Source organism: Mycobacterium zoologicum (assembly GCF_020181635.2).
GTDB lineage: Bacteria > Actinomycetota > Actinomycetes > Mycobacteriales > Mycobacteriaceae > Mycobacterium > Mycobacterium zoologicum.
The window spans coordinates 1-112,022 of record NZ_JAYJJS010000008.1; the positions used below are offsets into that span (position 1 = coordinate 1).

The 112,022-nt window shown below is 67.4% G+C and carries 113 protein-coding genes and 3 pseudogenes (1 of these 116 running past the window's edge); 82 read left to right on the plus strand and 34 right to left on the minus strand.

Annotation, left to right across the window (positions count from 1 at the left end; translation table 11 throughout):
- From K6T84_RS08750 to K6T84_RS08770, 5 genes and pseudogenes are all read left to right on the plus strand, one after another.
- A partial coding sequence (locus tag K6T84_RS08750; RefSeq protein WP_329786667.1) for a cytochrome C oxidase subunit IV family protein occupies positions 1-366 on the plus strand: 366 nt, incomplete at its 5' end.
- Between the two features lie 43 nt (positions 367-409).
- Positions 410-1,165: a hypothetical protein gene (locus K6T84_RS08755; protein ID WP_225400605.1), complete on the plus strand. Its 756-nt coding sequence runs from the start codon at positions 410-412 to the stop codon at positions 1,163-1,165.
- A gap of 462 nt (positions 1,166-1,627) precedes the next feature.
- The gene (locus tag K6T84_RS08760; RefSeq protein ID WP_329786668.1) at positions 1,628-2,635 is read left to right on the plus strand and encodes an ABC transporter ATP-binding protein; all 1,008 of its coding nucleotides are present in this window, start codon (positions 1,628-1,630) and stop codon (positions 2,633-2,635) included.
- Positions 2,623-3,672, plus strand: a pseudogene (locus K6T84_RS08765) (lytic transglycosylase domain-containing protein); the annotation flags it as partial. The gene K6T84_RS08760 and the pseudogene K6T84_RS08765, both read left to right, overlap by 13 nt.
- 70 nt (positions 3,673-3,742) lie before the next feature.
- Complete coding sequence (locus K6T84_RS08770; protein ID WP_408066079.1) at positions 3,743-7,057, plus strand: prolipoprotein diacylglyceryl transferase family protein; 3,315 nt, start codon at positions 3,743-3,745, stop codon at positions 7,055-7,057.
- Between the two features lie 186 nt (positions 7,058-7,243).
- Here K6T84_RS08770 and K6T84_RS08775 read toward each other — a convergent pair whose 3' ends face one another.
- From K6T84_RS08775 to K6T84_RS08790, 4 genes are read right to left on the minus strand one after another with little or no spacing between them, the layout of a single operon-like run.
- Positions 7,244-8,269, minus strand: a complete 1,026-nt coding sequence (locus tag K6T84_RS08775; protein ID WP_225402052.1) for a phosphotransferase — start codon at positions 8,267-8,269, stop codon at positions 7,244-7,246.
- A gap of 47 nt (positions 8,270-8,316) precedes the next feature.
- Positions 8,317-9,156: a mycofactocin-coupled SDR family oxidoreductase gene (locus K6T84_RS08780; RefSeq protein ID WP_224862588.1), complete on the minus strand. Its 840-nt coding sequence runs from the start codon at positions 9,154-9,156 to the stop codon at positions 8,317-8,319.
- A gap of 34 nt (positions 9,157-9,190) precedes the next feature.
- On the minus strand, positions 9,191-10,396 hold the full coding sequence (locus K6T84_RS08785) for a cytochrome P450 (RefSeq protein WP_224862586.1): 1,206 nt from the start codon (positions 10,394-10,396) through the stop codon (positions 9,191-9,193).
- 29 nt (positions 10,397-10,425) lie between these two features.
- Entirely contained in the window at positions 10,426-11,724 is a 1,299-nt protein-coding gene (locus K6T84_RS08790; protein WP_224862584.1) for a cytochrome P450, read from the minus strand.
- A gap of 139 nt (positions 11,725-11,863) precedes the next feature.
- Here K6T84_RS08790 and K6T84_RS08795 point away from each other — a divergent pair, with 139 nt between their 5' ends.
- Complete coding sequence (locus K6T84_RS08795; RefSeq protein WP_329786669.1) at positions 11,864-12,502, plus strand: TetR/AcrR family transcriptional regulator; 639 nt, start codon at positions 11,864-11,866, stop codon at positions 12,500-12,502.
- Here K6T84_RS08795 and K6T84_RS08800 read toward each other — a convergent pair.
- Positions 12,499-13,236: an enoyl-CoA hydratase/isomerase family protein gene (locus K6T84_RS08800; protein WP_224862580.1), complete on the minus strand. Its 738-nt coding sequence runs from the start codon at positions 13,234-13,236 to the stop codon at positions 12,499-12,501. The genes K6T84_RS08795 and K6T84_RS08800 overlap by 4 nt on opposite strands.
- A 57-nt stretch (positions 13,237-13,293) precedes the next feature.
- Between K6T84_RS08800 and K6T84_RS08805 the strand changes: the two genes are divergently transcribed.
- The 11 genes from K6T84_RS08805 (at position 13,294) to K6T84_RS08855 (ending at position 24,273) form a co-directional block, all read left to right on the plus strand.
- Positions 13,294-14,856 carry an AMP-binding protein gene (locus K6T84_RS08805; RefSeq protein WP_225400601.1) on the plus strand — a complete coding sequence of 521 codons (1,563 nt, stop codon included), beginning with the start codon at positions 13,294-13,296 and terminating at the stop codon, positions 14,854-14,856.
- 27 nt (positions 14,857-14,883) lie between these two features.
- The gene (locus K6T84_RS08810) at positions 14,884-16,074 is read left to right on the plus strand and encodes an amidohydrolase family protein (RefSeq protein WP_224862576.1); all 1,191 of its coding nucleotides are present in this window, start codon (positions 14,884-14,886) and stop codon (positions 16,072-16,074) included.
- Between the two features lie 2 nt (positions 16,075-16,076).
- Complete coding sequence (locus K6T84_RS08815; protein ID WP_255613008.1) at positions 16,077-17,528, plus strand: FadD3 family acyl-CoA ligase; 1,452 nt, start codon at positions 16,077-16,079, stop codon at positions 17,526-17,528.
- Positions 17,529-17,600: 72 nt separating this feature from the next.
- Positions 17,601-18,206: a TetR family transcriptional regulator gene (locus K6T84_RS08820; protein WP_224862574.1), complete on the plus strand. Its 606-nt coding sequence runs from the start codon at positions 17,601-17,603 to the stop codon at positions 18,204-18,206.
- 55 nt (positions 18,207-18,261) lie between these two features.
- Positions 18,262-18,945 carry a hypothetical protein gene (locus K6T84_RS08825; RefSeq protein WP_225400600.1) on the plus strand — a complete coding sequence of 228 codons (684 nt, stop codon included), beginning with the start codon at positions 18,262-18,264 and terminating at the stop codon, positions 18,943-18,945.
- Between the two features lie 145 nt (positions 18,946-19,090).
- A complete protein-coding gene (locus K6T84_RS08830) occupies positions 19,091-20,599 on the plus strand; it encodes a nitric oxide reductase activation protein NorD (protein WP_224862570.1) in 1,509 nt (502 codons plus the stop codon).
- Between the two features lie 16 nt (positions 20,600-20,615).
- Positions 20,616-21,410, plus strand: coding sequence for a CbbQ/NirQ/NorQ/GpvN family protein (locus K6T84_RS08835; RefSeq protein WP_225400599.1), 795 nt, complete (start codon positions 20,616-20,618; stop codon positions 21,408-21,410).
- Positions 21,411-21,427: 17 nt separating this feature from the next.
- Positions 21,428-21,556 carry a hypothetical protein gene (locus tag K6T84_RS08840; RefSeq protein ID WP_255612399.1) on the plus strand — a complete coding sequence of 43 codons (129 nt, stop codon included), beginning with the start codon at positions 21,428-21,430 and terminating at the stop codon, positions 21,554-21,556.
- Positions 21,553-22,239: a hypothetical protein gene (locus K6T84_RS08845; protein WP_224862567.1), complete on the plus strand. Its 687-nt coding sequence runs from the start codon at positions 21,553-21,555 to the stop codon at positions 22,237-22,239. The genes K6T84_RS08840 and K6T84_RS08845 overlap by 4 nt, the downstream gene beginning before the upstream one ends.
- A gap of 15 nt (positions 22,240-22,254) precedes the next feature.
- Entirely contained in the window at positions 22,255-22,644 is a 390-nt protein-coding gene (locus tag K6T84_RS08850; RefSeq protein ID WP_225400597.1) for a hypothetical protein, read from the plus strand.
- 66 nt (positions 22,645-22,710) lie between these two features.
- On the plus strand, positions 22,711-24,273 hold the full coding sequence (locus K6T84_RS08855) for an HNH endonuclease signature motif containing protein (RefSeq protein WP_225400596.1): 1,563 nt from the start codon (positions 22,711-22,713) through the stop codon (positions 24,271-24,273).
- On the opposite strand, the gene K6T84_RS08860 is transcribed toward K6T84_RS08855, so the two are convergent.
- Genes K6T84_RS08860 through K6T84_RS08895 form a run of 8 tightly spaced genes read right to left on the minus strand, consistent with a single transcriptional unit; the run spans position 24,260 to position 33,304 of the window.
- Positions 24,260-25,081: a mycofactocin-coupled SDR family oxidoreductase gene (locus K6T84_RS08860; RefSeq protein ID WP_225400595.1), complete on the minus strand. Its 822-nt coding sequence runs from the start codon at positions 25,079-25,081 to the stop codon at positions 24,260-24,262. The genes K6T84_RS08855 and K6T84_RS08860 overlap by 14 nt on opposite strands.
- Before the next feature lie 21 nt (positions 25,082-25,102).
- Positions 25,103-26,392 (minus strand): PE-PPE domain-containing protein, encoded by a 1,290-nt coding sequence (locus K6T84_RS08865; protein WP_225400594.1) that lies wholly within the window; start codon positions 26,390-26,392, stop codon positions 25,103-25,105.
- On the minus strand, positions 26,389-27,939 hold the full coding sequence (locus K6T84_RS08870) for a class I adenylate-forming enzyme family protein (protein ID WP_225400593.1): 1,551 nt from the start codon (positions 27,937-27,939) through the stop codon (positions 26,389-26,391). Before K6T84_RS08870 ends, K6T84_RS08865 begins: the two co-directional genes overlap by 4 nt.
- The gene (locus K6T84_RS08875) at positions 27,932-29,437 is read right to left on the minus strand and encodes a class I adenylate-forming enzyme family protein (protein WP_224862557.1); all 1,506 of its coding nucleotides are present in this window, start codon (positions 29,435-29,437) and stop codon (positions 27,932-27,934) included. Before K6T84_RS08875 ends, K6T84_RS08870 begins: the two co-directional genes overlap by 8 nt.
- Positions 29,427-30,884, minus strand: coding sequence for a class I adenylate-forming enzyme family protein (locus tag K6T84_RS08880; RefSeq protein WP_224862555.1), 1,458 nt, complete (start codon positions 30,882-30,884; stop codon positions 29,427-29,429). The genes K6T84_RS08875 and K6T84_RS08880 overlap by 11 nt, the downstream gene beginning before the upstream one ends.
- Positions 30,884-31,666: an enoyl-CoA hydratase/isomerase family protein gene (locus K6T84_RS08885; RefSeq protein WP_225400592.1), complete on the minus strand. Its 783-nt coding sequence runs from the start codon at positions 31,664-31,666 to the stop codon at positions 30,884-30,886. The genes K6T84_RS08880 and K6T84_RS08885 overlap by 1 nt, the downstream gene beginning before the upstream one ends.
- The gene (locus K6T84_RS08890) at positions 31,663-32,469 is read right to left on the minus strand and encodes an enoyl-CoA hydratase/isomerase family protein (protein WP_225400591.1); all 807 of its coding nucleotides are present in this window, start codon (positions 32,467-32,469) and stop codon (positions 31,663-31,665) included. Before K6T84_RS08890 ends, K6T84_RS08885 begins: the two co-directional genes overlap by 4 nt.
- A 13-nt stretch (positions 32,470-32,482) precedes the next feature.
- Complete coding sequence (locus K6T84_RS08895) at positions 32,483-33,304, minus strand: enoyl-CoA hydratase-related protein (protein ID WP_408066081.1); 822 nt, start codon at positions 33,302-33,304, stop codon at positions 32,483-32,485.
- A gap of 52 nt (positions 33,305-33,356) precedes the next feature.
- Between K6T84_RS08895 and K6T84_RS08900 the strand changes: the two genes are divergently transcribed.
- The 3 genes from K6T84_RS08900 to K6T84_RS08910 are packed head-to-tail and all read left to right on the plus strand — an operon-like array spanning position 33,357 to position 36,112.
- Positions 33,357-34,028 carry a hotdog fold domain-containing protein gene (locus K6T84_RS08900; protein WP_224862547.1) on the plus strand — a complete coding sequence of 224 codons (672 nt, stop codon included), beginning with the start codon at positions 33,357-33,359 and terminating at the stop codon, positions 34,026-34,028.
- Entirely contained in the window at positions 34,025-34,900 is an 876-nt protein-coding gene (locus K6T84_RS08905; RefSeq protein ID WP_225400590.1) for an enoyl-CoA hydratase/isomerase family protein, read from the plus strand. The genes K6T84_RS08900 and K6T84_RS08905 overlap by 4 nt, the downstream gene beginning before the upstream one ends.
- Before the next feature lie 36 nt (positions 34,901-34,936).
- Positions 34,937-36,112 carry a thiolase family protein gene (locus tag K6T84_RS08910; RefSeq protein ID WP_225397167.1) on the plus strand — a complete coding sequence of 392 codons (1,176 nt, stop codon included), beginning with the start codon at positions 34,937-34,939 and terminating at the stop codon, positions 36,110-36,112.
- Here K6T84_RS08910 and K6T84_RS08915 read toward each other — a convergent pair.
- Positions 36,109-36,834 carry a TetR/AcrR family transcriptional regulator gene (locus K6T84_RS08915; RefSeq protein WP_225397166.1) on the minus strand — a complete coding sequence of 242 codons (726 nt, stop codon included), beginning with the start codon at positions 36,832-36,834 and terminating at the stop codon, positions 36,109-36,111. The two genes, K6T84_RS08910 and K6T84_RS08915, sit on opposite strands and share 4 nt — an antisense overlap.
- Positions 36,835-36,983: 149 nt before the next feature.
- Here K6T84_RS08915 and K6T84_RS08920 point away from each other — a divergent pair, with 149 nt between their 5' ends.
- The 9 genes from K6T84_RS08920 to K6T84_RS08960 all read left to right on the plus strand — a co-directional run bounded on the left by K6T84_RS08920 (position 36,984) and on the right by K6T84_RS08960 (position 46,238).
- Complete coding sequence (locus K6T84_RS08920) at positions 36,984-37,745, plus strand: crotonase/enoyl-CoA hydratase family protein (RefSeq protein ID WP_225400589.1); 762 nt, start codon at positions 36,984-36,986, stop codon at positions 37,743-37,745.
- A gap of 41 nt (positions 37,746-37,786) precedes the next feature.
- Entirely contained in the window at positions 37,787-38,557 is a 771-nt protein-coding gene (locus K6T84_RS08925) for an SDR family oxidoreductase (protein WP_224862537.1), read from the plus strand.
- Between the two features lie 4 nt (positions 38,558-38,561).
- Positions 38,562-39,359, plus strand: coding sequence for an SDR family NAD(P)-dependent oxidoreductase (locus K6T84_RS08930; RefSeq protein WP_224865964.1), 798 nt, complete (start codon positions 38,562-38,564; stop codon positions 39,357-39,359).
- Positions 39,360-39,482: 123 nt separating this feature from the next.
- Positions 39,483-40,298, plus strand: a complete 816-nt coding sequence (locus K6T84_RS08935; protein ID WP_225400588.1) for an enoyl-CoA hydratase — start codon at positions 39,483-39,485, stop codon at positions 40,296-40,298.
- Positions 40,295-41,545, plus strand: coding sequence for an amidohydrolase family protein (locus K6T84_RS08940; RefSeq protein WP_225400587.1), 1,251 nt, complete (start codon positions 40,295-40,297; stop codon positions 41,543-41,545). Before K6T84_RS08935 ends, K6T84_RS08940 begins: the two co-directional genes overlap by 4 nt.
- Positions 41,546-41,547: 2 nt before the next feature.
- Positions 41,548-43,161 (plus strand): acyl-CoA synthetase, encoded by a 1,614-nt coding sequence (locus tag K6T84_RS08945; protein ID WP_225400586.1) that lies wholly within the window; start codon positions 41,548-41,550, stop codon positions 43,159-43,161.
- A complete protein-coding gene (locus K6T84_RS08950; RefSeq protein WP_225400585.1) occupies positions 43,158-43,991 on the plus strand; it encodes an amidohydrolase family protein in 834 nt (277 codons plus the stop codon). The genes K6T84_RS08945 and K6T84_RS08950 overlap by 4 nt, the downstream gene beginning before the upstream one ends.
- A gap of 3 nt (positions 43,992-43,994) precedes the next feature.
- Entirely contained in the window at positions 43,995-45,047 is a 1,053-nt protein-coding gene (locus K6T84_RS08955; protein WP_224862526.1) for an acyl-CoA dehydrogenase family protein, read from the plus strand.
- A gap of 12 nt (positions 45,048-45,059) precedes the next feature.
- Positions 45,060-46,238 carry an acyl-CoA dehydrogenase family protein gene (locus K6T84_RS08960; protein ID WP_225400584.1) on the plus strand — a complete coding sequence of 393 codons (1,179 nt, stop codon included), beginning with the start codon at positions 45,060-45,062 and terminating at the stop codon, positions 46,236-46,238.
- A gap of 1 nt (position 46,239) precedes the next feature.
- Here K6T84_RS08960 and K6T84_RS08965 read toward each other — a convergent pair whose 3' ends face one another.
- Positions 46,240-47,055, minus strand: a complete 816-nt coding sequence (locus K6T84_RS08965; RefSeq protein WP_224862522.1) for an AraC family transcriptional regulator — start codon at positions 47,053-47,055, stop codon at positions 46,240-46,242.
- Positions 47,056-47,080: 25 nt separating this feature from the next.
- Here K6T84_RS08965 and K6T84_RS08970 point away from each other — a divergent pair, with 25 nt between their 5' ends.
- The 9 genes from K6T84_RS08970 (at position 47,081) to K6T84_RS09010 (ending at position 55,867) form a co-directional block, all read left to right on the plus strand.
- The gene (locus K6T84_RS08970) at positions 47,081-48,370 is read left to right on the plus strand and encodes an amidohydrolase family protein (protein ID WP_225400583.1); all 1,290 of its coding nucleotides are present in this window, start codon (positions 47,081-47,083) and stop codon (positions 48,368-48,370) included.
- 133 nt (positions 48,371-48,503) lie between these two features.
- The gene (locus K6T84_RS08975) at positions 48,504-49,319 is read left to right on the plus strand and encodes an SDR family NAD(P)-dependent oxidoreductase (RefSeq protein WP_225400582.1); all 816 of its coding nucleotides are present in this window, start codon (positions 48,504-48,506) and stop codon (positions 49,317-49,319) included.
- 13 nt (positions 49,320-49,332) lie between these two features.
- Positions 49,333-50,172 carry an SDR family oxidoreductase gene (locus tag K6T84_RS08980; protein WP_224862516.1) on the plus strand — a complete coding sequence of 280 codons (840 nt, stop codon included), beginning with the start codon at positions 49,333-49,335 and terminating at the stop codon, positions 50,170-50,172.
- Positions 50,173-50,233: 61 nt separating this feature from the next.
- Positions 50,234-51,070 (plus strand): helix-turn-helix domain-containing protein, encoded by an 837-nt coding sequence (locus K6T84_RS08985; RefSeq protein ID WP_255612398.1) that lies wholly within the window; start codon positions 50,234-50,236, stop codon positions 51,068-51,070.
- A complete protein-coding gene (locus K6T84_RS08990) occupies positions 51,067-51,507 on the plus strand; it encodes a nuclear transport factor 2 family protein (protein ID WP_225400581.1) in 441 nt (146 codons plus the stop codon). The genes K6T84_RS08985 and K6T84_RS08990 overlap by 4 nt, the downstream gene beginning before the upstream one ends.
- A 22-nt stretch (positions 51,508-51,529) precedes the next feature.
- Complete coding sequence (locus K6T84_RS08995; RefSeq protein ID WP_225400580.1) at positions 51,530-53,737, plus strand: acyl-CoA dehydrogenase family protein; 2,208 nt, start codon at positions 51,530-51,532, stop codon at positions 53,735-53,737.
- A gap of 15 nt (positions 53,738-53,752) precedes the next feature.
- Complete coding sequence (locus tag K6T84_RS09000; RefSeq protein WP_225400579.1) at positions 53,753-54,961, plus strand: thiolase family protein; 1,209 nt, start codon at positions 53,753-53,755, stop codon at positions 54,959-54,961.
- Positions 54,962-54,966: 5 nt separating this feature from the next.
- Positions 54,967-55,389 carry a Zn-ribbon domain-containing OB-fold protein gene (locus K6T84_RS09005; RefSeq protein ID WP_225400578.1) on the plus strand — a complete coding sequence of 141 codons (423 nt, stop codon included), beginning with the start codon at positions 54,967-54,969 and terminating at the stop codon, positions 55,387-55,389.
- The gene (locus tag K6T84_RS09010; RefSeq protein WP_225400577.1) at positions 55,382-55,867 is read left to right on the plus strand and encodes a nuclear transport factor 2 family protein; all 486 of its coding nucleotides are present in this window, start codon (positions 55,382-55,384) and stop codon (positions 55,865-55,867) included. The genes K6T84_RS09005 and K6T84_RS09010 overlap by 8 nt, the downstream gene beginning before the upstream one ends.
- A 172-nt stretch (positions 55,868-56,039) precedes the next feature.
- Here K6T84_RS09010 and K6T84_RS09015 read toward each other — a convergent pair whose 3' ends face one another.
- Genes K6T84_RS09015 through K6T84_RS09035 form a run of 5 tightly spaced genes read right to left on the minus strand, consistent with a single transcriptional unit; the run spans position 56,040 to position 60,092 of the window.
- Complete coding sequence (locus K6T84_RS09015; protein ID WP_224862503.1) at positions 56,040-56,729, minus strand: nucleotidyl transferase AbiEii/AbiGii toxin family protein; 690 nt, start codon at positions 56,727-56,729, stop codon at positions 56,040-56,042.
- Complete coding sequence (locus K6T84_RS09020) at positions 56,722-57,216, minus strand: helix-turn-helix domain-containing protein (RefSeq protein ID WP_224862501.1); 495 nt, start codon at positions 57,214-57,216, stop codon at positions 56,722-56,724. The genes K6T84_RS09015 and K6T84_RS09020 overlap by 8 nt, the downstream gene beginning before the upstream one ends.
- A gap of 58 nt (positions 57,217-57,274) precedes the next feature.
- Positions 57,275-58,504, minus strand: coding sequence for an amidohydrolase family protein (locus K6T84_RS09025; protein WP_225400576.1), 1,230 nt, complete (start codon positions 58,502-58,504; stop codon positions 57,275-57,277).
- A 16-nt stretch (positions 58,505-58,520) separates the two neighbouring features.
- Complete coding sequence (locus tag K6T84_RS09030) at positions 58,521-59,669, minus strand: thiolase family protein (RefSeq protein ID WP_225400575.1); 1,149 nt, start codon at positions 59,667-59,669, stop codon at positions 58,521-58,523.
- A 9-nt stretch (positions 59,670-59,678) separates the two neighbouring features.
- On the minus strand, positions 59,679-60,092 hold the full coding sequence (locus K6T84_RS09035) for a Zn-ribbon domain-containing OB-fold protein (RefSeq protein ID WP_225400574.1): 414 nt from the start codon (positions 60,090-60,092) through the stop codon (positions 59,679-59,681).
- Positions 60,093-60,177: 85 nt separating this feature from the next.
- On the opposite strand from K6T84_RS09035, the gene K6T84_RS09040 reads away from it, so the two are divergent.
- Both K6T84_RS09040 and K6T84_RS09045 read left to right on the plus strand, forming a co-directional pair.
- Positions 60,178-61,191, plus strand: coding sequence for an NAD-dependent epimerase/dehydratase family protein (locus K6T84_RS09040; RefSeq protein ID WP_225400573.1), 1,014 nt, complete (start codon positions 60,178-60,180; stop codon positions 61,189-61,191).
- On the plus strand, positions 61,188-61,997 hold the full coding sequence (locus tag K6T84_RS09045) for a thioesterase family protein (protein ID WP_225400572.1): 810 nt from the start codon (positions 61,188-61,190) through the stop codon (positions 61,995-61,997). The genes K6T84_RS09040 and K6T84_RS09045 overlap by 4 nt, the downstream gene beginning before the upstream one ends.
- Here K6T84_RS09045 and K6T84_RS09050 read toward each other — a convergent pair.
- Positions 61,994-63,208 carry a CaiB/BaiF CoA transferase family protein gene (locus K6T84_RS09050; RefSeq protein ID WP_225402051.1) on the minus strand — a complete coding sequence of 405 codons (1,215 nt, stop codon included), beginning with the start codon at positions 63,206-63,208 and terminating at the stop codon, positions 61,994-61,996. The genes K6T84_RS09045 and K6T84_RS09050 overlap by 4 nt on opposite strands.
- A gap of 112 nt (positions 63,209-63,320) precedes the next feature.
- Between K6T84_RS09050 and K6T84_RS09055 the strand changes: the two genes are divergently transcribed.
- Positions 63,321-64,859 carry an aldehyde dehydrogenase family protein gene (locus tag K6T84_RS09055; protein ID WP_224862490.1) on the plus strand — a complete coding sequence of 513 codons (1,539 nt, stop codon included), beginning with the start codon at positions 63,321-63,323 and terminating at the stop codon, positions 64,857-64,859.
- Between the two features lie 3 nt (positions 64,860-64,862).
- On the opposite strand, the gene K6T84_RS09060 is transcribed toward K6T84_RS09055, so the two are convergent.
- From K6T84_RS09060 to K6T84_RS09070, 3 genes are all read right to left on the minus strand, one after another.
- On the minus strand, positions 64,863-66,077 hold the full coding sequence (locus K6T84_RS09060; RefSeq protein ID WP_224862488.1) for a cytochrome P450: 1,215 nt from the start codon (positions 66,075-66,077) through the stop codon (positions 64,863-64,865).
- A 75-nt stretch (positions 66,078-66,152) separates the two neighbouring features.
- Entirely contained in the window at positions 66,153-67,433 is a 1,281-nt protein-coding gene (locus K6T84_RS09065) for a cytochrome P450 (protein WP_224862486.1), read from the minus strand.
- An 18-nt stretch (positions 67,434-67,451) separates the two neighbouring features.
- Positions 67,452-68,237, minus strand: a complete 786-nt coding sequence (locus K6T84_RS09070) for an SDR family oxidoreductase (protein ID WP_225400571.1) — start codon at positions 68,235-68,237, stop codon at positions 67,452-67,454.
- 125 nt (positions 68,238-68,362) lie between these two features.
- Here K6T84_RS09070 and K6T84_RS09075 point away from each other — a divergent pair, with 125 nt between their 5' ends.
- Both K6T84_RS09075 and K6T84_RS09080 read left to right on the plus strand, forming a co-directional pair.
- On the plus strand, positions 68,363-69,181 hold the full coding sequence (locus tag K6T84_RS09075; protein ID WP_225400570.1) for an NAD(P)-dependent oxidoreductase: 819 nt from the start codon (positions 68,363-68,365) through the stop codon (positions 69,179-69,181).
- Positions 69,182-69,195: 14 nt separating this feature from the next.
- A complete protein-coding gene (locus tag K6T84_RS09080) occupies positions 69,196-70,623 on the plus strand; it encodes an aldehyde dehydrogenase family protein (RefSeq protein ID WP_224865960.1) in 1,428 nt (475 codons plus the stop codon).
- Here K6T84_RS09080 and mig read toward each other — a convergent pair.
- From mig to K6T84_RS09095, 3 genes are read right to left on the minus strand one after another with little or no spacing between them, the layout of a single operon-like run.
- Positions 70,620-72,269: a medium-chain acyl-CoA ligase Mig gene (mig, locus tag K6T84_RS09085; RefSeq protein ID WP_224862480.1), complete on the minus strand. Its 1,650-nt coding sequence runs from the start codon at positions 72,267-72,269 to the stop codon at positions 70,620-70,622. The genes K6T84_RS09080 and mig overlap by 4 nt on opposite strands.
- Complete coding sequence (locus K6T84_RS09090; RefSeq protein ID WP_225400569.1) at positions 72,221-72,916, minus strand: cysteine hydrolase family protein; 696 nt, start codon at positions 72,914-72,916, stop codon at positions 72,221-72,223. Before K6T84_RS09090 ends, mig begins: the two co-directional genes overlap by 49 nt.
- Positions 72,865-73,875: an aromatic ring-hydroxylating oxygenase subunit alpha gene (locus K6T84_RS09095; protein WP_225402050.1), complete on the minus strand. Its 1,011-nt coding sequence runs from the start codon at positions 73,873-73,875 to the stop codon at positions 72,865-72,867. Before K6T84_RS09095 ends, K6T84_RS09090 begins: the two co-directional genes overlap by 52 nt.
- Before the next feature lie 83 nt (positions 73,876-73,958).
- Here K6T84_RS09095 and K6T84_RS09100 point away from each other — a divergent pair, with 83 nt between their 5' ends.
- Genes K6T84_RS09100 through K6T84_RS09110 form a run of 3 tightly spaced genes read left to right on the plus strand, consistent with a single transcriptional unit; the run spans position 73,959 to position 77,772 of the window.
- Positions 73,959-75,623 carry a flavin-containing monooxygenase gene (locus tag K6T84_RS09100; protein WP_225400568.1) on the plus strand — a complete coding sequence of 555 codons (1,665 nt, stop codon included), beginning with the start codon at positions 73,959-73,961 and terminating at the stop codon, positions 75,621-75,623.
- A 5-nt stretch (positions 75,624-75,628) separates the two neighbouring features.
- A complete protein-coding gene (locus K6T84_RS09105; RefSeq protein WP_225402049.1) occupies positions 75,629-76,729 on the plus strand; it encodes an alpha/beta hydrolase in 1,101 nt (366 codons plus the stop codon).
- Positions 76,726-77,772: a TIGR03857 family LLM class F420-dependent oxidoreductase gene (locus K6T84_RS09110; protein WP_224862473.1), complete on the plus strand. Its 1,047-nt coding sequence runs from the start codon at positions 76,726-76,728 to the stop codon at positions 77,770-77,772. Before K6T84_RS09105 ends, K6T84_RS09110 begins: the two co-directional genes overlap by 4 nt.
- Before the next feature lie 7 nt (positions 77,773-77,779).
- Here K6T84_RS09110 and mftR read toward each other — a convergent pair whose 3' ends face one another.
- Positions 77,780-78,367: a mycofactocin system transcriptional regulator MftR gene (gene mftR, locus K6T84_RS09115; protein ID WP_224862472.1), complete on the minus strand. Its 588-nt coding sequence runs from the start codon at positions 78,365-78,367 to the stop codon at positions 77,780-77,782.
- Between the two features lie 111 nt (positions 78,368-78,478).
- Here mftR and mftA point away from each other — a divergent pair, with 111 nt between their 5' ends.
- The 9 genes from mftA to K6T84_RS09160 all read left to right on the plus strand — a co-directional run bounded on the left by mftA (position 78,479) and on the right by K6T84_RS09160 (position 87,596).
- Complete coding sequence (mftA, locus tag K6T84_RS09120) at positions 78,479-78,574, plus strand: mycofactocin precursor MftA (RefSeq protein ID WP_224862471.1); 96 nt, start codon at positions 78,479-78,481, stop codon at positions 78,572-78,574.
- A complete protein-coding gene (gene mftB, locus K6T84_RS09125) occupies positions 78,559-78,879 on the plus strand; it encodes a mycofactocin biosynthesis chaperone MftB (RefSeq protein ID WP_408065863.1) in 321 nt (106 codons plus the stop codon). Before mftA ends, mftB begins: the two co-directional genes overlap by 16 nt.
- A complete protein-coding gene (gene mftC / locus K6T84_RS09130) occupies positions 78,876-80,081 on the plus strand; it encodes a mycofactocin radical SAM maturase (RefSeq protein WP_224862468.1) in 1,206 nt (401 codons plus the stop codon). The genes mftB and mftC overlap by 4 nt, the downstream gene beginning before the upstream one ends.
- 3 nt (positions 80,082-80,084) lie before the next feature.
- Positions 80,085-81,269, plus strand: coding sequence for a pre-mycofactocin synthase MftD (gene mftD, locus K6T84_RS09135; RefSeq protein ID WP_224862466.1), 1,185 nt, complete (start codon positions 80,085-80,087; stop codon positions 81,267-81,269).
- A 143-nt stretch (positions 81,270-81,412) separates the two neighbouring features.
- Positions 81,413-82,117, plus strand: coding sequence for a mycofactocin biosynthesis peptidyl-dipeptidase MftE (mftE, locus tag K6T84_RS09140; RefSeq protein WP_224862464.1), 705 nt, complete (start codon positions 81,413-81,415; stop codon positions 82,115-82,117).
- A complete protein-coding gene (gene mftF / locus K6T84_RS09145) occupies positions 82,114-83,529 on the plus strand; it encodes a mycofactocin biosynthesis glycosyltransferase MftF (RefSeq protein ID WP_225400567.1) in 1,416 nt (471 codons plus the stop codon). The genes mftE and mftF overlap by 4 nt, the downstream gene beginning before the upstream one ends.
- Before the next feature lie 6 nt (positions 83,530-83,535).
- Positions 83,536-84,963, plus strand: a complete 1,428-nt coding sequence (mftG, locus tag K6T84_RS09150) for a mycofactocin dehydrogenase MftG (protein ID WP_225400566.1) — start codon at positions 83,536-83,538, stop codon at positions 84,961-84,963.
- Between the two features lie 177 nt (positions 84,964-85,140).
- Positions 85,141-86,202: a PE-PPE domain-containing protein gene (locus K6T84_RS09155; RefSeq protein WP_224862458.1), complete on the plus strand. Its 1,062-nt coding sequence runs from the start codon at positions 85,141-85,143 to the stop codon at positions 86,200-86,202.
- A gap of 98 nt (positions 86,203-86,300) precedes the next feature.
- Positions 86,301-87,596: a PucR family transcriptional regulator gene (locus K6T84_RS09160; RefSeq protein WP_224862456.1), complete on the plus strand. Its 1,296-nt coding sequence runs from the start codon at positions 86,301-86,303 to the stop codon at positions 87,594-87,596.
- Here K6T84_RS09160 and K6T84_RS09165 read toward each other — a convergent pair.
- Positions 87,559-88,812, minus strand: coding sequence for a cytochrome P450 (locus K6T84_RS09165; RefSeq protein ID WP_225400565.1), 1,254 nt, complete (start codon positions 88,810-88,812; stop codon positions 87,559-87,561). The genes K6T84_RS09160 and K6T84_RS09165 overlap by 38 nt on opposite strands.
- A gap of 107 nt (positions 88,813-88,919) precedes the next feature.
- Between K6T84_RS09165 and K6T84_RS09170 the strand changes: the two genes are divergently transcribed.
- Positions 88,920-90,527 carry a carboxylesterase/lipase family protein gene (locus K6T84_RS09170; RefSeq protein WP_225400564.1) on the plus strand — a complete coding sequence of 536 codons (1,608 nt, stop codon included), beginning with the start codon at positions 88,920-88,922 and terminating at the stop codon, positions 90,525-90,527.
- A 1-nt stretch (position 90,528) separates the two neighbouring features.
- Here K6T84_RS09170 and K6T84_RS09175 read toward each other — a convergent pair whose 3' ends face one another.
- Complete coding sequence (locus tag K6T84_RS09175; RefSeq protein ID WP_225400563.1) at positions 90,529-90,999, minus strand: hotdog fold domain-containing protein; 471 nt, start codon at positions 90,997-90,999, stop codon at positions 90,529-90,531.
- Positions 91,000-91,368: 369 nt separating this feature from the next.
- On the opposite strand from K6T84_RS09175, the gene rpsJ reads away from it, so the two are divergent.
- From rpsJ to rpsQ, 11 genes and pseudogenes are all read left to right on the plus strand, one after another.
- Positions 91,369-91,674 (plus strand): 30S ribosomal protein S10, encoded by a 306-nt coding sequence (gene rpsJ / locus K6T84_RS09180; protein ID WP_003925843.1) that lies wholly within the window; start codon positions 91,369-91,371, stop codon positions 91,672-91,674.
- Positions 91,675-91,689: 15 nt separating this feature from the next.
- Positions 91,690-92,343 carry a 50S ribosomal protein L3 gene (gene rplC / locus K6T84_RS09185; protein WP_224862448.1) on the plus strand — a complete coding sequence of 218 codons (654 nt, stop codon included), beginning with the start codon at positions 91,690-91,692 and terminating at the stop codon, positions 92,341-92,343.
- Positions 92,343-92,993, plus strand: coding sequence for a 50S ribosomal protein L4 (rplD, locus tag K6T84_RS09190; protein WP_225400562.1), 651 nt, complete (start codon positions 92,343-92,345; stop codon positions 92,991-92,993). The genes rplC and rplD overlap by 1 nt, the downstream gene beginning before the upstream one ends.
- Positions 92,993-93,295, plus strand: coding sequence for a 50S ribosomal protein L23 (gene rplW / locus K6T84_RS09195; protein WP_225400561.1), 303 nt, complete (start codon positions 92,993-92,995; stop codon positions 93,293-93,295). Before rplD ends, rplW begins: the two co-directional genes overlap by 1 nt.
- A 27-nt stretch (positions 93,296-93,322) precedes the next feature.
- Positions 93,323-94,159, plus strand: coding sequence for a 50S ribosomal protein L2 (rplB, locus tag K6T84_RS09200; protein WP_224862443.1), 837 nt, complete (start codon positions 93,323-93,325; stop codon positions 94,157-94,159).
- A gap of 17 nt (positions 94,160-94,176) precedes the next feature.
- Positions 94,177-94,458, plus strand: coding sequence for a 30S ribosomal protein S19 (gene rpsS, locus K6T84_RS09205; protein WP_006245110.1), 282 nt, complete (start codon positions 94,177-94,179; stop codon positions 94,456-94,458).
- A complete protein-coding gene (gene rplV / locus K6T84_RS09210) occupies positions 94,455-95,006 on the plus strand; it encodes a 50S ribosomal protein L22 (protein ID WP_224862441.1) in 552 nt (183 codons plus the stop codon). Before rpsS ends, rplV begins: the two co-directional genes overlap by 4 nt.
- Positions 95,006-95,866 carry a 30S ribosomal protein S3 gene (rpsC, locus tag K6T84_RS09215; RefSeq protein ID WP_225400560.1) on the plus strand — a complete coding sequence of 287 codons (861 nt, stop codon included), beginning with the start codon at positions 95,006-95,008 and terminating at the stop codon, positions 95,864-95,866. Before rplV ends, rpsC begins: the two co-directional genes overlap by 1 nt.
- A gap of 3 nt (positions 95,867-95,869) precedes the next feature.
- On the plus strand, positions 95,870-96,286 hold the full coding sequence (gene rplP / locus K6T84_RS09220; RefSeq protein WP_024440409.1) for a 50S ribosomal protein L16: 417 nt from the start codon (positions 95,870-95,872) through the stop codon (positions 96,284-96,286).
- A complete protein-coding gene (gene rpmC / locus K6T84_RS09225) occupies positions 96,286-96,528 on the plus strand; it encodes a 50S ribosomal protein L29 (RefSeq protein ID WP_013830257.1) in 243 nt (80 codons plus the stop codon). The genes rplP and rpmC overlap by 1 nt, the downstream gene beginning before the upstream one ends.
- 2 nt (positions 96,529-96,530) lie before the next feature.
- A pseudogene (rpsQ, locus tag K6T84_RS09230) lies at positions 96,531-96,833 on the plus strand (30S ribosomal protein S17); the annotation flags it as partial.
- Positions 96,834-96,882: 49 nt separating this feature from the next.
- Here rpsQ and eccE read toward each other — a convergent pair.
- Positions 96,883-98,016, minus strand: coding sequence for a type VII secretion protein EccE (gene eccE, locus K6T84_RS09235; protein WP_225400559.1), 1,134 nt, complete (start codon positions 98,014-98,016; stop codon positions 96,883-96,885).
- A 123-nt stretch (positions 98,017-98,139) separates the two neighbouring features.
- Here eccE and K6T84_RS09240 point away from each other — a divergent pair, with 123 nt between their 5' ends.
- The 14 genes from K6T84_RS09240 (at position 98,140) to K6T84_RS09305 (ending at position 108,109) form a co-directional block, all read left to right on the plus strand.
- Positions 98,140-100,497 (plus strand): arylsulfatase, encoded by a 2,358-nt coding sequence (locus K6T84_RS09240; RefSeq protein ID WP_225400558.1) that lies wholly within the window; start codon positions 98,140-98,142, stop codon positions 100,495-100,497.
- Positions 100,498-100,500: 3 nt separating this feature from the next.
- The gene (locus K6T84_RS09245) at positions 100,501-101,355 is read left to right on the plus strand and encodes a formylglycine-generating enzyme family protein (protein ID WP_225400557.1); all 855 of its coding nucleotides are present in this window, start codon (positions 100,501-100,503) and stop codon (positions 101,353-101,355) included.
- 325 nt (positions 101,356-101,680) lie between these two features.
- Complete coding sequence (gene rplN, locus K6T84_RS09250; RefSeq protein WP_024440402.1) at positions 101,681-102,049, plus strand: 50S ribosomal protein L14; 369 nt, start codon at positions 101,681-101,683, stop codon at positions 102,047-102,049.
- Entirely contained in the window at positions 102,050-102,367 is a 318-nt protein-coding gene (gene rplX, locus K6T84_RS09255) for a 50S ribosomal protein L24 (RefSeq protein ID WP_224862431.1), read from the plus strand. It abuts the gene before it with no gap.
- A gap of 2 nt (positions 102,368-102,369) precedes the next feature.
- On the plus strand, positions 102,370-102,933 hold the full coding sequence (rplE, locus tag K6T84_RS09260; protein WP_224862429.1) for a 50S ribosomal protein L5: 564 nt from the start codon (positions 102,370-102,372) through the stop codon (positions 102,931-102,933).
- A gap of 4 nt (positions 102,934-102,937) precedes the next feature.
- Positions 102,938-103,123, plus strand: a complete 186-nt coding sequence (locus tag K6T84_RS09265; protein ID WP_019737213.1) for a type Z 30S ribosomal protein S14 — start codon at positions 102,938-102,940, stop codon at positions 103,121-103,123.
- Between the two features lie 19 nt (positions 103,124-103,142).
- Positions 103,143-103,541, plus strand: a complete 399-nt coding sequence (gene rpsH, locus K6T84_RS09270; RefSeq protein ID WP_013830245.1) for a 30S ribosomal protein S8 — start codon at positions 103,143-103,145, stop codon at positions 103,539-103,541.
- Positions 103,542-103,554: 13 nt separating this feature from the next.
- Entirely contained in the window at positions 103,555-104,094 is a 540-nt protein-coding gene (rplF, locus tag K6T84_RS09275; protein ID WP_224862427.1) for a 50S ribosomal protein L6, read from the plus strand.
- Positions 104,095-104,096: 2 nt separating this feature from the next.
- A complete protein-coding gene (gene rplR / locus K6T84_RS09280) occupies positions 104,097-104,498 on the plus strand; it encodes a 50S ribosomal protein L18 (RefSeq protein WP_224862425.1) in 402 nt (133 codons plus the stop codon).
- Positions 104,499-104,532: 34 nt separating this feature from the next.
- On the plus strand, positions 104,533-105,207 hold the full coding sequence (gene rpsE, locus K6T84_RS09285; RefSeq protein WP_224865958.1) for a 30S ribosomal protein S5: 675 nt from the start codon (positions 104,533-104,535) through the stop codon (positions 105,205-105,207).
- A gap of 2 nt (positions 105,208-105,209) precedes the next feature.
- Complete coding sequence (gene rpmD, locus K6T84_RS09290; protein ID WP_224862423.1) at positions 105,210-105,398, plus strand: 50S ribosomal protein L30; 189 nt, start codon at positions 105,210-105,212, stop codon at positions 105,396-105,398.
- Entirely contained in the window at positions 105,398-105,841 is a 444-nt protein-coding gene (gene rplO, locus K6T84_RS09295; RefSeq protein ID WP_224865956.1) for a 50S ribosomal protein L15, read from the plus strand. Before rpmD ends, rplO begins: the two co-directional genes overlap by 1 nt.
- Positions 105,842-105,937: 96 nt before the next feature.
- On the plus strand, positions 105,938-107,713 hold the full coding sequence (sppA, locus tag K6T84_RS09300) for a signal peptide peptidase SppA (RefSeq protein ID WP_224862422.1): 1,776 nt from the start codon (positions 105,938-105,940) through the stop codon (positions 107,711-107,713).
- Positions 107,714-107,803: 90 nt separating this feature from the next.
- Positions 107,804-108,109, plus strand: coding sequence for a DUF732 domain-containing protein (locus K6T84_RS09305; RefSeq protein WP_224862421.1), 306 nt, complete (start codon positions 107,804-107,806; stop codon positions 108,107-108,109).
- 3 nt (positions 108,110-108,112) lie between these two features.
- On the opposite strand, the pseudogene K6T84_RS09310 reads toward K6T84_RS09305, so the two are convergent.
- Positions 108,113-108,794 (minus strand): annotated as a pseudogene (locus K6T84_RS09310) (serine hydrolase).
- 133 nt (positions 108,795-108,927) lie between these two features.
- Between K6T84_RS09310 and K6T84_RS09315 the strand changes: the two are divergent.
- On the plus strand, positions 108,928-110,292 hold the full coding sequence (locus K6T84_RS09315; protein WP_225400556.1) for an alkaline phosphatase family protein: 1,365 nt from the start codon (positions 108,928-108,930) through the stop codon (positions 110,290-110,292).
- On the opposite strand, the gene K6T84_RS09320 is transcribed toward K6T84_RS09315, so the two are convergent.
- Together K6T84_RS09320 and K6T84_RS09325 are read right to left on the minus strand one after the other, a co-directional pair.
- Entirely contained in the window at positions 110,289-111,212 is a 924-nt protein-coding gene (locus tag K6T84_RS09320; RefSeq protein WP_225400555.1) for a class I SAM-dependent methyltransferase, read from the minus strand. The two genes, K6T84_RS09315 and K6T84_RS09320, sit on opposite strands and share 4 nt — an antisense overlap.
- Positions 111,212-112,022, minus strand: partial view of a class I SAM-dependent methyltransferase gene (locus tag K6T84_RS09325; protein ID WP_224862417.1) — the 3' portion only. The gene runs 125 nt beyond the window's last position; the window shows 811 of its 936 coding nt (coding positions 126-936); the start codon falls outside the window, past its right edge — the gene reads right to left on this strand; its stop codon occupies positions 111,212-111,214. Before K6T84_RS09325 ends, K6T84_RS09320 begins: the two co-directional genes overlap by 1 nt.

Here is a 112,022-nt window from a genome sequence, read left to right on the forward strand (position 1 = left end):
AACCGAAACGGAGGTCGCCTGAAACACCCCGATCCACAGGTATTGACAATTCCTCCTGTTCCCCCTCCTTTACCTCCAGAAGGCAATGTGATGTCGGTGCTACGCGAGCGGATCACAATAGTGTGGCTCGGCTTGATGGTGGCTACCTGCCTGACCACATGGGGGCTATCGCAGGATCTGGTCAGTCCCGCCGTGGCGGTGACCGGGATCTTCCTGATCGCGGCACTCAAGGTCAGATACGTGATGTTGGATTTCATGGAACTCAGACATGCCCCGACGGGTGCCCGTGCCTTCTTCCAGTCCTGGATCACGGTAGTCGTACTCGTGATCCTGGGCTTCTGGTTTGCGACTCCGTCCCTCACGTGACCAGCGGCAGACCCATCCAATCGGTTATCTAGGAGGAAAACCCATGCAGGATATCGAGAAGCGAAGCGTGCTCTCACAGAAGATCGGACTGTGGTGCAACTGGATTTTCGTGGCGCTCACGGTGATCGGCTGGCTGGGCATCGCTCACTTCTGGGCACCCGCGCGAGCCGACCTCGGACTCGAGGCCACCAAGGTGTGGTTCAGCGAAACGCACCGCTGGGGAACGGTTATCGGCTGCACAATCTTCTACATCGCCGCTGGATTGCTGACGCCTGGATCGATCATGTTGGGCATCATGCTGGCCAAGATCGAGGGGCGGTGGCCGTTGTGGTCAATCACGACGGCTGTATGCGGAGTTTTCATCTCACTCATCATCTTCTTCAACTGCTGTGCGTGGATCGTCGCCGCCTATCGGCCTGAGAGTGGTGCCGATGTCATTCAGTCGTGGTATGACTGGGCGTGGTTCGCTTTCCTGTTGGGCTGGATCTACCTGGCGATCGAGATGTTCGCCACCGCCGCAGTGGAACTCATGGATGACCGGGCTGAGCCGATGATTCCTCGCTGGTTCACCTGGCTGACCATTGCCGGTGGTGTGACGATCTTCTTCGCGGCCGGCCCGGCGTTCTTCAAGAGCGGCCCATTCGCTTACCACGGGTTGCTGGCGTTCTACCTGCCGGTCGTGATCTGGGGTGGCTATATCTCTGTGACGACGTGGTTCATGATGAAGGAACTCAACGGCCGATCCGAACGAGCAGGTAGAGCTCCGTCGATTTCGCTCCGATCCGAATCATCGATCTAGATCTGTTGTATCCGTGCGTACTGGTTTGCGGCTTTGACCCAAAAAGGGGAGTGCAATGTGCTCATCCGGGGGAAGACTGCTCGGATTATAGCGGCCATGATGATGGATATCTGAGAGCCATGAGATGCTACCGCGCTGAGCCGCAACGGCTTCCGCAGCCAGCGCGAGGGCATCTTACGACAGATAGGCATCGCTATGGAGCCCCACCCAACCGAGTGCGGCAGTCGTCCGGCTGCCGTTCGTGGTTTGGGCACGGCGAATTCGCTTAGGCGCCATAGTTGTCCAGTCAGCGATGGTGATCCCGCTGTTGAGATAGTGGAGAGCGGGCCTAGCTTTGCTGTCCGGCCGGTGGGCGCTGACCTCACGGCCGACGGTGAGGCCCGCTTTGGCGACTCTGGCGAACTAAACGCGGCGTCGGGCGTATCTGCAACCAAAGCAACCTAACCGGAAGGACCTCCACCAATGGGTGTCGCCATCGAGGTAAACGGGCTGACCAAGTCCTTCGGATCGGCCCGGATCTGGGAAGACGTCACGTTGACGATCCCCGAGGGCGAAGTCAGCGTCATGCTGGGCCCGTCGGGTACCGGTAAGTCGGTGTTCTTGAAGTCGCTGATCGGTCTGCTGCGCCCGGAGCGCGGTTCGATCGTGATCGACGGGACCGACATCCTGCAGTGTTCGGCCAAGGAGCTCTACGAGATCCGCACGCTGTTCGGTGTGCTGTTCCAGGACGGCGCGCTGTTCGGCTCGATGAACATCTACGACAACACCGCCTTCCCGCTGCGCGAGCACACCAAGAAGTCCGAGAGCGAAATCCGTGACATCGTCATGGAGAAGCTCGACCTGGTCGGTATGCCCAACGACGGTTACAAGTTCCCCGGTGAGATCTCCGGTGGTATGCGCAAGCGCGCCGGCCTGGCCCGGGCCCTGGTGCTGGACCCGAAGATCATCCTGGTCGATGAGCCGGACTCGGGTCTGGACCCGGTCCGCACCGCCTACCTGAGCCAGCTGCTGATCGACATCAACGCCCAGATCGACGCCACCATCCTGATCGTTACGCACAACATCAACGTCGTGCGTACCGTGCCGGACAACATCGGCATGCTCTACCGCAAGAAGCTGGTCATGTTCGGCCCGCGTGAGGTCCTGCTGACCAGCGAGGAGCCGGCCGTCAAGCAGTTCCTCAATGGCCGTCGCATCGGTCCCATCGGCATGTCCGAGGAGAAGGACCAGGCCACCGCGGCCGCCGAGCAGGCCGCCATCGACGCCGGCCACGCCGACGGCGGCGTCGACGAGGTGGAGGGTGTGCCGCCGCAGATCGTCGCCAGCCCCGGGATGCCGGAGCGCAAGGCCGTCGGGCGTCGCCAGGCCCGGGTGCGCGAGATCCTGCACACCCTGCCGGCCAACGCCCAGGCGGCGATTTTGGAATCGTTCGTAGAATCACCGCAGGGTGCACCCGAATGCGTTGGCTGAGGGGCCAACGCCGTGTGAGACGGCGGCAGTCGACAATCGGTGTGACGCGATCCCCAGCGGTCAGCGTCGCCATGCTCACGTCGGTGATGTTGGCTGGCCCTGTCGGCGCTGCGACGCCTCTATTTCATTTGCCTACATTGCCGTTGCGCGATACCGCGGTCACCCCGTTAAGCGCCGTTAGTACCGATGTGAGCGGCGATTCGGGCTTGAGTGTGATCGCGGCCCAACGCCCGCCGACCAGTTTACGAATCGGCGTCAGTCCCGTTGCGGCTGTGAGGTCTCCGGGGATGTTGGGGATCCCGGAGATCGCGCTGTCTGCCTACCTCAACGCCGAGCAACAGATGGCGGTGTCGGCACCGGACTGCGGCATCAGCTGGAGCCTGTTGGCCGGGATCGGGCGCATCGAATCGATGCACGCCAACCGGGGCGCCACCGGCTCTGGCGGCACTGCGGTCCCACCGATTTACGGTCCGGCCCTTGACGGCTCGCTACCGGGCAACGAGGTCATCGTGCAGAACAGTTCCGGCGGTCAGGTCACCTATGTGCGCGCGGTGGGACCGATGCAGTTTCTGCCCGGTACCTGGGCACGGTATGCCTCCGATGGCGATGGTGACGGTCAGGCGGATCCACAGAACCTGTTCGATGCCACGCTGGCGGCGGCCCGCTATCTGTGCAGCGGCGGGCTGGACCTGCGGGATCAGCCGCAGGTTGTGGCCGCGATCCTGCTTTACAACAATTCGATGGCCTATGTCCACAATGTGCTGGGTTGGGCGGCGGCCTACGCCACCGGTGTGGTGCCGATCAATCTGCCGTCGATCACGGGTCCACCGTCACCGATTGGCGATGCGCATCTGGAGAACCCGGAGGGTCTGGGCCCGGCGTTGCCGCTGGACTTCAACGGCCTGCCATCCACCGACCAGCTGGCGCGGATGCCGTTGATCGACCTCGGCCCATCCGAGGTCGGCGACCAGCCCCCCGAGGATCCAGCCCCCGAGGATTCAGCCCCCGACGATCCGGACTGCGCGGAGAGCTGCATCGACCGGCAGGATCGCGTCGAGCCGGCGACCGCAGACAGGTAGCCCGCTGGGCGAAAAGGGTGTCCAAGTTATGACGATGACCACGCTCGCTTCTTTCGCAAGTCCGCCACGCGGTGTGTGGGACTTCGGGCCCCTATCGGTGCGCGCTTATGCGTTGTTCAGCATCATCGGATTGGTGACTGCGCTCGTGATCGGGGATCGACGCTGGGAGGCTCGGGGCGGTGAGCGTGGCGTCATCTACGACGTTGCCCTGTGGGCGGTGCCGTTCGGGTTGGTCGGCGGTCGGCTTTATCACCTGGCCACCGATTGGCAGACGTACTTCGGCGAGGGCGGCATCGGAATCGTTGGGGCGTTGCATATTTGGCACAGCGGCTCAGGGATCTGGGGTGCGGTCGCGCTGGGCAGTGTGGGTGCATGGATTCGGTGCCATCGTCGCGGCATCGCGCTGCCGGCATTCGCCGACGCGATAGCGCCCGGTCTCGTGCTGGCGCTAGCGATTGGCCGAGTCGGAAACTATTTCAACCAGGAGCTTTTCGGGCGCGCGACCACGCTGCCGTGGGGTTTGGAGATCTTCTACCGCAGCGACCCGGCCGGATTCGTGGATGTGCAGTCGATCAACGGGGTCTCAACCGGACAGCTGGCCATGGTGGTGCAACCGACATTCCTCTACGAAATGCTCTGGAATATCCTGATATTCGGTGTCCTGATTTATCTGGACCAGCGTTTCGAGATCGGGCACGGTCGGCTGTTCGCGTTGTACGTCGCGGGCTATTGCGTGGGTAGATTTTGGATCGAGCTGTTGGGCGCGGACGTCGCCACCCGTGTTGCCGGAATCCGGATCAACTCCTTCACCTCTGCGCTTGTGTTCATTGGTGCGGTGGTCTATCTCATTTTGGCCCCCAAGGGCCGCGAGGATGCGGCTGTTAATGAGTTGGCCGGTGGCTCGGGAACCGAAGAAGTCTTCAAGGCGCGTTCTTTCCGCCGCGCTAGCACGGCTATAGACGTAGCTGCCGAACCTGCGGCTGACCTGGCTGCCGCCGAAATGGCCGAGGTCACAGAAACTGGGGCGGTCGCACAGGCGGCGCAGCGCGCGGTGGACGCCGGGTTGGTCGCGCAGTCAGCTCGACTCGCAGCTGAGCAGGCCCAGGAGGCCGTTGCCACCAGCACTGCTCAAGCCGAGGCGGAGCGGTGCGCGGTTGAGCAAGCTGAGGTGGAGGTTGCCACGCGCACCGCGCAAGCCGAGTTGGCCAACCGCGCGGCGCAGGAGGCGCAGGCTGCGGCCGCCGAGCGCGCGGCGGACGCTGAGGCGGTTGCGCTGGCGGCGAGGTGCGCCGCGCAGGATGCTGAGACTGAGGTGGCGGACTATCGGTCGGCCATCGAGGTCGTGCGGCGCATGGCCGTAGAAGCCGAGGACGAGGTCGCCAAACGCACTGCTGAAGCTGTGGCGTTGGGCGTGGTTATGAGGCATGCCGCCGACGCCGGGCCAGCTTCTGAGATCGCGTGGCAGGCGGCGCAGGAAGCCGAGGCTGCCGTCACCGTCCGCGTCGCGGAGGCACAGAATTTCGCTACAGCGACGGTACGCGTGGCGCAGGAAGCCGAGGCCGACATCGCGAGGCGCACCGCAGATGCGCAGGCGGCGGGGCGCGTGGCGCAGGAAGCCGAGACGGCGGCCCGCACTTGCACCGCTGACGCGCAGGCGGCGGAACGTACCGCACAAGAAACCCAGGATGCGTCTGCCGCGCTCATCGCCGAGCTGCAGGCGATCGCTGAGGCGGCGGGGCGTGCTGCCAAAAAGGCCGAGGCGGCGGCCCGCAAATGCGTCGCCGACGCCGAGGCGGCGGAGCACGCGGCGCAGGAAGCCGAGGCTGCGTCCTGCACTCGCACCGCTGAGGCACAGGCTATCGCTGAGGCCGTGGGGCGCGCAGCTGACGCGGGGGTGCGGGCTGACTCGGCTAAGCGCGCGGCTACCGAAGCCGAGGCGGAGGCTTCGAAGCACGCCGCTGATGCCGTCGCCGCGAGGCGCGTGGCTGACCGAGCCGCGGCTGCGGTCGCCAACTGTACTGCTGAGGCGCAGGTGGCCGCTGCGGCGGCCACCAGCGCGGCTGAGGCCCACAGTGCGGCCCGCAAGCGCGCGGCAGACGCCGAGTCGGCAAAACGTGACGCTGACGACGCGGCGGCGGCCGCCGCCGCGCGTGCCGCTGAGGCTCAGTTGGCATGGCGTATCGCTGACGACGTCGAGGCTGCGGTAGCCGGGCGCGTAGCCCAGATCGAGGTCGCCAAGCGCGCGGCGCAGGATGCTGCGGCGGCGGTCGCCCAGTGCAAGGCCGAAGTTGAGATCGCCAGCCGGGCCTCCGAGGATGCCGAGGCGGCGGTCGCAATGCACACGGCCGAAGCTCAGGAGGTCGCTGAGGCGGCGACTCGGGCGGCGCAGGACGCCGAGGCGGTGGCCGCCGACTGCGCGGCGCAGGCCGGAGCGGCTCAGCGTGCGGCCGAGGAAGCGCAGGCCGCGGTCGCCGAACGCGCGGCAGAAGCTACCGCGTTGGCTGTGGTTGTGCAGCGTGCGGCTGAGGCCGGGACGGTCGCCGTGGCCGCCAGGCTGGCAGCCGAGGAAGCGCGGGCTGCGGTCGCCGAGCGTGCGGCTGAAGCTACGGTGGTAGCCGAGGCGGCCAGACGCGCAGTCGACGACGCGCAGGCCGCGGCCGAAAATAGTGCGGCGCAGGCTGCGAGGGCCCAGCGCAGGGCTCACGACGCGGAGGCAGCCGTCACCGAGTGCGCAGCGCAGGTTGCGGGATTGGCCCAGGAGGCCAGGCAAGCAACTAGTGATGCGCAGGCCGCACTCGCCAGGTATGTGGCCCAGGCTAGGGCGGCCAGGCGCGGCGCCGAGGAAGCGCAGGCTGCGGTCGCCAGGTGTGAGACGGAGGCTGCCGCCGCCGACCGCGCGGTCGACGACGCGCTGGCTGCCGACGCCAGGTATGCGGCTGACGCTGGGACGGTTGCTGAGGTCACGCGGTGTGCGGTTGAGGCTGGGGCGGCCGCTGAGGCCGCGGCGCGGGCGGCAGACGAAGCCGAGGCTGTGGCCGCGACGCGCACCGTCGAAGCCCAGGAGGCCAGGCGGGCGGCCGATGACGCCGAGACGGAGGCCGCGAGGCGCGCGGCCGACCTTGTGCAGGCTGACGGCGCGACAGATGCGGCGGAGGCGGCCGCTGCTGCGGCGGAGCGGGGGGCCGAGGAAGCCGATGCCGTGGCCCGCAAATGCACTGCAAAAGCAGAGACGGCGAGGCGCACGGCCGACGAAGCCCAAGCCGAGGCCGCGACGCGCGCGGCGGAGGCTGAGGCGGTAGTTGAAGCAGCGGTTGACGGCCGAAGTCGAGAAGTCCGTGCCTGACCAAGCTTCTGGACGCACCCCAGCATCCGCCGGGAACCTCACTGGGATCGGAGGCCCCGCCTCTTCATCGCACCTCGTTGACTCTGCTCAGGGCGGGATCTTCTCGAACCTTCCCGCCCTGGACGCAGAGTCACCGCTCCGGGCTAGCCGTGGTGCCGCCGTACCCCTCGGACGGCAGCACCCCGGCTAGCCGGAAAGGCTCGAAATGTCATCCAATGCCGCACGGGTGTCCAGATCGGTGAAGGTCGCGGCATAGCGCTGCGCGAACGCCAGGCTGATGTCCGGGCGCTGCCAGCTGTCGCCCCCGCTGAGCGTCGCGATCCAGATCGCCAACCCGTGCGCGGCTGACGCCCGGTAGTGCAACCAGATCTCTTCGGCCGACGGCAACTCTGCGGCCGGAAGGCCCAGGGCCCCACCGTATTCCTCCAGCAGTGCGCGTTCGCTGGTGCGCCGGTCGGCAATGGTCAATGCGCCCTGCAGAAAGTAACCCAGGTCCAGTGAGAAGTTGCCGTGACGCACCATCTGCCAGTCCAGGAAGCCGACATCGCCGTCCGGCAACACGTAGGTGTTTCCGAGGTGCGGGTCACCATGCAGCAGGGTCTGTGGGCCCCGGGTCAGGCCGCGGATGTAACGAGCCCAGATGTCACCGAATAGCTCCGCGCCGGTCATGGTGGTGATCTCGGCGGGGACCGAGTCGCCCAGCCGCTGGTAGGCAACTTCGAGCGGAGCCATTTCCAAACCGGCGAACGGCACGAACGGCTCCACCCAGTCCAGCGCCGGGTTGTCGGCGATGCGTGCTCCCCAGAACGCACCGTGCATCCGTGCCAGACCGCGGACCCCCTGCGCCGCCTCGTCAACACTGAGCGGTCGCGTCGCGTCACGCGGTTCGGCCCCGCGAGCAACGACGTCCTCCATCACCAGCAGGAAATCTCGGCGCTGCTCATCGATAAGCGATCGGTAGACCTTCGGATGATCAAGCGGCAGAACGATGTCGGACAGGAACAGGCGCGGCTCGTGGTAGAGACCGCTGGTCAACTCGACCAGGTCGGCATGTTCGGGATCGACCGCTTTGACGAAGACCGTCCCCGGCCCGCTGCCCCGCGAGTAGCGCAATGCCAATCGTGCTCGCCGGTTTGTGCCGTCGTCGCGCAACGCGACCGCGACCGACTCCACGACCGCACCGGGGTGGTGACCGCTGAGCGTCGCGGTCATCCACTCCGGTGAGATTGCTTCCCAGCTGTCGGGAGTGGCCGGTGAGGTCACTTCAAGCAGCTACCCGCGTCCACCGGCAGGGTGACACCGGTGATGTAGCGCGCCTCGTCGGAGGCCAGGAACAGCACGGCGTTACTGATGTCCACCGCGTCCACCCACGGGATGGGCAGGGTGTGGAACATCTGGCAGATCGGCGCCATGTCGTCGGGGCCCGGGTTCTCCAGGTCGGGGCGGAACATCTTCCAGGTGCCCTCGTTCATGATCATCCCGGTGCTGACGTGGGTGGGGTGCACGGTGTTGACCCGGATGTTCTGGTGACCCAACTCGACGGCGAACGAGCGCATGACGCCCACGACGCCGTGCTTGGCGGCCACGTAGTTGCCGCAGTGCGGGTAGGCCTTCAACCCGCCCACCGAGCTGGTCAGGACGATCGAGCCGCCCCTACCGCCGGCGATCAGGTGCGGCACACCGGCTTTGACGGTCTTCCACACACCGGACAGGTTGATGTCGATCATCTCCTGCCAGTCGTGTTCGCTGCACTGGTCCAGGGTGTCGCCGCCGTTGCCGATGCCGGCGTTGGCGACGATGATGTCGAGGCGGCCCAGCTCTTCCACCCCGGCGTCCACCGCGGCCTTGAGCCCGTCGTAGTCACGGACGTCGACCTCGGCGGTGAAGATCCGGCGACCGCGCGCCTTGACCAGGTCGACGGTCTCGGCCAATTCCTCCGGCGTGGCCGGCGGGATGGGCGAGTTCTCGACGATCGGCTTACACACGTCGATCGCGATGATGTCGGCGCCCTCCTCGGCCAGTCGCACCGCGTGGCTGCGGCCCTGGCCGTGTGCCGCGCCGGTGATGAATGCGACCTTGCCTTCTACGCGTCCGGTCATGGAAACCTCAATTCTTCTTGGTACGGAATCTGATTCAGGGGATGATCGCCGGCATCGAGACCCAGCCTCGCACCGTCGACGTCGGGGAGATCGACGTCGCGGTGAGGTCGACGTCCCAGTCGGGGAAGCGCTTGAGGATCTCCTCCAGGGCGATCCGTGCCTCCAACCGTGCCAGCGCGTTGCCCACGCAGAAGTGGGTGCCCTGACCGAAGCCCAGGTGCGGGCGGCGTTCGCGGTGGATGTCGAACACGTCGCCGTCCGGCGGGAACCTGCGGTGGTCCCGGTTGGCGGCACCGATGAGCAGCAACATCGCCGAACCCTCGGGCACCGTCTGGCCGTAGTACTCGATGTCGCGGGTGACGTAGCGCGCTGCCTGCGGTGCCGGTGGCTCGAAGCGGACCAGCTCTTCGACCGCCCGCGGGATCAGCGCGAAGTTGTTCGCCATCTCGCGGCGCTGGTCGGGGTGTTCGGCCAGAACCTTTCCGGCCCAACCGATCAGCCGGGTGGTGGTCTCACTTCCGGCGGTGGCCAGGACTGTCAGGAACAGGTGCAGTTCCTCGCGGCCCATCTTGCGCCGGACGCCGTGCTCGTCTTCGAACTCGGCGTTCATCAGCTCGGTGATCAGGTCGTCGGAGGGGTGCTTGGCACGCCAGTCGATGTAGTCGGCGAACACGTCGCCGGTGGCGATCGGACCGTCGGGGTTGTCGGTCATCTTCTGACCGGGCTCGGTGCGGATGGTGGCATCGCCGTGGTCGGTGACGCGCTTCTGGTCGTCCTCGGGGATGCCCAGCAGCATCCCGATCACCCGCATCGGCATCTCCGCGCCGAGGTCGCCCACGAAGTCGAACTTCCCGGTGCCCACCAATGGGTCCAGGCAGCGCGCGCAGTACTCCCGGATCTGCGATTCCAGGGCGTTCATCCGGCGTGGGCTGAACATGCCGGCCATCAGGTTGCGGTGGATGTCGTGGATCGGCGGGTCCTCGAATATCAGGATCCCCGGCGGAATCTCCATGCCGGACTTGATGATCTCCAGAACCGCGCCCTTGGCCGAGCTGAACGTCTGGTAGTCGGTGAACGCGGCGTGGACGTCGTCGAACCGGCTCAAGGCGTAGAAGTCGTGCTCTTCGTTGTAGTACAGCGGCGCCTCTTCGCGCAGCCGGCGAAACATCGGGTACGGATCGTTGTTGAGTTCAACGTCGTATGGGTCATAGCGTGCTTCGTCGGTGGTGGTGGCCGTCATGGTTTTCCGTTCTTTCGACAGAGCTGAGGTCAAAGGCCGGCGGTGACCGGAGCCGCCACCGGGGTGAATTCCAGATGCAGTTCGGTCAGGCCACGCAGGATGAACGTCGGCTCGAAGGTGAACCTGCGGTCGCCTGCCGGGCCGTGCGCGGCCTCGTCGAGCCGGATGTCGGCCATCCGATCGAGGATGCGCTCCAACGAGATTCGGCTCTCGGCGCGGGCCAGCGGTGAGCCCGGGCAGGTGTGGGTGCCGCGGGCGAACGCCAGGTGCTCGCGCACGTTGGCCCGGTCGATGCGGAACTCGTGGGGCTCGTCGAACTTGCGGGGGTCGCGGTTGATCGCCCCGGGGAACATGACCACGACGGTGCCGGCCTTGAGCGTGACCCCACCCAGCGTGGTGGTCTTGCGGACCAGCCGGGGGTCGGTCTTGACCGGGCTCTCCATCCGGAGGGTCTCTTCGAGGAAGTTCGGGATCTTGCTGCGGTCCGAGCGCAACGCCTCCACCAGCGAGGGGTCCTCGGCCAGGAACCGCAACGCGGCACTGAGCAGTTTGGTGGTGGTCTCCTGCCCGGCGCCGAACAGGAAGGTGGCGCTCTTGACCACGTCGGCGATCTCGGGGATCGAACCGTCCTCGTAGGTGGCGGTGGCCAGATCGGTCAGCACGTCACCGCGCGGGCTCTCCCGCCGCTCGCTGAGGTAACGGCTGAACTTGTCGTCCAGCCAGCCCAGCGGGTCATGCGCCAGTTCCTCGTGGTCCAGCGAGCCGATGCGGGCGCCCGGCTGCGGTGCGCCGAGCACCTGCTGGAATGCCGGGCGGTCTTCCTCGGGAACCCCGAGCAGGTCGGCGATCACCAGTAGCGCGAACGGCCGGGCGTACTCGGAGAGGAATTCGCACTTCCCGCTGTCGGCGAAATAGTCCAGCTGCCGGTCGGCGAGCTGCCACATGAAGTCCTGGTTCTCCTTGAGCCGCTTGGGGGTGAGCAGCCTGCTCAGCAGCGACCGGGCCTTGGTGTGCATCGGCGGGTCCATGGTGACCATGTGTTCGGTCATCGGCATCAGGTGGCGGTGCGCCTCGATCTGCTCGCTGATGTCGTCGCCCTCAGGGGTGAACGGCAGCGGCGGGAAGGGGCCGCCGACGGCCACCAGGTTGGAGTAGGTGTCGGAGTCGCGGTAGATCTCGTTGGCCTCTTCGTGGCCGGTCACCGCGACCACGTCGTAGACGCCCAGCGGGGTCACCGGGCCTTTGGCCCGCAGGTGGTCGAAGTACGGGTGCGGGTCGGGCACCAGGGTCTGATCGGTGAAGAAGTCGATGGTGTCGAAGTCAGTCAAGGTGGACCTCTCTGATGAACAGCCTGACAAGTGCTGGGCACTTGCTTAGCATGGGCGGGGTTGGGGGGTCAAGGCTTGCCGGGCATTACGCTGGCCGGGCTAGGTGTAAAGGTGGATTGCATAGATGCGGAGCCACGAGGTGACCGATTCGGACAAGGCGCAGCGCAGGATTGGCGCCCCGGACGCCAAGAACCGGACGCTGCTGCTTGACGCCGCTGAACAACTGCTGGTGACCCTCGGTGCCACCGCGGTCAGTTCACGGCGGGTGGCCGAGCAGGCCGGGTTGAAACACCAGTTGGTGCACTACTACTTCCGCACCATGGACGACCTCTTCCTGGCGGTGTTTCGCCGCCGGGGTGATCAGGGGCTGGCCGATCAGGCCGCGGTGCTGGCGTCCCCGCAGCCGCTGTGGGCGCTGTGGCGGTTCAACACCGACCCGGCGGGGACCGCGCTGACCATGCAGTTCATGGCCTTGGCCAATCAGCGTGCGGCGCTGCGGGCCGAGATCGCGGACTACGCCGAACGGCTGCGCGCTGAACAGATCGAGGCGGTGGCCGGACTGCTGCAGCGCTACGGCATCGATACGCAGGAGTTCCCGCCGACGGTGCTGATGGTGCTGATGACCAGCGCATCGCGGATGCTGATCATCGAACAGGAGGCGCTGGGCATGACGCTCGGCCACGCCCAGACCGTCGAGTTCGTGGAACGCTGGCTGCACCGACTCGAGGGCGAACCGGCCGGCGAAGCCGCGGTGCTGACGGAGTCGGCGGCGCACTAGCTCTGCGCCCTGCGCTGCTGGTCCAGTCGATCCGCGGCCGCCCAATGGTCGTCGGCCACCCACAGCCGCGCGAACGCCGCCACCGCCTCGTCCGGTGACGCGCCGTCGATCACCCGTTTGATCTCGACGGCCGACGGATTGGCCAGCGAGCGTGCCAGCGCACGCCAGTCGGCGTCGAACGAGTCCCGGGGCACCACCCGGTTGATCAGCCCGATCCGTTCGGCGGCCGCGGCGTCGAGCATGGTGCCGGTGCCGGCGAGCAGCAGCGCCTGACTGCGTCCCACCAGGGCGGCCAGCCGCTCGGCGCCGCCCCACGCCGGCATGATCGCCAGCGACACCTGGTTGAACGCGATCTTGACGTCCGCTGCGGCGATCCGGATGTCGGCGGCGACCGCGACTTCGGCGCCCCCGCCCAGTGCGTGACCGTTCATCGCGGCGATCACCGGCGCCGGGAAGGCCGCGATCCGGTCGCAGAGTGTGCGCATCCGCCAGGCCATGGCCGCCGCATCCGGTTCGGTGCGGATGGCGGCGAGCTGCTTGAGGTCACCTCCGGAGACGAACGCCCGGTCGCCGCCGCCGGTGATGACCAGTGCCCGCGCCCCGGCCGCCTCGTCGAGCGCCCGGTCGAGTTGGTCCATGGTTTCCGGGGCGATCGCGTTGCGGGCCTGCGGCCGGTCGATGGTGATGACGGCCAGGCCGTCGTCGCATTGCACGTTCAACTCAGCCCCGGCCATGGCTCTCCACTCACGATATTGGCATTCTCAAAAAAGGAGAATAACATCGCTGGCGAGATGCGAAAGATTCCTGCTGATCTGGTGCGGCGCTACGAATTCGAGGGCTGGTGGACCCGCGAGACGCTGGGCGACGTGCTCGGTGCCGGGCTGGCCGCTACGCCCGACTGTCACTTCGAGGTGCACTCGCAGGTTCGTCCGTGGCTCGGCACCTTCGCCACGGTGGAGCACGTCGCCCGCCGGCTGGCGGCGGGGCTAGCGGAGCGCGGCGTGGGCCCCGGCGACGTGATCGCCTTCCAGCTGCCCAACTGGATGGAGGCCGCCGCCACGTTCTGGGCGGCGTCGTTCCTGGGCGCGGTGGTGGTGCCCGTCGTGCACTTCTACGGGCGTAAGGAGGTCGGCTACATCCTGACCGCGAGCCGGCCCAAGGTGTTCATCACCGCCGAGCGGTTCGGGCGGATGGCTTATGAGCCCGAGCTGAGCGCGGACGTCCCGATTGTCGGGGTGGTGGGCCGCGATTTCGACGACCTGCTCGCCGACGAACCGATGACCGGCGTCCTGGCCACCGATCCCGGCGCTCCGGCGCTGATCGCCTTCACCTCCGGCACCACCCGGCAGCCCAAGGGTGTCGTGCACAGTCATCAGACGCTGTGCTGCGAGACCCGTCAGCTGCTGGCCAATTACCCACCGGACCGCGGCCGTCAGCTCACCGCCACCCCGGTCGGGCATTTCATCGGGATGGTGGGCGCGTTCCTGATCCCGGTGCTGGAGGGAGCGCCGATCGACCTCGCCGACGTGTGGGATCCGGCGATGGTGCTGAAGCTGATGGCCACCCAGGGGGTGTCGATCGGCGGCGGGCCGCCCTATTTCGTCACCAGCCTGCTCGACCATCCGGACTTCACCGACGAGCATCTGGCGCACATCCGCCACGTCGGCCTCGGTGGTTCCACGGTGCCCGCCGCGGTCACCCGCCGGCTGGCCGACCTGGGCATCTTCGTGTTCCGTTCCTACGGCAGCACCGAGCATCCGTCGATCTCCGGATCGGGGGTGAGCGCCCCGGAGGGCAAGCGACTGTTCACCGACGGCGACGCGCGGCCGGGCGTGGAGATCCGGCTGGCCCCCGACGGCGAGATTCTCAGCCGCGGGCCCGACCTGTGCCTGGGCTACACCGATGACGCGCTGACCGCGGCGGCGTTCGACGCCGACGGCTGGTACCACACCGGCGACGTCGGCGTGCTCGACGACGACGGATATCTGACCATCACCGACCGCAAGGCCGACGTGATCATCCGCGGCGGCGAGAACATCAGCGCGGTGGAGGTCGAAGAGGTGCTGCTGGCGATGCCGGCCGTCGCCGAAGCGGTGGTGGTCGCGGTGCCCGACACCAGGCTGGGGGAGCGGGCCGCGGCGGTGGTCCGGCTCAGGCCCGAGTGCGCGCTGCCGGGTTTGGCGGAGCTGCGGGAGCACTTCGAGCGTCTCGGTGTGGCGCGGCAGAAGTGGCCGGAGGAGTTGCACGCGATCGAGGACTTCCCGCGCACCGCCAGCGGGAAAGTACAGAAGTACCTGGTGCGCAAGCACCTTGCCGAGAAGGTTGTTGCACCAGACACCGGTATGAGAATATGATTCTCGCAAGCTGAAAAGGAGTGTTTCATGGGTCAACTGTCACACCGCGTCGAGATCCCCTTCCCGTTGTTCGACGCGGACAACCACCTCTATGAGCCACCGGAGGCGATGACCAAGTACCTGCCCAAGGAGTACAAGGACATCGTCCAGTACGTCGAGATCAACGGCCGCACCAAGATCGCCATCCGCGGCCAGATCAGCGAGTACATCCCCAACCCGACGTTCTCGGTGGTGGCCAAGCCGGGTGCCTGGGAGGAGTACTTCAAGTTCGGCAACCCCGACGGCAAGAGCAAGCGGGAGCTGTTCGGTGAGCCGATGCGCTCGATCCCGGCGTTCTTCGAGCCCGGGCCGCGCCTGGAGTTGATGGACCAGCTCGGCGTCGACCGCTCGCTGATGTTCCCGACCCTGGCCAGCCTGATCGAGGAGCGGCTGCGCGACGACCCGGTCGCGATCCACGTCATCATCCACTCGCTCAACCAGTGGCTCGACGAGGTCTGGGGCTTCAACTACAAGAACCGGATCTTCACCACGCCGGTCATCACCCTGCCCATCGTCGAGAAGGCGATCGAGGAGCTGGACTGGGCGGTCAAGCGCGGTGCTCGCGCCATCCTGATCCGCCCGGCGCCGGTGCCCGGCTTCCGCGGGCCGCGGTCCTTCGCGCTTCCCGAGTTCGACCCGTTCTGGGCGAAGTGCGTCGAGTACGACGTGTTCGTCGGCATGCACTCCTCGGACAGCGGCTACTCCCGCTACACCTCGGAGTGGGACGGCGCCGCCCAAGAGATGCTGCCGTTCCAGACCAACGCCATGCAGATCCTCAACGAGTGGCGTCCGATCCAGGACGCCGTGGCGTCCTGGGTGATTCACGGCGCGCTGTTCCGCCACCCCAAGCTCAAGGTGGGCATTGTCGAGGCCGGGTCGAAGTGGATGACCCCGCTGTTGGACTCCATGGCCGAGGTGTACAAGAAGGCGCCCGAAGCCTTTATGGGCAACCCGATGGAAGAGATCAAGAACCGGATCTACGTCAGCCCCTTCTACGAAGACGGCATCGACGACCTGATCAGCCTGATCGGCGTGGACCAGGTGCTCTACGGCTCCGACTGGCCGCACCCGGAGGGCCTGGCCGAGCCGACGCACTACGTGACGGCGCTGTCGCACCTTCCTGTCGACGACCAGGCCAAGATCATGGGCGGCAACCTCGGTCGCCTCGTAACCGTCTAGGAGTGCCACGCTGGCAGACCATCCCCGAGATGGTCTTGAGCGCCGGCGATCGCTTCGGGGATGCCGGGGCGATCGTCGACGGCGATGTTCGGCTGAGCTTTGCCGAGCTGGCCGACCGGGTCCGTTGCGCGGCAGGGGCATTCGCCGCGGCCGGCATCGCTAAGGGCGATCGTGCCGCGATCTGGGCGCCCAACTGTGCGGAATGGATCATCGCGGCATTCGGTCTGCTCACCGCCGGCGGCGTACTGGTGCCGGTCAACACCAGGTTCAAGGCCGCCGAGGCCGCGGACATCATCGCCCGCAGTGGGGCGAAGCTGGTCCTGGTCGAAAAGGGTTTCCTCGGGATGGATTTCACCGCGCCGCCCGGGGTCCCGGTCATCGACCTGAGATCGGGCTTCCTGGACGGCTCGCCGCTGGTGTGTGCCGGCGACGGTGCTGATATCGCCGACATCATCTTCACCTCGGGTACGACCGGTCGCCCCAAGGGCGTGATGATGAGCCATCAGCAGAACCTGCGGCTCTATGCCGAATGGTGCGACCTGGCCGACCTGCGCGAGGGCGACCGCTACCTGATGGTCAACCCGTTCTTCCACACCTTCGGCTACAAGGCGGGCTGTATCGCCTCTTGTATTCGGGGCGCCACGATGTACCCGTTGCGGGTCTTCGACGTCGATGACGTGCTGGAAATCATTGAACGCGAACGCATCACGATGCTGCCCGGGCCGCCGACCCTGTACCACTCACTGCTGGGCGGCGCCGCCGGGCGTGACCTGTCGTCACTGCGCGCCGCGGTCACCGGTGCCGCGGACATTCCGGTGGACCTGATCCGGCGGATCCGCAGCGAGCTGCCGTTCGGATCGATCATGACCGGGTACGGGCTCACCGAGGCCGGGACCGTGACGGCCTCGCGGCGCGGGGACTCCTTCGAGGACATCGCGACCACCGCCGGCCGGGCCTGCGAGGACATCGAGGTTCGGATCGACGGCGACGGCGACGGCGAGGCCGGCGAGGTTCTGGTGCGCGGCTACAACGTGATGGCCGGCTATCTTGATGACCCGGAGGCCACTGCCGAGGCGATCGACGCGCAAGGCTGGCTGCACACCGGCGACATCGGAACCCTGGACGGGGCAGGGCGATTGCGGATCGTGGGCCGCAAGAAGGAGATGTTCATCGTCGGCGGCTTCAATGCCTACCCCGCCGAGATCGAGGGTTTCCTGCTGGAGCATCCCGGGATAGCGCAGGTCGCGGTGATCGGCGTTCCCGACGAGCGGCTCGGCCAAGTCGGCCGGGCGTATGTGGTGGCCGCTGCCGATGGTCCTGCGCTCACCGAATCCGAGCTGATCGCCTGGAGCCGCGACCGGATGGCCGGTTTCAAGGTCCCGCGGTCGGTGCGTTTCGTCGACCGGCTGCCGCTGAACGCCACCGGCAAAGTGGACAAGCAAAGCCTGACTTAAGTCAACGTGGTTGGCCCGGCGGCCCCGGGGCGATACTGTCGTTACCCGGTCGGTCGGCAGAGGGAACCAGGCATGGCGGTGGCAAACAAGTCAGAGAAGATGACGGCACGTGAGGCCAAGCGCCTGCAGACGCGTGAGCGTCTGTTGGGTGCCGCCACCGCCGAGTTCAAGCGGACCGGCATGGCCCAGGCCGACGTCGGCGCCATCGTGGCCGCTGCGGGCGTCGCGCACGGCACGTTCTTCTTCCACTTCCCCACCAAGGAGCATGTCCTGCTGGAGGTGGAGCTGCGCGAGGAGGAGCGGATCGCCAAGCAGTTCCGGAGTTACCTCAAAGCACCGCATGATATTTCGGAGGTGCTGGCCGAGGCGGCCCGGCTGATCATGGACCTGGAGCGCCGACTGGGCGATCCGCTCTTCACCGACTTCCTGGCACTGCATTTCTCCCCGACCCGACCGGTGGCGTCCGAAGGCGAGGACCACCCGTTGATCGTGCTGGTGGCCGAGCAGATCGAGCTCGCGCGCAGCCGCGGCGAGATCGACGCCGAGGTGGTCGCAATGAACAGTGCCATCTTCTTCCTGCTGGGGCTCTACGCGCTGCTGATCACCACGCACGCCTGGCCGACGCGGCAGGACCTGGTCGACGACTACCTGCGTCGCGCGCAAAAGTCATTGACTTAAGTCAGTGACTTGCCTACCGTCATAGGCGGCCGACACGGCGAGGGGGGAGGAAGCGTTGCCTACCGCACAGCAGAACTCGCTCGATGAGCACCTGGAGCTGTCGCGGGCCGCTCAGCGTCGCGCCGACAAGTGGCTCACCTCCGGCGGCATCCTGATCGGTACGGCGGCCGCCGGTGTGTTCGGCCTGCCGCTGTTCCTGCGGGGAATCTGGTTGCAGCACACAGCTCAGCGCGACGGACTGGCCGTGCGGCCGATGCTGGTGACCCTGTTGGGCTATCTGGTCATCATCGATGCCGCGATCAACGCGATGGGCTGGGCGCTGGATCTGGTGGCCCACCACACCCTGCTGGCCCGCGTGCTGCTCAACGGCTGGGGGGCGATGTTCGACGCCGGATATTTCTGGCACTACAACGAGTTGTGGGTCGGTGGCGCGGCCGGACCCGGTGAGAAGGCATGGGAAGCCGCACTGATCCTCACCGTCTTCACCATGCGGATCGCCGCCGCGATCGCGTTTCTGCAGATGAAGCGGTGGGGTCAGCAGTGGATGGTGATCACCTGCTGGATGGGTGTGGTGATCTGGGTCGGTTACGTGTTCAACATGACCATGTACGCCGATGTGCGTTATGCCGGTGTGGTTTTCCCGGTGATCGGCTGGTGGCTCTACGACATCTTCTACATCACGCCGTTTTTGGCGATCCCGTACCTGCACACCGTCAATCGCGAGATCTTCTCGGATTGAGAAGACGATAGGAGGTTCTGATGGCCTGGATCTGGGAGATCCTACGCTACGTCGCCGCATGGGGCGGCACCGCCGCGATCATCGCGTTCTGGTACTGGATGTTCGATTCCATCGGAACGTTCTGAGCCGCGAGGGAATCCACGTCGTGAACCCGTTGGAGCTGGAGGGCAGCTGCGCGCTGACCGCTGTCGCGCTGAGCGATCGGCGTCGCGACGGTGCGCGCCTGGTAACCGGAGCCAAACGCGGATTCGGCGTGAATACCACGCTGACCACCGTCGAGGTCCCACACCCCGTGGCGCAGGACTGGACCCGCCGGACGCTGACCTGCGGTGTGGCGCTGCAATGCTCACCGTCCAAAGAACGGATCGCGTCATACCGGCTGGCGGACTTGACGTCGCGCGAGCTGCGGGCCCTGACAGTTGTCGAAGCGCAGGTGGCGCTGGGCTGGGTGGGACGCCGTTGGCCCGGGCTGCTGCCCGAGCTGAACCGGATACTGGGCGACCTTGAGCCCGTCGACGCGGATCTGCCGGCCACCGCGATCTTCGATCGCGCCATCGAATTGGCAAGATCCAGACAGGATTTGGCCTGGCATCCCTTGGTGGGAACCCTGCCGGCGGCGTGGACGGCACCCGGCGGGCTGGGCGAGTCGGTGCGCCGGCTGGGCCGGATGCCCTGGTCCAGCACGCAGAAGCGCCGTCCCCGAGCCTATTCGGTTCCGGTCGGCGGTGAGGGCGGGGTGCGCAACACCAATCTGCCACCCCCGAGCAGGCCCGGTGAAGACGACACGTACACCTGCGCGGATCGCCGGCCGGGCATCCCGTACCCCGAATGGAACACCCACACCGGTAGCTTCCTGCCCGACCATGTCGCCGTCGTCGAACAGGCCTGGACCGCGCGCCGCACGGCACCCGACTCGGTCCGAACCGATCTGCGGAAGTGGTTCGAGCAGAGCACTGTTCGGGCGATGGCCGGCGGACTGCCGGACGGTAGCGACCTCGACGTCGACGCCTACGTCAGACACCACCTCGACACGCTGACCGGCCATGCCGATGAACCGCGGATCTTCCGTGAGCTCCTTCCCTCGGGCCGGGACGTGACGACCGCTCTGCTGCTGGATGCGAGCTCATCGCTGGGGGTACACGGCGGCCGGCTGTTCCGTCTGGAACTGGCCTGCGCGGACGCACTGTCGGGTGCGATGACCCGCGCGCACCAGCGCCACGGTGTCTTCGCCTTCACCGGCAACACCCGGCACCGCGTGGCGGTGCACTGCCTCAAGGACTTCGGGGATCGCAGGTTTGTGGCCCCCAGCGACCTGGGTCTGCTGGCCGGCGGCTACACCCGGCTGGGCGCGCCGCTGCGTCACCTGACCAGCCGGCTTGTCGGACAACCGGCGCAGCGGCGGCTGCTGATCGTGATCGGCGACGGCCTGATGTCCGACGAAGGCTATGAGGGCCGCTACGCCTGGGCCGACGTGGCCCACGCGGTCGGCGAGGCCAACGAGGCCGGGGTCTGCGTGTACTACGTCGGTGTGGGCCCGGTCCGTGTCGACCCACTGCCGGAGGTGTTCGGAGACCGCTGCAGCAGGCGCATACGGCGCATCGAGGAACTGCCACGCGTGCTGGCGCACGTGCACCGCGAATTGGTTGCCGCATAAGCGAATGGAGGAGACGATGACGAGCGAGACCTACCTGGCCAACGGCAATGAGGTGCAGCTGTTCGAAAGGGCTTACCGCCGGAGAATTCCGGTGATGCTGACCGGGCCGACGGGGTGCGGCAAGACGAGGCTGGTCGAGCACATGGGCGTGCTGCTGGGGCGTCCGGTGGTCACCATCAGCTGCCACGACGACCTGACCAGTTCTGACCTGGTGGGCCGGTTCACCGTGGCAGGCGGGGACGTGCAGTGGACCGACGGACCGCTGACCAGGGCGGTCAAGGCGGGCGCCATCTGTTACCTCGACGAAGTCGTGGAGGCAAGGCATGACTCATTGGCGATATTGCATTCCCTGACCGATCACCGGCGCAGCCTGTTTTTGGATCGGTCGGGCGAAGTAGTCACGGCCCCCGACACTTTCATGCTGGTCTGCTCCTACAATCCGGCCTACCGAAGCTCGCTCAAGGAGCTCAAGCCGTCATTCCGGCAGCGCTTCGCCACCCTGGGCATGGACTACCTGCCGCCGGCTCGCGAAGCGGCCGTGGTCGTTGCGGAGACCGGCGTAGAGCCAGCGGTCGCCGATCGGCTCGTCGCGTGCGCCGAGGCGCTTCGCAACGCGGATCAGGCATTCCACTATGAGCCCCCGTCGACCCGGGCGCTGGTCAGCGCGGCCCAGTTGGTGGCCGACGGGGCGACTGAGATCGAAGCCGCCGACGCCTGCATCCTCGCGCCGCTGTCCACCGACGGCGGGATTCACGACGGGCTGCGTGAAGTCGCGGCCGGTGTGTTCCTGAATCCGAAACAGGACCACTAGGAAGGGAAGTCGCAGACATGGACCAGCAGGAGCAGCGGCGCAAGAGAGCACTGATCGTCTTTCAGATTTTCATCTACGGCTATTTGGCCATCATGTTCGGCATTCAGCTGTACATGTCCTTCGCGCGCGGCTGGTGGTCACTGTGACGGCGCCGGCGGACTTCGTCGGTCTGCAGGATCATCAGGAGCAGTCCCGGGCCGCCCAGTGGCGGGCCGACCGCTGGATGATCGCCGGCGCGGCGCTGATGGGCATGTGGGTCCCGGGACTGCTGGGCTTCCCGATCTTCATGCGCGGCGTCTGGCTACAGCGCGAGGCCACCCGGGCCGGCCTGTCGGTGCGACCGATGATCGTCACGCTGATCGGGTACCTGGTGCTGATCGACGGCATGCTCAACAGCCTGGGTTGGTCGCTGGATCTGATCGCCAACCACACGCTGATCAACCGGGTGTTGATGGTCGGCTGGGGCTCGATGTTCGACGCCGGGTACTTCTGGCACTACAACGAGTTGTGGATCGGCGGCGCGGCGGCCCCCGGTGAGAAATCGATGGTCTTCGGCATGATCCTCACGGTGTTCGCCATGCGCTGTGCCGCGGCGATCGGGTTCCTGCAGATGAAGCGGTGGGGTCAGCAGTGGATGGTGATCACCTGCTGGATGGGTGTACTCATCTGGGTCCTCTACGTGTTCAACATGACTATGTACGCCGATGTGCGTTATGCCGGTGTGGTTTTCCCGGTGATCGGCTGGTGGCTCTACGACATCTTCTACATCACACCGTTTTTGGCGATCCCGTACCTGCACACCGTCAACCGCGAAATCTTCACCGACTGATCGAGGAGCACGACGATGGACGATGTTGTTGCCGACGAACTTCCGCCGGGCACCACGGCGTACTACGCACGGATGCACAAGTGGATCAAGCGCGCCACCCTGGTGTGCCTGGTCGCGCTGGTCATCGAAGGGGCCTTCACGCTGCCGTTCATGGCGGTCTACTACGGCTACCCGACGCTGAGCCTCACCCAGATCTGCAGCGAACTGCTCAAGAACCGGTTCTCCGACGACACCCTGGAGTGCAAGCACCCCTACCCGCCGCTCGGCCCACCGGAAGGGGCCGAGGGCAAGGACACCGCCCGTGACCAGTGGGGGATTCAGCCCGTCCCGCAGTATCACCGGCTGGGTTTCCGGGAGCTGGTGCGCCTGCACGACGAGCGACTGGCCCGGCAGAATTCCTCATAGAAGTCTTAGTTTTCGGGCCCGGATCCGGGCGGTTTTCTGTCGGACCGTCGCACTAGTGTTCGATTTATGGGTAGGGATGCGTTCGCTGATCGGGACACCGTCATGGGGTGCCTGGAGGCGATGGAGGCCGCCCATGCCCTGTTGGCGCGGTGTTCCTTCGATGCGTTGAGCCCGCAGGAGCTGGTGGAGGTGCTGGCCCGCCGCGAGGCGCTGGCCCGGCAGGCCCCGTCGGTCGACCACCAGATCGTGGCCCGCTTCCTGGCCGAGGGCCATAGCGAGGCGCTGGCGGGGTGCTCGCTGGCCAAGGCCCTGGGTGAGCGGTTGCGGATCAGCGCCACACAAGCCCGCCGGCGCATCGAGGAAGCCAAGGTATTGGGTCCGCGCACCGCCCTCAGCGGTGAACCTCTGGCCCCGGTGCTGCCCAGCCTGGCTGCCGCCCAAGCCGCCGGGCGCATCGGGCCCGAGCACGTGGCGATCGCGGTCAAAGCGATGAACAAGATCCCCGCCGGTGTGGCTGCCACGGATCGGGAGCGCGCCGAACGCGACCTGGCCGAAATGGCGGCACTGTTCGCCCCGGAGACCTTCCAGCGCCTGGCGGTGCACCTGATCGCGGTGTTGGATCAAGACGGCGACGAGCCCGACGACCGCGCACGGCAAGCCCAACGCAGCCTGCGACTGGGTCCACAACGCCCCGACGGATTGAGCACCGTCAGTGGCACGATCAACGCGGAGCTGCGGGCCACCCTGGAGCCGGTGCTGGCCAAACTGGCCGCCCCGGGGATGTGCAACGCCGCCGACGAACAACCCTGCGTGTCCGGCACCCCTAGCCAGGAGCAGATCGAGGCCGATCACCGCACCCGCGACCAACGCCAGCACGACGCGCTGCTGGCCGCCCTGCGGGCCACCCTGGCGTGTGGGGACCTCGGGCAACTCAACGGCCTACCGGTCACCGTGATCGTCTCCACCACCCTGGCGCAGTTGCAGGCCGCCACCGGCACGGCCCACACCGCCGGCGGATCCCTGCTGCCGATGAGCGACCTGCTGCGGATGGCTTCCCACGCGCATCATTACCTCACGATCTTCGACGACCACGGCCGAGCCCTATGGCTGGGCCGCAGCAAACGCCTCGCCTCCGCCGATCAGCGCATCGTGCTGCACGCCCGCGACGGCGGCTGCACCCGACCAGGCTGCACCGTCTCGGGGTATCTGACCCAGGCCCACCACATGCGCGAATGGGCCGACAACGGCCACACCGATATCGATGACCTGACCCTGGCCTGCGCCCCCGACAACCGGATGGCCACCGAACAGGGCTGGACCACCCAACTCGGTGACACCGGCCGCGTCGAATGGATCCCCCCACCGGCACTCGACCACGACCAACCCCGCATCAACCCCTTCCACCTCATCGAAGCCACCATCGACTACCACCGAGCCGCACCTGAGGCTGAACCGCCCGACCCCAAACCACCACCACCAGGCTGGCCGGACCTCGACGAACCCCTACCCGGCGAACCCGGCTACGACGAAGCCTACGAAGGGCTGCTGCGCAGCTACGACGCCATGGACTACGACGAGATCGCCGAGCGATACGGCCTTACCGACGACGACCTGCTCAGTACTGGGTAGAGCCCAGATCGACCGCGATCCCCGCTGCGGTGACCATGCGCGACTCGTCGCCGGCCAGCCAGCACACGGCGTCGGCGATGTCTTCGGGCTCGGCAATGTAATCGGGCAGGAATGGCGTCACCATGTTGATGAGGCCCGGGTTGGTTTCGTTGGCCGTGTGCAATGCCGCCATCATGTCCCCGGTGCCCATCGGGGTATTGACCGCGCCCGGATGCAGGCTGTTCACCCGAATCGAATGCTTGCCCAGTTCGGCGGCGAAGGCGCGGGCCATGCCCGTGACGGCGTGCTTGCTGGCCGTGTAGTGCACCATGAACGGCTGCATCTTGAGACCGGCGGCAGAACTGATCAAGATGATCGACCCGCCGCGCTTTCCATCGATGATGTGCTGCGCGCCGGCCATCACCGCATTCCAGGTGCCGGTGACGTTGATGTCCATCACGTCGCGAAAGTTCTCCGGGGTGATGGCATTCCAGACCTGCGGGGCCGCCACACCGGCGTTGGCGACGATGATGTCCAGTCGTCCCAACTTGCCCACACCGTCGGTGACGGCCTCGCGCAACCCGTCGTAGTCGCGGGTGTCGACCACCGAGGAGACGATGCGCCGGCCGGTCTCTTCGACCAGGCGCACCGTTTCGGCCAGATCCTCCGGGCTCGCCGGCAGATAGGGCACGCAGTCCGGCAGTTTTCCCGCCACGTCGATAGCGATGATGTCCGCGCCCTCGGCGGCCATCCGCACCGCGTGCGCCCGGCCCTGTCCGCGCGCCGCACCGGTGATGAATGCCACCTTGTCGGTCAGTCGACCTGTCATTTCGTTCCCTCCGTTGTTGGTTCAACTGGTGTACAGACCGCCGAACGGTCCGATGAATCCGAGGATCGGGTCGATCACGGCCTGTTGGATGCCGGTCACATCCAGGAGATCCTGGATCGCCTGCCCGATCGGTCCTTCGATGGCGAAGAACATCGTGAACGGATTGAAGTCGGCGTTGAGCTGGGCCACGGCGTCGTGGTAGGACACGCCCAAATTCTCTTCCGACCACGACTGTGCTTGCGCCAGCAGGTTTTCCATCGTGTCGTATCCGGGCAGTTGCATCCCGAACAGTGCGGCGGCATTGTCAGCACCTTGTACGACGGCCTTCGCGAACTCGATGCCGAAGGTCAGCGGATCCAGGGTGGGGAAGAGCTGTATCGGTGTCGGTTCGCCGAAGGGGACCGACCGGTCGTAGCCGGCTTCGATGATCACCTGCAGTGCCGGTTGCACGATGTCGAGAACAGGTTGGGGCACACCCAAACTCATCAGTGGGCCCAGCAGCGGCAGGGTGGTCGACGGGATCAGGTAGAACGTGGTGTCGCCCTCCACCTGCCGGACGATGTCGGTGGAGCCGAGCAGGTATTCGTCGGCGTACGGCCCGGCCAACGGGTCCGACGGAGGCCAGATTGCGGGAACCCCCGGAATGGCGCCGTCGCCGTAGGCGGCGTGGGCGTAGATGATTCCGAAGAACGAATTGAGCACGGCCACCAGGTTCAACGGGTATTGCGGGAAGTCCGAGAAGAAGTCGTACTGCTTGGAGATGTCGATGGTGTGGATGCCCAGGTCGGTTGGTCCGGCACCGGGAAAACTGCCGCCCAGTCCGGGGATGTTCAGGCCCTCGAAGCGCGCCACCTCGCCGCCGTTGGGCCGGCTCGACGAGCCGAGCAGAACGAACGTGACGTCCGGGGCGGGCTGGCCGGTCGCGGCGAGTTCGGCCAGGTGCGCTTTCTCCATCACCGCGATCATGGCGCTCTGCGAATATCCCTCGACGACGAACGGTCGGCCGGGCTGCGCTGCGAGCTGGGCGGCGATCGCGTCCTGCAGATTCGCCAGGCCGGTGGGAACCGAATGGCTGGCGAAGGATTCGGGAGTGGGAACCAGTACCGAGGTGTAGTCACCGCCGGTCGCAGGGTTGATGTAGTCGGTGATGATCGCATCGCGCCACGCCTGACTCGGCGTAGGCATACCCGTGCCGCCCATCATCAACGCGTTGAGGGGGCCGTCGGTGCTATCTGCCCAGGCGAGTGGCGCGCAGAACACCGCCGATACCAACACATTTCCGGCCAGCGCAACCATCTGACGACGTGTCATGAACGACCTCCCGGCTCGAGTGCCTCATAGCCGCCGACGGCAAGCATCGCCCGCAGGCGCCGTTTGTCGACCTTTCCGGTCGGCCCGCGTGGCACGGCGTCGGGACTGTCGACGAGCAGCCACACCGTCGGCACCTTGAAGGCGCTCAACAGCGTCCGCGCCTGTTCGTGCAACCACCCGACCGTCAGCCCGTCGCTGGAGATCGCCGCCCCCACCCGGAACCGGTCGCCGTCGGGTACGCATGTCACGAACGCGGCTTGCACACCGTCGATGGCCCGCAACGCCTTCTCCACCTCGCTGGGATACACCGTGGCCCCGCTGACCTTGAACATGTCGTCCGAACGGCCGTGGTAGAAGAGGAATCCGTTTTCGTCGAGACGGCCCAGGTCGCCGGTGGGGTAGTAGCCGTCGACGGTGAAGGTGTCCTCCCGGCTGCGGCCGCAGATGCCGCGCAGCGTGTGCGGTCCGCGCAGTTGGATCTCCCCGACCGTCCCGGCCGGGACCGGTAACCCGGTATCGGGACCGACGATCCGAACCTCCATGCCGTCAAACGGTTTCCCGCAGCTGCCCCACGCCCCCGCCGGCAGGTCGGTGTCGGCGGCGTAGCCGCAGTACGGGCCGAAGCTCTCGGTCATCCCGAACAGGTTGGCCCGCGCCCCGGGTTCGGAGCGCAATGCCGGTGGCAGCAGGGCCTCCAGGCTGCCGGGGCGCAGCGCCGACAGGTCGGCCGAGCCGGCGTGCCGGGCCAACTCCTGCGCCTGGTCGGGCCACCCGCGAAACAACGTGACCCGTTCGGATTCCAGCAGACTCAACGTGGTCTGCGGCTTCGGGATCTCCTCGGTGACCAGGGTCGCCCCGGCCAGCAGTGCCGAGAGCACGCCGCCGCCGAAGCCGCCGACCCAGAAGAACGGCATCGGCAGGTACAACCGGGTATCGGTGGTGATACAGCGCGCGGCCAGGCCGGATGCCACCGCCCCCAGGGCGCTGCCATGGGAGTGCATCACCCCCTTCGGTGGGCCACTGCTTCCGGAGGTGAACATGATCACCAGCGGATCGCTGGGTGTCACCGACTCGGTCATGGCGTCGAACACCCGGACCGGGTCGGGGCCGGCGATAAGTGATGACAGGTGTTCGGTAGTCCAGACCTGTTGCAGCGCAGGAAGGTCCACCGTGCGCCTGTCACGCAGGCCGTCGAGGTACCGGTGGCCACGGAACTCCTCGACGCCGATCAGGAACTGCACCGCGGCCACCCGCAGTTGTGCGCGCAGTTCCGAGGGCGTCAGCAGGGTGCTCAGCGGAACCAGCACCGCGCCGATGCGGGTCACGGCGATCGCCGTACGGACCCAGGCGACGCTGTTGGGCATGACCAGGCCCACCCGGCTGCCCTTGCCGACACCGGCCTGCACCAGAGCCGCGGCCAGTTCCCGCGATGAGGCGTCCAGGTCGGCGTAGCTGAGCCGGGCGCCGGGATCGATCACAGCCGGCTTGTGCGCGTAGCCGACGGCACCGGAGCGAACCAGTGCGTCGATCGTTGCGGTGTCAGGCATTCGACACCGCTGCGAACAACGCGGCCAGCCGGCGCCCATCGACTTTGCCGCTGGCCAGTAGCGGGACCGTTCCGGGCGCAACGCTGATGAACCGGCGGGGGATCTTGTACGCAGAGAGCTCCGTACGCAGCAGCTCGCGCAGTGCACCGGGGTCGGGGCCGGCGTCCACCAGCACGGCCGCCACCACCTGGCCGCGATCCGGGTCGGGGATACCGATCACGTGGGCGGTGACGCCGCCGGTGACCTTCGCGATCGCGCGCTCCACTTCGGCCGGGGAGACGTTGGCGCCGGCAGTCTTGATCATGGCGTCGCGGCGGCCCAGAAAGTAATAGAAGCCATCGGCATCGGTGCGGACCTGATCCCCGGTGTGGAACCAGCCGTCGGCGTCGAAGCATTCCTCGCGGCTGCGCCGGTGATAACGCTGCATCACATGACGTCCGCGGATCAGCAACTCGCCGTCGTCGACCCGGCATTCGATCCCCGGCGCGGGCTTGCCGAAGCTGCCGCGCCGGTGCTCGGGCTGGTCGGTGACGTCATCGCTGAGCAGCACCGGGCCGCCGGTCTCGGTCATCCCGAGCATGCCGTGCCGCAACCCGGGGTCCTCAGGGCGCACGTCGGGAGCCATGATCGGGTAGAGGTTGCCGCGGCGCACGCTGGACAGATCCCGGGTGCCCAGGCTCGGGTGGTGAATGAGGCCGGCGACGCCGCTGGCGAAACCATTTGCCAGGGTGGGTTTCTCGGCCTCCAGCAGATCCAGGGTCTCGCTCGGGTCGGTGGCGTTGGAGCACAGCAGGGTCGATCCGGCCAGCACGGTGCCCAGCAACGCAAAGGCGAAACCCCCGACCCAGAAGAACGGAGAGTTGCTGAAATGTATGTCAGTGGAAGTGATTCCGCATACCTGGTTGAGGTAGCGCTGATGGCCGATCAGTCCGGCATGGGTGTGCACCACACCTTTGGGGTTGCCGGACGACCCTGAGGTGTAGATGATGGCCAGCGGATCGTCGGGGTCGACATCGTCTTCCAGCGCCGGCAGGAGCTCATCCACCTCCGGTGCCGAGTATCCGAAGATCACATGGCGCAGCTGCGGTACCGCAACGCTGTAGATCGGGTCGTCACCGACCGCGGCGTCGGTGAGCACCTCGGCCAACCGTTGCCGGTAGTCGTGGGAGCGATAAGACTCCGCAGCGAGCAGGATTCGCACGTCACTGTGCACCAGCTGCCCGCGCAGTTCCGGTGCCGTCGCAATGGTGGGCAGCGGCACCACTACCGCGCCTATCCGCGCTGCGGCCAACATTGCCACCACAAACTCAGGACCATTGGGGTGCAGGACACCGACGTGGGTGCCCTTGCCGCAGCCCAGCGAGATCAGCTGTGTGGCCAGTGCTGCGGAGCGCGCGTCGGCCTCGGCGTAGCTGAGGCGTTCGGAGTCGCAGATAAGCAGGGGCCTCTGCGATCCGGCCTTGGTGCGCCAGATCTGCGGCAGCGTGTCAGCGATCATGCTCGCCTCGCGCGCCGATCAGCTCACGCACCGCGTTGAGATCGGCCTTGCCCGAGGGTGTTCGTGGGAGTGCGTCGACGATGGTGATGGCGGTGGGGATTTCGTAGCGCGCCAACCGGGTGCTCAGGAAGGCGGTCAGCACCCCGGCGTCGGCGTGGGCTCCCGAGCGCAGTTCGACCGCGGCCACCGGAGTCTGACCGAGGCGATCATCGGCCTTCCCCACCACCGCGGCACCCTTGACGGCCGGGTGCGTTTCCAGCGCGACGCGCACGTCGTCGGGCATCACTTTGAAACCCCCGCGGATGATGGCCTGATCCGCCCGGCCCAGGATCCACAGGAAGCCGTCGGCGTCGATGCGGGCCAGGTCGGTGGTGCGCATCCAGTCCGCGCCCGGACCGAGCTGACCAGGCTTGACCTCCAGTAGTCCGGGCTGATCGGGCCCGAGCGGCGCACCGTCGTCGCCGACCACTCGCAAGGCGGCGCCCAGGCTGGCCCGGCCGACGCTGCCACGCTTGGCCTTCCAGTGCTGCTGGTAGTCTTTCAGAGTCCACCCTGCTACGCCGCCGCCGAATTCCGTTGCGGCATAGGACGTGAGTACCGGAATTCCGAACTTCTCGGTGAACGCGTCGGCGTCGTCTGCAGACAGCGGTGCGGTGCCCGAGGTGACCGCCCGCACGCTTGCCAGATCCTCGCGGCTCAGCTCGGAGTGCAGCACCATGCGCAGCGCGGCCGGAACCAGCGAGACCGCCTTCGGCTGGTGGGTCCGGACCGCGGCCGCCCACCGTTCCAGATCGAATCGATCCAGCAGCACAAAGGATCTCGCCTCGGCCATACATTGCAGGATCCGGTATACGCCGCCGATGTGCACCAACGGTGAGTTGACGATCGCCACCCCTCGACGCGGCTGCCCCGGTGGCTGCGGGGAGCCGATTACGCTGTGCGCCAGCATGTCATAGCGCAGGTCGACGCGCTTGGGCGGTCCGGTGGTGCCGCTGGTCAGCATCCACACCGCCACACCGGGGCGTGTGGCATCCGGGCGGGGCGCGGCGGCCCGGGTGATCTGCGGTGGCCCGGCCAGGTCGGTGAGGGTCACCACCGTCGTGGACGTATCAGTGGTGACCAGGGCGGCCAGATCCTCGGGCGCGCCGATGATCACCGGCAACCCCAGCGCGGCGATGTCGGCGCGGGTGCGCTCATCGCCGCGCGACGGGTTGATCACCACCACGCAGCCTTCGCCCAGCAGCACCCCGAGGACAGCAGCGACGTGGGCGGGCCGGTTGCGCAACAGGATTCCGACCCGGCCACCGGGCTCGGTCACTGCGGCGACCGCCCGCGCCGTCTCGCCGAGCTGCGCCCAGGTGTACCAGGCGCCGTCGTATTCGACGGCCGGGTCCGAGGGTGCCAGGTCGAGCACCGCCGCGATCCGCTCCGTCAGCGGGTGCGCCATCAACGGATCCGCGGCCGGTCCGCGGGCCGCGGCCCCGAAGCGCCGAGTTCGGCCTTGCCCAGCGGATTGCCCAGCCTGGTATAGATCAGGTTCTGCTCCATGGCGACGCGGTAGGGCTTGTCCAGTGATTCCCAGATCGCCTTGACCGTGCCTTGAGTGGCCGTCGGCGGCTTGGCCGCGATGCAGGCCGCGATCTGGTGTGCCCGGGCCCAGAGTTGTTCGCGGGCTACGATTTCGGTCACCAGCTCGATCCGCAGCGCGGTTTCGGCGCTGACACGTTCGTCGTTGCCCATCAGTGCGATCCGCAGGGTATCGCCCAATCCGATCCGGCGCATCAGCCCGATCGGCTCGAGGGCACAGACCAGTCCGGCCGAGACGTGGGAGTCGAAGAAGGTGGCGTCGGTCGAGCAGATCACCACATCGGATTCGTTGACGAAGTAGAACGCGCCGGCGGTGCACAACCCCTGTACCGCGCAGATGACCGGCTTGAACATCTTCTGCCACTTGGGGCTGAGCGCCTCGCCGGGATCCTCGTGGTTCCAGACGTTGTCGGGCTGGCCATAGGGCTCCTTGACATCCAGACCGGCGCTGAAGGCCCGGTCACCGGCGGCGCGCAGGACCACGGCGTGCACGGTCTCGTCGAGTTTGACCATGCGCCAGGCCTCGATCATCTCCTCGCACATGGTGCGGTTGAACGCGTTGAGCCGCTCCGGCCGGTTCAAGGTGATGGTGGCGACGTGGTCGCTCGCGTCGACGTCGAGAAGAATGGTTTGAAAGCTCATCGGCACTGCCAATCCGGTGTGCGCTTCTCCACGAAGGCTTGTGGGCCCTCCAGGGAATCGGCGGTGTGCAGGTTGCGTTCCCGAAACGCCTCGGCGAGCATCTCCGCTTCATGCAACGGCAGGCCCAGGCCCTTGAGGATCGCCAAACGTGTTCCGCGAACCGCCAGTGGGGCATTGGAGTTCACGATGCCGGCGATCTCATGGGCCCGCTCCAGCAAGCGGTCGTGCTCCACCACTTCGCTGATCATCCCGAGTTCGTAGGCGCGCTGGGCGTCCATCCGCTCGTGTTTGCCCATGATCGCCATCCGCAGTGCAACCGAGCGGGGCAGCACCCGGGCCAGTCGCACCACCTCGCGTCCGGCGACCAGTCCGATCGACACGTGCGGGTCGAAGAACGTCGCCCGGTCCGAGGCGATCACGATGTCACCGGTGGTGACCCAGTCCAGGCCCGCGCCACAACATATTCCGTTGATGGCGGCCAACACCGGCTTTGCCATCGTCCGGAACGGCGGGGTGCCCTCCTGAGGGGCCTCCCACTGTTCGTAGGTGGACAGGTAGGGCCGCTCGTTGATGACCTTGCCGTCGCCGGGGATCTCCTTGACGTCGGCGCCGGTGCAGAACGCCCGGCCGTTGCCGGTCACGATCAGCAGCCACACCGCATCGTCGTTCTCGGCTTCGGCGTAGGCTGCCCGCAGTTCGGTGACCATGTGCGGGCTCAGGGCGTTGAGTGCCTCGGGGCGGTTGAGCGTGATCGTGGCGGTGTGCTCGATCACCGAGTAGTCGATGGTGTCGAAGGTCGGCATCGGCGGTCCTTTCTCAGCGGCCGGTGAATTCCGGCGGGCGCCGTTGTTCGAAAGCAGCCAGGCCCTCTTTGAAATCACTGGTGCGGCAGCTGAGTTCGAGATTGAACAGCTCCTGGTTCATGGCCTGCGGCAGGGTGGCGGCCTGGCCGAAGTTCAGTGCCTGCTTGGTCAGGCCGATCGCCACAGTGGGGCCATTGGTCAACCACGCCAACAGCTCCTCGGCGGCGGAATCAACCTCGGCCGGCGGCACCGCCCGGTGTATCAGCCCCCACGCCTCGGCGCGGGCACCGTCGACCTTCTCGCCGAGCAGCAGCATGCGTCGGGCCCGGGCCAGGCCGACCAGGCGCGGCAACAGCCAGGTGGAGCCCGAGTCGGGGCTGAATCCGCGCTCCAGGAACGGCTCCCAGAACACTGCGTCGGCGGCGGCAACAGTGAAGTCGGCGGCCAGGACCAGATTGCAGCCCAAACCAACCGCCCGGCCCTGCACGCTGCACACCACCGGCAGCTGAATGGTGTGCAGCAGTTCGATCACCCGGTGCGCGGCCTGCGGAACTCGCCGGACCAGATCGCCGGTGCGAGGCCGCCGGTCGCCGGCGTTGGTGGCCACCCAGTCCGCGCCGGCGCAGAAGTCGGCGCCGGAGCCGCGCAGGTGGATGGCGCGCAACGTGTCGTCGGAGGCGGCCGCGGTCAGTGCCTCGACCAGCGTGGCGGTCATCGGAGGGCTGAGCGCATTGCGGCGTTCGGGACGTTCCAGGGTGAGCCGGAGCAGCGCGCCATCACGCTGCACCGTCACCGAACCCTCGGTCACTGCCGCACCCGCCCTTCGCAACGTTATCGTTATAGCTACAGTATGCTAGACGATTGTTGCTGCTCGGTGGGAAGGGCGCATGGCGGAAGACGTAGGGGTTTCGGTCGACACCAGCCGTTTCGGCTCGCAGCCGTTGGCGCAGACCGTCGCGGCGGCCGGCGCCATGCGGCGGTTGACCGGGCTGCTGCTCTCACTGGAGCACCCGCACCCGGTGGTCGATGACATGGTGGCGCGATTCGCCGACTGGGAACGCGAACTGGTCGCCGTTGCCCCGGCTGACGCGACACCGCGGCTGGAGTCCGATGACGATGGCCGGGTCTACCTCAACCACGCGTTCGACGTCGGGGCATACAACCCGTGCTTTCCCGAATACCACTTCGACCACGTCGATGCTGAAACGGCTTCCGGGCGAGTCACATTCGGACTGGCCTACGAGGGGCCGCCCGGGCTGGTGCACGGCGGATTCCTCGGAGTGTTCTTCGACTGCGTCACCCAGCAGCAGAGCTGCGCGGTGGGCCTGGCCGGCCGGACCCGCTCGATGCTGGTCAGCTACCGTCGCCCGACACCGGTGCTCACCGAGTTGGACTTCGACATCGTGCGCACCGAGGTCGATCGCGGTCTGGCGTCCGTCGCGCGGCTGTCCCACCGCGGTGAACTGTTGTGCACCGGCGAGGTGACCACCGCGGCCACGCCACCGGAGAAGGTGAGTGCCAACCGATTCGGCCGCCGACGTGAGGAGCCCCAGCCATGAGCGACACCGGCGATGACCGCGTGCTCTTCGACGTCGATCCCGACGGGCGAATCGCCACCATCACGCTGAACAATCCCGGCCGGCGCAACTCCTACGACGCGGCGATGCGTGACACCGTCGCCCGCTGCCTGGACCGGGTCGCCGACGACGACGACGTCGTCGTGGTGCTGCTGCGCGGTGCCGACGGAGTGTTCAGCACCGGGGCGGACATGAACAACGCCTACGGCTGGTACGGCGAGGGGGGCGAGAAACCCGCGGCCAAAGCCCGACCGAGCCAGCGCCGCCGCCTAGCCGTCGACCGAAAATCGTTCGGCTTCTACCACAACCTGATGGGCTTCCCGAAGGTCACGGTGGGCGAGATCAGCGGTTACGCGCTCGGCGGCGGCTTCGAGATGGCGCTGATGACCGACATCTCGGTGATCGCCCGCGACACCCGGATCGGCATGCCGGCCACCCGGTTTCTGGGCCCGGCGCTGGGCAGCCTGCACATGTTCTTCCATCGGCTCGGCCCGGTGCTGGCGCGCCGGCTGTTGCTGACCGGCGACATCATCGAGGCCTCCGCGGTAGAACATCTCGGGGTGTTCACCGAGACCTGCGATGCCGCAGAGGTTTCCGCGCGGGCGCGGTATTGGGCGCTCAAGGCCGCGAAGATGCCCGCCGACGGGGTGGTCATCGCCAAGGAGGCGTTCCGGCTCGTCGAACAGAGTCAGGCGTACCAGGGCGAAGAGGTGGCCAGCTACCTGTTTCACGCCTACGGCACCAACCTGCAGTTCGGGCCGGGGGAGTTCAACTTCGTCAAGACCCGGGCGCAGCACGGAACCAAGGAGGCGTTCCGGCTGCGTGACGAGCACTTCCACGTCCCGGAACCGTGAGCTTTACAAAAACAACGATTAATGTAAGGTCGAAAAATGCCTACTCCAGTCATTGTCGGTGCCGTTCGGACGGCCATCGGACGCTCGTTCAAGGGAACGCTGGTCAACACTCCGCCGGAGACACTGATCACCACGGTGCTGCCCGAGGTGGTTCGCCGGGCGGGTATCGATCCGGCTGATATCGACGACATCATCTTCGCCGAATCCCACTACGGCGGTGGCGATCTCGCTCGCTACGCGGCGGCTGCGTGCGGCATGGAGTCGGTGCCCGGGCAGTCGGTCAACCGGCACTGCGCCGGCAGCCTGACCGCGATCGGCAACGCGTCGGCGCAGATCGGTTCCGGCATGGAACGGGTGCTGATCGCCGGCGGCGTGCAGTCCCTGTCGATGACACCGCTGACGAAATGGCGGGTTCCCGGGCCCGAGTTGAAGTTCGTCGAGCCCTGGATGCCGCCGACCCACCCGGAGACGCCGGACGCGCCCACCCGGGACATGTCGATCACGGTGGGGTGGAACACCGCCCAAGCCGCCGGCATCACCCGCGAGGAGATGGACGCCTGGGCGGCCCGCTCGCACCAGCGCGCGATCGCCGCGATCGACTCCGGAAAGTTCGTCGACGAGATCATCCCGCTGAAGGTCGAACTGCCCGACGGGTCGGTGACCGAGTTCAGCGTCGACGAGTTCCCGCGCCGCGGCACCACGGCCGAGACGCTGGCGGGCCTCAAAGTGCTGCACCCGGAGATCGAGGGGTTCTCGATCACCGCCGGCAACAGCAGCGGCACCAACGACGCGGCGGCCGCGGTCGCGCTCGTCGACGCGGATTACGCGCGGGACAAGGGCCTGAACGTGATGGGAACCGTCAAGGCATGGGCCTCGGTCGGGGTCGCACCGCGTGACACCGGGCTGGGCGGGGTCAAGGTGATCGGCAAGGTGCTGGAGCGAGCCGGGCTGTCCGTCGGCGACGTGGCGCTGTGGGAGATCAACGAGGCCTTCGCCTCGGTGCCGGTCGCGGCCTGCAAGGAATACGGCATCGACGAAGAGCTGGTGAACTTCTCCGGCAGCGGCTGCAGCCTCGGCCACCCGATCGCCGCTTCCGGCGCCCGGATGGTGACCACCCTGCTCTACGAACTCAAGCGGCGTGGCGGCGGCATCGGCGTCGCGGCCATGTGCGCCGGTGGCGGCCAGGGTGGCGCGGTGGTGATCGAGGTTTAGCGCCGTCGCGCGGGTTTGGCGTTCTGCTCGATCAGCCGTTCGGCGTGATCGAGGATGCAGTCCAGGCCGTACTCGAAGTTGGAGTCGTCGGCCGCGCCGATCCGGTGCCCCTGCCGATTGGTCTGGGCCAGCAGCGGGGTGGCCTCGGGGTCGATGACCAGTGTCTCCTCGAAGTCCGACGGACCCTCGGCGTCCGAGGCTCGGTTCTTCTCGTCGAGCCTGCGCAGCACCACCGATCCGCGGATGTGCACCGAGATCGTCGAATAGGTGTCGAACGCGTCCCGCGGTGACAACCCGGCCTCCACCAGGCCGGCGATCGCCCGCTCCACTTCCTGAGCGCCCAGTTGCGCGGCCCGGGGAGTCAGGGCGGCCCGGATCAGGATGAGGTCGCACAGGATCGGGTTGCCCAGGAACGTGGTCCGCATGGTGTGCGCGTGGTTGCGCAACGTCTGCCGCCAGTCCTTGGCCTGCACGTAGGGGGTGGCGAAGGTGTACTGCCGCAGCGCCCGGGTGGTCATCGCGTTGAGCAGCTCGTCCTTCTTGCGGAAGTACCAGTAGATGCTCGTCACGCCGACGCCGAGATGCTTGCCCAGCAACGGCATGCTCAGGTTGTCGACGCCGATCTGCTCGGCGAGTTCGAAGGCGCCGTCGATGATGTCGTCGGGGTTGATGGACCCGCGTTCACGCCGCTGACGCTTCTCCGCTACGGGCTGCTTGGCCACTGCGGGTACCTCCAGTTCTGGTCGCACGGATTCTTCGCCGTTAAACCTACCTGTACCGGGGCCGGCGCCGGGGATTGAGCTTTCTTTTACTGTAAAGCATATGGTAAGCATTGTGGTATACGTTGCCACAACAGCTGAGGGGTGGAGCTGTGCCTGAAGAGGTATTGCGCGAGCGCCGCGGTCGGATTCTTGTCATCACGATCAACCGGCCGGAATCCAGAAATGCGGCCAACAAGGCGGTCGCAGAAGGCCTGGCGGCCGCCTGCGACGAGCTCGACGACACCCCCGAACTCTCGGTGGGAGTGCTGACCGGCGCCGGCGGCAACTTCTGTGCGGGCATGGACCTCAAGGCGTTCGCGACCGGTGAGCTCGCCTACGTTCCGGGCCGGGGTCTGGGCTTCACCGAACGCCCGCCGCGCAAACCGCTGATAGCCGCGGTCGAGGGCTTCGCGGTGGCCGGGGGCACCGAACTGGTGCTCGCGACCGATCTGGTGGTGGCCGCCAAGGGTGCGAAGTTCGGCATCCCCGAGGTCAAGCGTGGACTGGTGGCCGGTGGTGGCGGTTTGTTGCGGCTGCCGCACCGCATTCCGTATCAGAAGGCGCTCGAATTGGCGCTTACCGGTACGACTTTCACCGCGGAGCAGGGCGAGGCGTGGGGTTTCGTCAACGTGCTGACCGAACCCGGTGAAGCGCTGGCCGGAGCCATCGCGCTGGCCGAACAGATCACCGCCAACGGACCGCTGGCGGTGGCGGTCACCAAGGACATCATGACCAAGGCGGCGGATTGGTCGCAGGAAGAGATGTGGCACAAGCAGAATGAGCTGATTGCGCCGGTGTTCGCTTCCCGCGACGCGATCGAGGGCGCCACCGCCTTCGCCGAGAAGCGGGCGCCCAACTGGACCGGGGCCTGACCCCTCAGCTCGAACATTCCGGATCAACGTGAGGAGAAGTCGTGTCTTTTGCAGGTGAAGTGGTTCTGGTGACCGGTGGCGCCGGCGGCCTCGGTGAGGCCACCGTCCGTCGGCTGCACGAAGCCGGTGCGGCGGTCGTCATCGCCGACCTCGCCGACGAGAAGGCCACCAAGCTGGCGAATGAGTTGGGGAACAAGGCCGTTTACGTGCGCACCGATGTGCTCAACGACGACGACGTGCAGGCCGCGCTGGCAAAGGCCGATGAACTGGGCACCCTGCGTTACGCGGTGATCGCCCACGGCGGTTTCGGCGTGGCGGACAAGATCGTCGCCCGCGACGGCAGCCCCGCGCCGATGGAAGGCTTCACCAAGACCATCGCGCTGTATCTGACGGGCACCTACAACGTGCTGCGGCTGGCGGCGGCCAAGATCGCCCGGAACGAGCCCGGGGCCAACGGCGAGCGGGGTGCGATCGTGATGACGTCGTCGATCGCCGGGATCGAGGGCCAGATGGGCCAGTCGTCGTACGCGGCGGCCAAGGGCGGGGTGCTCGGGCTGACGCTGTGCGGCGCCCGCGACCTCAGCTCGGTCGGTATCCGGCTCAACAGCATCGCCCCGGGCACCATCAAGACGCCGGCGATGGAACGGGCCACCGACGCGATGCTGGCGAAGTTCGCCGAGACCGTGCCCTTCCCCAAGCGGCTCGGCAGGCCCGACGAATACGCCAACCTGGCGCAGCACCTGCTGGAGAACACCTACATCAACGGTGAAGTGGTGCGCATCGACGGCGCGCAGCGCTTCCAGCCGCGGTAACCGGGTGGACCTGGGCCTGCGCGACGCATCGGCCGTCGTGGTCGGCGGCGGACGCGGGATGGGGCTGGCCACCGCACGCTGCCTGGCCGACGACGGCGCCCGCGTCGCCGTAATCTCCCGCACCGCAACTGATCTCGACAACGCGGTGGAGGACCTGACGCGGCGCGGCAGCCCCGATGCGCTCGGCTTGGTCGCCGACGCCTGCGACGAGGCCCGGGTGCAGGAGGTGTTCGCCGAGCTGTCCGAGCGCTGGGGAGGCCGGCTCAACATCCTGATCAACGCGACCGGGCCGGATGTGCAGGGCACGTTCGACGACCTCACCGACGAACAGTGGCGGCGCGCCATCGACCAGGGTGCGATGGGCATGGTGCACACGGTGCGGGCCGCATTGCCGTTGCTGCGCAAGGCGCAGTGGGCACGGATCGTCAACTTCTCGGCGCATTCCACCCAGCGCCAGAGCACCGTGCTGGCCGCCTATACCGCCGCCAAGGCGATGGTCAACAGTGTCTCGAAGAATCTGGCGCTGTTGCTGGCGCCCGACGAGATCCTGGTGAACGTCGTCTCACCCGGCAGCGTCGCCTCCGACGCGCTCCTGGGGTGGGCCCGCACCGTCGGGGTGGACGGGGAGGACCCCTACCGGTTGATGGATGCCATCACCGAGCACTTCGGCCATCCGGCGCAGATGCCGCGGGCCGGCCTGCCCGACGAGGTGGGGGCGGTCGCGGCGTTCCTGGCGTCGCGGCGCAACGGGTACATGACCGGGGCCAACGTGAACGTCGACGGCGGTTCGGACTTCATCTGACCTGCTCACGGGTCACGCCGCGGCGGACTTGGCAGGTTGCGCGCGGCGTTATCGAAAGGTATACAGTATGAGTAATCACAGTCGGTCTCGACGGGTTGCTCATGGGCGGGAGGTGCCACATCGATGACCGCCGCCGTGCTGTACGACGTTTCGGACGGCGTCGCGCTGATCACCCTCAACCGCCCGGAACGGCTCAACGCCTGGGGTCCCGACATCGCGGCCGGCTTCTACGCCGCGATAGACGGCGCCGAGGCGGACCCCGCGGTGCGGGCGATCGTGGTGACCGGCAGCGGTCGGGGATTCTGTGCCGGTGCGAATCTCGGTCCGGCCACCGGAACCGACGAATCGGCTCTCGACACGTCCGGAACCGATGTGGCCCAGTTGGTCGGGGACCGTCCCGCGCACTTCCTCACCGAACTGCGCAAGCCCGTCATCGCGGCGATCAACGGTGCCTGCGTCGGTATCGGACTGACCCACGCTCTGATGTGCGACATCCGATTCGCCGCCGCCGGCGCCAAGTTCGCCACCGCGTTCACCCGTCGCGGTCTGATCGCCGAATACGGGATCACCTGGATTCTCCCGCGCCTGGTCGGCTGGGGAGCGGCGATGGACCTGCTGCTGTCCGGGCGCACCTTCCTCGCCGAAGAGGCCCACCGACTCGGGTTGGTCAACCAGGTCGTCGCACCCGACGAGTTGCTGCCGCGGGCGATGGCCTACGCGCAGGACATCGCCGCGAACTGTTCTCCGGCGTCGCTGGCGGTGATCAAAGCGCAGGCCTACGGTGACGCGCTCGATGACATCGCTGCCGTCAGTGCTCGCTCGGAGAAGCTGATGTACGAATCGCTGGCCCGGCCCGACCTCATCGAGGGGATCACCAGCTTCCTGCAGAAGCGGCCGCCGAACTTTCCGCCCCTCACCGAAGAAAGGTTGAGCACATGACTGCCGCACTTGAACGGCTCCCATACCTGGCCGTCGATGTCGACAACCACTACTACGAGCCGCTGGACGCCTTCACTCGGCACCTGCCCAAAGAATTCCGCAGCCGCGGTGTCCAGATGGTGCAGGACGGCAATCGCACCCTGGCGGTGTTCGGCGGGGTCGTCAACCACTTCATCCCGAACCCGAGCTTCGATCCGATCATCGAACCCGGCTGCCTGGATCTGCTGTTCCGCGGCGAGATCCCCGAAGGTGTGGACCCGGCGTCGTTGATGAAGCTCGACCGCCTCTCCGAGCATCCCGAATATCAGAACCGCGACGCCCGCGTGCAGGTGCTCGACCGGCAGCGGCTGGAGACGGTGTTCATGCTGCCGACCTTCGCCTGTGGCGTGGAGGAGGGGCTCAAGCACGACATCCCCGCCACCGTTGCGTCGGTGCACGCGTTCAACCTTTGGCTCGACGAGGACTGGGGCTTCGACCGTCCCGACGGCCGCGTGGTCTCCGCACCGATCATCTCGCTGGCCGACCCCGAGAAGGCGGTCGACGAAGTCGAATTCGTGATCAGTCGCGGGGCCAAGCTGGTGTGTGTGCGCCCGGCTCCGGTGCCCGGCGAGGTTCGGTCCCGGTCCCTCGGTGACCCGGCGCACGATCCGGTGTGGGCGCGCCTTGCCGAGGCGGGCGTCGCAGTCGTCTTTCACCTATCCGACTCCGGCTACATGGCGATCCCGGCGTTGTGGGGCGGCAGCGGTGTGTTCAAGGGATTCGGCAAGCGTGACCCGCTGGACATGGTGATCATGGACGATCGCGCGATCCACGACACCCTCGCCTCGATGATCGTGCACCAGGTGTTCACCCGTCACCCCGAGCTCAAGGTGGTCAGCATCGAGAACGGCTCGTACTTCGTCTACCGGCTGATCAAGCGGCTGAAGAAGTCGGCCAACAATGCGCCGTACCACTACAAGGAAGATCCGATCGAGCAGCTGCGCAACAACGTCTGGATCGCCCCCTACTACGAGGACGACGTGAAGCTGCTGGCCGACACCATCGGCGTCGACAAGATCCTGTTCGGCTCCGACTGGCCGCACGGTGAGGGGCTGGCCGACCCGACGACCTTCACCGCAGATATCCCGCAGTTCCCTGAGTTCAGCGCGGAAGACACCCGAATGGTGATGCGAGACAACGCATTAACCCTGCTGGGTGATCCCAGACGTAGCGCACCGGGCGCCGCCCACCTGACAGCGTCGGTCTAACGGTGTGCGAGTGGACCATCGGCGCGGTCCTCGACGAGATCGCCGAAGCGGTTCCCGATCGGGTCATGACGATCTGCGGGGACCGGCGCAGCACCTTCGCCGAATCGGCGCGGCGCACCAGCCGGCTGGCCGGTTACCTCGCCGGACGCGGGTTCGGCGCACATCGGGAGCGCGGCGATCTGCGTAACTGGGAGTGCGGCCAGGACCGGATCGCGCTGCTCATGCACAACGACCTCTACCCCGACATGGTGATCGGCTGCCTCAAGGCCCGCACCGTCCCGGTCAACGCCAACCATCACTACACCCCCGCCGAGATGGCCGAGCTGCTCGACTATCTGCGGCCCCGCGGGGTCATCTACCACCGGTCACTGGGGGCGAAATTCGCCGCCACCCTCGCACAAGCCGGTGTGGAACTGCTGATCTCGATCGACGACGGCAGCGATGCGCCCGAGCTCGCCGGTGCGGTGACGCTCGACGACGTTGTGGCGGACGGGTCCGGCGCCCATGCGCCTGTGGGCTCACCGGATGACCTGCTGATGATCTGCACCGGCGGGACCACCGGGCGCCCGAAGGCCGTGCTGTGGCGCCAAAGTGACATCTACGTCTCATCGATGGTCGGCGCCGACCACGCCGACGCCGCCGAGATCCACCAGAAGGTACGCGACGCCGGGCCGCCCTGGTTCGCGTTGTCACCACTGATGCACGCCGCCGGAATGTGGACGGCGTTCTCGGCGATCCTGAGCGGCCAGACGGTGATCCTCTACGACACCGCAACCGGATTCGACGCCCGTGTGGCATGGCAGACGGTCGAACGCGAGCGGGTCGGGCTGATGACGATGGTCGGCGACGCCTACGCGGCACCGTTGGTGGAGGAGCTCGGCAGGGGGACCTACGACCTGACGTCGCTCTACGCCATCGGCACCGGGGGCGCCGCGACCAACCCGAAATATCAGGCGGCACTGCTGGAGTACCTTCCCCAGCTCACGCTGATCAACGGCTACGGCTCATCCGAGACCGGGAACCTCGGATTCGGCCGCAGCCGGCGCGACGCTCGCCGGGACACCTTCGACCTGCGCGACGGTGGATGCGTGATCTCGCGGGACCGCAGCCGGTTCCTGCAACCCGGCGATCCCGAGGTCGGCTGGTCGGTACGCACCGGCCGCATTCCGCTCGGCTACTTCGATGACGAAAGTGCCACGCGCAGCACCTTTCCCGATGTCGAGGGCCGCCGGGTGGTGGTATCGGGAGACCGGGCCTCCATCGAGACCGACGGAACCATGCGGCTGTTCGGCCGCGATGCCCTGGTGGTCAACACCGGCGGGGAGAAGGTGTTCGTCGAAGAGGTCGAGGAAGTGTTGCGGGCGCATCCCGGGGTGGCGGACGCACTGGTGGTGGGCCGTCCCAGTGATCGGTGGGGACAGGAGCTGGTCGCGCTGGTCGCGCCCCGCGGTGGCTCGGGCATCGCGACACTCGATGAGTATTGCCGAAAGTCGTTGGCGGGATTCAAGATCCCGAAGGAGTTCGTCGTGGTCCCCGAGGTGCGCCGGCTCGGCAACGGTAAGGCCGACTACCGCTGGGCCAAACGACAAGCCGAGCGGAAGGTCGCCACCCTATGAAGACAAAGGCCATCGACTGTCTGGTCAACGTGCACTTCGGTGAGAGCGAACAGCCGTCCTGGATGAGGGCCGCCCGCGACGACTACTTCAAGGGTCCTGAGTCGATGTTCGAACCCGCCGACATGTCGGCGCTGCTCGACGAGATGGACGCCAACGGTGTGACCAAGGCCGTCCTGATGGACAACCTCGCCAAACCGTCGGTGACAGCGCGAAAGTTCGCCGACGCCAGGCCGGATCGGTTCGCGTTGGCCATCGGCGGAGTGAACCTGCTGCGGCCGGTACCCGCGCTGCGCGAATTGAGCGCGGTGGCCGCCGATCTGCCGGTGGTCTACGCGGTGGTGGGGCCGAGCTTCTGGGGCGACGGCCAGTATCCGGCCAGCGATGCCGTCTACTACCCGCTCTACGCCAAGTGCGCTGAGTTGGAGCTGCCGCTGTGCGTCAACACCGGCATTCCGGGGCCCCCGATCCCCGGTGAGGTGCAGCACCCGATCCACCTGGACCGGGTCTGCGTGCGCTTCCCGGAACTGCGGCTGTGCATGATCCACGGCGCCGACCCCTGGTGGGACGTCGCGATCCGGATGCTGATCAAATACCGCAACCTGCGGCTGATGACCTCGGCATGGTCACCCAAACGGCTGCCGGAGGCCCTGCTGCACTTCATGCGCACCCGGGGCGCCGACAAGATCATCTTCGCCTCGGACTGGCCGGTGCTGCGGATGAATCGCGTGGTGCCCGAGGCACTGGCCCTGGACCTGCCGCCCGACGTCCTGGACAACTACCTCTACAACAACGCCCGCGAATTCTTCTTCGGCGACCACAAGGAGCAATGAGCAATGGATCGTTTCGAACTGCGCCGGCTGGACTACAGCCTGACCGAGGACCACGTGGCGGTCCGCGATGCCTACCGGCAGTTCTTCACCGGCCACTGTGGTATCGAAACCGTGCGCGCCGCTGAAGAATCCGGGTTCGACAAGAACCTGTGGGAGCGGCTGTGCGCGATGGGGGCGACCAGCATGGCACTGCCGGAATCGGCCGGCGGCGACGGCGCCACCCTGGTGGATCTCGTCCTGGTCTCCGAGGAGATCGGCCGGGCACTGGCACCGGTGCCCTGGATCGATCACGTCTGTGCGGCACGGCTGTTGAGCCGAATCGGTGCAGTGGCACCCGAGTTCGTCAGCGGCAGTCAGTTGGTGGCACTGGATCCGCAGCACGGCGATGCCTCCGGCGCCCGGCTGGTGCCCACCGGGTCGATCGCCGACGCGGTCGTCATCCGCGACGGTGACGACGTGGTCCGGCTGACCTTCGGCACCCGGCCGCCGACCGTCGACAACATCGGCCGGCTGCCGATGGCCTGGATCGATCCGGTCGCCGCCGACACCCGCACCGTGCTGGCCAGTGGCAGCGCAGCGCTGGCGGAATACCAACGGGCACTCGATGAATGGCGACTGCTGACCGCGGCAGCGCTGGTGGGCATGGTGGAACAGACCATGACCATCGCCGCGGAATTCGCCAAGACCCGCTACACCCTGGGCGTGCCGATCGGGACCCTGCAGGCCATCTCGCACCCGCTGGCCAACATGGCGATCACCGTCGCCAGCGGACGCAACCTGGCCTACCGGGCCGCCTGGTTCCTCGACAACGAGCCCGGCGAACGCCCGGAGCTGGCGGATTCGGCGTTCGTGTTCATGGCCGAGGAGGCGGCCAAGGCGGCCACCATGGCCGTCCACATCCAGGGTGGTCTGGGGGTGTCGGACGAAGCCGCCGCAACGGCGTACCTGGTGCGGGCGCGTGGCTGGCCGCTGGCCGGAGGCGATCCGGGGTCCAGCGCCTGCCGGATCGGCGAGATTATCGCCGCCCGCGAATCCGCCACCCTTGCAGCCGAATAGGACACCGAAACCATGGACTTCTCCCGACCCCAACTCACCGACGACGACACGGCGTTCCTCCACGAGGTCCGCAGCTTCCTGTCCACCCATGTGACCGAGGACGTCAAACGCCGCGACCGGGAGACCGGCGACAACTTCGACGAAGGCGTGCACCTGGCGCTGGGTGCCGCGGGATACCTTGAGGCCGAGTGGAGAACCGAGGAAGACGGCGGCTTCTCCCGGGTGCGCCGACGGATCTGGGAGCTGGAGAAGCGCCGGGCACACGTGCCGTGGGTGACCTGGGGGACCACCGCCATGGTCGCCCGCTCGGTCGACAAATTCGGTTCACCGGAGCTGCGCGACGAGGTGCTGCCCGGCGTCTTCACCGGCCACGTCCGGCTCTGCCTGGGCTACACCGAACCCGAGGGCGGATCCGACGTCGCGACCTGTAAGACCCGGGCTGTTAAGGATGGGTCAACTTGGATTGTCAACGGCTCGAAGATGTTCACCACCGGTGCGCACAACTGCCAGTACGTCTTCTTGATCACCAACACCGATCCCGATGCGCGTAAGCACAAGAGCCTGACCATGTTCCTGGTGCCGCTGGATACGCCGGGTATCGAGATCCAGGGACTGCGGACCGTCGACGGCGACCGCACGAACATCGTCTACTACAGCGACGTCCGCGTCGACGACAAATACCGGCTGGGGGAGGTCAATGGCGGCTGGACGGTGCTGCGCGAGCCACTCAACGTCGAACACGGGGCCGTTGACGCGAATCCGGATGGGCTGCAGGACGTCTCGATCATGATGCACCAGGCCAACTTCATGGCCATGGCAGTGGACAAGGCGGGCGCGGTGGTCGGGAGTTCGGGCCGCATCGAGGACCGATCGGTGGCCTACCGGCTCGGTAAGGCCGCCGCCCGGGTCGAGGCGTCGCTGTCGGCGCCGTCCATCTTCGGGCGGGTGGCGCTGGCACAGGCCATGCGGGACGTCTCACCGGACCTGATGGACCTGCTGGGCAGCGCGTCGGCGCTGCCGATCGGCACCGACGGCGCCATCGACGACGGAGCAAGCGACTACGTGTTCCGCTTCGCCCCGCTCGTCGGGATCTACGGTGGCACCCTGGAGGTGTTCCGCAACATGATCGCCCAGTACATGCTGGGCCTGGGCAAGCCGGCCTACGCGCCGGCGGCAGTCAAGACTTCCTAGTTCAAGACGTAATCCTGCGGTGATAGCCCGACGGTGATTCACCGGCGAACCGGGTGAACGCCCGGGTGAACGCGGACAGGCTGTCGAAGCCGACCGCGGTCGCGGTCTGCTGCACGCCCTGATCCGGCGCGGCCAAAAGCGCCATCGCCTGCAGCATCCGGGCGTGCAGCAGGTAGGTCCGCCAGGACATGCCGATCACCGCTTCGAACTGGCGGCGCAGGGTGCGCTCGGAGACCGCGACCGCGCGGCATACGTCGGCCGCGGTCACCGACGCCAGGTGCTCCTTGGTGTAGACCATCGCCGCACCCACGATCGGATGATCAGAGATCGGCAGGCTCAGCGGCGCCTCGTGGTCGAGTGCCTCGGAGACCAGGTGCCCCAGGGTGGAAAAGAAGTCGTCGGAGACGGTGTCTGAGTCGGCCCGCTCGATCGGCCAGCGCACCGAATGCAGCATCATCTCGCGGATCAGTGGCGAGACGGTCAGGATGCGCGCCCGGTCGCCGGCGAGCGGGACCAGCTCCGGGTCGAACATCACCGCCACGGTGCGCACCTCCGGGCGCATGGTGGCCTGATGTCGCAGGCCGGCCGGTATCCAGGCCGCCTGCTGCGGGGGCAACAGGTAGTGCGCCGTGGCGGTCTCGACCTCGACTACGCCGCCGACCGCGTACTCGATCTGGTGCATGTCGTGGGAGTGCCAGCCGGTGATCAGATGCTGGCCCTCATAGAGGTAGCTGCCGGCCCGGGCACGGCCGCCGCGACGCAGATCGATGTTGGCCGGTTCTGCAAACTCTATGGCCGATCGCGCGGAGACGGTCACGGTTTTCCAGGGTACTAGTAGAGGCATGAACATCGACGACTTGATCCTGGTCAGCATCGACGACCACGTGGTGGAGCCGCCCGACATGTTCCTGCGGCACGTCCCGGCCAAATACCGGGACGAGGCGCCGATCGTCGTCACCGACGAAAAGGGCGTCGACCAGTGGATGTACCAGGGCCGGCCGCAGGGCGTCAGCGGACTCAACGCGGTGGTGTCCTGGCCGGCCGAGGAGTGGGGCCGTGACCCGGCCGGCTTCGCCGAGATGCGCCCCGGCGTCTACGACGTGCATGAGCGGGTCCGCGACATGAGCCGCAACGGCATCCTCGCCTCGATGTGCTTCCCGACCTTCACCGGATTCTCCGCGCGGCACCTCAACATGACGCGGGAGAACGTCACCCTGGTGATGGTGTCGGCCTACAACGACTGGCACATCGATGAGTGGGCCGGTTCCTACCCCGGCCGCTTCATCCCGATCGCCATCCTGCCGACCTGGAACCCCGAGGCGATGTGCGCCGAGATCCGCCGGGTGGCGGCCAAGGGCTGCCGGGCGGTTACCATGCCTGAACTGCCGCACCTGGAGGGTCTGCCCAGCTACCACGACGAGGAGTACTGGGGTCCGGTGTTTCGCACGCTGTCGGAGACCGGCGTGGTGATGTGTCTGCACATCGGCACCGGTTTCGGGGCGATCAGCATGGCCCCGAACGCGCCGATCGACAACATGATCATCCTGGCCACCCAGATCTCGGCGATGTGCGCCCAAGACCTGCTGTGGGGCCCGGCGATGCGCAACTATCCGGACCTGAAGTTCGCGTTCTCCGAGGGTGGCATCGGCTGGATCCCGTTCTATCTGGACCGCAGCGACCGGCACTACACCAACCAGAAGTGGCTGCGCCGCGACTTCGGTGACAAACTGCCGTCGGAGGTGTTCCGGGAGCACTCGCTGGCCTGCTACGTCACCGACAAGACGTCGCTGAAGCTGCGGCACGAGATCGGCATCGACATCATCGCCTGGGAGTGCGACTACCCGCACTCGGACTGCTTCTGGCCGGACGCCCCCGAGCAGGTGCTGGCCGAGCTGGAGGCCGCCGGCGCCGACGACTCCGACATCAACAAGATCACTTGGGAGAACTCCTGCCGGTTCTTCGGCTGGGATCCGTTCGCGCATACCGCCCGTGAGCAGGCGACGGTGGGGGCGTTGCGGGCGACCGCCACCGACGTGGATGTGTCCATCCGGCCGCGTGCGGAATGGGCGCGGCGGTTCGCCGAGAAAGCGAACCGCGACGACGAGCTGCCGGTGAGGTCCCGGTCGATCTGAGCTCGGTGCCGTGGGAGCAGTAGGAGGGCCGGTCATAAACCGGGGCGAGGTCGGCGAAGTCTGCCGGGCCTACCGGTTCGCCGCCGACTGTTGATCTTGCCTGTGTCGACTATTCGACGTATCGTTCGACAATATGACGGTAGACCTTGGCCGGTATGGGCCGTGGGCGGTGATCGTCGGCGCCTCTGACGGCGTGGGTGCCGCGTTCGCCGAGGCCCTGGCCGCGGGTGGCCTCAATGTCGTGCTGGTGGCCCGCCGTCAGGCGCTGCTCAATGAGGTGGCGGCCGTGATCGCGAAGCGGCACGGGGTCCAAACACGCACCCTGGCAGTCGATCTCGCCGAAGCCGGGGCGGCGAAGGCGCTGATAGAGGCGACCGGGGATGTGGAGGTCGGGTTCCTGGTGTATTGCGCCGGCGCCGATCCGGACTTCACACCGTTTCTGGCCAACACCATTGCGGCGGCGGAGGCGATGGTGCAGCGAAACTGCGTCGTACCCATGCAGCTGTGTCATGCCCTCGCGCCGTCGATGGTCCGGCGCGGCGCGGGCGCGATCGTGATCCTGGGTTCAGGCGCCGGTTTCGTCGGCGGACCCAACATGGTGGCCTACGGTGCGTCCAAAGCGTTCGACATGGTGTTCGCCGAGGCGCTGTGGAGCGAGTTGCAGCCCGCCGGCGTCGACGTGATCGGCCTGATCCTCGGCAAGACGGACACGCCCGCATTGCGTCGCCTCGAGTTCGAGCGCGGGCAGATCGCCTCGACCGATGAGACTCCGGCCGGCGCGGTGCCTGCCGAGCAGGTGGTGGCCGCAGCGCTGAGCAACCTCGGTAACGGGCCCACGGTGTACGTCGGCGAGCAGGTCGCCGGGATGGCACAACTACTGGCGTCGCAGGGCCGAAACGAATCGGTGGCATTCATGGCACAGGCGATCACCGCCGCAATGGGCAAGTGAGGCAGGAGGAGTCATGTCGACAGTTTCGGTGATCACCGGCGGTGCCGGCGGCATGGGGCTGGCCACGGCGAAGGTCGTCGGTCGCGAGCACGCGGTGGTGCTGTGCGATGTGCGGCAGGACCGACTCGATGCCGCGGCCGCCGCGCTGGAAGACCTCGATATCAGCGCCACGGTGATCAACAGCGATGTCACCGACCGGGATGCCGTTGTCGAACTGTTCGGGACAGCCGGTGCAATCGGTCCGATCACGTCGGTGATCCACACCGCGGGAGTCAGCCCGAGTATGGGCGACGCCGACTATGTGATGCGTACCAACGCAATCGGCACCCTCAACGTCAACGAAGTCTTCTACGACACCGCCGGCGAGGGCTCGGTGATCGTCAACGTGGCATCGATGGCCGCGCATCTGCTGCCGGACGAGCTGATCCCGGCCGGGCAATTCCCGTTGGCGCTGACCGACGAGCACGCCTTCCTGGCCGCCCTGGCAGCGGTCTGCGACCCGATCCCGCAGGAGGCCCGCTCGGGCTTCGCCTACGCGGTGAGCAAGGCATTCGTCCGGTGGTACAGCAGTTCGCAGGCCGAGCGATTCAACGGACGGGGCCTGCGCATCGTCTCGGTCTCACCGGGCTCGATCGACACCGAGATGGGCCGGCTGGAAGCCGAGGCGGGTGCCGGGGCACTGGTCGCCGACGCCGCGGTGCCGCGATGGGGCGCGCCCGAAGAGATGGCGGATCTGCTCGCGTTCTGCGCCGGTCCCAAGGCGGGCTACCTCACCGGCACCGACATCCTCAACGACGGTGGGGTAGTCGCTTCGGTGAAAGAGCGCGCCCGTCGGGCCGCCGGAAACGCTTGACATGACAGCGAATACCGGCGAGGCGGCACGCGTCGTTACGTCACCGCCGACCGAGCGGGTTGTGAGGATCCTGGAACTGCTGGCATCCGACCCCGACCGTGGTTTCGCGCTGACGGAGATCGCGCGTGTCCTGCACATCAGCCACGGCACCTGTCACGCGATCGTCACCACGCTGGCGGCGCGGCAGTGGATCGTGCGCGACCGGCACTCCGGCGGCTACTCGTGGGGTCCGGCACTGGCCGCGCTGAGCCGCCCGGTCAACAAGCAGGCATTCCGGCCAGACCTGCAGCGGCTCTCCGATGCCGTTGGCATGCAGGTCGTCCTGGGCGTGCGGCAGGGGCCGACAGTGGTGGTCACCGACGCGGTCGGCGAGTCACTGGCCGCGCCACCGGTCAGTGTCGGCTTCCGGATGCCGATCGTGGCCCCGTTCTGCCGAGAGTTCGTCGCCGAGGCCGGTGGGCAGGTCAAGAAGGAATGGCTGGGCGGCCTGGGCGCGCCGTCGCCGCAGCTGCGCCGGCGGTTGGGCGCGGTGCTCGACGAGGTGCGAAGCCGCGGCTACGCGATCGAACGGATGAGTCGCGAATACGTTCGGGTGTACTCGGCGCTGCAGGCGCTCGCCGCCGAAGGTGAGCCCGATGAGATCACCGCCCGGCTGGCCAGTGCGTTCGCGGATCTGACCGTGGTCGACTACCTGCCGGGCGAACTCGAGGGCACCGAGCACCTGATCGCCAACGTGGCCGCGCCGATCCATGACGCCGACGGCACCGTGACCATGTCGGTGGGTGCGTCCCCGTTCGCCGCGATGACGCCCGCCGAGGTCGCCGATCTCGGGGCCGCCGTGCAGGAGACCGCCACGCGCATCGAATCGCTTTGGGCGACAAGGAAGGATCCGGCATGACTGACCAGGCAGCCGCGAAGGCCGACATCACCGAGGTCCTGCTTCGGTATGCGACGGCGATCGACACCAAGGACTGGGAGCTGTTCCGGACCTGCTTCACCGACGACGTCGACGCCGACTACGGCGAGATCGGTCACTGGCTCGACGTCGACTCCATCACCGGATTCATGGCGACGGTGCACGAGGCGATGAGCGACACCAAGCACATGCTGCACAACATGGTCATCGACGTCCGCGACGCCGACCATGCCAGCGCCGTGACCTACGTGCACACCGTGCAGGCCCTGGCCGCCGATCCCAAGCAGTGGGTGGATGCGGTCGGCCAATACCGCGATGAGCTGGTGTCGATGCCGGACGGTTGGCGCATCGCGCGGCGGCGCTTCAGCCAGACCCGGATGTTGAGCAGCTTCGATCTCCCCGTCGCTCAATCGAAGTGATCACCAAGAAGTTGGAGAGCTCATGAGCGTGGCACTCGCCCCCGAACAGCGCGAACTCGGTGAATCGTTGCGGCGGTTCGCCGCCCGACACGCGCCCATCGCCGACACCCGCAAGGCTCTCGACGCACTGGCCGCTGGAGAACTGCCGTCTTGGTGGGATGAGCTGGTATCGCACGGGTTTCATGCCGTACACCTGCCGGAGTCCTACGGCGGGCAGGGCGGCGGCCTGCTCGACGCGGCCTGCGTTCTCGAAGCCGCCGGGAAGATGTGCCTGCCGGGGCCGCTGCTGCCGACGGTCACCGCCGGCGCGGTCGGGATGCTTGCCGAGGCGACGCCGGCCCGAGAGGCGCTCTTGCACGCACTCGGTTCCGGTGCGCCGGCGGCCGTGGCGCTGCCCGAGTATGCGAGCTTCACCGCGCATCAGGTTGACGACGGGTGGCTGATCAGCGGTGTCTCCGAGGTGATTTCGGGAGCCTGCTCGGCGCGGCTGGTGCTGATCCGCGCCGGTGAGAAGTGGCTGGCCGTCGACACCACCCGGCCGGAAGTCGCGACGCGTGCGGCGTCGGGGACCGACCTGCTCACCGATCTGGGCACGCTGGCCCTCACCGACTACCCGGTGGCCGCCGGTGACGTGCTGGCCGGCATCGACTCCGGCCGCGCGGAATGGCTCACGGTCGGGCTGACGGCGGCGGTGTCGGCCGGTATCGCCGACTGGTGCGTCGAGGAGGTCACCGCGCATCTGCGCACCCGCGAACAGTTCGGCAAACCGATCGGCACCTTCCAGGCCCTACAACACAAGGCGGCGATGCTGCTGGTCAACAGTGAGCTGGCCGGTGCCGCCGCCTGGGACGCCGTCCGCGCGGCCACCGACACACCAGATCAGCACCGGATGGCCGCTGCGGCAGCGGCTTTGATCGCGATCACGCCGTGCCCGGAGGCCGTCCTGGACACGCTGACCATGTTCGGCGCCATCGGGTTCACCTGGGAACACGACCTGCATCTGTACTGGCGGCGCGCCACCGGCATCGCCGCATCGATCGGCGCCGCCACCGGCTGGGCCAGGAAACTCGGCGAATTGGCCATCACCGGGCAGCGCGACTTCCACGTCGACCTCGGCGGTGCCGAGGAGTTCCGGGCCGAGATCTCCGCGACGCTGGATGCCGCGAGCGCGCTCCGCAACGACGGACCCGGACGGCAAGGCGATTACGCGCATTTCAAGACGGGCCCGCAGCGGACCCTGATCGCCGACGCCGGCCTGATCGCCCCGCACTGGCCACCCCCGTGGGGCATCGGTGCCACGCCCTTGCAGCAGCTGATCCTCATCGAGGAGTTCGCCAACCGGCCGGGTCTGGTGCGGCCGTCGCTGGGAATCGCCGAGTGGATCCTGCCCTCGCTGCTGGCCGCGGCACCCGAAACACTGCAACAGCAACTGATCCCACCCACCCAGCGCGGAGAACTCGCCTGGTGCCAGCTGTTCAGCGAACCCGGTGCCGGCTCGGACCTGGCGTCGTTGACCACCCGCGCGACCAAGGTCGAGGGTGGATGGCGGATCAACGGCCACAAGATCTGGACCTCGTGCGCGCAGCGAGCCGACTACGGCGCACTACTGGCCCGCACCGATCCCGACGCGGCCAAACACCGCGGCATCGGCTACTTCATCGTCGACATGCGATCGCCGGGAGTGCAGGTCCAGCCGATCCTGCAGGTCACCGGGGCCGAAGAGTTCAGCGAGGTCTTCCTCGCCGACGTCTTCGTGCCTGATCAGATGCTGCTCGGTGAGCCCACCGGCGGATGGCAGCTCGCTGTGGCCACCATGGCCGAAGAGCGTTCCGCCATCAGCGGTTACGTCGAGTTCGACCGTGCCGTCGCATTGCGCCGGCTCGCCGCGGCCGCCGGCGACGAGCGTGACCACGCGCTGCGCGCAGTCGGCGAGCTCGACGCCTACTCGAATGCCATCAAGGCACTCGGGGTCCGTGAAACCATGGGGCTGCTCGACGGGCAGGGGCGCGGCGCGGCGTCGAGCATCGCCAAGGTGGCGATGAACATCCTGTTGCGCCGCACCTTCGCGGCCACCCTGGCCACCGCGGGACGGCTGGCGATGATCACCGACTCCGACCCCGCCGTCGTCGAACCTTATCTGCTGTCGCCGGCCGAGCTGATCGGCGGCGGTACCAACGAGATTCAGCTGAATGTCATCGCGCAGATGATCCTCGGCCTTCCCCGCAAATGAGATAGAGGACAACACATGGGATTACGTGGAGACGCCGCGATCGTCGGCTACGTCGAGCTGCCGCCGGAGCGGATGAACAAAGCAGGCCCGGCCGGGTTCACCCTGGAGCAGTGGGCGGAGTTGAGCGCGGCCGCGCTCGCCGATGCAGACCTTCCTGGTGAACTCGTCAACGGCATCGTCACCTCGCACCTGGGCGAGTCGGAGATCTTCGTTCCCTCGACCATCGCCGAATACCTCGGTATGCCCGCGCGATTCGCCGAGATCGTCGACCTGGGCGGGGCCAGCGCTGCGGCCATGGTCTGGCGTGCCGCGGCGGCGATCGAGCTCGGTATCTGCGATGTAGTGTTGTGTGCGCTGCCGGCCCGCTACATCACCCCGATGTCGGAGCGCAAACCCAAGCCACTGGTCGACGCCATGTTCTTCGGCTCGTCGAGCAACCAATACGGCTCTCCGCAGGCGGAATTCGAGATCCCCTACGGAAACCTCGGCCAGAACGGTCCCTACGGGCAGGTGGCCACCCGTTACGGTGCGGTCTACGGCTACGACGAGCGGGCCATGGCCAAGCTGGTCGTCGACCAACGCGTCAACGCCAACCACACCGACGGTGCCATCTGGCGCGACACCCCGCTGAGCATCGACGACGTGCTGGCCAGTCCGGTGATCGCCGACCCGCTGCGCATGCTGGAGATCGTGATGCCGTGCGTGGGCGGTGCGGCCGTGGTGATCGCGAGCGCCGATGTTGCTCGGAGATCGCGTAACCGTCCGGTGTGGGTCAAGGGATTCGGCGAACATGTGCCGTTCAAGACCCCCACCTACGCCGCGGACCTGTTGGCGACCCCGATCCGCGAGGCCGCCGACACCGCCTTCGCGATGACGAACCTGTCCCGCGCCGATATGGACATGGTCTCGATCTACGACTGCTACACCATCACCGTGCTGCTGTCGCTGGAGGACGCCGGGTTCTGCGAAAAAGGCAAAGGGATGCAGTTCATCTCCGATCACGACCTGACCTTCCGCGGGGACTTCCCACTCAACACCGCGGGTGGTCAACTGGGATTCGGCCAAGCGGGCTTGGCCGGTGGCATGCACCACGTCTGCGATGCCACCCGGCAGATCATGGGCCGGGCCGGTGCGGCGCAGGTCGCCGACTGCAACCGGGCCTTCGTCTCCGGCAACGGGGGGATCTTGTCGGAACAGACCACCCTGATCCTGGAAGGGGACTGAGCACGGTGATGACCTTCGAACGGCCGATGCCCGTCAAGACGCCGACCACCGCACCGTTCTGGGATGCGCTGGCTCAGCACCGCATTGTCATCCAGTACTCGCCGTCGACCGAGAGCTACGTGTTCTACCCGCGGGTGCGGGCCCCGCGCACCCTGGCCGACGACCTGGAATGGCGCGAGATCTCCGGGATGGGCACGCTGTACTCCTTCACGGTGGCCCGGCGGCCGGTCGGCCCGCACTTCGCCGACGCCGTGCCGCAACTGCTGGCGATCGTCGAATGGGATGAGGGACCGCGGTTCTCCACCGAGCTCGTCAACGTCGACCCCGCCGATCTGGCGGTCGGTATGCGGGTGCGGCCGGTGTTCTGCGACTACCCGGAACACGACGTCACGATGCTGCGCTACGAACCGGCGGTGAATCATGGCTGACGCCGCCGCGGACATCGAAGCGATCAAACGCCTGAAATCCCGCTACTGCCGGTATCTGGACACCAAGGACTGGGCTGCCTGGCGCGCGTTGTTCACCGACGACTTCCTCAGCGACACGTCGCGGGCGGGCGGGAAGATCATCAGTGGCGCCGACGAATTCGTCGCCTTCACCCGCAAGAGCCTGCGCTCGCAGCCCACCGTGCACCAGGTGCATGCGCCCGACATCGAGCCGGACTCGCCGACCACCGCGCACGGGGTGTGGGCGCTCGAAGACGTGGTGCGGTTCGGCCCGGGTATGAACCTGCGCGGCTACGGCCACTACACCGAGACCTACGAGAAGGTCGACGGCCATTGGCGGATCAAGTCTTCGACGCTGACCCGGCTGCGCGAGGACGTGTTCAACGGGCTGTTCGCCGTCTACCTCTCGCCGCGGGTTCGGGCGGTGCTGGGGCGGGTTGCCGGGCGGCTGATGAAGTAGGGGTTCCGTCAACTGTCGGCCGCGCCGGGGCAGAGGGTCTGCCCCCGGTTCGGTTGACTCCTTGACGTAAGGATTCGTCCTTGACGGGGGTGTTGCCCCGCACTGGGGCAGTGACGTGCTCGGACCGGGCGCGACACATGAGAGACGCGGCGTCATCTCGGCTGAGGCATGCCTACGGGCGCAGCCGTTTGATGCGATCCCACAGAACCGCCTTGGGGGTGTCGTACATCCGCAACTCGCGCATGCAGTCATCGAGGCGGTGCGGGTTGTCCCGCAAGTCGTCGATGGCCTTGTTCAGATCATCAATGATGGCCGACCTGTAAGCGGACTCAGCCTTGGCGATGGCCCGGCTCAGCAGGTCCGGGCCGGGCTCCATCATGGCCAGGTCGATGACATCGCGGCTGAACACCGCACGATCCGCCCATCGGTCGGAGTTGGCCAGCAACTTGCTGGTGGCCATATCAAGGGCAGTCAACGTCGCGACCCCGCAGATGCTGTCGCCAGGACTCGGTGTCTCCAGGGCGATCCGTCCCTCGGAAACAATCTCGAACCTGATCGGTTCGCCGTCAACGTCGAGCAAGGTTCTGACGCCGTACTGATCAGCCACGACGGGCCGCAGCACCGCAACCGGCCGACGTGTCAACGCGTTGAATCCTTCTGGCGCTCGGACCTTCTCCCGCAGGTCGCCGTAGCCGGAATCATCGGCGACCAGGAAGTCGATGTCCTTCGATTCGCGGTATTCGCCGTAGCGCAGCGCGATCGCGGTGCCGCCGGCGAAGTAGCAATTCGATGCCGCCAGAAGTTCGGCGTCGAGCGCGTCGAGGACGCCGGCAATCCGAACATGATGCGCTCGCTCAAACAAGGAGAACCCCGCCGCTGTGTGCGTCGGCCAGCTGCTGCACGAAGGCGCGCTCCTCGTCGCTCATTGCAGCTTGGTCCACGTGACGCCAGTTGCGTTCGTACAGTTGAAGTGCCTCAACGCCGGTGAGTTCGGTCTCGGCGCGCAGTTGCCACGCGATCGCGCGCAGTTGCGGGAAATCGCCCACGCGAACCGTCGCCGGTGCTGGTTGCGCAGGTGCTGCTTGTTGTGCCGGTTCCCGACCCGGGGCTGGTGGCTCATCGAGGGTCAGCCGCAGGCCCAGGGCCGCGGCCGCGTTCAGGTAGGCGCCGATCGTCACCGCGGGTGATCCGGCCTCGATGCGGTGCAAGGTAACCCGTGACATCCCAGCGGCTTCGGCGGTGGTCACGGCGCTAACACCGAGATCCAGCCGCCGGTTACGAAGCTCGCGACCGATCGCGGCCAGCACACCTTCGGTGTGTTCCGCGATATCGGGGTTCCGCGCAGGCATGTATCTCATTGTATACACGCCGCGGTGAAAGCGGCGCTGACCTGCCTATGTCGCGAACTCACACACCTGCCGCCACCGGCGGCTTAAGCGCCTCGGGGTCCGGGTTGGCGATCGGCAACCCCATGAACCGGCGGGCGTTGTCGCCCATGAAGTCATAGGTGCGCCGGACATCCATGCCCTCGGCATAGCGCCAGAAGCCCTTCGGCTCGGGCAGGCCCTCGGGGTGCGGGTAGTCCGATCCGAACAGCACCTTGTCCCAGCCGACGGTGTCGACCACGTCGGAGATACAGCCCTCCCAGAACGGGCTGACCCAGATGTTGCGCCGGAACACCTCATGCGGATGCTCGGGGAAGTTCTGCGGCATCTTCTTGTACAGGTCGCCGAAGTCGTGAAACAGCGGGCCGATCCACGAGCTGCCGTTCTCGACGCTGGCGATGCGCAGCTTGGGAAACCGGGTCAGGGTGCCGTGACAGATCAGCGCGGTGATCATGTCGGCGATCTCCCGATGCCCCAGCACCATCCAGCGGAATGCGCTCTGCGCCATGAAGTTCTGGGTGTAGGGCGGCTCCCAGCGGCCGACGTAGTCGTCCAGCGGTGGGTAACTGGCATGCAGCACGATGGGCAGGCCGGCGGCTTCCACGTCACGCCAGAACGGGTCGAACTCCGGTAGGGCCGGGGAGCGCCAGCCACCGATGCCGTTGACCGGTCCGGGTTTGATGAGCGCCACCGCGGCATCCTGATCGAGGATGTACTCCAGTTCCCGCTGCGCGCCCTTGACCTCGGAGAGGTTGATGATCGGTGTGGAGAACACCCGGCCGCCGTAGTTGTAGGTCCAGTGCTCGGCCATCCACTGGTTGAGCGCGTGGATGATCGCCAGCGTGAGCTCCGGGTCATCGGCGCTGGAGTGTTCGACCAGGCTGGCCAGCGTCGGGTAGTTCAGCGCCTCGGTCACGCCCTGGCGGTCCAGTTCGGCGACTCGGTCAGCGGGGTTGCGGGTGGCGGCCGGCGCCTCGATGGCCGGGCCCTGCATCTCACGCAGGGTCAGGCCCTCGGTGTTCTCGCCGGCGAAGAACTTCTCGTGAGCGCCCGGTGCGGCGACCCGCTCGAAGGTGGGGTTGGGGATGAAGTCGCTGACCCGGTTGTTGATGATGATCCGGGTCTGTCGGCCGATCTGGGCGAATTGGACTGCCCGCGAGTACTTCTCCGGCAGGTACTTGGTCAGCGACTCGGGGGTCTCGTACATGTGCTGGTCGGCATCGAAGATCGGTGCGTCGTGGAACTGGGCCATGGGTGCCTCCCGGTCGCTAGCGGGTCAGGATGGTGGCCGCAGCCGTGCCCGGTGCGCCGTAGAGCTGGGCGAACCCGACCTTGGGCTCGCCGGGCACCTGGCGCTGGCCTGCTTCGCCGCGCAACTGGCGCACCAGCTCGTGGATCTGGCGCAGGCCGGACGCTCCGATGGGTTCGCCGTTGGCGATCAGCCCGCCGTCGGTGTTGACCGGCAGCGAGCCGGTGATCTCAGTGGCGCCGTCGGCGAGCAGCTTCTCCTGGTCGCCGTCGGCGCAGAACCCGCATTCGGCCATGTGGATGATCTCGGCGCCGGCGTCGGTGTCCTGCAGCTGGACGACGTCGACGTCTTCGGGTGACACACCGGCCTTTTCGAAGGCGGCGCGGGCGGCGTACACCGTGGGCGCGGCGTCCTCGGTTACCGGCGCGAAGGTGGTGTTCACCTCGTAAGCGCCGTAGCGCCGGGTGCGCACCTCCACGGCGCGCAGATACACCGGCTTGTCGGTGTAACGGTGCGCGATGTCCGCGCGGCACATCACCACCGCCGCCGCGCCCTCGTCCGGTGCGCAGAACATGTACTGGGTCAGCGGGTAGTTCAGCATCGTCGAACCCAGGATCTCGTCCTCGGACATCGGCTTGCGCCGGAAGGCATTCGGGTTCAGCGCGCCGTTGCGGAAGTTCTTGGCCGCAACCTTGGCCAGGGTCTGCTGGGAGATGTTGTGATCGTGCAGGTAGCGGTTGGCTTTCATGCCGAAGAACTGGGTGGTCAGATACTGGCCGTTCTCGGCGTACCAGCGCGGCATCCCGACCAGTGCCGGGTCCTCGGTGAACGCCCCGCGCGGGTGCTTGTCCAGCCCGACGGCGATACCGATGTCATAGTCGCCCAGCCGGATACCGTCGGCGCAGACCTTGGCCGCGCTGGCCGCGGTGGCACAGGCATTGAACACGTTGGTGAACGGGATGCCGGACAGGCCGACCATGCCGACGATCGCGTCCGGGTTGGCGATCGTCCAGCTGCCACCGGTGGCGGCGCCGATGTCCTTCCAGTCCACGCGCGCGTCGGCGACGGCGGCGAAAATGGCGTCGGCCCCCATCTCCATCGCCGACTTTCCTTCGAAACGGCCGAACGGGTGCAGCCCGACCCCGATGATCGCTACGTCGTTGGCCATCGCAGTCTCCTAAACCGGTTGGAAGGCGAAGGTGATGATCTCGTTGCCATCGGCGTCGGAGGCGAACGGGATCATGGTCAACTCCACCGGCATGCCGAATTGCAGTTTGTCCGGGTCACTTTCGGTGAGCCGGCCTTCGACCCGGACGACGTCGCCGAGCTGCACCAGGCCGACGCCGAACGGCACGAACTCCTTGCCGGCCGGACCCAGATACGGTGGGCCGGGCGGGAATCCCTGGGTGGTCCAGGCCACCAGGGTGCCGGTGCGCGGCAGCAGTGCCCGGTTCATCTGGTCGCCGCTGCAGGCCGGGCAGCGCGGCTGGGCCGGAAACACCGTGGCGTCGCAGCCCGCGCAGTGACTGCCGACCAACTGCGGGTCCGCCTCCGGCCAGGTCGAGATGTCGGGGGCAAGCGGCTTCTGCATGGCACCTCCGCGTAATGGGTCTATTAACTGTAATACTTACAGTAATGTACGATAGCGCGAGTTGACCAGGGACCCGGGTAGGACGATGAACGATGGATCGGCGGCCGAGCGGCGGCGCGCCCTCGTCATGGGTGCCAGCGGCAACGTCGGCGGCTGCGTCACCCGCCAGCTGGTCGCCCGCGGCGACGACGTGCGCGTGCTGCTGCGTCGCTCCAGTTCCACCAGAGGGATCGACGGACTCGACGTGCAACGGCACTACGGCGACATCTTCGACACCGATGCGGTCGCCGCGGCCATGGCAGACCGGGACGTCGTGTACTACTGCGTCGTCGACACCCGAGCGGAACTGCGCGATCCCGCACCACTGTTTCGAACCAACGTCGAAGGTCTGCGCAACGTCTTGGAAGTCGCCGCGCCGGCCGGCCTCGACCGGTTCGTGTTCCTGAGCACCATCGGCACCATCGCGGTGGGACGCAACGGTGAAACAGTCGACGAAGACACCCCGTTCAACTGGGCCGACCAGGGCGGGGGTTACATCGCCTCCCGTCGCGAAGCCGAGCGCCTGGTGCTGTCCTACGCCGCCGATCGTGGCCTGCCGGCCGTCGTCACGAACGTGTCGAATCCGTACGGTCCGCCGGACTGGCAGCCGCGGCAAGGCACGCTCGTTCAGCTTGCCGCGCTGGGCAGGATGCCGGCCTACGCGCGCGGCGTGGGCTCCGAGGTGGTCGGAATCGACGACGCCGCCAGGGGGATGCTGCTGGCCGCCGAGCGCGGCAGGATCGGCGAGCGCTACATCATCTCCGAGCGGTACATGACTCAGCGCGAGATGCTCACCGTCGCAGCCGAATCGGTCGGGGTCCCGCCGCCGCGCTTTGGTATTCCGATGGCGATTCTGCACATGGTGGGACACCTCGTCGGCGCGCTGGGGGTGCTGCTGCGTCGTGACTTCGCGTTCACCGCAACGGGTGCGCGACTCATGGCGTTGACGTCTCCCGCTTCCCACGGCAAGGCCACCCGGGAACTGGATTGGCACCCGGAACCGACCGAACACTCGATCCGCCGTGCCGCGCGGTTCTACCTGGAGCGGAGCAGGACATGATCCCGTTCGTGGTTCGCCGTGACGACGACCTGGTGCCGAACCCCATCGCCCACGGCGGATGGGGGCCGACGCTCGGCGGTCAGGTGGTCGGCGGCCTGCTGGCCCGTGCCGTCGAGCAGCACGTGCCCGAAGACGACCTGCAGCCGGCACGGCTGACCGTCGAGATCCTGCGCCGGGTGGCCGGTGCACCGCTGCGGGTCAGCGCGTCGGTGGTCCGCTCCGGTTCGCGGATGCGCTCCATCGACGCCGAGATGACCCAGGACGGCGATCTGGTCGCTCGTGCCTCGGCGCTGTACCTGCGCCGCGGCCCCCAGCCCGACGGTGACTTCTTCACCACCGAGGTCAGCCTGCCGCCGCTCCCGGAAGAACCGGCGTCGCCCGACGAGTCGGTGCCGATGTTCATCCGGGCCTACGGCGACGACGGTGGCAACACATTCCCGTGGCAGCATGCCGGACCGCGATACGCCTGGCTGCGCGAGATACGTGACCTCGTGGACGGCGAGGAGCTCACGCCGTTCGTGCGCGCGGCGATGGCCGTCGACGTCACCGCCTCGCTGACCAATTTCAGCACCAAAGGACTGGCCTTTATCAACGCCGACTACACCCTGACCCTGAGCCGGCTTCCGGTTGGGGAGTACATCGGGCTGGCGGCGCTGACCCACTACAGCGACGCAGGCGTGGCGACCGGAAGCGCAAGCCTGTACGACACGCTGGGTCCGATCGGTGCCGGCATGTCGACCGCCATCGCGAACTTCAACTTCGACGCCGAACGCAAATACGGCGGGGAGGCCTCGCGGGAAAGCTAGGCGATATCGCCTGATTCCTTGAGCTTTTCGATGCGGTCCCATTCGATTCCGAGCTCCAGCAGCACCGTCTCGGTGTGCTCGGAGGCCTGCGGGGCGCGGGTGGTCTGCAACGGCTCACCGTTGAACTGGACCGGGCCGCGCACCACCTTGAAAGGCTGCCCGCCATCGGCCGCCTCGACCTCGGCGATCATGTCGTTGGCCAGGGCCTGCTCGTCGGAGCCCAGGTCGACCAGGCTCTGGAACGGCGCCCACTGGCCCTTCATCGTCTTGAGGTGCTCGCGCCAATAGGCGAAGGGCTTGGCGGCGACAGCGGCCACGATCAGGTCGCTGGCAGCCTCGGCGTTCTGCATCAGCGGCAGCACGTCGGCGAAGCGCGGATCATCGGCGGCCTCGCCGATACCCAAGTGCTCGAAGGTATCCCGGATATAGCCGGTCGGGCTGACGATGCACAGGTTGATGGTGCCGCCGTCGGAGGTGGTGTAGTTGCCCAGAAACGGATTCGCCGGTGAGCCACCGGACTGTGGCATCGGTGCCCGCATGGCCTCGCCGGTCTCCATGCCCTGCGTCACGCTGGCGCCGGCCGCCCACCACGCCGTGGACAGCAGCGAGACGTCGACTTCCAGCGCCTCCCCGGTGCGCTCGCGATGCAGCAGCGCCGCGGCGATCCCCCCGGCGATGTTCATCCCGCCGATCGAGTCGCCGAAGGCCGGGATGCCTTGGGAGATGGGTGCTCCGAGCTCTTCGGGGCTCAGCGCGTGGCCGACCCCGCTGCGGGTCCAGAACGCGGTGCCGTCGAAGCCGCCGATGTCGCGTTGCGGGCCCTTGTCGCCGTAGGCGCTGCCGCGCGCGTAGATGATGTTCGGGTTCACCGCACGAATGTCGGCGACGTCGAAGCGGTTCTTGCGCCGGGCTCGCGGCAGGTAGTTGGTCAGGAAAACGTCTGCGGTGGCGGCCAACTCGTGCAGCACCTGCTGGCCGCCGGGTGTGGACACATCGATTCCGACGCTGCGCTTGCCGCGGTTGGGATGCTCGATCAGGGGGTGCCGGTCGGGGTCGAGTTCGAACCCGCCCATTCGGATGAATCCGCGCTGGGTGTCGCCGCGCACCGGGTGTTCGACCTTGATGACGTCGGCGCCCCAGTCGGCCAGGATGGCGCCGGCGGCGGGGACGAACGTGTACTGCGCGACCTCCAGCACCCGGAAGCCGTCCATGACCTTGATCAATTCAGTGCGCTCCTGCTCGGGCGTGCGAACCGACTGAGAACCAATTGAAGTATTCTACTGTAATGGTTACGGTTGGGCATCCGAAATCGAGGGGGTCCCGGTGACCGACGTCGTGGCACAAGCCATCACCAGCGTGGATATCGGCGAACGGGCCGCCGGCAACGCAGAAACGCGCTTGCTGATCGACGGCGAACTGGTGCATGCCGGCGCCGGCGCGCAGTTCGACAACGTCAGCCCGGCGACCGGCCGAATCCTGGGCGCCACCGCCAATGCCGATGGCGCCGACATGGACCGCGCGATCGGTGCCGCCCGGCGCGCCTTCGACGACACCGACTGGTCGACCAACCGCGCGCTGCGCAGGCGCTGTCTGGAACAGCTGCAGGCGGCGCTGGAGTCCGAGCAGGAGGAGCTGCGCACCGAGCTGATCGCCGAAGTCGGCTGTCCAGTGATGACAACCCAGCTGGCACAACTGGATTGGCCGCTGGTCGACGGGCTGCGGTACCCCGCACGGCTGATCGACGAGTTCGAATGGGAGCGCACGCTTGACGGCGGCGGAGTGTTCGGCGACCGCAACGTCCGCACCGTTGTCAAGGAGCCGGTCGGTGTGGTCGCGGCGATCACCCCGTCCAACTTCCCCATCGAAGTGATCCTGAACAAGCTGGGGCCGGCGCTGGCCGCCGGCAATACCGTGGTGCTCAAACCCGACCCGCACACCCCGTGGAACGCCACCCGGCTGGGGCGGCTGATCGCCGAACGAACGGACATCCCCGCCGGGGTGGTCAACGTGGTGGCCACCGAATCCAACGACGTCGCAGCGGTGTTGGGCACCGATCCGCGGGTGGACATGGTGTCGTTCACCGGGTCCACCGCCGTCGGCAAGCTGCTGACCCGGGCCGGCGCCGACACGATGAAACGCACCTTCTTGGAACTGGGCGGCAAGTCGGCGCTGATCGTGTTGGACGACGCCGACCCGGCCAAGGTCATCCCCGGCGCGGTCGGGGTCTGTGTGCACGCCGGGCAGGCCTGCGCGGCCACCTCACGAATGCTGGTGCACGCCTCGCTGTTCGACGAGATGGTCGCCGCGGTGACCGCGGCGTTCGCGGCGGTGACGGTCGGCGACCCGGCGTTGCCGCAGACCCTGGTCGGTCCGCTGATCAGCGCCCAGGCCAAGCAGCGGGTGGTCGCCGCCTGCGCGCAGGCCGCCGCCGACGGAGCCGAGATCACCACGGGCGGGGGATCATTCGACGCACTGCCCGACCACCTGGCGGGCGGTCACTACATGGCGCCCACCGTGATCGTCAACGTCGACAACAACGCGGCCATCGCACGCGAAGAGGTGTTCGGTCCGGTGCTGGTGATCATGCCGTTCACCGATGACGACGACGCGGTGCGTATCGCCAACGACAGTCCGTTCGGTCTGGCCGGTGCGGTGGTGTCGGCGTCGGCCGAACGCGCGATGGCGATCGCCCGCCGGGTTCGCACCGGCGCGATCGGGGTCAACGGCGGCATGTACTACGGAGCGGACGCCCCGTTCGGTGGCTTCAAGAGCAGCGGCGTGGGCAGGCAGTGCGGGATCGAGGGGTTCTCGCAGTACCTGGAGACCAAGACGATCGGACACCGCCGGCCGCGCCAGGGGTGAGGGTCAGCCCTTGGCGGAGAACGTCACCGGAAGCCGGCGCGGTGAGCGGAACGGCTGGCCGTAGATGTGCGGGTCGTCGTCGGTGATCAACGCGATCTCGCCGAGCCGGTCCAGCAGGCATTCCATCGCCACCCGCATCTCCATCCGGGCCAGGTGCAGGCCCATGCAGGTGTGCTCGCCGGCGGCGAACGTGATGTGCGGGATCCACTTGCGGAAGATGTCGAACTCCTCGGGGCGCTCCCAGCGTGTCTCGTCGCGGTTGGCCGAACCGATACAGACGTCGACCACCGCGCCGGCGGGAATCGAGACTCCGGCGACGGTGGTGTCGCGGATGGCGGTGCGCTGCACGGTGGTCAGCGGAGTCTCATACCGCAGTCCCTCTTCGATGGCGGCGCCGATCAGATCGTGGTCGGCGCGTACCGCGGCGAACTGTTCGGGATGTGTCAGCAGCAGATACAGCAGGTTGCCGGTGGCCCGATAGGTGGTCTCCAGCCCGGCCGGAAGCAGCAGCCGGAGAAACGAATAGATCGCCTCGTCGGTGAGCTTCTCGCCGTCGACCTCCGCGGTGACCAGGTCGCCGATGATGTCTTCCGTGGGGTGCGCCTTGCGCTTGTCCATCTGGGCCAGGAAGTAGTCCTTCAGCTGCGTCGACGCGGTGAACGCCCGCTCGAAGTCGACCGTGTAGCTGATCAACTCCATCGCTCGCTGACGGAACCAGGCCAGGTCCTCCTCGGGCAGGCCCAACAACTTGGAGATGACCCGGGTGGGGAACTCGAAGGTGAAATCGGCCACCAGATCGGCGGTGCCGGCTTCGATGAACTCGTCGATCAGCGCGGTGCACACCGGCCGCACCACTGCGGGCTCCCAGTGCGCCAGCGACTTCCGCTTGAACGCTGAGGAGACCAGGTTGCGGTGCTTGCGGTGCGGCTCACCCTCCATCGCCAGGATGGTCGGCCCGAGGAACAGTCCGATCGTCATGTCGTATATGCGCGAGTTGAACGAATCCGCCTCGCGGAAAACCTGATTGACCGCCTCGAACGAGACGGCGGCGAATGATGTCTTCGGTCGCAGCGATTCAGGGGTCTTCGAGTAGTCCATGACCGTCCCAGGAGCGATCCCGGCTTGTCGGCGCTTGTCCTCGAAGTACGGATACGGGTTGCGGATGTAGCCGGCCGGCTTGTCGAGCGCGGCGGCGACGTCGTCGACCTGACTCTCCACGGCTGGTCTCCCGTCTGTGCGGAGTGAGTTACTGTAATGATTACAGTAAATGATGGGGCAGTCGTAGCGCCAGGGTCAGGCGAGACTGATCGGCAGCCGCTTGATGCCGTGCACGAAGGTGCTCTGCAGGTAATCCGGCTCGCCGAGTGAGACCTCCGGAAGCCGGGTCAGCAGCTCGTAGAACAGATGCCGCAGCTCCATCCGGGCGACATGGGTCCCCAGGCAGTAGTGGGCACCGCCGCCGCCGAATCCCAGGTGCGGGTTGGTGGTCCGGGTGATGTCGAATTCGTGCGGCCGGTCGAACACCGTCTCGTCGCGGTTGGCCGAACAGTAGAACAGGCCGATCTTGTCCCCGGCCTTGATCTCGGTTCCGGCGACCTCGGTGTCCGCCACCGCGTGGCGGGCGAAGGCGAGCACCGGCGTCGCCCAGCGCACGAATTCCTCGACCGCGCCGCCGATCCGGTTGTCGAAGTCCGCCAGCAACCAGGCGCGTTGCTCGGGATGCTCGATCAGGGCCTTGAAGGCGTGCGTGGTGGTCTGTTTGGTGGTGTCGTTGCCCGCCGAACCGAGCAGCACCATGAACGAGCCGAGTTCCTCGTCGGTGAGCCGGTGTCCGTCGACCTCGGCGTTGACCAGCTCGGTCATCAGATCGTCGTGCGGCTCGGTGCGGCGGCGCTGCGCCAGCTCTACGCCCGAGCCGGCCAGTACGCCCAGCTGTGTCATGACGTGCACGGCCCGTTCCTCCAGGGACGCGTACTCGTCGTCGCTGCCGCTGAACAGGCACTCGGCGGCGTAGGCGACCTTCTCCTGGTCGGCGGGATCGATCCCGATCATGTCGGAGATGGTGCGCATCGGCAATTGCCCGGAACACGCTGCGACGAAGTCGATCTGCTCACCGGCGCGCAGCTGCGCCAATAGGTCGTCGACGATGCTGCGGGAATTGGTCTTGATCTGGTCCTCGATGCGACGGACTTGCCGCGGAGTGAAGCCCGAGCTGATCAGCTTGCGGTATCGGGTGTGCTCCGGGGGGTCCATCGCCAGGAAGAACGTCATGTTGCGCTGGATCTCGGCCGGCATCGGGTCGACGCTGACCCCTTCGCTGGAGCAGAACAGCTCTTCGTGCTGACTGATGAACTTGATGTCGGCGTGCCGGGTCGCCGCCCAGTAGCCGGTCTCTTCGTGGGGGAAGACAGCGGGCATCGGCCGGTGCCAGGTCAGGCCCTGCTCGCTGCGCAGCGTCGCAAACGTGTCATCGCGGCTTCGGAAATCCCTGCCCCAGAAGGCCGTTTCGGAGATGTCGAGGTCGTGATACGGGTGTGGTGATGTCGGTGCGTTGGCAGATGAATCGACGGTCATGTTGTCCTCTCGCAGATCTCAGACGGTGATGGGGGTGCCGGCGGTGATAGCGGTGACGAAACCGCCGTCGACGAGAATGTCCTGGCCGTTGATCCATCCGGCCGCCGGAGAGCCGAGGAAGTCGATCAGCGGCACGATGTCGTCGACGCGGGCGTGCCGACCGACGGTGTCGCGCACGGAGTCGAGCATCTGCTTGCCCATCGAGGCCTCGAAGTCGGGCAGGATCGGCGTCTCGACCGGGCCCGGGCTCACCGTGTTGATCCGCACCCCGTAGCGGGCCCGCGCCGTCGTGGCCAGTCGCTTGGTGTAGAGGATCATCGCCTGCTTGGAGGTGGTGTAAACCGGGAACGCCGGGTCCTGGCCGGCCTGCCAGCGCATCACCGACTCGGCGTCGGCCGCGTCGAGCAGTCCGTTGAGCGCCTCGATGCGTTGCTCCCAGCCGAGCGCGGCCGTAGACGCCACCGCGACCACGGCGCCGCCGCGGCGCAGCCGCGGCAGCATCCCCTCGGTCATCAGGCGCATCCCCAGGTAGTTGATCGTGAGCACGTCGGCGGCCGGCGCGGTTCCGGGCACGCCCGCGACGTGGGCCAGCAGATCCCAGCCGTCATCCAGCCCACCGGTGAACTTGGCGATGGCCCCGGCGTCGCGCAGGTCGCAGCGGACATGTTGCGTTGCGGGTGTCTGCTGCGGGCGCACGTCGACGGCGAGCACATGGTCGCCGCGGGAGTAGAAATGCGCGGCTGCCGCGGCGCCGATTCCCGACCCGGCGCCGACGATCACCACCTTGCGCTGCGAGTTGCCCATCTCACCAGCCTTCAGGCGTTAGCCGTAAAGTCGACAGTAAGCTCGACTGTAACTAATTCGGCGCCGGTGGACAATGCTACGGTTGCCACCACCGGAAAGCCGAAAGCCGCTTTGAGGAGCCGAGAATGAGCGCAACGGGCCAGGTCGTCGGGTTTATCGGGGCGGGCCAGATGGGTGAGCCGATGGTGCGCCGCCTGCTCGGCGCCGGGTACCGCGTGCAGGTGTACGCCCGCCGCGCCGAGGTGCGCGAGCAGTTGGCGGCCCTCGGCGCCGTGGCGGTCGACTCGGTGGCCGCGGCCGCCCGCGGCGCCGGCATCGTGATCAGCTGCCTGTTCTCCGACGCCCAGCTGCGTGAGGTCGCCGGCGGACCCGACGGGCTGATGGCCACGGCCGAACCCGGAACGATCGTGGTGTCGCACACCACCGGCACGGTCAGCACGCTGACCGACTTGATCGCGGCGTTTCCCGACGGGCCGGTGCTGGTCGACGCGCCGGTCAGCGGCGGCGCCCACGACATCGCCGCGGGCAAGCTGACCGTGCTGCTCGGCGGCCCCGATGACGCGGTGGCCCGCGCCCGCGAGGTGCTGACCGCCTACGCCGATCCGGTGATCACGACCGGAGCCCTGGGCACCGCACTGAACCTCAAACTGATCAACAACGTGCTGTTCGCCTCCAACGCGCAACTGGTTGCGGCCGCGGTGGAGCTGGCGAAGAACCTCGACGTCCCCGATGCCAGCCTGTTCGCGGTGCTGGAGCACTGCAGCGGCGGTAGCCGGGCCGCGGGATACGTGCGGTCGGCCGGGGGAGTGGACAGCTTCGCCGATGTCGTTGCGCCGTTCATGCGCAAGGATGTGGCCGCCTGTATCGAGGCGGCCGCGGACCGGGGCGTGGAGCTGGGCCAGCTGCGTACGGTGGCCGAGACCGGACTGCTGGATCTGTCGTGACCGACCTGCGCAACCTGCTGGAGGCCCAGCGCCGGTCGTTCGTCGCCGACGGGCCACCCGATGCGGCCCTGCGGCGCAACCGGATCGACCGGTTGGTGGCTCTGGTGCTGGACAACACCGACGCCCTGGTGGACGCGATGGCGCAGGATTTCGGCACCAGGTCGCGGGATGCGTCGCTGGCCACCGAGCTGGTCGGCATGATCCCGGTGATCGAGCACACCAGATCTCATGTCCGGCAATGGATGCGGTCGCCGAAGCTGATGCGGACGGCGCGACTTGCCGGGTTGCGGGCCGAGGTCCAGCCCAGCCCACTGGGCGTGGTCGGGATCATCGGCCCGTGGAACTTTCCGCTTCAGCTGGTGGTGGTGCCGGCGGCGGCGGCGTTCGCGGCGGGAAATCGGGTGATGATCAAGATGTCCGAGATCACCGCGCACACCGGCGAATTGATGAAGCAACTCGCGCCGTCCTACTTCGCCGACGACGAACTCGTCGTCGTCACCGGCGGGGCCGCGGTGGCGGCCGAGTTCGCGGGACTGCCGTTCGACCACATGTTCTTCACCGGATCACCCTCGGTAGGCGCGCTGGTGCAGCGCGCCGCGGCCGACAACCTGGTGCCGGTGACCTTGGAACTGGGCGGTAAGAACCCCGTCGTCGTCGCGCCCGATGCCGACATCGCACGCTCGGCGAAACGGATCGCCACGGCCCGAATGGTCAACGGCGGCCAGGTCTGTGTGTGCCCCGATTACGTTCTGGTGCCCGAACCCGACCTGGAGGCGTTCGTCGACACCGCCCGCTCCACGCTGCAGGAGATGTTCCCGACCATCGTCGCCAACGGCGACTACTGCTCCAGTGTCAACGAGGCCAACTTCGATCGGGTGCTGAGCCTGATCGACGACGCACGGGAACGGGGTGCGGTAGTGGAGGCCATCGCACCCGACGGGGAGGTGTTGCCGGACCGCGGAACTCGCAAGATCGCCCCGACCATCGTGCGCAACGTCGATGCGAGCATGCGCATCGCCGAGGAGGAGATCTTCGGACCGGTGCTGGCGGTGCAGCCGTATCGCAGTCTCGACGAGGCGATCGATCAGATCAACGCCCGCCCGGCGCCGCTGGTGGCCTATTGGTTCGGGCCCGGCGGCAAGAACTTCCGGGACTTCGTGCGCCGCACCCGAAGCGGTGGAGTGGCCCGCAATGACTTTGCCGCGCAAATGATCCCGGCCGCCGCGCCGTTCGGCGGGGTGGGGCGCAGCGGAATGGGCGCCTACCACGGCAAGGCGGGCTTCGACGCGTTCAGCCACCACCGGACGGTGGTCGGCTCCGACCTGCCGTTCAGCCTGACCGGAACCGCCGCGCCGCCGTTCAAGCCCGGGATGCGGCGCTACACCGACATGATGCTGCGCCGTGCGCGCAAGCGGACGAGCCGGCGGCTGAAGAAACGCTAGCCCTGCTCGGCCTGTTCACGCGCCCACCGGTAGTCGGCCTTGCCGGCCGGGCTGCGCACGATCGCCGGACGGAACACGATCGCCTTGGGCAGCTTGTAGCGGGCCAGCGAGCCGCCGGCGTGCTCGATGAGTTCGGCGGCGGTGGCCGACGCCCCGTCGGCCAGCGACACCACCGCCACTACCTCCTGCCCCCAGCGCTCGCTGGGCCGGCCGGCGACCACCACGTCGATCACCCCCGGATGCGAGGCGATCGCGGTCTCGACCTCCTCGGCGAAGATCTTCTCCCCGCCGGAGTTGATCGTCACCGAGTCGCGGCCCAGCAACTCGATCGACCCGTCGGGAAGATGGCGCGCCCGGTCACCCGGGACGGCGTAGCGAACCCCGTCGATCACCGGGAACGTCCCGGCCGTCTTGGTGGCATCGCCCTTGTAGCCCAACGGAACACAGCCGCGTTGCCCGAGCCAGCCCAGGCCGTCGTGCCCGGGCTGCAGCACGGAGCTCAGGTCCTCGGCCACCACGCAGGTGTCCGGCCCGGCGCCGAAGGTGCCGGTGGACACCGCTCCCGAGGTCGACATGTGCCGCATCTGGGCGCCGGTCTCCGACGAGCCGACTCCGTCGATCACCATGGCGCCGGGCAGCGTCTCGACCACCTGCTGCTTGACGTAGGGCGTGAGCAGCGCGCCGCCGTTGGCCACCACCATCAGCGACGACACGTCGGCGCTGCCCTGCTGGATCGCCGCGATCAGCGGTCGGGTCATGGCATCGCCGACCACGGTCACCGACAGTACCTTCTCGCGCTCGATGGTGCGCACCACGTCGTCGGCGTCGAAATGGTCTACGACGGAAGGGAATACCAGGGTCTGGCCGGTGTTGATCGCCGTCATCACCGCCCACTGCGCCGCACCGTGGATCAGGGGCGGCAGGATCATCAGCTTGACGCCGGGGTTGGCGCGGACCGGGCCCACGATGTCGTCGATGCAGCTGACCGCGTCGCCGGTCATCAGGTTGCGGCCGCCGAAGGAGCCCATGAAGATGTCGTGCTGACGCCAGAGCACGCCCTTGGGCATGCCGGTGGTGCCGCCGGTGTAGAGCACGTAGAGGTCGTCGGGGTCCGGCTGCGCCGCCGGGGGTTCCGGAGAGCTGTCGGCCAGCGCCGTCTCGTAATCGACGGCGCCGTCGAGCAGGGGATTGCCGGAGTCGTCGGCGATCTGGATCAGCACCCGCAGCTGCGGCAGGTCGGGCAGCACCTCGGCCAGGGTGGGGGCGAACGCGGCGTGATAAACCAGCGCGGTGGCACCGGAATCGGCTAGCAGGTAAGCCAATTCGTTGCGCACGTAACGGTAGTTGACGTTGAACGGGGCCACCCTGGCCCGGAACGCACCGAACAGGGTCTCGATGAACTCGTGGCCGTTGTAGGCGTAGACGCCCAGCAGATCCTGGCCGCTCTGGTGGCCCGCCAGGTCCGACCGCGGGGTGTGCGCGCCCAGCCCTTGGGCATTTAGGTAGGACGCCAGCCGGTTGGAGCGTTCGCGGATCTGCGCGTAGGTGAAGCGTTGATCGCCCTGGATCACCAGGTCGCGGTCGGGGATCGCCTCGACTACCGCGTCGAAGACGTCGGGGACGGTGAACTGGGTCGGGCTCGCCACGTCTGCATCAGCTCCTCGGTGGTGGTGATCGTCGCCAACAGGGACAGGGTGTACTCGATCATCGCAGCCCCGTACTCGGCTGGCACACCGGCCACCGCATCACGCGGCAGCACCACCTGAAAGCCGGCGTTGACCGCGTCCATCACCAGGTTCGGGATGGCCACGTTCAGTGAGACCCCCACGGCGACAACGGTGGACACCCCGAGGTTGCGCAGCACCGCATTCAGATCGGTGCCGCCCATCGGTCCCACCCCATGACAGCGGCTCAGCACCAGATCGGCCGGATCGGGGCCGAACTCGGGCAGCAGGGCGGCGCCGCGGCTGCCCGGGGTGATGTCCACGGCGCGACGCCCCGCGGCGAAGAGCCGCGCATTGTGGTTGGAGCCCAAGCCGTCCGGGCGCCGGTGCACCAGGCAGTGCACCACCTGCACCCCGGCGGCTCGGGCCACCGGCAGCAGCCGGCTGATGTTCGGCAACGCCTCGTGGCGAGCCGCCTCGGCGAGCACCGGCAGGCCGGCATCGGGACCGACGACCGCGCCCTGGAGCTCCTGGGTGATGATCGCGGTGTGTTCGGGTGCGACCAGATCCGCCGGCGTCACGTGCCGACTGTCTCTTCCGCCGGTGCGTCGTAGAACTGCGTCGCCCATTTCCGCAGCGTCATAAACGGTTTCGCATCCGCCTTGGCCAGCGCCGGATGCTCGATGTAGCGCTGATAGCGCCAGATGCCCAGGTCGTCCTCCACCGTGGTCAGGAACTGCTTCTCCACCCGCTCCCGGATGTCATCCGGTGGGGCCTGTGAGTCGTCGCCGGGAATCCGCGGCCACCAGATCGAATAGAACAGGTCCGAGCGACCTTCGTCGACCGGTGTGCAGGTGAAGATCAACCGATGCTGCTGCACGCCCTCGAAGATGCTGATCGCCCCGCCGAGGCCGAACAGATGCGAGTGGAAGCGCAGGGCCATCTGATCGGGGTCGTCGCTGTTGGCGTCCGGAAAACCGGCCACGAAGTGCCACTCGCGGTCGGCCATCTGCCAGTCCAGAACCCGTGGCGTCACCGTCGCGTGGTGCACATACTGGAAATGCGAACTGTCCGCGGCGTTCTCGGCAACGATCTGGGGGTGCACCGGCTCACCCTCCAGGCGCCGGGAGAACTCCGGATAGGCCCGGTAGTAGCCTTCGGGGCCCGTGGTGAACTGGGGGAACTTGCCGAAGATATCCGGCATCTCCCACTGCGGTTCCCGGGCATCGGGATGGTGCCAGAGGAAAACGCAGCCGTACTGCTCGGTGACCGGGTAGACCCGAAGGCGCAGCGCCTTGTTCGGCCGGTCCGGCTGATACGGAATGAACTTGTTGCAGCCGTCCGGCCCCCACTGCCAGCCGTGGAACGGGCACTCGACGCGGTCCTCGACCACCTTGCCGCCGTGGCCGAGGTGAGCGCCCAGGTGCTTGCAGTGCGCCTCCATCACGTGCAGGTCGCCGGACTCGTCACGGTAGGCGACCATGTCCTCGCCGAAATAGTGCAGTGCGTGGGTCTTGCCGACCTCGAACTCGGGTGACCAGCCGATCATGAACCAGCCGGTGACCTTCCAGGTGAACGGAACCTTCATCGCGTTTCCTCTCGCGAGCGTCAACTGAATACCGTACCGTAGACCATTCGATAGAGATAGCGCTGACGGGAGGCCGGCCCAATATGGCTCAGACCGCTGCGGCCACCGGCACGTCGAACCCCGGTGGGGCCGGCGCCGGGGAACGTCTCGACGCGTTGGTGATCGGGGCCGGTTTCTCCGGGCTGTACGCGCTGCACCGGCTGCGCGAACTCGGAGTGCGTACCCGAGTGCTGGAGATGGCCGATGCGGTCGGGGGAACCTGGCTGGTCAACCGGTACCCGGGTGCGCGCTGCGACATCGAGAGCATCGAGTACTCCTACAGTTTCTCCGACGAGATCCAGCAGGAGTGGGTCTGGACGGAAACGATGCCGGCCCAACCGGAGATCGAGGCGTACCTGAACTTCGTCGCCGACCGGCTCGACCTGCGCCGCGACATCGCGTTCAACACCGAGGTCGCCGCCATGACCTACGACGACGCCGCTGCGGCGTGGACGGTGACTACCCGGACCGGCGAGCGGTTCATCGCACCGTTCGTGGTTGCCGCCTCCGGAATCCTTTCGGTGCCACTAGAACCCGATATCGCCGGAATGGGCGGCTTCGAGGGCACGTCGCTGTACACCAGCCGCTGGCCCAAATCGGGCGTCGACCTGACCGGCAGGCGGGTGGGTGTGGTCGGCACCGGGTCCACCGGTGTCCAGCTGATCCCGGTCGTCGCCCGAGAAGCCGCGCACCTGCACGTCTTCCAGCGCTCAGCGGCGTACACGCTGCCCTGGCAGGTTCGCCCCTTCGCACCCGGCGAATTGGACGCCCTGAAAGCCGATTACGGCAATATCCGCGCCGCTCAGCGCGAGCATCCGGTCGGCGCCGCGCGGCTGTCGGCCTTCTCGGTGCTGCTCGACATGCTGGCCAGGCCGCCGTTGAAGTCGGCCTCGCGAGAAGAGCAACTGCGCGCGGTGCGCGAGCACGGGGTGATGGGCGCCCTGAACTGGGGCGACCTCTTCTTCGACATCGACGCCAACCGGATGGCGGCGCAACTGTACGGCGAAGCGGTCGCCCGCATTGTGCGTGACCCGCGGACGGCGGCCGCGCTGGTGCCCACCCACCCGTTCGCCTGCAAGCGCCCGATCATCGATCAGGGCTACTACGAAACATTCAACCGCGACAACGTGACCCTGGTCGATCTGCGCGCCGAGCCGATCAACGCGGTAACACCGACCGGCATCCGCACCGCGGCAGGCGATTACGACCTCGACGTGATCGTCTACGCCACCGGCTTCGACGCCATGACCGGCGCGCTCAGCCGCATCGATGTCCGCGGCCGCGACGGAGCATTGCTTCGCGACGTCTGGGCGCGGGAGGGACCGGTGTCCTATCTCGGGCTGCAAGTCGCCGGATTCCCGAATCTGTTCACCGTTCAAGGGCCGGGCAGTCCAAGCGCGGCCACCAATTTCGTCGCCGCCTTGGAGCAGCACGTGGAATGGATCGGCGACTGCATCGCCTACCTGCGGGCCAACGGGCACAGCACAATCGAGGCGCTGCCGACAGCGCAGGCCGAATGGATCGAACACACCACGGCGTTGGTCGCGCCGACGGTGCTGGTCCATCCGACCTGCAGTTCCTGGTACAACGGCGGAAACGTCCCCGGCAAGAAGCGAATGTACATGGGCTATACCGGCGGCATCCCAGAGTACCGGCGCCGCTGCGACGAGATCGCCGCCGCCGGCTACAGCGGTTTCGAGCTGGGGTGATGACGATGGGACCGGCGCAACGCGTAGCGCAGATCGTCCGGGGACTGGGTCGGGTGCTGCCCCGGTCGGTCGACGCGCTGCGGGGCTCCTCGGATTGGGCGCCCGCCACCCCGCGCGGCGTGCGACAGCTGGGGGAGGTGTTGTTCGACGAGCTGACGTTGACCGGGATGACGCTGCTGGCGCCGGCCCCGGCGCTGGCCCGACCGCTATCCGGGTGCGCGGCGGCCGCCGAGCAGCTGTCCGGATTGGGTATCGACGCTGCACACGCCGCACCGAACCCGTTGCAGGTGAGGTCGATTCGGCGACGCACACTGGCGGGCCTGACCGTCGAGCAGCTGAGCTTCCGGCACGATCCCCGGCTGCCGATGACGTTGGCGGAGTTCGGTGCCCCGGTGACGGCCGTCGTAGAGGTCTGCCGCCACGCAGGTGGTCCGCGGCCCTGGCTGGTCTGGGTGCACGGCGCCGGTCAGGGCAACTGGTCGGACCTGCTGGTGGCACGCGTGCGGCGGTTGCACCGGCTGGGTTTCAACCTCGCGCTGCCGGTACAGCCGGGCCACGGCGTGCGCCGCCGCGCCTGGCCGCCCTACCCCGGACATGATCCGCTGGCCAATATCGCCGGGATGATGCGGGCGATCTCTGAAGTCCGTGCGGTGGTGCGGTGGGTGGAGCCGCAGGCCACAACCGTGACGGTGGCCGGAGTGTCGTTGGGTAGCCCCGTGGCCGCTCTGGTGTCGCACCTGGAGGCCGGGGTCGATGCCGTGGCGGTGTACACGCCGATCGCCGGACTCAACTCGATGATCGCGCATCACCTGTGGCGGTGGGGCCCGGCGGGGCTAGCCGTCTGCGACGCGTTGCGCTCCGAGGTCGCCGCAGCGTTGATGTCGGTGGTGGACCTGCTGGAGACCGAGCCGGCGCCGCCGGCCCGGTGTCGGCTGATCGTGGCGGCGCGGCACGACCGGATGGCATACCCGGAGCCTGCGGTGGCACTGCATGATCGGTGGGGCGGTCGGCTCTACTGGCACGGCGGTGGCCATGCCGGACACATCTTCTCCCGGCGGGTGCAGGCCGAGACGGAACGATTCCTTCGAGAGGTGGTCAGGCGATGAACCAACGAGTGCTCGACGAGCTGGGCTACTACCTGCTGGCGGGTGCCGGCGGCGAAGGGCCGGCCACCCTGATGGACGAGGCCCGCCGCGGTGAGGAACTCGGTTTCGGCACCGCGTTCATCTCCGAACGCTGGAACGTCAAGGAAGCCTCGTCGCTGGCGGGTGCGGCGTGTGCGGTCACCAGCCGGATGCGGATCGCGACGGCGGCGACCAACCACAACACCCGCCATCCGCTGATCACCGGATCATGGGCGACCACCCTGCACCGGCTGTCCGGTGGACGATTCACCCTGGGCATCGGACGCGGAATCGGCCCGATCTACGCCGGATTCGGCATTCCGGCGGTGACGACGGCGCAGATGGCCGACTGGGCGCAGGTGATGCGGCGACTCTGGCGCGGCGAGGTGATCATCGGCCACGACGGGCCGATCGGCCACTACCCGGTGCTGGCGCTGGACCCCGACTTCGACGAGGACATCCGGCTGGCGCTGGTCGCCTTCGGCCCACACACGCTGGCGCTGGGCGGCCGGCTGTTCGACGACGTCGTATTGCACACCTACTTCACCCCGGAGACCCTGGGGAGTTGTGTGAAGACCGTCAAGGACGCCGCCGAACGCGCCGGACGCGACCCGGATGCGGTGCGGGTCTGGTCGTGTTTCGCCACCGTCGGCGATCACCTGCCCGAGGAACTGCGGCTGAAGAAGACCGTAGCCCGGCTGGCCACCTATCTGCAGGGCTACGGCGATCTGCTGGTGGCGACCAACAACTGGGATCCCGCAGTGCTGCAACGATTCCGGGCGGATTCGGTGGTGACATCGATCCCCGGCGGCATCGACGCCAAAGCCACCCCCGCCCAGATCGAACACATCGCGACACTGATTCCCGAGGAGTGGTTGGCGCCGGCGGCCACCGGTCCGGCCGAGCGCTGCGCGCAACGCATTCGGGACGAATTCGGCTACGGCGCCGACGCGGTGATCATGCACGGCGCCACCCCCGACGAACTCGAGCCGGTGGTGGCCGCCTACCGCGGCCTCGCCGGCTGAGACCCAGTCAGTCCAGGCCGCCGCGGATGGTGTCGAACGCCTCGCCGAGAGCTGTTGGCAGCTCCAGGGATTCGTCTTCCAGCCAGCGCTCGTAGGCGCTCAGCGCAACTCCCAGCATCATCCAGGCCACCGTCTGCGGGCGTAGATCACCAGGTTGCGCGCCGGCGCGGCGCGCCACGAACTCCGCGATGACGCCACGCCAGCCCGCATACATCGTCATGGAATACGCCTGCAGCTCGTCTGTCTGCAGGATCACCCGCATCCGGCGGCGGTGCCGGGCCGTCTCACTCTCGTCGAAGGTGTTGAACGACAACAGTGCCTCGCGTAACGCGTCACCGATCGGGGCGTCGGGATCGATGCCGTCGAGCAGCTCGCCGAGCTGGCGCAGATGTGCGTCGAAATCACCCCACGGGATGGCGTTCTTCGAGGCGTAATAGCGGAACAGGGTGCGCCGGGCGATACCCGCGGCCTGGGCGACGTCGTCGACGCTGACGTCGCCGAACCCGCGGGTGGCGAACAGATCGATGGCCACATCCGAGATGTCGGTTCGGGTGGTCGAGCGGCGACGGCCGGCCCGGGGCTGTGATCCCGGCATGCCGCCCATATGAAGCCCTCTTCCGTTTCGGCACTCGATGCCATATTCTATCCGAGATTGTGACCGCCACGACACTCGATTGTCGAACCTGAACGTGAGAGAGGCCCCGTGATGGACGAGAACCAGCAGAACGAGACCAATGCCGAGATCGTGACCGAGAGCCTGGTCGAAGAGGTGTCCATCGACGGTATGTGCGGGGTCTACTGACCGTGTCCGCGGCCGTGCAGTCGGCGGCCGAAGTGTTCGACCCCGACCGTGGCTGGGAGCTGCACCCGCAGGTGGCGCTCCGCCCCGAGTCGTTTGGCGCGCTGCTCTACCACTTCGGTACCCGCAAGTTGTCGTTCTTGAAGAACCGAACCATCGTCGAGGTGGTGCGGTCACTGGCCGACCACTCCGATGTCCGATCCGCCTGCCGCGCAGCCGGAGTCGACGATGCCGACCAGGGTCCGTACCTGCATGCCCTCGGCGTGCTGGTCGAATCGAACATGCTGATCCCGAGGGAGGGTCAATGACTTCCGTAGCACCGGTACCCCGGCTGATCGAACAGTTTGAGCACGGCCTCGATGCACCCATCTGTCTGACCTGGGAGCTCACCTACGCCTGCAACCTGGCCTGCGTGCACTGCCTGTCCGCCTCGGGCCGGCGCGACCCGCGCGAGCTGTCCACGCGGCAGTGCAAGGACATCATCGATGAGCTGGAACGCATGCAGGTGTTCTACGTCAACATCGGCGGCGGGGAACCGACTGTCCGCGACGACTTTTGGGAGTTGGTGGACTACGCCACCGCCCACCACGTCGGGGTGAAGTTCTCCACCAACGGCCTGCGCATCACCCCGGAGGTGGCCACCAAGCTGGCCGCCAGCGACTACGTCGACGTCCAGATCTCCCTGGACGGTGCCACCGCCGAGGTCAACGACCCGATCCGCGGCAAAGGCTCGTACGACATGGCGATCCGGGCGCTGGAGAACCTGGCCGCCGCAGGCTTCAAAGACGCCAAGATCTCCGTCGTCGCCACCCGCCACAACATCAACCAGCTGGACGACTTCGCCGAGCTGGCAAAGCGATACGGCGCCACCTTGCGGATCACCCGGCTGCGGCCGTCGGGCCGGGGCGTGGACGTCTGGGACGAACTGCATCCCACCGCCGCACAGCAGAAGCAGCTGTACAACTGGCTGGTCGCCAAAGGCGAGGGCGTGCTGACCGGTGACTCGTTCTTCCACCTGGCGCCGCTAGGCGAATCCGGCGCGTTGGCCGGGCTGAATATGTGCGGGGCGGGGCGGGTGGTCTGCCTGATCGACCCGGTCGGCGACGTCTACGCCTGTCCGTTCGCTATCCACGAAGAGTTCTTGGCCGGAAACGTCTTGACCGACGGCGGCTTCGACAACGTGTGGAAGCACTCCGAACTCTTTCAGGAGCTGCGCGATCCGAAGGCCGGTGGCGCCTGCGCCAGCTGCCCGCTGTTCGACACCTGCCGCGGCGGCTGCATGGCGGCCAAGTTCTTCACCGGCCTGCCGATGGATGGGCCCGACCCGGAGTGCGTCCGCGGGTTCGGCGAGGAGGCGCTGGCCAACGAGCGCAGCAAGCCCCGTCCGAGCAGTGATCACTCGCGCGGAAAGCGCAGTAGCGGACCGCGATCCCTGACCGTGCTCCCGGCTCCTGTCTCGATCGTCCCCACCAAGCCACCCAAGCGGCTCTGCGATGAAAGTCCCATCTGACGCATGTCTCGTGATATCTGGTTCGAAACGGTCGCCATCGCCCAGGAACGGGCACGCAAGCGGCTGCCGAAGTCGTCGTACTCCGCGCTGATCTCCGCCAGTGAAAAGGGACTGACGGTCGGCGACAATGTCGCGGCGTTCAGTGAGTTGGGTTTTGCCCCGCACGTCGTGGGCGCGCCGGCGGACCGGCAACTGGCCACAACGGTTATGGGGCAAGAACTCTCGATGCCGGTGATGATCTCGCCGACGGGCGTGCAGGCCGTCGACCCGGACGGCGAGGTGGCGGTGGCACGAGCCGCAGCCGCCCGCGGCACCGCGATGGGGCTCTCGTCGTTCGCCAGCAAGCCGATGGAAGAGGTGATCGCCGCCAACCCCAAGACCTTCTTCCAGATTTACTGGCTGGGGGGACGCGACGCCATCGCCGAGCGGGCCGAACGCGCCCGGGAGGCCGGCGCGGTCGGCCTGATCGCGACCACTGACTGGAGCTTCTCGCACGGCCGGGACTGGGGCAGCCCCAAGATCCCGGAAAAGATGGATCTGAAAACCATGATCAAGATGATGCCGGAGGCCGTCGCCCGGCCCCGGTGGTTCCTGCAGTGGGCCAAGACGCTGCGCCCGCCGACGCTGCGGGTGCCCAACCAGGCCCGGCGCGGTGAGCCCGGACCGCCGTTCTTCGAAGCCTACGGACAGTGGATGGGCACCCCGCCGCCCACCTGGGAGGACATCGCGTGGCTGCGCGAGTTGTGGGGCGGTCCGTTCATGCTCAAGGGTGTGATGCGCGTCGATGACGCGAAACGTGCTGTGGACGCGGGTGTTTCGGCTATCTCGGTGTCCAACCACGGCGGCAACAACCTGGACGGAACGCCCGCGTCGATCCGCGCCCTGCCGGCTATCGCCGACGCGGTGGGCAACGAGATCGAGGTGCTGCTGGACGGCGGTATCCGGCGCGGCAGCGACGTCGTCAAGGCGGTGGCACTGGGAGCACGCGCGGTGATGATCGGGCGCGCCTACCTGTGGGGCCTGGCCGCGGCCGGCCAGCCGGGTGTGGAGAACGTCCTCGACATCCTGCGCGGCGGCATCGACTCGGCCCTGATGGGACTCGGGCGGGCCTCGGTGCACGATCTGTCGCCGGACGACCTCCTGATTCCGGACGGCTTCGCCCGTGCGCTCGGCGTACCGTCCCGGTAACCCACCTGACGTAAGCCTCGATCCTGATACGCCCGTGGCGCGCGGGACGGACGTTAAAGCCAGCGGGGCCCTGGAGAAAAATTTCGCCAGTCGGAATAGTCAATAGCTGGTGTACGACAGGTGAATTCGCTTACCATTCTCCGATGGCGGTTCGCGGCGAGCTGGGCGGTTCAACATCGAGCCAGCTCCAGGGCCAGTCGGTGACCCTGCTGGTGCCCGTCGGATCGACCGAACAGCATGGGCCGCACCTGCCGCTGGACACCGATACCCGCATCGCGCAGGCGGTCGCGAGGGCCGCAGCCGAGCGACTGGGCTCGGGTTGGTCGGTGGCCCCGGCGGTGGCCTACGGCGCCAGCGGCGAGCATCAGAGCTTCGCCGGAACCATCTCGATCGGCACCGAGGCGCTGACCCTGCTTCTGCTGGAGTACGGCCGCTCGGCCTGCGACTGGGCGCAGCGGGTGGCCTTCGTCAACGGCCACGGCGGCAACGTCGCGGCACTGGTCGAGGCGGTAGGGCGGCTGCGGTTCGAAGGACGCGACGTCGCCTGGCTGCCGTGTGTGGTCCCAGGCGCTGACGCGCATGCCGGGCACACCGAAACATCACTGCTGCTGTACCTTTCGCCCGATCAGGTGAGAGCAGGCCAGGCGGTGGCGGGTAACGGCGCGCCCCTGGCGGAACTGTTACCGGCGATGCGGAGTGGCGGTGTCGCGGCGGTCAGTGCGGTCGGGGTGCTGGGCGATCCGACCACCGCCAGCGCCACCGACGGGCGGCGACTGTTCGCCGATATGTCCGACACCGCCGTCCTGGCACTCGACGCCTGGGCTCCCGGGCCGAACGGCATGCTGTGACGACGACGCGACTGCCCGACGGATTCGCCGTGCAGGTGGACCGGCGGGTGCGGGTTCTGGGGCGCGGGTCGGCGCTGCTGGGTGGTTCACCCACCCGGCTGCTCCGACTGGCTCCGGCGGCCCAGTCGATGCTGTCCGATGGCCGCCTGGAGGTACGCGACGCGGTCAGTGCGCAGCTGGCCCGCACCCTGCTGGATGCCACCGTGGCGCACCCCCGCCCAGCCGGCGGGCCGTCGCACCTTGACGTCACCGTGGTTATTCCGGTGCGGGACAACATCACCGGCCTCAAGCGGCTGATCGCCGCATTGCGGGGCCTGCGGGTGATCGTGGTGGACGACGGCTCACAGGTCCCGGTCCGGGCCGACGAGCTGACTCCGGCGCACTGCTGCAACGTGCAGGTGCTGCGTCATTCTTCGAGCCGTGGGCCGGCGGCCGCGCGTAACACCGGGCTGGCGGCCTGCGGGACCGACTTCGTGGCATTCCTGGATTCCGACGTGCTGCCGCGGCGGGGGTGGTTGGAGGCGTTGCTGGGGCATTTCTGCGACCCCACCGTGGCACTGGTGGCACCGCGGATCGTCGGGATGAGCGATAGTGACCACCTGGTGGCCCGATACGAGGCCATCCGCTCCTCGCTGGACCTCGGGACATGTGAGGCGCCCGTGGTGCCGTACGGCAAGGTCGCCTACGTGCCGAGTGCGGCGATCATCTGCCGGCGCGCGGTGCTGAGCGAGCACGGCGGCTTCGACGAGGATCTGCGCTCCGGGGAGGACGTCGATCTGTGCTGGCGGTTGGTGGACGCCGGCAGCAGACTGCGCTACGAGCCGATCGCTCTGGTCGCCCATGATCACCGGGTGAGTCCCCGCGATTGGGTTGTGCGCAAAGCGTTTTACGGTGGTTCGGCGGCTCCGCTGGCGGCTAGGCACCCGGACAAGACCGCGCCGATGGTGATCTCGGGCTGGGCCCTGGCGGGCTGGGCGCTGATGGCCCTGGGCTCGGCGCTGGGCTACCTTTTTTCCGCGGCGATCGCGGCGCTGACCGGCCACCGGGTCGCGCGGACCATGCGCGGCCCGGGAACCGCGCCCGGCGATGTGCTGACCGTGACGCTGCGCGGCCTGGCGGCTGCCGGCCTGCAGATCGCCTCGGCGTTGTGCCGGCACTACTGGCCGATAGCGCTGCTGGCCGCGTGCCTGTCGCCGCGCTGCCGCCGGGTGGTGCTGTTGGCCGCGGTCTGCGACGGGGTGGTGGACTGGCTACGGCACGCACGCCTGGACGGCGACGAGGTACGACCGCTGGGCCTGCCGGCCTACCTGTTGCTCAAGCGGGTCGACGACCTGGCCTACGGGGCCGGCCTGTGGGGTGGCGTGCTGCGGGAAGGCAACCTGGCCGCACTCAAGCCGCAGATCCGCAGCTAGGCAGCCTTGGCTGGCCGAGAGGTGCACAGCGATGCGCTGGTGGTGGGCGCCGGAAGCGCGGGCTCCATTGTTGCCGAACAACTTTCATCTGACCTATCGCGCACGGTGACATTGCTGGAAGCCGGGGTGGGCCTGTCGGACCAGCGGCTGGCAGCGCAGTCGGCCAACGCCCTGGCCTTGCCCATCGGCGCGGGTAGCCGACTGGTGTGGCGCTACGAGTCCGAGCTGACGGGTCGATCGGGGCAGCGGGCGTCGCTGGTGCGCGGCGCCACCCTCGGCGGCTCCGGTGCGGTGAACGGGGGCTACTTCTGCCGCGCCCGGCCGGCCGATTTCGCCGCTGGGTTGTCGGGCTGGTCGTGGCCCGAGGTGCTGGAATCCTTCCGGGCCATCGAGACCGACCTGGACTTCGGCGGTCCCCAGCACGGCGACTCCGGTCCGATACCCGTGCGTCGGGCTCATCAGATGTGTTTCGGCACTGAACAATTCGTGAACGCGGCAGGTCGGGCCGGCTTCGACCGGATCGCCGACCTGAACGACTCGGCGGCGCCGCCCGGGGTGGGTGCGGTGCCGCTGAACGTCACGGCCGCCGGGGTGCGCAGCGGTCCGGGTGCGGCCTACCTGTTACCCGCACTGGATCGGGCGAACCTGACGGTGCGCACGCAGACCCGCGCGGTACGGGTGGAGATCGAGCGCGGTCGGGCGGTGGCGGTGCACGTGGTCGGCCCCGATGGCCCGAAGCGGTTGACCGCGGATCGAATCATCTTGTGCGCGGGGGCGATCGAGTCCGCGCACCTGCTGATGCTCTCCGGCGTCGGCGAGGCGGCGATGCTGTGCCGCGCAGGTGTCGAGGTGGTGGCGGCGCTGCCGGTCGGGAGGCGCTTCGCCGACCATCCGGAATGGCTGGTGGCGGCCGACTGGCCCGGGACGCCGGACCGTACCCCGCTGGAGGCGGTGTTGCATCACGAGGAGACCGAAATTCGGCCCTATACCACTGGATTCGCGACAATGACCGGTGGTGGAGGTCACGCGGACCCGCCGCAGATCGGCGTGGCGCTGATGGCGCCGCGGGCGCGAGGGCGCCTGACGCTGGTCTCCGCGGACCCGCGGGTGCCGCCGAGGATCGAACACCGCTATGACAGCGAGCCCGACGATCTGGCGGCACTGCGTCGCGGCGTGAGCCTGGTGCGGGACATGCTGGGCGTGAAAGGCGAGGCGGAGGGCCCACATTGGTCGACTTCCCAGCACCTGTGCGCCACCGCACCGATGGGCGCCGACGACGATGAGACCGCCGTGCTCGACACCCGTTGCCGGGTGCGCGGCGTCGACGGGTTGTGGGTGATCGACGGATCGGCGCTGCCGCGGGTTCCGAGCCGCGGGCCGCACGCGACAATCGCGATGCTGGCGCAGCGGGCGGTGGAGTTCGCTCGGGCCTGAAGCGCGCTCCTGAATCTCAAGCATTGCCGCGCGGGTGATTTCGCACTGTTCGGCGGCCGATTGCTGTGCAGGATGTCCTTGTTTATCGGACAAATCGAAGTAGATCATCGTCCCGACATGAATGAAGCGTGAGTGGCTGGTTCATCGCGCTCACCGGGGGAGTGGAGGAAGTTCGAAATGCTGGAACGTCTTGGCGTAAGCGCCGGATTCGGTGTCGGCGTCACCCTGATCATCGGCGCGGCCGCCGCGCCGGTTCCGCTGTCCGTGCGCGCCGCCGACCTGACCCTGTTGTCGTCGGCCGGGGTGTTGTCGGACAGCACCAACGCGATGTTCGTCGGCGGCACCTTCGAACCGACACCGTCGACAAGCTGGGTGCACACCGCCGAGACGCTGTATCTGGATCCGCTCGGCTTCGCGGGCCCGGCGGCCGGCGCCACCACCATCTGCGACATGAGCGGAACCTCGCCGTGCGACGCCCCGTTGCAGGTGCTCACGACACCCGAGCTCATCGAGGAGGGGCCGAGCACCCTGATCACCGAGACCGACATCATCAAGGCGGTGGAAGCCGAATACGACTCCGGCGGCATGAGTGCGGAGCACCCGCTGACGGTGTTCGCGTATTCGCAGAGTGCCATGGCCGCGTCCGCGGCAGAAAACGTGTTGGCGCAATACGGCATTCCCGAGGAAGACCTGCATTTCGTGTTCATCGGCAACCCGAGCGCCGCAGACGGGATAGCCCCGAACATCTTTGCGGATCTGGTCGAACTGTTCGGCGGCGGCGCATCCGGCACGTCGTTCACGGAAAGCCTGCTCAAACTCGTCAACGAGGACCAATTCTCCCCGGGGGGTCCGCTGGCCGGTGTGACACCAGATGATCTGTATCAGACGACGGTCTACACGATCCACACCGATGGAGTTGCGGACTGGCAAAAGGATTGGGACGCAGCCCTTGCTGCCGACCAGGGCAACGCGTGGAATGCGCTGGGAAGTGCGCTCTACCACTTCGTCACCACGCACCTGGAGTATCTGGGGCTGACATCGGCGGACGTGGCCGGCGGCGTTGCGGTGACCGATGGCCTGACCACGACCATCACCATGCCGGACGGATCGGATCCGGGGACGGTCATCAACGATTCGGCGGCGTGGATGGCCGCGTTCCCGAATGGCCTCGGCGACAGTGGACTGTGGTCAAGCCTGTCCGAATCGCTACAGGACCTGTTCAACCCTGCCTATGCGTGAGCCCCGATCCGGTGGACCAACTCGCCCAGTCCCGTCTGCGTGAGTTGGTCCACCTCGGCTTGCATAATGCTCAAGACACCGTGCGAATGGAGTCCACTGTGGATGCCGTTGAATGGGAACGCCCGTCGGAGGTGGTGCGCGAGCTGATCCGGCACTGCGCTCAGCTGACCCTCGACAGCACCGAATGGTGGCTGGAAGGCATTCAGCAGGGAGCCCTGGCGTCGAAATACACCCGGCGAGTCGCCGACGATCCGGTGATCGCGGAGACCATCCGCAGAAGTACTCGGGAAAGCTGTCTGCGCTGGCTCGCCGGAAACATCAGTCATCCCGGCGAGCCGGTGGCAGCGGACGTGACGACGGCGGAGTTCATCGCGGTCCGCAACATGGTCTCGCGAGGCCTGGACGAGTTGGCGTTGATGGACTCCTATCGCCTCGCACAGAACGCGGCATTGCGGTATTGGATGCCGGTGGCGTTCCAGGTGACGTCGGACCCGGGCCGGCTGCGCGATGTGCTCGATGTGGGCCAGCGGTCGATCGCCTCGTTCATCGAATCGGTGGTTGTGCAACTGTGCGAGATGATTCGGGATGAGCGGGGGCAGCTTCGGCGAGGAACAGACCCCGCGGTCCTCGACATCGTGACACAGATTCTCGACGGGGAGCCGCCGCCGGCGAACGCCGAGGAGCGGCTCGGTTACCCGCTCAACCAACACCACACCGCGGCCGTGCTCTGGAGTGAGCGCTGCGACGGCCACCAAGTGCAAGGTGCCGATCTGGATCGCGTCGCGCGGGCGTTGACCGACACCTCCGCGGTGCGCCGGCCGCTGGTGATGCGGGCCGACACCGCCACCAGGTGGGTGTGGTTGCCCGGCCGTGATAGCCCGGAATTGGCCGGTGCTGCAGCGGTGTTGGGCGAGGTCTCCGGAATCCGGCTTGCGGTGGGCCCGACATCGGCCGGTGTCGCCGGTTTCCAGCACAGTCATCTCGATGCGCTGGCCGCGCAGCGCCTGGTGGCCCGGTCCGGCACATCGCGCCAACTTGTCCGGTTCACCGATATCGAGGTGGTCGCGCTGCTGGCCGCCGACCCGGAACGGACGGACCGATTCATCACACGGACGCTGGGTGGCTTCGCGTCGGCGGATGAGGAACTGCGCCATACCGTACGGACCTTCATCCAGGAGCGTTACAGCGCCTCACGGACGTCCGCACGGCTGTTCATCCATCGAAACACGTTGCTGCGCAGGCTTGCCCAGGCTGACGAACTGCTTCCGCGGCCACTAGACGACAGCCACATGAGCGTTGCGGTGGCATTGGAGGTCCTGGACTGGGGGCGCCGAGAGCCCGGTCCGGACTGGTCGGCTACCCCCGCAGCCGGTAGCGGATCGGTAGGTGCTTGATACCGCCGACGAATGTGGTGCAGACCAGTTGCGGAGCACCGGTGAGTTCGACCTCGTCGAGCCGGGGCAGCAGGGCGGAGAAGAAACTGCTGATCTCCATGCGGGCCAGTGCGGAGGCCACGCAGAAGTGCACGCCGTGGCCGAACGACAGGTGCTTGTTCGGGTTGCGTCCCACGTCGAAGGTGAACGGCTCGTCGAATACGTCTTCGTCGTGATTGGCCGAAACATAGGACAGGTAAACCGATTCCCCCTTGGCGATCGGCACCCCGCGTACTTCGGTGTCGGCGGTGGCGGTGCGCATGAACTCCTTGACCGGGGTCACCCAGCGGATGATCTCCTCGACTGCGGTCGGCATCAGGGCGGGGTCGGCGCGCAACCGCTCGCGCTGGTCGGGGTGTTCGATGAGCGCGCGCATCCCACCGCTGATCGCCGCGCTGGTGGTGTCGTGGCCGGCGGTGGCGATGATGACGTAATAGGAGGAGGTATCGAGGTCCGACAGCGGTGCTCCGTCGATGGTCGCGTTGGCGATGGTCGAGGCCAGATCCTCGGTCGGCTGAGCGCGCCGGGACGCGGTCAGCTCGGAGAAATAGGCGAAGAAGTCCAGCAGCACCGGCAGTTGCTCCTCGGGAGTGAAGCCGCGCCGGTACTCCTCGTCGTCGCCGCCGAACAGTTCCTGGGTGAGCTTGAGCATCCGGGGGAAGTCGGACTCCGGTAGGCCCAGCAGCGACATGATCACGAACAGCGGGTAGTTGACCGCGATCTCCTGGGCGAAGTCGCACTCCGGTCCGAGCTGCGCCATCTTGTCGACGTAACGGGTGGCGAGTTCGTCGACGCGGGTCTTCATCGCCCGCATCGCCTTGGGGCGGAACCAATCCGAGACGATGGTGCGCATCTTGTGGTGATGCGGGTCGTCCATGTGGATCAGGGTGCGCAGTCCGATCCCGGACTCCATCAGCGAGTTCTGCAGATCGTCGGCCTCGGCGGTGGCCAGCACCGGCCGCGGTTCGTTGACCCACAGCACGTTGTCGCCCTCGATCGCCATGATGTCGGCGTGCCGGGTGATCGCCCAGAACGGCCGGTAGGGCCGGCGATCCACCAGCGACACCGGAGCGTGGGCCCGCAGGTGGGTCAGGGCCGCGTGCAGACGCGGTTCGTCGGTGTACGCGGTCGGGTCGGTGAACACCCGGGCGGCCTCATCGATGATCGGTGCACTCAACCTGGACTCCTCGCCCCGTGGATTTCTTGACAGGTGTCAGCTTGGGCTCCAGTGTCGCGGTTGCGGCGGCGAATTGTTGGTTTTCGGCCCGATTAAGCTCATCGGTCATGTCGATCGGATCGTGGCGCCGCGCGGGCCTGCGGGCCGGCGCCTCGGTGCTGGCCCTGGTGCTGGCCGCCGGGTGCGCCGAGTCCGACGGCGCACAGTCGCAACCCGGCGTCCCCGGCCGCGCGGTCGCGCTCAACGCCGACGTGGTGCGGACCGGCACCGGGTTGGTGCGCGGCGTCGTCGGGCCGGATCACCGGCTCTTCCAGGGGATTCCCTACGCGGCGCCGCCGGTTGGGCCGTTGCGCTGGCAGCCGCCGGGGCCCATGTCGGCTTGGCCGGGCGTGCGTGACGCGGCCAGGCCCGGACCGTGGTGCATACAGCCGGACACCGCCGAGGTGGACCCGATCAGCGAGGACTGCCTGACGCTCAACGTCTGGACGCCGACCGGATCATCGGCGCAGCCGCTGCCGGTCATGGTGTGGATCCACGGGGGTAGTTTCATGCGCGGAGCCGGCGACATCTACGGCGCACAACGCCTGGTGGACCGCGGCCGCGTCGTGGTGGTCACGATCAATTACCGGCTGGGCGCCTTGGGTTTTCTGGCCGACCCCGCACTCGGTGAGGTCGGCAACTACGGTCTGGCCGATCAACAGGCGGCGTTGCGCTGGGTGCGCGACAACATCGGCGAGTTCGGTGGCGACCCCGCTAAGGTCACCATCGCCGGTGAATCCGCCGGTGGCATGTCGGTCTGCGATCACCTGGCTGCGCCGGACTCGGCCGGACTGTTCCGGGCCGCGATCATCCAGAGCGGGCCGTGCGCGGAGCAGGTCGAGGTGCCCGAGGCCCGTCGAATCAGCCGCGAGTACACCGAATCGCTTGGGTGCGCCGATCCGGCGGGCAGGGGCATCGCCGAGTGCCTGCGGGCGCTGCCGGCCGACCGGTTTGCCAAGCCGCTGTGGTACGCCCGGTTCGGCACCGACCGGCTCAGCGGCCCGGTGATAGGAACCCCTTCGCTGCCAACCGATCCGATGCGCGTGTTCGCCGACGGTACCGCTGCGAGGGTGCCGGTGTTGGTGGGCATCAACCGCGAAGAGTTCACCCTGTTCGTCGCGCTGCGCTATCTGCGGGAAGGGCGTGAGATCACCGCGGCGGAATACTCCGACGAGCTGGGCGACCGCTTCGGGCCGTCCGACAGCGCCGCGGTCGCCGAGCACTATCCGCCTGCCCGATTCGGCGGCAGCACCTCGCTGGCGTACGCGGCCGTGGCGACCGACGAGATCTTCGCGTGCGTGGCCGACCGGATAACCGACGGATTGACCGGCGGCGCACCGGTGTACGGCTACCAGTTCGACGACCCGCACGCCCCGGCACCGGAGATCTACGACCAGGTGCCGTTCAAGATCGGCTCCACCCATTCGCTGGAGATGCGCTATCTGTTCGACGTCGGTGGTGCGCCGCCGCTCAACCCCGACCAGCGCCGGCTGTCCGACCAGATGATCGAGTACTGGACCGGATTCGTCGGCACCGGTGCACCGGTCGGGGTGGGCCAGCCCGAATGGCCCGAGATCGGGACCGGGGGATGGATGGCGCTGCGGACCGACGGGAACAAGATGGTCACCGACTTCGCCACCCAGCATCAGTGCGCGTTCTGGGCGGGTATCCGGTAATTCAGGCCGGCGTGACCCAGGTCGTGATGTCGGCGTGCACCACCTCGGCGCCGGACTTGTCGGTGACGCTGACCGACACCACCACATCGGTGCCCTCGCTGATCGACGCGAAGTCCGGCGCCTCCAGTCGCGCGGTGGCCCGCAACGACGTCGTCGCCTTGGCCAGGTAGGCCACGTTCATCGACTTGGGGATCCAGCGGTGGCTGGTCGGCACGGTGGCCTCCATCAGCATCCCCATCGCCGCCTCGGCGGCATTGCAGGACGCGATCGCGTGCACGGTGTGCAGGTGGTTGTAGACGAACGGCCATTTGGGCACCAACACTTCGGCCAGCCCGGGCTCCATCCGGACCACGTGCGGCAACACCGAGGCGAAGTAGGGCACCCGGGCCATCGCCGCGGCGGAGAACAGCCGGGTGCCGCCGGGCAGGCCGGCGAGGCGTTTCCAGGCTTGATAGGTGCTGCTTGAGGTCATCCCGCCACCTTACTCAAAAGTAAGATGATGTTTCTGCCTGGTTACACCGGCGTCTCCCAGTCGTCCGGGCCGAGATTTGGCCGCTGACCCGATCTGGGGCATACTGTTCAGGTTCGCCTGCGCCGGGGTTGCCCCTGGCCGGGCATACGACCAGCGCCCACCCGGGCGCGTCCGGTCCCACTCTCGCAGCGCGGAGCTTTTCACCGTGCACCGAGGCCGCTACGGGCGACACGCCCGACCGCGGGGACCGGTGGACCAGGACAGGTAAACAGCGGCGGCAAGCATCCGAATGCCCCGGCCCGATTGGGCCGAGGATCGGCTAGGGCGGGTCCGGAGACGGGCCCCAGGTACGAGTGAGGTAGTAGAAGCGTGGCGGGACAAAAAATCCGCATCAGGCTCAAGGCCTACGACCATGAGGCGATCGACGCCTCGGCGCGCAAGATCGTCGAGACCGTCACCCGGACCGGTGCCAGCGTGGTGGGCCCGGTGCCGCTGCCGACCGAGAAGAACATTTACTGCGTCATCCGGTCTCCGCACAAGTACAAGGACTCGCGGGAGCACTTCGAGATGCGCACCCACAAGCGCCTGATCGACATCCTCGATCCCACGCCGAAGACCGTTGACGCTCTGATGCGCATCGATCTGCCGGCCAGCGTCGACGTAAACATCCAGTAGGAGCACCGAAAAACCATGGCACGCAAAGGTATTTTGGGTACCAAACTGGGCATGACGCAGGTGTTCGACGAGAACAACAAGGTCGTGCCGGTCACGGTCGTCAAGGCCGGGCCCAACGTGGTCACCCGCATCCGCACCCCCGAACGCGACGGCTACAGCGCCGTGCAGCTCGCCTACGGCGAGATCAGCCCCCGCAAGGTGAACAAGCCGGTCACCGGTCAGTACGCCGCCGCGGGTGTCAATCCCCGTCGTCACCTCGTCGAGTTGCGTCTTGCCGACGAAACAGCGGCCGCGACTTACGAAGTCGGCCAGGAGCTGACCGCCGAGATCTTCGCCGACGGCGCGTTCGTCGACGTCACCGGCACCTCCAAGGGCAAGGGCTTCGCCGGCACCATGAAGCGGCACGGCTTCCGCGGTCAGGGAGCCGGTCACGGCGCCCAGGCGGTGCACCGCCGGCCCGGCTCGATCGGTGGCTGCTCCACCCCGGGCCGCGTCTTCAAGGGCACCCGGATGTCTGGCCGGATGGGTAACGACCGCGTCACCACCCAGAACCTGGTGGTGCACAAGGTGGACGCCGAGAACGGTGTGCTGTTGATCAAGGGCGCCATTCCGGGACGCAACGGTGGGCTGGTTCTGGTCCGCAGCGCGATCAAAAAGGGTGAGAAGTAATGGCTGCCATCAAGATTGACGTCAAGGCCCCGGACGGCAAGAAGAGCGGCTCGATCGAGCTGCCCGACGAGCTGTTCGATGCTCCGGCCAACATCGCGCTGATGCACCAGGTGGTCATCGCGCAGCTGGCCGCGGCTCGTCAGGGCACCCACTCGACCAAGACCCGTGGTGAGGTCAGCGGTGGTGGCCGTAAGCCCTACCGCCAGAAGGGAACCGGACGCGCCCGTCAGGGTTCGACCCGCGCCCCGCAGTTCACCGGTGGTGGTGTGGTGCACGGCCCGAAGCCGCGCGACTACAGCCAGCGCACCCCGAAGAAGATGATCGCCGCCGCCCTGCGCGGTGCGCTGTCGGACCGGGCGCGCAACGGCCGCATCCACGCGGTCACCGAACTGGTGAGCGGACAGACCCCGTCGACCAAGAGCGCCAAGGCGTTCCTGGGCACGATCACCGACCGCAAGCAGGTGCTGGTGGTCATCGGCCGGGCCGACGAGACCGGCGCCAAGAGCGTGCGCAACCTCCCGGGCGTGCACATCCTGTCGCCGGACCAGCTCAACACCCACGATGTGCTGCGTGCCGACGACGTGATCTTCAGCGTTGAGGCGTTGAACGCGTACATCGAGTCGCACACCAAGCAGGAGGTCTCGGCCTGATGGCGACCATCACCGATCCCCGCGACATCATCCTCGCGCCGGTCATCTCTGAGAAGTCCTACGGGTTGATCGAGGACAACGTGTACACGTTCATCGTGCGCCCGGACTCGAACAAGACGCAGATCAAGATCGCCATCGAGAAGATCTTCTCCGTCAAGGTCAGCTCGGTGAACACCGCCAACCGGCCGGGCAAGCGCAAGCGCGCCCGGGCCGGCTACGGCAAGCGCAAGGACACCAAGCGCGCCATCGTGACCCTGGCGCCCGGCAGCAAGCCGATCGACCTGTTCGCCGCACCGGCCTGACCGGAGTGAGAGAGAGATCTAACTGACATGGGAATCCGCAAGTACAAGCCGACGACCCCGGGTCGTCGCGGTGCCAGCGTCTCCGATTTCGCTGAGCTCACCCGCTCCCACCCGGAGAAGTCGCTGGTTCGTCCGCTGCACGGCCGCGGTGGTCGTAACGCACACGGCCGCATCACCACCCGGCACAAGGGCGGTGGCCACAAGCGCGCCTACCGGGTGATCGACTTCCGTCGCCACGACAAGGACGGCGTCAACGCGAAGGTCGCGCACATCGAGTACGACCCGAACCGCACCGCCCGCATCGCGCTGCTTCACTACCTGGACGGCGAGAAGCGCTACATCATCGCCCCGCAGGGTCTGTCGCAGGGTGACGTGGTGGAGTCGGGCGCCAACGCCGACATCAAGCCCGGCAACAACCTGCCGCTGCGCAACATCCCGGCCGGCACCCTGGTGCACGCCGTGGAGCTGCGCCCCGGCGGCGGCGCCAAGATGGCCCGCTCGGCCGGGTCCAGCATCCAGCTGCTGGGCAAGGAAGGCGCCTACGCCTCGCTGCGTATGCCCTCCGGCGAGATCCGCCGAGTCGACGTGCGTTGCCGCGCCACCGTCGGTGAGGTGGGCAACGCCGAGCAGGCCAACATCAACTGGGGTAAAGCTGGCCGGATGCGGTGGAAGGGCAAGCGCCCGACCGTCCGTGGTGTGGTGATGAACCCGGTGGACCACCCGCATGGTGGTGGTGAGGGCAAGACCTCCGGCGGCCGGCACCCGGTCAGCCCGTGGGGTAAGCCGGAGGGTCGCACCCGCCGGCCGAACAAGCCCAGCGACAAGCTCATCGTCCGACGCCGGCGCACCGGCAAGAAGCGCTAGGAATCGGAGGGAAAGCGATGCCACGCAGCCTCAAGAAGGGTCCGTTCGTCGACGACCATCTGCTCAAGAAGGTCGACGTCCAGAACGAGAAGAACACCAAGCAGGTCATCAAGACCTGGTCGCGACGGTCGACGATCATCCCGGACTTCATCGGGCACACGTTCGCCGTTCACGACGGCCGCAAGCACGTCCCGGTATTCGTCACCGAGTCGATGGTCGGGCACAAGCTCGGCGAATTCGCCCCGACGCGCACCTTCAAGGGACACATCAAAGACGACCGGAAGGCTAAGCGCCGGTGAGTGCCACCACTGAATTTCCGTCAGCTGTCGCCAAGGCCCGCCATGTGGGTATCTCGGCCAGCAAAGCCCGCCGGGTGATCAACCTGGTCCGCGGCAAGTCGGTGTCCGAGGCTTTGGACATCCTGCGCTGGGCGCCGCAACAGGCCAGCGAGCCGGTGGCCAAGGTGATCGCCAGCGCGGCCGCCAACGCCCAGAACAACGACGGCCTGGACCCGGCCACTCTCGTAGTGGCCACCGTGTTCGCCGACGAGGGACCCACCGCCAAGCGGATCAAGCCGCGCGCCCAGGGGCGTGCGTACCGGATCCGTCGGCGCACCAGCCACATCACCGTGGTGGTGGAGAGCCGCCCGGTGAAGGGTGGCTCGGCGCAGTCCGCCAGCGCCGCTCGGGCGCGTCGTGCCCAGGGCAGCAAGGCCGCCTCCGGCAAGGGGACCGCGGCGCCGGCCAAGAAGGCATCCGCCAAGAAGGCTGCGGCGCCGAAGGCCGCCGAGAAGACTAAAGCCAAGAAGGCGCCTGAGACGTCCGACGCGAAGGAGGGCTCAGAGTAATGGGCCAGAAGATCAACCCGCACGGCTTCCGACTCGGGATCACCACCGACTGGAAGTCGCACTGGTACGCCGACAAGCAGTACGCGGAGTACGTCAAGGAAGACGTGGCGATCCGCCGGCTGCTCTCCACTGGTCTGGAGCGCGCCGGTATCGCCGACGTGACCATCGAGCGCACCCGTGACCGCGTTCGCGTCGACATCCACACCGCCCGGCCGGGCATCGTCATCGGCCGTCGCGGCACCGAGGCCGACCGGATTCGCGCGGACCTGGAGAAGCTGACCGGCAAGCAGGTCCAGCTGAACATCCTCGAGGTCAAGCAGCCTGAGGCCGTGGCCCAGCTCGTCGCACAGGGTGTGGCCGAGCAGCTGAGCAACCGTGTGGCGTTCCGCCGCGCGATGCGCAAGGCGATCCAGTCGGCGATGCGTCAGCCGAACGTCAAGGGCATCCGGGTGCAGTGCTCGGGTCGTCTGGGCGGCGCCGAGATGAGCCGGTCGGAGTTCTACCGCGAAGGCCGGGTGCCGCTGCACACGCTGCGCGCGGACATCGACTACGGGCTGTACGAGGCCAAGACCACCTTCGGCCGGATCGGCGTGAAGGTCTGGATCTACAAGGGTGACGTGGTCGGTGGCAAGCGTGAGCTGGCCGCCGCCGCACCGTCCGGCGCCGACCGTCCCCGCCGGGAGCGGCCGACGGGCACCCGCCCGCGTCGCAGCGGTTCGGCGGGCACCACCGCGACCAGCACCGACGCCGGCCGCGCCGCGGCTGAAGGCACCGAGGCCGTTGAGGCTGTGGAGCCGATCGCCGAAGCCGCTGCGGCAGCCCCGGAGTCGGGCACCGAAACGCAGAGCACGGAGAGCTAAGTCATGTTGATTCCCCGTAAGGTCAAGCACCGCAAGCAGCATCACCCGAAACAGCGAGGTATCGCCAGCGGCGGCACCGCGGTGACGTTCGGTGAGTACGGCATCCAGGCACTGGAGCACGCCTACGTCACCAACCGGCAGATCGAGTCCGCTCGTATCGCCATCAACCGGCACATCAAGCGTGGCGGCAAGGTGTGGATCAACATCTTCCCGGACCGCCCGCTGACCAAGAAGCCCGCCGAGACCCGCATGGGTTCCGGTAAGGGTTCGCCGGAGTGGTGGGTCGCCAACGTCAAGCCGGGCCGGGTGCTGTTCGAGCTGAGCTACCCCAATGAGGCCATCGCCCGCGCCGCACTGACCCGGGCGATCCACAAGCTGCCGATCAAGGCGCGCATCGTCACCCGAGAGGAGCAGTTCTGATGGCAGTGGGAGTTACCGCCGGCGAACTGCGCGAGCTGAACGCCGACGAGCTCGTGGAGCGGCTGCGCGAGTCCAAGGAAGAGCTTTTCAACCTGCGTTTCCAGATGGCGACCGGGCAGCTCAGCAACAACCGTCGGCTCCGTACGGTGCGCCACCAGATCGCGCGCATCTACACCGTATTGCGCGAACGGGAACTGGGCCTGGCGTCCGGTCCCGATGGTTCTGAAGGCGAGGCATCGTAATGGCAGAGACGGCACAGGCCAAGGGCCCCAAGCACACTCCCCGCACGGAGAAGCCGCGGGGCCGCCGTAAGACGCAGATCGGCTACGTGGTCAGCGACAAGATGGAGAAGACCATCGTCGTCGAGCTCGAAGACCGTATGAAGCACCCGTTGTACGGCAAGATCATCCGGACCACCAAGAAGGTCAAGGCGCACGACGAGAACAACACCGCCGGTATCGGCGACCGCGTCTCGTTGATGGAGACCCGCCCGCTCTCGGCGACGAAGCGCTGGCGCCTGGTGGAGATCCTGGAGAAGGCCAAGTAGTTTTTTGACGGTAGAGCCCCGCTTCGGCGGGGCTTTGTCGTTTCGCGGGTCAGGCCGGTACTTCGATCCGTGCCAACGGTTCTCGGGCCGCTGGACCGAGTGGCACCGCCAGCGCCTCGTCACGCTCCAGGGTCCGGGCGGGAACTGCGAGGATGCGGCGCGTCGGAGTCGGCAGGCTGCTGCGCAGGGCGGCCAACTGACGACCGTTGAAGCGGTTCAGCCCCGCCCAGGCCTTACGTCGCAGCCGGCCAGTGCTGTGGTAGCGCGCCAGCACCGACACCTCGGTTCGACCTCTTTGCGCCGCCAGCCGGACGGTGACCGCGGTGGCGTCGACGTCGGGTTCCCACAGCTGCTCCAGATTGGCCGAGTCGATGTCGCGCGGCGACACCCAGAAGGTGGTCGCAAAGTGCTTGGGTCCCTCGGGTTGTCGCTGCTTGAGCCGGCGCCGCCGCCGGCGGATCCGGGCGGGTTGCAGGCCGGCCAACACGGCCGCGTCGACCTGGTCGAACTCGGCCGCCTCCAGCACACGAGTGTCGATGTGGCACTCCTGCAAGTCGTGGGCCAGTCGCTCGGTGGCCGCGGCCAGGGTGGCGGCCACCGAGTCGCGGACGGCGACCGCGTCGGTGTTGTGCATGGGATCCATCCGCAGGATCAGCCAGGTGTTGCCGGTCGCCAGGACATCGATTTCACCGGTGTGCACCGACACCACGTCGATACTGTCCAACCGAACGTCGAACTGGCGCAGGTGCTCGGCGATCAGGCCGGCCGGCAGCGACGTCACCGGTTCAGGTCCCCGACGATGCTGCGAGGGCGGTGTTGGCGCGGCGGCGATCACGGTGACCAGACGGCCCCGGTACGCCCGGACGCCGACGACGTCGCGGCTGTAGCGGCGGCGGTGATCGAATGCCGCGGTGCGGCCCTGGGTCAACAGAGTCGCCGGGTCAGCGAATCGATCGGCCAGCCGTGCGGCCGCCACCGTCGTCAGCGGCACCCGCCGATGCGTGATCAGCGCGGCCAGCGAAACCAGAGCGGCGAGACCGACCCCGGGCCACCACGCTCGGGCGGCAGACCCGAGTTGATCAGGCCAGTGCCGGGCGATCGCCAGGATCCCCAGGTCGATGAGGAATACCGTGGTGACCCGCATCCAGGACAGATTCAACCCAAACGTGTGCTGCGCTCTCATGTGTTCCCCCCGAGGTGTCGCGTGCTGGGGTAACCAACCGGGGCGCGAGCCAAACATACCCTGCTCGAAGGGGCCCGAGCCGGTAGTCTCTGAGCGGGCTGGGGGCTGGCAGCGGAGTAGGCGATGACGAAGATCAACGGCTTCAACGGCAGGATCGAACTGGACATCCGGGACTCCGAACCGGACTGGGGTCCGTTCGCCGCGCCGAGTGCCCCCGATGGCGCGCCCAACGTGCTCTACCTGGTGTGGGACGACACCGGGATCGCCACCTGGGACTGCTTCGGTGGGCTGGTCGAGATGCCGGCCATGAGCCGGATCGCGCAGCGCGGCATCCGACTGTCGCAATTCCACACCACCGCACTGTGTTCCCCGACCCGGGCGGCACTGCTCACCGGCCGCAACGCCACCAGCGTCGGTATGGCCACCATCGAAGAGTTCACCGACGGCTTCCCGAACTGCAGCGGACGCATACCGTTCGAGACCGCACTGCTGTCGGAGGTCCTGGGCGAAGCGGGCTGGAGCACGTTCTGCGTCGGCAAGTGGCACCTGACGCCGCTGGAGGAGTCCAACGTGGCCGCCACCCGGCGACATTGGCCCACCCAGCGGGGGTTCGATCGCTTCTACGGGTTCATGGGCGGCGAGACGAATCAGTGGTATCCGGATCTGGTCTACGACAACCACCCGGTAGAGCCGCCGGCAACACCCGAGGACGGCTACCACCTGTCCAAGGACATCGCCGAGAAGACAATCGAATTCATTCGCGACGCGCAGACCATCGCGCCCGACAAGCCCTGGTTCGGCTACGTGTGCCCGGGCGCCGGCCATGCCCCGCACCATGTGTTCACCGAATGGGCGGACCGCTACGCCGGCCGCTTCGACATGGGCTACGAGAAGTATCGAGAGATCGTGCTGACCAACCAGAAGGAACTGGGTCTGGTTCCGCCGGACACCGAACTCTCCGAGATCAACCCCTATGCCGACGTCACCAGCGCCGACGGGCAGCCCTGGCCGATGCTGGACACGGTGCGGCCCTGGGAGAGCCTGGACGACACCGAGAAGCGGCTGTTCGCCCGGATGGCCGAGGTGTTCGCCGGCTTCCAGAGCTACACCGACGCCCAGATCGGCCGGATCCTGGACTACCTGGAGGAGTCGGGCCAACTCGACAACACCATCGTGGTCGTGATCTCCGACAACGGGGCCAGCGGTGAGGGCGGGCCCAACGGCTCGCCGAATGAGAACAAGTTCTTCAACGGCTACATCGACACCGTCTCCGAGGCGATGAAGCTCTTCGATCAGCTGGGCAGCCCGGAGACCTACAACCACTACCCGATCGGGTGGGCGATGGCGTTCAACACGCCCTACAAGCTCTACAAACGCTACGCCTCCCACGAGGGAGGTATCGCCGACCCGGCGATCGTCAGCTGGCCCAACGGAATCGCCGCCCGCGGTGAGGTGCGCGATGCCTACGTCAACGTGTGTGACGTGACCCCGACGGTGTATGACCTGCTGGGTATCACCCCGCCCGAGACGGTGCGCGGCATCGCCCAACGTCCGCTGGAAGGTGTCAGTTTCAAAGCCGCACTTGATGATCCGACCGTCGACACCGGCAAGCACACCCAGTTCTATTCCATGCTGGGAACCCGCGGGATCTGGCATCGCGGCTGGTTCGCCAACACCGTGCACGCGGCGACCCCGTCCGGCTGGAGTCACTTCGACGCCGACCACTGGGAGCTCTACCACATCGCCGAGGACCGCAGTCAGTGCCGAGACCTGGCCGCCGAACATCCCGAGAAGCTGGGAGAACTTCAGCGACTTTGGTTTTCCGAAGCCGAGAAATACAACGGGCTGCCGCTGGCCGACCTCAACATCTTTGAGATGACCGGCCGGACGCGGCCGTATCTGTCCGGCGACCGCACCGGCTACACCTATTACCCGCACACCGCCGAGGTGCCGCTCGGGGCCTGCGTGGAGTTGCGCGGCCGGTCCTTCACGGTGCTGGCGCGGGTCGACGTGTCCGACGCGGCGGCCGAAGGCGTGCTGTTCAAGCAGGGCGCCCGGCACGGCGGCCATGTCCTCTTCGCCCAGGACGGCCGGCTGCACTACGTCTACAACTTCCTCGGTGAGCGTGAACAGTGGATGTCGTCGCCCGATCCGATCCCGTTGGGGCAGCACACGTTCGGTGTTCGGTTCGAGCGCACCGGCACTGTCGAGGGAAGCCACACGCCGGTGGGGGAGGGCTCGCTCTACATCGATGACACCGTGGTCGCCACGCTTGCGGACATGATCGTCCAGCCGGGGGCGTTCGCGCTGGCTGGTGGTGGAGTGAGCGTCGGGCGCAACACCGGCCAGGCGGTGTCGTCGGCGTACCGGGCGCCGTTCGCGTTCACCGGGGGGACCATTGCCGATGTCGCCGTCGACGTCAGCGGTGAGCCGTACCTGGACGTGAAACGTAGTCTGGCTGCAGCGTTTTCGCGGGACTGAAGCGTGCTGACCGAACTCGTCGAGATCCCCGGTGGGGTATTTCGGATGGGCTCGACGAGTTTCTATCCGGAGGAGGCCCCGATCCACACCGTGGCGGTGGCGGCCTTCGGGATCGAACGACACCCGGTGACCAATGACCAGTACGCCGAGTTCGTCGCTGCCACCGGGTATGTGACCGTTGCCGAACAGGAGGCCAAGCTGTACCGCGCCGAACCGGGCGCGCTGGTCTTCGCCCCGACCACCGGGCCGGTCGACCTGACCGACTGGCGACAGTGGTGGCGGTGGGTGCCCGGGGCGAACTGGCGGAATCCGCTGGGGCCCGATAGTGACCTGACCGCCAAGGGCGATCACCCGGTGGTCCAGGTGGCCTACCCGGATGCCGCGGCCTACGCCCGCTGGGCCGGGCGGCGGCTGCCGAGCGAAGCCGAATGGGAGTACGCCGCGCGCGGCGGTGCCGCGAGCACCTACGCGTGGGGGGACGAGGAGAAGCCGGGGGGAGTGGTGATGGCCAACACCTGGCAGGGTGCGTTTCCGCATCGCAACGACGGCGCCCGGGGCTGGGCCGGGACGTCGCCGGTGGGGACGTTCCCGCCGAACGGCTGGGGGCTGGCCGACATGATCGGCAACGTCTGGGAGTGGACCGCCACCGAGTTCAGCGGCCATCACCGACTCGACACGCCGGCGAAGTCCTGCTGCGCGCCGACCGGCCCCGCCGACCCGAGCGTGAGTCAGGCCCTCAAGGGCGGGTCCCACCTGTGCGCGCCGGAGTACTGCCACCGTTACCGGCCGGCGGCGCGGTCCCCGCAGTCGCAGGACACCGCCACCAGCCACATCGGGTTCCGCTGCGCGGCGGGATAGCCCACCCACCACCCCCGCGAGCCCACCCCCACCCCCGCGAGAGCCCACCCCCACCCCCGCGACCGTGCACAAAGGTCCGGCAAAAGCCAGGTCGAGGTGGACGTTTCTGCACGCTCGGCGAGGGGGGAGCCTGGAATAGGCAGCGATTTGGTCCTGGGCGGCACGTCGCCTAAGCTCTAGGGGTTGCCGTGAGCAGACCTCGGCCAGTGCGAGCTGGCCCTGCGTGCTCATCGGCTCCGTAAGAACTGCAAGACCACGCACGTCCGGGGAGACTCCGGCTGGTACCGCCATGCCGCGCGTCGACCCGATTTATTGAGGAGATCTGGTGATTCAGCAGGAATCGCGGTTGAAGGTCGCCGATAACACCGGCGCCAAGGAGATCTTGTGCATCCGGGTGCTCGGCGGCTCGTCGCGTCGCTATGCCGGCATCGGTGATGTCATCGTCGCGACCGTCAAGGACGCCATCCCGGGCGGCAACGTCAAGCGGGGTGATGTCGTCAAGGCCGTTGTGGTGCGCACCGTCAAGGAGCGTCGCCGCGCCGACGGCAGCTACATCAAGTTCGACGAGAACGCGGCGGTGATCATCAAGGCCGACAACGACCCGCGCGGGACCCGCATCTTCGGGCCGGTCGGCCGCGAGCTGCGCGAGAAGAAGTTCATGAAGATCGTCTCGCTGGCCCCGGAGGTGCTGTAAATGAAGGTCCACAAGGGCGACACCGTGCTGGTCATCGCCGGCAAGGACAAGGGCGCCAAGGGCAAGGTCCTCAAGGCATTCCCCGCCCGCAACAAGGTCCTGGTGCAGGGCGTGAACCGGATCAAGAAGCACGTCGCGAACTCGACCAATGAGGCCGGCGCGTCCTCGGGCGGAATCGTCACCCAGGAAGCCCCGATCCAGGTCTCGAACGTGATGGTCGTCGACTCCGACGGCAACCCCACCCGGATCGGCTATCGGGTGGACGCCGAGACCGGCAAGAAAGTTCGCGTCTCCAAGCGCAACGGCAAGGACATCTAGGGATGACTACTGCAGAGAAGACCCAGCCGCGGCTGAAGCTGCGCTACCGCGAAGAGATCCGTGACGCGCTGAACAAAGAGTTCAACTACGCCAACGTGATGCAGATCCCGGGCGTGGTCAAGGTCGTGGTGAACATGGGTGTCGGCGAAGCCGCCCGGGACGCCAAGCTGATCAACAACGCGGTCAGCGACCTGGCACTGATCACCGGTCAGCGCCCCGAGATCCGCAAGGCCCGGCTGTCCATCGCCCAGTTCAAGCTGCGCGAGGGCATGCCGATCGGTGCCCGTGTGACACTGCGCGGCGACCGGATGTGGGAGTTCCTGGACCGGCTCACCTCGATCGCGCTGCCGCGTATCCGCGACTTCCGCGGCTTGTCGCCCAAGCAGTTCGACGGCTCGGGCAACTACACCTTCGGCCTGGCCGAACAGTCGATGTTCCACGAGATCGACGTGGACTCCATCGACCGCCCGCGCGGCATGAACATCACCGTCGTCACCTCGGCGACGAACGACGACGAAGGACGAGCGCTGCTGCGGGCACTCGGCTTTCCGTTCAAGGAGAAGTGACCTGATGGCGAAGAAGGCGTTGGTTAACAAGGCGGCCCGCAAGCCCAAGTTCGCGGTGCGCGCCTACACCCGCTGCAACAAGTGCGGCCGTCCGCGCGCGGTGCTCCGCAAGTTCGGCCTGTGCCGAATCTGCCTGCGCGAAATGGCGCACGCCGGCGAGCTGCCCGGTGTGCAGAAGAGCAGCTGGTGAGGGTGGAGGAGCAGCCTAAATGACTATGACGGACCCGATCGCGGACTTCTTGACGCGTCTGCGTAACGCCAACTCGGCGTATCACGACGAAGTGACCCTGCCGCACTCGAAGATCAAGGCCAACATCGCCGAGATCCTCAAGCGCGAGGGTTACATCACCGACTACCACGTCGAAGACGCCCGGGTGGGCAAGGCGCTGGTGGTGAACCTCAAGTACGGCCCGAACCGGGAGCGCAGTCTCGCCGGTCTGCGCCGGGTGTCCAAGCCCGGACTGCGGGTCTACGCGAAGTCGACCAACCTGCCGCGGGTGCTCGGCGGCCTGGGCGTGGCGATCATCTCCACGTCTTCGGGTCTGCTCACCGACCGTCAGGCGGCCAGACAGGGCGTGGGCGGCGAAGTCCTCGCGTACGTGTGGTGAGGGAGTAGCAGACATGTCGCGTATTGGTAAGCAGCCGGTCCCGGTTCCCGCCGGGGTCGACGTGACCATCGATGGTCAGAACGTTTCGGCCAAGGGGCCCAAGGGCACCCTTGAGCTCACCGTCGCCGAGCCGATCAACGTTGCCCGCAACGACGACGGCGCGATCGTGGTGACCCGGCCGGACGACGACCGCCGCAACCGGTCACTGCACGGCCTGAGCCGGACCCTGTTGGCCAACCTGGTCACCGGTGTCTCCGAGGGCTACGTGCGCAAGATGGAGATCTTCGGCGTGGGTTACCGCGTGGTGCTCAAGGGCTCAGACCTCGAGTTCGCCCTGGGCTACAGCCACCCGGTGCTGATCAAGGCCCCGGAGGGCATCACCTTCGCGGTGGAGACGCCCACCAAGTTCTCGGTCTCGGGCATCGACAAGCAGAAGGTCGGTCAGATCTCGGCGAACATCCGTCGTCTGCGCCGTCCCGACCCCTACAAGGGCAAGGGCGTGCGCTACGAGGGTGAGCAGGTTCGCCGCAAGGTCGGAAAGACAGGTAAGTAGCCATGGCGCAATCACAAGCAACGGACCGCAAGCCCGTCGGGCAGAACGTCTCCGAGGTTCGGCGCACGCACCGGATCCGCCGGCACGCGCGACTGCGCAAGAAGGTGTCCGGCACCGCCGAGCGTCCGCGCCTGGTGGTGCACCGCTCCTCGCGACACATCCACGTCCAGTTGGTGGACGACCTGGCCGGCCACACCGTGGCAGCGGCGTCGTCGATCGAGGCCGACGTGCGTGGCGTGGACGGCGACAAGAAGGCCCACAGCGTGCGGGTCGGCCAGCTGATCGCCGAGCGTGCCAAGGCCGCCGGCGTGGACACCGTGGTGTTCGACCGGGGTGGCTACACCTATGGTGGGCGGATCGCGGCGCTGGCGGACGCGGCGCGCGAGGGCGGATTGAAGTTCTGATGACTGACGTGAACATGACTGGAAGGACCGCATGATGGCGGAGCAGCCGACAGCCTCGGCAGGTCCCGACACGGGTCACCGCGGCGACAACCGAGACAACCGGGGTGGCCGTGGCGGCCGCGACGGTGGCCGCGGTGGACGTGATAGCCGTGATGGCGAGAAGAGCAACTACCTGGAGCGCGTCGTCGCGATCAACCGGGTGTCCAAGGTGGTCAAGGGTGGCCGCCGGTTCAGCTTCACCGCGCTGGTGATCGTCGGCGACGGCAACGGCCTGGTCGGTGTCGGTTACGGCAAGGCCAAGGAGGTGCCGGCCGCGATCGCCAAGGGTGTCGAGGAGGCCCGCAAGGGCTTCTTCCGGGTGCCGCTGATCGGTGGCACCATCACCCACCCGGTGCAGGGCGAGGCCGCTGCCGGTGTGGTGTTCCTGCGTCCCGCCAGCCCCGGTACCGGTGTGATCGCCGGTGGCGCGGTGCGTGCGGTGCTGGAATGCGCCGGCGTGCACGACATCTTGTCGAAGTCGCTGGGCAGCGACAACGCGATCAACGTGGTGCACGCCACCGTAGCCGCGCTCAAGCTGCTGCAGCGCCCCGAAGAGGTGGCGGCCCGTCGTGGCCTGCCCATCGAAGATGTGGCGCCGGCCGCCATGCTCAAGGCGCGTCGCGAGAGCGAAGCCCTGGCTGCCGCGGCGGCGCGGGAAGGCACGGCGTAATCATGGCAAACCTGAAGATCACCCAGGTCCGCGGCATCATCGGTGCCCGCTGGAAGCAGCGCGAGAGCCTGCGCACCCTGGGCCTGCGCAAGATCCGCCAGTCGGTGGTGCGTGAGGACAACCCTCAGACCCGTGGCCTGATCAAGGTTGTGCACCACCTCGTAGAAGTTGAACAGGCTGGGGAGGAATGATGACGCCTATCAAGCTGCACGACCTGCGCCCCGCACCCGGGTCGAAGACCAAGCGCACCCGTGTCGGTCGCGGTGAGGGCTCGAAGGGTAAGACCGCGGGCCGCGGCACCAAGGGCACCAAGGCCCGCAAGAACGTTCCGGTCCGGTTCGAGGGTGGGCAGATGCCGATCCACATGCGGCTGCCCAAGCTGAAGGGCTTCCGCAACCGGTTCCGCACCGAGTACGAGGTCGTCAACGTCGGCGATATCAACCGGTTGTTCCCGGCCGGCGGCACCATCGGCCTTGACGAGCTGGTCGCCAAGGGCGCCGTCCGCAAGAACACGCTGGTCAAGGTGCTCGGCGACGGCAAGCTGGCTGTCAAGGTCGACATCACCGCGCACAAGTTCAGCGGCAGTGCCCGCGACAAGATCACCGCGGCCGGAGGCTCTGTCACCGAGCTGTAGCCTTCCGCGAGCAGTCGCGAAAGCCCCCGCACGCCTGGCGTGTGGGGGCTTTGGCGTCTGGTGGGCAGGTCCGGTGTCACCGGTAGGGTGAATTTCATGTTCTCCCTGCTGCCCGGACTGCCCGGCCTCGACGACCTGCGCGGCGTCGCCCGTCGTATCGACACCGCCCGCCACCACGGCGTGCCCGCCGGCGTCGTACTCGAGCTGGACCTGCAGACGCTGCCGCATGAGACCGGTGCCTTCGATCCGCTGGCGCTGATCCGGTCTGGCGGGCAGCCGCCGGTGCTGCGCGACGTGGTGGACGCGATCCACCGCGCGGCCGAAGACCCTCGGGTGGCCGGATTGATTGCACGGGTGCAACTTTCGGCGGCAGCGCCGGGCCCGGTGCAGGAGCTGCGGGCTGCGATCGCCGCCTTCACTGCCGTCAAGCCGTCGCTGGCCTGGGCCGAGACATACCCTGGCACGCTGTCCTATTACCTGGCGTCGGCGTTCGGCGAGGTGTGGATGCAGCCCTCGGGGACACTCGGGCTGATCGGCTTCGCCACCAACGCGACGTTCTTGCGCACCGCGCTGGACAAGGTCGGGATCGAGGCGCAGTTCGTGGCGCGCGGTGAATACAAGTCGGCCGCCAACATGTTCACCGAGGACTCCTACACCGATGCGCACCGCGAAGCCGACACCGCGCTGGTGGAAAGCCTGCACGCTCAGGTCCGGGCGGCTGTCGCCGAATCTCGCAAGCTGGAGGCCGACGGTCTCGACGCCTTGGCCGACCGGGCGCCGCTGCTGCGCGACGACGCGGTGGCCGCCGGCCTGATCGACCGGATCGGATTCCGCGACGAGGCCTACGACCGGATCGCCGAGCTGGCCGGCGGCGAAGGTAGCGCCGACGGCCCGGATGCCCCGCCCCGGCTCTACGTGACGCGCTACGCCAACGCGACGGCCGGGCGTCCGACGGTGCCCACACCTCCCATCCCGGGTCGCAAAGCCAAGCCGGCCGTCGCGGTGGTGACGGTGGCCGGCGCGATCGTCAGCGGCTCCGGCGGCCCACAGCTGTCGCCGTTGGGCAATCGCAACGTCGGCGGCGACACCATTGCCGCGGCACTGCGCGAGGCGTCCGCCGACGACGACGTGGCCGCGATCGTGCTGCGGGTGGACAGTCCCGGCGGGTCGGTCACCGGCTCGGAGACCATCTGGCGGGCCGTGCAGCAGGCCCGGGAGGCCGGCAAACCGGTGGTGGCGTCGATGGGTGCGGTGGCCGCCTCCGGCGGCTACTACATCTCGGCCGCCACCGACGCCATCGTGGCCAACCCGGGCACCATCACCGGCTCGATCGGGGTGGTGACCGGCAAGCTGGTCGCCCGCGAGCTCAAGGACCGGCTCGGGGTGGGCACCGACGCCGTGCGCACCGGTGCCAACGCCGACGCCTGGTCGATCAACGCCCCGTTCACCGCCGAACAGCAGGGCAAGGTCGAAAGCGAAGCCGACCTGTTCTACGACGACTTCGTGACACGCGTCGCCCAAGGCCGCAACCTGTCGACCGACCAGGTGGACGCGGTGGCCCGCGGGCGGGTGTGGACCGGCGCCGATGCGGCCGAACGAGGCCTGGTCGACGAGCTCGGTGGCCTGCGCAGCGCGATCCGCCGGGCCAAGGAGCTTGCCGGGCTGGACACCGATGCCCAGGTCAGGACGGTGTCCTACCCGGGGTCGTCGGTGTGGGAGTTCATCCGGCCGCGGCAGTCCTCGCAGCCGGCGGGGGGCTTGACCGAGGCAGTCGGCAGCTTGCTGGTGCGGTCGCTGGTCGGGGTCGTTGAGCAGGCCGAACGCTCGCTGGGCGGGGCGCAGGTGCTGTGGATCGGCGAATCGCACTGGTGAGCGCGGCGTAACACGGATTCAACAAAACTCTTTCGTGGCAGAAAAAGTTCGGTAACACATCGGTAACCAGCGCTGCCGATGATTAGCGGCATGAAACGGTTACTGCTGCTGGCGGGTCTGAGTGCAATGGTCGGCTTGGCCGCCCCCGCTCACGCCGCACCCTCGGGTGTCGACGGGCAGTTCCTGGCGACCTTGACCGGTGCGGGGCTGAGCCACACCGGCAGCGACCAGGCCACCGTCTCGGCGGGCCGCGCCGTGTGCCAGCTGATGGACGCGGGGCTGTCCCCGATGGACACCGTCGTCGCCGTGCAGACCACCAACCCCGGTTTCACCATTCAGAAGGCGGGGGAGTTCGCCGCGATCTCGACCGCGCACTACTGCCCGGAGCACATGTAAGCCTCACGCCTGCGGCCGGACACCCAACACGTCCCGGAACAGCGCCTGGCGCAGAGCGAGTTCCCGCGGATCGCTGTAGAGGTGAAATCCCAGGCGGTTCATGACATAGGAGAACCCGACACCGCTATCGGGGTCGGCGAAGCCGAATGAACCACCGAAACCCGGTGTGCCGTAGGCCTTATCCGAGGAACCGAAGACCGCGCCGAACCCGGGCTTGGACAACCCCAGCGAGAATCTCCCCTTGACCTTGAGCACCTTGTCCCGTTCGCCGCGACTCGGTGGTGCCGGGACGGCGGCGAGTTCGTCGCGAACACCAGCGCTCAGCCCCAACGCGGTATCCGCGGTCGCCGCCGCGCCATAGAGCCGGGCGATCGACGCGGCCGTTCCGATCCCGTTGGCCGACGGGATCTCCACCCGTCGCACCTCGTCGCGGTTGTAGTCGCCCGCCCAGGGGTCCACGTCGCCCGGCAGGCAACCGGACGGCCTGCCAGGGTTCCCCGGTCAGGCCGTTGCGGTAGCCGCCCCACAGGTCCACAACCTTGATGCCGTCGCGATACACCGACACCGCTGCGCCCACTTCACGGCCGCTCGCGAAGTTCGCGCGGAACGCATCGGCGACTCTGCCGTAGCCCGCATCGACGTCCCCGCCGATCAGGTCCGGTGGAACCTCAACCTTGAGCACCATCGGTGCGCATGATCCCATAGATTTACCCATAGGTCACGTTAGTGAATTCGTCGAATAACCTGTGTTTTCGCTGGGGGCCCTGTTAGGATCGCGCGAATATGGGCTGTTCAGCCTCGGCGAGGGAAGGCACATCGTGACGACTATCAAGCAATTCCTGTGTGGTGCGACCGTCGCGGGCCTGGTGGCCGGAACCGGAGCGGCCATCGGGGCTCCGCTGTCCGTGCTGCACAGCGCGGACTGGTGGCTTGCCGCCGAGCACGTCCTGCTGATCGGCACCGACGGCACCAACCTGTCAAAGATCCTCGAGTACGCCAACGGCCCCGACAGCGGCTTCACGACGGCGATGAACAACGGCATCACCGGCGCCGCCAACGAGGTCGGCCACACCACGATCTCCGGTCCGTCCTGGTCGACGATCCTCACGGGGGTGTGGGACGACAAGCACGGTGTGATCAACAACCTGTTCACCCCCGACCCGTACGACAAGTGGCCGACGGTGTTCAACCTGCTGGAGCACTACAACCCGGACATCCATACCTCGGTGATCGCCGACTGGGACTACATCAACGACATCGGGACGGCGGGTGGCACCGGGGCCGACAGCAGCACCTACATCCCCTTCGACACCACCTGGGCCAACACCGACGCGCAGGTCACCGCGGCTACCGTCGCCCAGATCTTGGCGACCATGGACAACCCTGACGACATCTCGAGCTTCCTGTTCTCCTACCAGGTGCAGGTCGACGAGGCCGGCCACGGGTTCGGCGGCGGGTCGCCCGAATACGCCCAAGCCGTCGTCAATGTCGGAGCCAACATCGCGCAGATCCTGGCCGCGGTGGCCGCGGTCAAGGCACTCACCGGCGACGACTGGTCGGTCATCATCACCACCGACCACGGCCACCAGCAGTCGCTGGGGTTCGGGCACGGCTTCCAGTCGCCCAACGAGACTCAGCAGTTCGTCATCTTCGATCAGGCCGGCCATGACGCCACCGACGGCAGCCAGAACCTGAACTACTCCATCGCCGACATCACGCCGACGATCCTGGCGCTCTTCGGGGCCCCGATGCGCTCGGACTTCGACGGTGTCTCGATGTTCAGCGACCCGAGCGTCACGAACAGCATCGTGCAGCCCGTCGACCTGGCGCAGGCGCTCCAAGCCGCGATGTCGCTGGTCGGCTACCCGAACATCGGCGACGACATCACGCTGGCCATCCGCACGGTCTTCACGTCCATCCCGTACTTCATCGACAAAGCCGTCACCCAGCTCAGCGATTACCTGCAGGGGATCGTCGATCAGGACATATTCCTGGTCAGCGGGTTGGCCGAAGCCGCTCAGCAGGTCGTCCAGTTCGTCGGCGGTCTGGGGGTGGATGCGACCGAGGCGCTGGCCCAGGTTGTCGCGCACATGACCGGAGTCGGAACCATCGAGCCGACCGACCCGCCGTTGTCGGCGGAGTTCACCGACCCCTCGAGCCTGCTCGGCCTCGACCTGAGCTAGCCGAAAACGGCCTCGATCGCCACCGAGTTGCGCATCCGCGTCACCAGGGGGTCGTCGGGGAACCTGCGACCGTAGGCCTCGAACAACTCCAGCCGGCTGCGGCCGCTGACCTGCCAGCCCAGTTCGGTCAGATAGTCGCCTGCGGGCCTGCGCTCCCCGGCGTAGACCAGGTTGGCGAAGTCGAGATCCAGGCCGTGCTCGGCGAAGCGTTTGCCCACCGAGTCGTTCGAGTCGCCCAGTGTGGCGGCGCCGTCGGGGTGGTACTCGGTGGCCAGCCGGCTGCCCGGCGCGCTCGACGCGGTGATGCTGTCGAACAGCCGGTCCTGCGCGTCCGGCGGAAGATAGACCAGCAGTCCCTCTGCGCTCCACGCGGTCGGTTGCGTCGCATCGAAACCACTGCGGCGCAACGCTTCCGGCCAGTCGTCGCGTAGGTCGACGGCCACCGTGCGGCGCAGTGCCGTCGGTTCGGCGCCCAGGGCGGCCAGCGTGGCGGACTTGAACTCGATCACCTCGGGCTGGTCGATCTCGTAGACGACGCTGCCCTGCGGCCAGCCCAGCCGGTAGGCCCGCGAATCCAGCCCGGCGGCCAGGATGACCGCCTGGCGGATGCCCGCCGCGCCGGCAGCGAGGAAGAAGTCATCGAAGAACCGGGTGCGCACCGCCATCACATCGGTCATCGGGCGCGCGGCGGTGGTGGCGTCCTGTGCGACGGCCGGGTCGAGCTCACCGTCGAGCAGCCGGTTGAAGAAGTCGATCCCGACCGCACGCACCAGCGGCGCGGCGAACGGGTCGTCGATCAGGGGATCGGCCTCCCGGCTGGCCAGCGCGCGGGCTGCGGCGACCATGGTCGCCGTGGTGCCCACGCTGGACGCCAGGTCCCAGGTGTCCCCAGGGGATCGTGCGCCGCCGGTGCGTTCCATCACTGTCCTCCTCCCAAAACCGCACTGACGTAGGTCAGTCCGGCGTGACCGTCGGTGCCGTCGAGCAGCGGCAGCCCGTGCTCGGCGTAGAGCTCGTTGATGGTGCGGCTGGCCAGGCGCCACCCGTGTCGCGCGAGGTATTCGGCGGCGTCATTGCGCTCTCCGAAGTAGACCAGCTCGGTCAGGTCGAGGTCGACCCCGTGGTCGCGCATCCGGGCGGCAGACTCCTGCATGCGCTCGCGTGCCGACTCCTCGCCGGCCTCGTCGAGCTGCGCGATGTTCTCGATCGCGCAGCGGCTGTGCGGTGCCGACAGGGCAGTGATGGTGTCCAGCAAGCGATCCTGAGCATCGGCGGGCAGATAGGCCAGCAGCCCCTCGGCGCTCCACGCGGTCGGCTGGGACGGGTCGAAGCCCGACGCCCGCAGCGCCGCGGGCCAGTCGTCGCGCAGGTCGGCGGGGACCGGACGGCGGTCCGCGGTGGGCTGGGCGCCGTGGGTGGCCAGCACCCGAGTCTTGAACTCGATCACCTCGGATTGGTCGATCTCGAACACGGTGGTGCCGGCCGGCCAGTCCAGCCGGTAGGCGCGGGCGTCGAGTCCCGAGGCCAGGATGACGGCTTGGCGGATGCCCGCGGCGCCCGCGTCCAGAAAGAATTCGTCGAAGAATCGGGTGCGCACGGCCATATTGGTGGCCATCCGCGCGATCCCGGACTGATCGTCGTCGGCGAGGTCGGCCACGTCGAGCTCGCCGGTGGCCAGCCGGGTGAAGGAATCGATTCCGACCGCGCGAACCAGCGGCTCGGCGAACGGA

What these genes read in the sequence shown, in the direction of transcription:
- K6T84_RS08755 (WP_225400605.1), top strand. Translation starts at nt 410, where the DNA reads ATGCAGGATATCGAGAAGCGAAGCGTGCTCTCACAGAAGATCGGACTG.
- K6T84_RS08760 (WP_329786668.1), top strand. Translation starts at nt 1,628, where the DNA reads ATGGGTGTCGCCATCGAGGTAAACGGGCTGACCAAGTCCTTCGGATCG.
- K6T84_RS08770 (WP_408066079.1), top strand. Translation starts at nt 3,743, where the DNA reads ATGACGATGACCACGCTCGCTTCTTTCGCAAGTCCGCCACGCGGTGTG.
- K6T84_RS08775 (WP_225402052.1), bottom strand. Translation starts at nt 8,269, where the DNA reads ATGACCGCGACGCTCAGCGGTCACCACCCCGGTGCGGTCGTGGAGTCG.
- K6T84_RS08780 (WP_224862588.1), bottom strand. Translation starts at nt 9,156, where the DNA reads ATGACCGGACGCGTAGAAGGCAAGGTCGCATTCATCACCGGCGCGGCA.
- K6T84_RS08785 (WP_224862586.1), bottom strand. Translation starts at nt 10,396, where the DNA reads ATGACGGCCACCACCACCGACGAAGCACGCTATGACCCATACGACGTT.
- K6T84_RS08800 (WP_224862580.1), bottom strand. Translation starts at nt 13,236, where the DNA reads ATGGCCGGGGCTGAGTTGAACGTGCAATGCGACGACGGCCTGGCCGTC.
- K6T84_RS08805 (WP_225400601.1), top strand. Translation starts at nt 13,294, where the DNA reads ATGCGAAAGATTCCTGCTGATCTGGTGCGGCGCTACGAATTCGAGGGC.
- K6T84_RS08810 (WP_224862576.1), top strand. Translation starts at nt 14,884, where the DNA reads ATGGGTCAACTGTCACACCGCGTCGAGATCCCCTTCCCGTTGTTCGAC.
- K6T84_RS08820 (WP_224862574.1), top strand. Translation starts at nt 17,601, where the DNA reads ATGGCGGTGGCAAACAAGTCAGAGAAGATGACGGCACGTGAGGCCAAG.
- K6T84_RS08835 (WP_225400599.1), top strand. Translation starts at nt 20,616, where the DNA reads ATGACGAGCGAGACCTACCTGGCCAACGGCAATGAGGTGCAGCTGTTC.
- K6T84_RS08840 (WP_255612399.1), top strand. Translation starts at nt 21,428, where the DNA reads ATGGACCAGCAGGAGCAGCGGCGCAAGAGAGCACTGATCGTCTTTCAG.
- K6T84_RS08850 (WP_225400597.1), top strand. Translation starts at nt 22,255, where the DNA reads ATGGACGATGTTGTTGCCGACGAACTTCCGCCGGGCACCACGGCGTAC.
- K6T84_RS08855 (WP_225400596.1), top strand. Translation starts at nt 22,711, where the DNA reads ATGGGTAGGGATGCGTTCGCTGATCGGGACACCGTCATGGGGTGCCTG.
- K6T84_RS08860 (WP_225400595.1), bottom strand. Translation starts at nt 25,081, where the DNA reads ATGACAGGTCGACTGACCGACAAGGTGGCATTCATCACCGGTGCGGCG.
- K6T84_RS08865 (WP_225400594.1), bottom strand. Translation starts at nt 26,392, where the DNA reads ATGACACGTCGTCAGATGGTTGCGCTGGCCGGAAATGTGTTGGTATCG.
- K6T84_RS08870 (WP_225400593.1), bottom strand. Translation starts at nt 27,939, where the DNA reads ATGCCTGACACCGCAACGATCGACGCACTGGTTCGCTCCGGTGCCGTC.
- K6T84_RS08875 (WP_224862557.1), bottom strand. Translation starts at nt 29,437, where the DNA reads ATGATCGCTGACACGCTGCCGCAGATCTGGCGCACCAAGGCCGGATCG.
- K6T84_RS08880 (WP_224862555.1), bottom strand. Translation starts at nt 30,884, where the DNA reads ATGGCGCACCCGCTGACGGAGCGGATCGCGGCGGTGCTCGACCTGGCA.
- K6T84_RS08885 (WP_225400592.1), bottom strand. Translation starts at nt 31,666, where the DNA reads ATGAGCTTTCAAACCATTCTTCTCGACGTCGACGCGAGCGACCACGTC.
- K6T84_RS08890 (WP_225400591.1), bottom strand. Translation starts at nt 32,469, where the DNA reads ATGCCGACCTTCGACACCATCGACTACTCGGTGATCGAGCACACCGCC.
- K6T84_RS08900 (WP_224862547.1), top strand. Translation starts at nt 33,357, where the DNA reads ATGGCGGAAGACGTAGGGGTTTCGGTCGACACCAGCCGTTTCGGCTCG.
- K6T84_RS08905 (WP_225400590.1), top strand. Translation starts at nt 34,025, where the DNA reads ATGAGCGACACCGGCGATGACCGCGTGCTCTTCGACGTCGATCCCGAC.
- K6T84_RS08910 (WP_225397167.1), top strand. Translation starts at nt 34,937, where the DNA reads ATGCCTACTCCAGTCATTGTCGGTGCCGTTCGGACGGCCATCGGACGC.
- K6T84_RS08935 (WP_225400588.1), top strand. Translation starts at nt 39,483, where the DNA reads ATGACCGCCGCCGTGCTGTACGACGTTTCGGACGGCGTCGCGCTGATC.
- K6T84_RS08940 (WP_225400587.1), top strand. Translation starts at nt 40,295, where the DNA reads ATGACTGCCGCACTTGAACGGCTCCCATACCTGGCCGTCGATGTCGAC.
- K6T84_RS08950 (WP_225400585.1), top strand. Translation starts at nt 43,158, where the DNA reads ATGAAGACAAAGGCCATCGACTGTCTGGTCAACGTGCACTTCGGTGAG.
- K6T84_RS08955 (WP_224862526.1), top strand. Translation starts at nt 43,995, where the DNA reads ATGGATCGTTTCGAACTGCGCCGGCTGGACTACAGCCTGACCGAGGAC.
- K6T84_RS08960 (WP_225400584.1), top strand. Translation starts at nt 45,060, where the DNA reads ATGGACTTCTCCCGACCCCAACTCACCGACGACGACACGGCGTTCCTC.
- K6T84_RS08970 (WP_225400583.1), top strand. Translation starts at nt 47,081, where the DNA reads ATGAACATCGACGACTTGATCCTGGTCAGCATCGACGACCACGTGGTG.
- K6T84_RS08975 (WP_225400582.1), top strand. Translation starts at nt 48,504, where the DNA reads ATGACGGTAGACCTTGGCCGGTATGGGCCGTGGGCGGTGATCGTCGGC.
- K6T84_RS08980 (WP_224862516.1), top strand. Translation starts at nt 49,333, where the DNA reads ATGTCGACAGTTTCGGTGATCACCGGCGGTGCCGGCGGCATGGGGCTG.
- K6T84_RS08990 (WP_225400581.1), top strand. Translation starts at nt 51,067, where the DNA reads ATGACTGACCAGGCAGCCGCGAAGGCCGACATCACCGAGGTCCTGCTT.
- K6T84_RS08995 (WP_225400580.1), top strand. Translation starts at nt 51,530, where the DNA reads ATGAGCGTGGCACTCGCCCCCGAACAGCGCGAACTCGGTGAATCGTTG.
- K6T84_RS09000 (WP_225400579.1), top strand. Translation starts at nt 53,753, where the DNA reads ATGGGATTACGTGGAGACGCCGCGATCGTCGGCTACGTCGAGCTGCCG.
- K6T84_RS09010 (WP_225400577.1), top strand. Translation starts at nt 55,382, where the DNA reads ATGGCTGACGCCGCCGCGGACATCGAAGCGATCAAACGCCTGAAATCC.
- K6T84_RS09020 (WP_224862501.1), bottom strand. Translation starts at nt 57,216, where the DNA reads ATGCCTGCGCGGAACCCCGATATCGCGGAACACACCGAAGGTGTGCTG.
- K6T84_RS09025 (WP_225400576.1), bottom strand. Translation starts at nt 58,504, where the DNA reads ATGGCCCAGTTCCACGACGCACCGATCTTCGATGCCGACCAGCACATG.
- K6T84_RS09030 (WP_225400575.1), bottom strand. Translation starts at nt 59,669, where the DNA reads ATGGCCAACGACGTAGCGATCATCGGGGTCGGGCTGCACCCGTTCGGC.
- K6T84_RS09035 (WP_225400574.1), bottom strand. Translation starts at nt 60,092, where the DNA reads ATGCAGAAGCCGCTTGCCCCCGACATCTCGACCTGGCCGGAGGCGGAC.
- K6T84_RS09040 (WP_225400573.1), top strand. Translation starts at nt 60,178, where the DNA reads ATGAACGATGGATCGGCGGCCGAGCGGCGGCGCGCCCTCGTCATGGGT.
- K6T84_RS09045 (WP_225400572.1), top strand. Translation starts at nt 61,188, where the DNA reads ATGATCCCGTTCGTGGTTCGCCGTGACGACGACCTGGTGCCGAACCCC.
- K6T84_RS09050 (WP_225402051.1), bottom strand. Translation starts at nt 63,208, where the DNA reads ATGGACGGCTTCCGGGTGCTGGAGGTCGCGCAGTACACGTTCGTCCCC.
- K6T84_RS09065 (WP_224862486.1), bottom strand. Translation starts at nt 67,433, where the DNA reads ATGACCGTCGATTCATCTGCCAACGCACCGACATCACCACACCCGTAT.
- K6T84_RS09070 (WP_225400571.1), bottom strand. Translation starts at nt 68,237, where the DNA reads ATGGGCAACTCGCAGCGCAAGGTGGTGATCGTCGGCGCCGGGTCGGGA.
- K6T84_RS09075 (WP_225400570.1), top strand. Translation starts at nt 68,363, where the DNA reads ATGAGCGCAACGGGCCAGGTCGTCGGGTTTATCGGGGCGGGCCAGATG.
- K6T84_RS09090 (WP_225400569.1), bottom strand. Translation starts at nt 72,916, where the DNA reads ATGGGCGACGCAGTTCTACGACGCACCGGCGGAAGAGACAGTCGGCAC.
- K6T84_RS09095 (WP_225402050.1), bottom strand. Translation starts at nt 73,875, where the DNA reads ATGAAGGTTCCGTTCACCTGGAAGGTCACCGGCTGGTTCATGATCGGC.
- K6T84_RS09100 (WP_225400568.1), top strand. Translation starts at nt 73,959, where the DNA reads ATGGCTCAGACCGCTGCGGCCACCGGCACGTCGAACCCCGGTGGGGCC.
- K6T84_RS09105 (WP_225402049.1), top strand. Translation starts at nt 75,629, where the DNA reads ATGGGACCGGCGCAACGCGTAGCGCAGATCGTCCGGGGACTGGGTCGG.
- K6T84_RS09110 (WP_224862473.1), top strand. Translation starts at nt 76,726, where the DNA reads ATGAACCAACGAGTGCTCGACGAGCTGGGCTACTACCTGCTGGCGGGT.
- mftR (WP_224862472.1), bottom strand. Translation starts at nt 78,367, where the DNA reads ATGCCGGGATCACAGCCCCGGGCCGGCCGTCGCCGCTCGACCACCCGA.
- mftA (WP_224862471.1), top strand. Translation starts at nt 78,479, where the DNA reads ATGGACGAGAACCAGCAGAACGAGACCAATGCCGAGATCGTGACCGAG.
- mftC (WP_224862468.1), top strand. Translation starts at nt 78,876, where the DNA reads ATGACTTCCGTAGCACCGGTACCCCGGCTGATCGAACAGTTTGAGCAC.
- mftD (WP_224862466.1), top strand. Translation starts at nt 80,085, where the DNA reads ATGTCTCGTGATATCTGGTTCGAAACGGTCGCCATCGCCCAGGAACGG.
- mftE (WP_224862464.1), top strand. Translation starts at nt 81,413, where the DNA reads ATGGCGGTTCGCGGCGAGCTGGGCGGTTCAACATCGAGCCAGCTCCAG.
- K6T84_RS09155 (WP_224862458.1), top strand. Translation starts at nt 85,141, where the DNA reads ATGCTGGAACGTCTTGGCGTAAGCGCCGGATTCGGTGTCGGCGTCACC.
- K6T84_RS09170 (WP_225400564.1), top strand. Translation starts at nt 88,920, where the DNA reads ATGTCGATCGGATCGTGGCGCCGCGCGGGCCTGCGGGCCGGCGCCTCG.
- K6T84_RS09175 (WP_225400563.1), bottom strand. Translation starts at nt 90,999, where the DNA reads ATGACCTCAAGCAGCACCTATCAAGCCTGGAAACGCCTCGCCGGCCTG.
- rplC (WP_224862448.1), top strand. Translation starts at nt 91,690, where the DNA reads ATGGCACGCAAAGGTATTTTGGGTACCAAACTGGGCATGACGCAGGTG.
- rplD (WP_225400562.1), top strand. Translation starts at nt 92,343, where the DNA reads ATGGCTGCCATCAAGATTGACGTCAAGGCCCCGGACGGCAAGAAGAGC.
- rplW (WP_225400561.1), top strand. Translation starts at nt 92,993, where the DNA reads ATGGCGACCATCACCGATCCCCGCGACATCATCCTCGCGCCGGTCATC.
- rplB (WP_224862443.1), top strand. Translation starts at nt 93,323, where the DNA reads ATGGGAATCCGCAAGTACAAGCCGACGACCCCGGGTCGTCGCGGTGCC.
- rpsS (WP_006245110.1), top strand. Translation starts at nt 94,177, where the DNA reads ATGCCACGCAGCCTCAAGAAGGGTCCGTTCGTCGACGACCATCTGCTC.
- rpsC (WP_225400560.1), top strand. Translation starts at nt 95,006, where the DNA reads ATGGGCCAGAAGATCAACCCGCACGGCTTCCGACTCGGGATCACCACC.
- rplP (WP_024440409.1), top strand. Translation starts at nt 95,870, where the DNA reads ATGTTGATTCCCCGTAAGGTCAAGCACCGCAAGCAGCATCACCCGAAA.
- rpmC (WP_013830257.1), top strand. Translation starts at nt 96,286, where the DNA reads ATGGCAGTGGGAGTTACCGCCGGCGAACTGCGCGAGCTGAACGCCGAC.
- eccE (WP_225400559.1), bottom strand. Translation starts at nt 98,016, where the DNA reads ATGAGAGCGCAGCACACGTTTGGGTTGAATCTGTCCTGGATGCGGGTC.
- K6T84_RS09240 (WP_225400558.1), top strand. Translation starts at nt 98,140, where the DNA reads ATGACGAAGATCAACGGCTTCAACGGCAGGATCGAACTGGACATCCGG.
- rplX (WP_224862431.1), top strand. Translation starts at nt 102,050, where the DNA reads ATGAAGGTCCACAAGGGCGACACCGTGCTGGTCATCGCCGGCAAGGAC.
- rplE (WP_224862429.1), top strand. Translation starts at nt 102,370, where the DNA reads ATGACTACTGCAGAGAAGACCCAGCCGCGGCTGAAGCTGCGCTACCGC.
- K6T84_RS09265 (WP_019737213.1), top strand. Translation starts at nt 102,938, where the DNA reads ATGGCGAAGAAGGCGTTGGTTAACAAGGCGGCCCGCAAGCCCAAGTTC.
- rpsH (WP_013830245.1), top strand. Translation starts at nt 103,143, where the DNA reads ATGACTATGACGGACCCGATCGCGGACTTCTTGACGCGTCTGCGTAAC.
- rplF (WP_224862427.1), top strand. Translation starts at nt 103,555, where the DNA reads ATGTCGCGTATTGGTAAGCAGCCGGTCCCGGTTCCCGCCGGGGTCGAC.
- rplR (WP_224862425.1), top strand. Translation starts at nt 104,097, where the DNA reads ATGGCGCAATCACAAGCAACGGACCGCAAGCCCGTCGGGCAGAACGTC.
- rpsE (WP_224865958.1), top strand. Translation starts at nt 104,533, where the DNA reads ATGGCGGAGCAGCCGACAGCCTCGGCAGGTCCCGACACGGGTCACCGC.
- rpmD (WP_224862423.1), top strand. Translation starts at nt 105,210, where the DNA reads ATGGCAAACCTGAAGATCACCCAGGTCCGCGGCATCATCGGTGCCCGC.
- rplO (WP_224865956.1), top strand. Translation starts at nt 105,398, where the DNA reads ATGACGCCTATCAAGCTGCACGACCTGCGCCCCGCACCCGGGTCGAAG.
- sppA (WP_224862422.1), top strand. Translation starts at nt 105,938, where the DNA reads ATGTTCTCCCTGCTGCCCGGACTGCCCGGCCTCGACGACCTGCGCGGC.
- K6T84_RS09305 (WP_224862421.1), top strand. Translation starts at nt 107,804, where the DNA reads ATGAAACGGTTACTGCTGCTGGCGGGTCTGAGTGCAATGGTCGGCTTG.
- K6T84_RS09320 (WP_225400555.1), bottom strand. Translation starts at nt 111,212, where the DNA reads ATGGAACGCACCGGCGGCGCACGATCCCCTGGGGACACCTGGGACCTG.